This window comes from Sphingobacterium sp. SG20118 (genome assembly GCF_044740685.1).
Classification (GTDB): Bacteria; Bacteroidota; Bacteroidia; order Sphingobacteriales; family Sphingobacteriaceae; genus Sphingobacterium.
Genome location: NZ_CP172826.1, coordinates 2,825,902 through 2,941,244, shown reverse-complemented (window position 1 = coordinate 2,941,244; position 115,343 = coordinate 2,825,902). Strand labels below are relative to the sequence as shown.

96 protein-coding genes, 7 tRNA genes, 3 rRNA genes and 3 pseudogenes (2 of these 109 only partly in view) are annotated in these 115,343 nt (G+C 37.8%); 45 read left to right on the top strand and 64 right to left on the bottom strand.

What is annotated here, in order from left to right:
* Together ACFX5U_RS13700 and ACFX5U_RS13695 are read left to right on the top strand one after the other, a co-directional pair.
* Positions 1-780: the 3' portion of an AAA domain-containing protein gene (locus tag ACFX5U_RS13700; RefSeq protein ID WP_400261067.1), read on the top strand. Its footprint begins 1,176 nt before the window's first position; only the last 780 of its 1,956 coding nucleotides appear in the window; its start codon lies off the left edge, out of view; its stop codon occupies positions 778-780.
* Positions 781-876: 96 nt separating this feature from the next.
* A complete protein-coding gene (locus ACFX5U_RS13695) occupies positions 877-1,491 on the top strand; it encodes a hypothetical protein (protein ID WP_280566709.1) in 615 nt (204 codons plus the stop codon).
* Between the two features lie 117 nt (positions 1,492-1,608).
* Here the strand turns inward: ACFX5U_RS13695 and clpB are convergent, their stop codons facing one another.
* Complete coding sequence (gene clpB / locus ACFX5U_RS13690) at positions 1,609-4,215, bottom strand: ATP-dependent chaperone ClpB (RefSeq protein ID WP_280566712.1); 2,607 nt, start codon at positions 4,213-4,215, stop codon at positions 1,609-1,611.
* Positions 4,216-4,494: 279 nt separating this feature from the next.
* On the opposite strand from clpB, the gene ACFX5U_RS13685 reads away from it, so the two are divergent.
* A tRNA-Thr gene (locus ACFX5U_RS13685) sits at positions 4,495-4,567 on the top strand.
* A gap of 23 nt (positions 4,568-4,590) precedes the next feature.
* Positions 4,591-4,663, top strand: a tRNA-Thr gene (locus tag ACFX5U_RS13680).
* 125 nt (positions 4,664-4,788) lie between these two features.
* Here ACFX5U_RS13680 and ACFX5U_RS13675 read toward each other — a convergent pair.
* Positions 4,789-5,493 (bottom strand): TIGR00730 family Rossman fold protein, encoded by a 705-nt coding sequence (locus tag ACFX5U_RS13675; RefSeq protein ID WP_038702729.1) that lies wholly within the window; start codon positions 5,491-5,493, stop codon positions 4,789-4,791.
* A gap of 119 nt (positions 5,494-5,612) precedes the next feature.
* Here ACFX5U_RS13675 and recR point away from each other — a divergent pair, with 119 nt between their 5' ends.
* From recR to ACFX5U_RS13655, 4 genes are all read left to right on the top strand, one after another.
* Positions 5,613-6,227, top strand: coding sequence for a recombination mediator RecR (gene recR, locus ACFX5U_RS13670; RefSeq protein ID WP_038699215.1), 615 nt, complete (start codon positions 5,613-5,615; stop codon positions 6,225-6,227).
* Positions 6,228-6,367: 140 nt separating this feature from the next.
* Positions 6,368-7,036 carry a Gfo/Idh/MocA family protein gene (locus ACFX5U_RS13665; RefSeq protein WP_400261066.1) on the top strand — a complete coding sequence of 223 codons (669 nt, stop codon included), beginning with the start codon at positions 6,368-6,370 and terminating at the stop codon, positions 7,034-7,036.
* A 1-nt stretch (position 7,037) separates the two neighbouring features.
* Positions 7,038-7,637, top strand: a complete 600-nt coding sequence (locus ACFX5U_RS13660; protein ID WP_400261065.1) for a hypothetical protein — start codon at positions 7,038-7,040, stop codon at positions 7,635-7,637.
* 20 nt (positions 7,638-7,657) lie between these two features.
* A complete protein-coding gene (locus ACFX5U_RS13655) occupies positions 7,658-11,056 on the top strand; it encodes a DUF1080 domain-containing protein (protein ID WP_400261064.1) in 3,399 nt (1,132 codons plus the stop codon).
* Positions 11,057-11,237: 181 nt separating this feature from the next.
* Here ACFX5U_RS13655 and ACFX5U_RS13650 read toward each other — a convergent pair whose 3' ends face one another.
* The 7 genes from ACFX5U_RS13650 to xerD form a co-directional block, all read right to left on the bottom strand.
* Complete coding sequence (locus tag ACFX5U_RS13650; protein WP_038699209.1) at positions 11,238-11,846, bottom strand: alpha-ketoglutarate-dependent dioxygenase AlkB; 609 nt, start codon at positions 11,844-11,846, stop codon at positions 11,238-11,240.
* Between the two features lie 79 nt (positions 11,847-11,925).
* Positions 11,926-12,777 (bottom strand): methylated-DNA--[protein]-cysteine S-methyltransferase, encoded by an 852-nt coding sequence (locus ACFX5U_RS13645; RefSeq protein WP_400261063.1) that lies wholly within the window; start codon positions 12,775-12,777, stop codon positions 11,926-11,928.
* A gap of 69 nt (positions 12,778-12,846) precedes the next feature.
* On the bottom strand, positions 12,847-13,323 hold the full coding sequence (locus ACFX5U_RS13640) for a GNAT family N-acetyltransferase (protein ID WP_280566723.1): 477 nt from the start codon (positions 13,321-13,323) through the stop codon (positions 12,847-12,849).
* A gap of 362 nt (positions 13,324-13,685) precedes the next feature.
* Positions 13,686-13,757: transfer RNA gene (locus ACFX5U_RS13635), tRNA-Arg, on the bottom strand.
* 73 nt (positions 13,758-13,830) lie between these two features.
* Positions 13,831-14,370 carry a hypothetical protein gene (locus ACFX5U_RS13630; RefSeq protein WP_400261062.1) on the bottom strand — a complete coding sequence of 180 codons (540 nt, stop codon included), beginning with the start codon at positions 14,368-14,370 and terminating at the stop codon, positions 13,831-13,833.
* 20 nt (positions 14,371-14,390) lie between these two features.
* Positions 14,391-16,703, bottom strand: a complete 2,313-nt coding sequence (locus tag ACFX5U_RS13625) for a TonB-dependent receptor (RefSeq protein WP_400261061.1) — start codon at positions 16,701-16,703, stop codon at positions 14,391-14,393.
* Between the two features lie 252 nt (positions 16,704-16,955).
* Positions 16,956-17,861, bottom strand: coding sequence for a site-specific tyrosine recombinase XerD (gene xerD / locus ACFX5U_RS13620; RefSeq protein ID WP_400261060.1), 906 nt, complete (start codon positions 17,859-17,861; stop codon positions 16,956-16,958).
* Between the two features lie 89 nt (positions 17,862-17,950).
* On the opposite strand from xerD, the gene ACFX5U_RS13615 reads away from it, so the two are divergent.
* Both ACFX5U_RS13615 and ACFX5U_RS13610 read left to right on the top strand, forming a co-directional pair.
* Complete coding sequence (locus ACFX5U_RS13615; RefSeq protein ID WP_400261059.1) at positions 17,951-19,111, top strand: M16 family metallopeptidase; 1,161 nt, start codon at positions 17,951-17,953, stop codon at positions 19,109-19,111.
* Entirely contained in the window at positions 19,095-20,807 is a 1,713-nt protein-coding gene (locus ACFX5U_RS13610) for an insulinase family protein (protein ID WP_400261058.1), read from the top strand. Before ACFX5U_RS13615 ends, ACFX5U_RS13610 begins: the two co-directional genes overlap by 17 nt.
* Positions 20,808-20,931: 124 nt before the next feature.
* Here the strand turns inward: ACFX5U_RS13610 and ACFX5U_RS13605 are convergent, their stop codons facing one another.
* From ACFX5U_RS13605 to ACFX5U_RS13590, 4 genes are all read right to left on the bottom strand, one after another.
* Positions 20,932-21,393, bottom strand: a complete 462-nt coding sequence (locus ACFX5U_RS13605; protein WP_038699197.1) for a copper resistance protein NlpE — start codon at positions 21,391-21,393, stop codon at positions 20,932-20,934.
* Between the two features lie 76 nt (positions 21,394-21,469).
* Positions 21,470-21,757: a SelT/SelW/SelH family protein gene (locus ACFX5U_RS13600; protein WP_400261057.1), complete on the bottom strand. Its 288-nt coding sequence runs from the start codon at positions 21,755-21,757 to the stop codon at positions 21,470-21,472.
* A gap of 101 nt (positions 21,758-21,858) precedes the next feature.
* Entirely contained in the window at positions 21,859-22,743 is an 885-nt protein-coding gene (gene ygiD, locus ACFX5U_RS13595; protein ID WP_081918389.1) for a 4,5-DOPA dioxygenase extradiol, read from the bottom strand.
* A gap of 105 nt (positions 22,744-22,848) precedes the next feature.
* Positions 22,849-23,682 (bottom strand): helix-turn-helix domain-containing protein, encoded by an 834-nt coding sequence (locus ACFX5U_RS13590; protein WP_400261056.1) that lies wholly within the window; start codon positions 23,680-23,682, stop codon positions 22,849-22,851.
* Between the two features lie 1,611 nt (positions 23,683-25,293).
* Here ACFX5U_RS13590 and ACFX5U_RS13585 point away from each other — a divergent pair.
* The 5 genes from ACFX5U_RS13585 (at position 25,294) to rrf (ending at position 30,442) form a co-directional block, all read left to right on the top strand.
* Positions 25,294-26,823 (top strand): 16S ribosomal RNA (locus ACFX5U_RS13585).
* Between the two features lie 122 nt (positions 26,824-26,945).
* Positions 26,946-27,022 (top strand) — tRNA-Ile (locus tag ACFX5U_RS13580).
* Between the two features lie 11 nt (positions 27,023-27,033).
* Positions 27,034-27,107, top strand: a tRNA-Ala gene (locus ACFX5U_RS13575).
* 225 nt (positions 27,108-27,332) lie between these two features.
* Positions 27,333-30,219 (top strand): 23S ribosomal RNA (locus ACFX5U_RS13570).
* 111 nt (positions 30,220-30,330) lie between these two features.
* Positions 30,331-30,442 (top strand): 5S ribosomal RNA (rrf, locus tag ACFX5U_RS13565).
* The 16S, 23S and 5S rRNA genes sit together here with 2 tRNA genes alongside, the layout of an rRNA operon.
* 325 nt (positions 30,443-30,767) lie before the next feature.
* Here the strand turns inward: rrf and ACFX5U_RS13560 are convergent.
* From ACFX5U_RS13560 to ACFX5U_RS13540, 5 genes are read right to left on the bottom strand one after another with little or no spacing between them, the layout of a single operon-like run.
* Positions 30,768-31,265, bottom strand: coding sequence for an MIP/aquaporin family protein (locus ACFX5U_RS13560; protein WP_400261055.1), 498 nt, complete (start codon positions 31,263-31,265; stop codon positions 30,768-30,770).
* A 1-nt stretch (position 31,266) separates the two neighbouring features.
* On the bottom strand, positions 31,267-31,494 hold the full coding sequence (locus ACFX5U_RS13555) for an aquaporin (RefSeq protein WP_400261054.1): 228 nt from the start codon (positions 31,492-31,494) through the stop codon (positions 31,267-31,269).
* 13 nt (positions 31,495-31,507) lie between these two features.
* A complete protein-coding gene (gene glpK / locus ACFX5U_RS13550; protein WP_038699187.1) occupies positions 31,508-33,016 on the bottom strand; it encodes a glycerol kinase GlpK in 1,509 nt (502 codons plus the stop codon).
* Positions 33,017-33,034: 18 nt separating this feature from the next.
* Positions 33,035-33,937, bottom strand: coding sequence for a glycerol-3-phosphate dehydrogenase/oxidase (locus ACFX5U_RS13545; RefSeq protein ID WP_400261053.1), 903 nt, complete (start codon positions 33,935-33,937; stop codon positions 33,035-33,037).
* Positions 33,870-34,610, bottom strand: coding sequence for an FAD-dependent oxidoreductase (locus ACFX5U_RS13540; RefSeq protein WP_400261052.1), 741 nt, complete (start codon positions 34,608-34,610; stop codon positions 33,870-33,872). The genes ACFX5U_RS13545 and ACFX5U_RS13540 overlap by 68 nt, the downstream gene beginning before the upstream one ends.
* 518 nt (positions 34,611-35,128) lie before the next feature.
* Between ACFX5U_RS13540 and topA the strand changes: the two genes are divergently transcribed.
* From topA to cmk, 3 genes are read left to right on the top strand one after another with little or no spacing between them, the layout of a single operon-like run.
* Positions 35,129-37,558 carry a type I DNA topoisomerase gene (topA, locus tag ACFX5U_RS13535; protein WP_051959949.1) on the top strand — a complete coding sequence of 810 codons (2,430 nt, stop codon included), beginning with the start codon at positions 35,129-35,131 and terminating at the stop codon, positions 37,556-37,558.
* Between the two features lie 5 nt (positions 37,559-37,563).
* Positions 37,564-37,977 carry a hypothetical protein gene (locus ACFX5U_RS13530; protein ID WP_038699185.1) on the top strand — a complete coding sequence of 138 codons (414 nt, stop codon included), beginning with the start codon at positions 37,564-37,566 and terminating at the stop codon, positions 37,975-37,977.
* A 4-nt stretch (positions 37,978-37,981) separates the two neighbouring features.
* A complete protein-coding gene (gene cmk, locus ACFX5U_RS13525) occupies positions 37,982-38,668 on the top strand; it encodes a (d)CMP kinase (RefSeq protein ID WP_400261051.1) in 687 nt (228 codons plus the stop codon).
* A gap of 14 nt (positions 38,669-38,682) precedes the next feature.
* Here the strand turns inward: cmk and ACFX5U_RS13520 are convergent, their stop codons facing one another.
* The 4 genes and pseudogenes from ACFX5U_RS13520 to ACFX5U_RS13505 form a co-directional block, all read right to left on the bottom strand.
* Positions 38,683-38,976, bottom strand: a complete 294-nt coding sequence (locus ACFX5U_RS13520) for a hypothetical protein (RefSeq protein WP_038702719.1) — start codon at positions 38,974-38,976, stop codon at positions 38,683-38,685.
* 114 nt (positions 38,977-39,090) lie between these two features.
* Positions 39,091-40,291: pseudogene (locus ACFX5U_RS13515) on the bottom strand (pyridoxal phosphate-dependent aminotransferase).
* Between the two features lie 97 nt (positions 40,292-40,388).
* Positions 40,389-40,763, bottom strand: a complete 375-nt coding sequence (locus ACFX5U_RS13510; protein WP_038699179.1) for a DUF1573 domain-containing protein — start codon at positions 40,761-40,763, stop codon at positions 40,389-40,391.
* Between the two features lie 125 nt (positions 40,764-40,888).
* Complete coding sequence (locus ACFX5U_RS13505; RefSeq protein WP_038699177.1) at positions 40,889-41,854, bottom strand: SIS domain-containing protein; 966 nt, start codon at positions 41,852-41,854, stop codon at positions 40,889-40,891.
* A 99-nt stretch (positions 41,855-41,953) separates the two neighbouring features.
* Here ACFX5U_RS13505 and recQ point away from each other — a divergent pair, with 99 nt between their 5' ends.
* The 3 genes from recQ (at position 41,954) to ACFX5U_RS13490 (ending at position 46,277) form a co-directional block, all read left to right on the top strand.
* Positions 41,954-44,143: a DNA helicase RecQ gene (gene recQ / locus ACFX5U_RS13500; RefSeq protein WP_400261050.1), complete on the top strand. Its 2,190-nt coding sequence runs from the start codon at positions 41,954-41,956 to the stop codon at positions 44,141-44,143.
* Between the two features lie 15 nt (positions 44,144-44,158).
* On the top strand, positions 44,159-44,974 hold the full coding sequence (gene kdsA, locus ACFX5U_RS13495; RefSeq protein WP_400261049.1) for a 3-deoxy-8-phosphooctulonate synthase: 816 nt from the start codon (positions 44,159-44,161) through the stop codon (positions 44,972-44,974).
* 211 nt (positions 44,975-45,185) lie between these two features.
* Positions 45,186-46,277: an SGNH/GDSL hydrolase family protein gene (locus ACFX5U_RS13490; protein WP_400261048.1), complete on the top strand. Its 1,092-nt coding sequence runs from the start codon at positions 45,186-45,188 to the stop codon at positions 46,275-46,277.
* Between the two features lie 237 nt (positions 46,278-46,514).
* On the opposite strand, the gene ACFX5U_RS13485 is transcribed toward ACFX5U_RS13490, so the two are convergent.
* Positions 46,515-47,690 carry an NAD(P)/FAD-dependent oxidoreductase gene (locus ACFX5U_RS13485; RefSeq protein ID WP_400261047.1) on the bottom strand — a complete coding sequence of 392 codons (1,176 nt, stop codon included), beginning with the start codon at positions 47,688-47,690 and terminating at the stop codon, positions 46,515-46,517.
* 415 nt (positions 47,691-48,105) lie between these two features.
* Here ACFX5U_RS13485 and ACFX5U_RS13480 point away from each other — a divergent pair, with 415 nt between their 5' ends.
* Positions 48,106-48,327, top strand: a complete 222-nt coding sequence (locus ACFX5U_RS13480; RefSeq protein ID WP_038699169.1) for a hypothetical protein — start codon at positions 48,106-48,108, stop codon at positions 48,325-48,327.
* Between the two features lie 60 nt (positions 48,328-48,387).
* Here the strand turns inward: ACFX5U_RS13480 and ACFX5U_RS13475 are convergent.
* Positions 48,388-48,477 (bottom strand) — tRNA-Ser (locus ACFX5U_RS13475).
* 269 nt (positions 48,478-48,746) lie between these two features.
* On the opposite strand from ACFX5U_RS13475, the gene ACFX5U_RS13470 reads away from it, so the two are divergent.
* Positions 48,747-49,343, top strand: coding sequence for an NAD(P)H-dependent oxidoreductase (locus tag ACFX5U_RS13470; protein WP_400261046.1), 597 nt, complete (start codon positions 48,747-48,749; stop codon positions 49,341-49,343).
* A gap of 167 nt (positions 49,344-49,510) precedes the next feature.
* On the opposite strand, the gene ACFX5U_RS13465 is transcribed toward ACFX5U_RS13470, so the two are convergent.
* The 5 genes from ACFX5U_RS13465 to ACFX5U_RS13445 form a co-directional block, all read right to left on the bottom strand.
* Positions 49,511-50,386: a helix-turn-helix domain-containing protein gene (locus ACFX5U_RS13465; protein WP_280566783.1), complete on the bottom strand. Its 876-nt coding sequence runs from the start codon at positions 50,384-50,386 to the stop codon at positions 49,511-49,513.
* A gap of 145 nt (positions 50,387-50,531) precedes the next feature.
* The gene (locus tag ACFX5U_RS13460) at positions 50,532-51,647 is read right to left on the bottom strand and encodes an alanine racemase (protein WP_038699165.1); all 1,116 of its coding nucleotides are present in this window, start codon (positions 51,645-51,647) and stop codon (positions 50,532-50,534) included.
* Position 51,648: 1 nt separating this feature from the next.
* On the bottom strand, positions 51,649-52,095 hold the full coding sequence (locus ACFX5U_RS13455) for a GNAT family N-acetyltransferase (protein ID WP_400261045.1): 447 nt from the start codon (positions 52,093-52,095) through the stop codon (positions 51,649-51,651).
* A gap of 622 nt (positions 52,096-52,717) precedes the next feature.
* A tRNA-Ser gene (locus tag ACFX5U_RS13450) sits at positions 52,718-52,807 on the bottom strand.
* A 121-nt stretch (positions 52,808-52,928) separates the two neighbouring features.
* Positions 52,929-55,043, bottom strand: a complete 2,115-nt coding sequence (locus ACFX5U_RS13445; RefSeq protein WP_280566791.1) for an HD family phosphohydrolase — start codon at positions 55,041-55,043, stop codon at positions 52,929-52,931.
* A gap of 170 nt (positions 55,044-55,213) precedes the next feature.
* Here ACFX5U_RS13445 and rpe point away from each other — a divergent pair.
* The 5 genes and pseudogenes from rpe (at position 55,214) to ACFX5U_RS13420 (ending at position 62,394) form a co-directional block, all read left to right on the top strand.
* Positions 55,214-55,895 (top strand): annotated as a pseudogene (rpe, locus tag ACFX5U_RS13440) (ribulose-phosphate 3-epimerase).
* A gap of 401 nt (positions 55,896-56,296) precedes the next feature.
* Complete coding sequence (locus tag ACFX5U_RS13435; protein WP_400261044.1) at positions 56,297-57,124, top strand: hypothetical protein; 828 nt, start codon at positions 56,297-56,299, stop codon at positions 57,122-57,124.
* The gene (locus ACFX5U_RS13430; RefSeq protein WP_400261043.1) at positions 57,069-59,117 is read left to right on the top strand and encodes an aconitase family protein; all 2,049 of its coding nucleotides are present in this window, start codon (positions 57,069-57,071) and stop codon (positions 59,115-59,117) included. Before ACFX5U_RS13435 ends, ACFX5U_RS13430 begins: the two co-directional genes overlap by 56 nt.
* A 52-nt stretch (positions 59,118-59,169) precedes the next feature.
* On the top strand, positions 59,170-61,437 hold the full coding sequence (locus tag ACFX5U_RS13425) for an aconitate hydratase (protein ID WP_400261042.1): 2,268 nt from the start codon (positions 59,170-59,172) through the stop codon (positions 61,435-61,437).
* Between the two features lie 66 nt (positions 61,438-61,503).
* Positions 61,504-62,394, top strand: coding sequence for a hypothetical protein (locus ACFX5U_RS13420; protein WP_038699155.1), 891 nt, complete (start codon positions 61,504-61,506; stop codon positions 62,392-62,394).
* A gap of 63 nt (positions 62,395-62,457) precedes the next feature.
* Here ACFX5U_RS13420 and ACFX5U_RS13415 read toward each other — a convergent pair whose 3' ends face one another.
* Positions 62,458-63,294 carry an MBL fold metallo-hydrolase gene (locus ACFX5U_RS13415; protein ID WP_038699153.1) on the bottom strand — a complete coding sequence of 279 codons (837 nt, stop codon included), beginning with the start codon at positions 63,292-63,294 and terminating at the stop codon, positions 62,458-62,460.
* Positions 63,295-63,377: 83 nt separating this feature from the next.
* Complete coding sequence (locus tag ACFX5U_RS13410; protein WP_400261041.1) at positions 63,378-64,520, bottom strand: serine hydrolase domain-containing protein; 1,143 nt, start codon at positions 64,518-64,520, stop codon at positions 63,378-63,380.
* Between the two features lie 367 nt (positions 64,521-64,887).
* On the opposite strand from ACFX5U_RS13410, the gene ACFX5U_RS13405 reads away from it, so the two are divergent.
* Entirely contained in the window at positions 64,888-67,494 is a 2,607-nt protein-coding gene (locus tag ACFX5U_RS13405) for a TonB-dependent receptor domain-containing protein (protein WP_400261040.1), read from the top strand.
* Between the two features lie 120 nt (positions 67,495-67,614).
* On the opposite strand, the gene gap is transcribed toward ACFX5U_RS13405, so the two are convergent.
* The 7 genes from gap to ACFX5U_RS13370 form a co-directional block, all read right to left on the bottom strand.
* Positions 67,615-68,613, bottom strand: a complete 999-nt coding sequence (gene gap / locus ACFX5U_RS13400) for a type I glyceraldehyde-3-phosphate dehydrogenase (RefSeq protein WP_038699147.1) — start codon at positions 68,611-68,613, stop codon at positions 67,615-67,617.
* A 9-nt stretch (positions 68,614-68,622) separates the two neighbouring features.
* Positions 68,623-69,231, bottom strand: coding sequence for a redoxin domain-containing protein (locus ACFX5U_RS13395; RefSeq protein WP_280566811.1), 609 nt, complete (start codon positions 69,229-69,231; stop codon positions 68,623-68,625).
* 98 nt (positions 69,232-69,329) lie between these two features.
* Positions 69,330-70,415: an AI-2E family transporter gene (locus tag ACFX5U_RS13390; RefSeq protein ID WP_051959946.1), complete on the bottom strand. Its 1,086-nt coding sequence runs from the start codon at positions 70,413-70,415 to the stop codon at positions 69,330-69,332.
* Positions 70,416-70,631: 216 nt separating this feature from the next.
* On the bottom strand, positions 70,632-71,024 hold the full coding sequence (locus ACFX5U_RS13385; protein WP_400261039.1) for a VOC family protein: 393 nt from the start codon (positions 71,022-71,024) through the stop codon (positions 70,632-70,634).
* 6 nt (positions 71,025-71,030) lie between these two features.
* Positions 71,031-72,095, bottom strand: a complete 1,065-nt coding sequence (locus ACFX5U_RS13380) for an NADH:flavin oxidoreductase/NADH oxidase (protein ID WP_280566817.1) — start codon at positions 72,093-72,095, stop codon at positions 71,031-71,033.
* Positions 72,096-72,149: 54 nt separating this feature from the next.
* The gene (locus ACFX5U_RS13375; protein ID WP_038699139.1) at positions 72,150-72,866 is read right to left on the bottom strand and encodes a 3-ketoacyl-ACP reductase; all 717 of its coding nucleotides are present in this window, start codon (positions 72,864-72,866) and stop codon (positions 72,150-72,152) included.
* 53 nt (positions 72,867-72,919) lie between these two features.
* A complete protein-coding gene (locus tag ACFX5U_RS13370) occupies positions 72,920-73,507 on the bottom strand; it encodes an NUDIX domain-containing protein (RefSeq protein ID WP_280566821.1) in 588 nt (195 codons plus the stop codon).
* Positions 73,508-73,529: 22 nt separating this feature from the next.
* On the opposite strand from ACFX5U_RS13370, the gene pyrE reads away from it, so the two are divergent.
* Both pyrE and ACFX5U_RS13360 read left to right on the top strand, forming a co-directional pair.
* Positions 73,530-74,177: an orotate phosphoribosyltransferase gene (gene pyrE / locus ACFX5U_RS13365; RefSeq protein ID WP_038699135.1), complete on the top strand. Its 648-nt coding sequence runs from the start codon at positions 73,530-73,532 to the stop codon at positions 74,175-74,177.
* An 18-nt stretch (positions 74,178-74,195) separates the two neighbouring features.
* Positions 74,196-74,594: an SRPBCC family protein gene (locus ACFX5U_RS13360; protein WP_038699133.1), complete on the top strand. Its 399-nt coding sequence runs from the start codon at positions 74,196-74,198 to the stop codon at positions 74,592-74,594.
* A gap of 153 nt (positions 74,595-74,747) precedes the next feature.
* On the opposite strand, the gene ACFX5U_RS13355 is transcribed toward ACFX5U_RS13360, so the two are convergent.
* From ACFX5U_RS13355 to ACFX5U_RS13325, 7 genes are all read right to left on the bottom strand, one after another.
* Positions 74,748-75,464 carry a superoxide dismutase gene (locus ACFX5U_RS13355; protein WP_400261038.1) on the bottom strand — a complete coding sequence of 239 codons (717 nt, stop codon included), beginning with the start codon at positions 75,462-75,464 and terminating at the stop codon, positions 74,748-74,750.
* Positions 75,465-75,735: 271 nt separating this feature from the next.
* Complete coding sequence (gene brnQ / locus ACFX5U_RS13350; RefSeq protein ID WP_400261037.1) at positions 75,736-77,037, bottom strand: branched-chain amino acid transport system II carrier protein; 1,302 nt, start codon at positions 77,035-77,037, stop codon at positions 75,736-75,738.
* A gap of 388 nt (positions 77,038-77,425) precedes the next feature.
* Complete coding sequence (locus ACFX5U_RS13345) at positions 77,426-77,785, bottom strand: hypothetical protein (RefSeq protein WP_400261036.1); 360 nt, start codon at positions 77,783-77,785, stop codon at positions 77,426-77,428.
* Entirely contained in the window at positions 77,748-78,026 is a 279-nt protein-coding gene (locus ACFX5U_RS13340) for a hypothetical protein (protein WP_400261035.1), read from the bottom strand. Before ACFX5U_RS13340 ends, ACFX5U_RS13345 begins: the two co-directional genes overlap by 38 nt.
* Before the next feature lie 12 nt (positions 78,027-78,038).
* Positions 78,039-78,599, bottom strand: coding sequence for a biliverdin-producing heme oxygenase (locus tag ACFX5U_RS13335; RefSeq protein ID WP_038699125.1), 561 nt, complete (start codon positions 78,597-78,599; stop codon positions 78,039-78,041).
* A 10-nt stretch (positions 78,600-78,609) separates the two neighbouring features.
* A complete protein-coding gene (locus ACFX5U_RS13330; RefSeq protein WP_400261034.1) occupies positions 78,610-79,323 on the bottom strand; it encodes an HmuY family protein in 714 nt (237 codons plus the stop codon).
* An 87-nt stretch (positions 79,324-79,410) separates the two neighbouring features.
* Positions 79,411-81,732 (bottom strand): TonB-dependent receptor domain-containing protein, encoded by a 2,322-nt coding sequence (locus ACFX5U_RS13325; protein WP_400261033.1) that lies wholly within the window; start codon positions 81,730-81,732, stop codon positions 79,411-79,413.
* 335 nt (positions 81,733-82,067) lie between these two features.
* Here ACFX5U_RS13325 and ACFX5U_RS13320 point away from each other — a divergent pair, with 335 nt between their 5' ends.
* Genes ACFX5U_RS13320 through ACFX5U_RS13310 form a run of 3 tightly spaced genes read left to right on the top strand, consistent with a single transcriptional unit; the run spans position 82,068 to position 85,803 of the window.
* Complete coding sequence (locus ACFX5U_RS13320; RefSeq protein ID WP_280566834.1) at positions 82,068-82,922, top strand: hemin ABC transporter substrate-binding protein; 855 nt, start codon at positions 82,068-82,070, stop codon at positions 82,920-82,922.
* 8 nt (positions 82,923-82,930) lie between these two features.
* The gene (locus tag ACFX5U_RS13315; RefSeq protein ID WP_400261032.1) at positions 82,931-83,965 is read left to right on the top strand and encodes a FecCD family ABC transporter permease; all 1,035 of its coding nucleotides are present in this window, start codon (positions 82,931-82,933) and stop codon (positions 83,963-83,965) included.
* Between the two features lie 2 nt (positions 83,966-83,967).
* The gene (locus ACFX5U_RS13310; RefSeq protein ID WP_400261031.1) at positions 83,968-85,803 is read left to right on the top strand and encodes a heme ABC transporter ATP-binding protein; all 1,836 of its coding nucleotides are present in this window, start codon (positions 83,968-83,970) and stop codon (positions 85,801-85,803) included.
* Between the two features lie 6 nt (positions 85,804-85,809).
* Here the strand turns inward: ACFX5U_RS13310 and ACFX5U_RS13305 are convergent, their stop codons facing one another.
* Positions 85,810-86,769 carry a helix-turn-helix transcriptional regulator gene (locus ACFX5U_RS13305; RefSeq protein ID WP_400261030.1) on the bottom strand — a complete coding sequence of 320 codons (960 nt, stop codon included), beginning with the start codon at positions 86,767-86,769 and terminating at the stop codon, positions 85,810-85,812.
* 278 nt (positions 86,770-87,047) lie between these two features.
* On the opposite strand from ACFX5U_RS13305, the gene ACFX5U_RS13300 reads away from it, so the two are divergent.
* From ACFX5U_RS13300 to ACFX5U_RS13290, 3 genes are all read left to right on the top strand, one after another.
* A complete protein-coding gene (locus ACFX5U_RS13300; protein WP_400261029.1) occupies positions 87,048-87,353 on the top strand; it encodes an FAD-binding oxidoreductase in 306 nt (101 codons plus the stop codon).
* Positions 87,354-87,360: 7 nt separating this feature from the next.
* On the top strand, positions 87,361-88,095 hold the full coding sequence (locus ACFX5U_RS13295; protein ID WP_400261028.1) for a flavin reductase family protein: 735 nt from the start codon (positions 87,361-87,363) through the stop codon (positions 88,093-88,095).
* Between the two features lie 127 nt (positions 88,096-88,222).
* Positions 88,223-90,145 carry an acetoacetate--CoA ligase gene (locus ACFX5U_RS13290; protein ID WP_400261027.1) on the top strand — a complete coding sequence of 641 codons (1,923 nt, stop codon included), beginning with the start codon at positions 88,223-88,225 and terminating at the stop codon, positions 90,143-90,145.
* Between the two features lie 122 nt (positions 90,146-90,267).
* Here the strand turns inward: ACFX5U_RS13290 and ACFX5U_RS13285 are convergent, their stop codons facing one another.
* The gene (locus ACFX5U_RS13285) at positions 90,268-90,678 is read right to left on the bottom strand and encodes a carboxyl transferase domain-containing protein (RefSeq protein ID WP_400261026.1); all 411 of its coding nucleotides are present in this window, start codon (positions 90,676-90,678) and stop codon (positions 90,268-90,270) included.
* A gap of 25 nt (positions 90,679-90,703) precedes the next feature.
* On the bottom strand, positions 90,704-91,876 hold the full coding sequence (locus tag ACFX5U_RS13280; RefSeq protein WP_400261025.1) for an acyl-CoA carboxylase subunit beta: 1,173 nt from the start codon (positions 91,874-91,876) through the stop codon (positions 90,704-90,706).
* 151 nt (positions 91,877-92,027) lie between these two features.
* On the opposite strand from ACFX5U_RS13280, the gene ACFX5U_RS13275 reads away from it, so the two are divergent.
* The 4 genes from ACFX5U_RS13275 to ACFX5U_RS13260 are packed head-to-tail and all read left to right on the top strand — an operon-like array spanning position 92,028 to position 94,810.
* Entirely contained in the window at positions 92,028-92,618 is a 591-nt protein-coding gene (locus ACFX5U_RS13275; RefSeq protein WP_400261024.1) for an acyl-CoA dehydrogenase family protein, read from the top strand.
* 19 nt (positions 92,619-92,637) lie between these two features.
* Positions 92,638-93,174: an acyl-CoA dehydrogenase family protein gene (locus tag ACFX5U_RS13270; protein ID WP_400261023.1), complete on the top strand. Its 537-nt coding sequence runs from the start codon at positions 92,638-92,640 to the stop codon at positions 93,172-93,174.
* A complete protein-coding gene (locus tag ACFX5U_RS13265; protein WP_400261022.1) occupies positions 93,167-94,012 on the top strand; it encodes a hydroxymethylglutaryl-CoA lyase in 846 nt (281 codons plus the stop codon). Before ACFX5U_RS13270 ends, ACFX5U_RS13265 begins: the two co-directional genes overlap by 8 nt.
* 12 nt (positions 94,013-94,024) lie before the next feature.
* Positions 94,025-94,810, top strand: coding sequence for an enoyl-CoA hydratase/isomerase family protein (locus tag ACFX5U_RS13260; RefSeq protein ID WP_400261021.1), 786 nt, complete (start codon positions 94,025-94,027; stop codon positions 94,808-94,810).
* A gap of 8 nt (positions 94,811-94,818) precedes the next feature.
* Here the strand turns inward: ACFX5U_RS13260 and ACFX5U_RS13255 are convergent, their stop codons facing one another.
* The 10 genes and pseudogenes from ACFX5U_RS13255 to ACFX5U_RS13210 all read right to left on the bottom strand — a co-directional run bounded on the left by ACFX5U_RS13255 (position 94,819) and on the right by ACFX5U_RS13210 (position 102,898).
* On the bottom strand, positions 94,819-95,286 hold the full coding sequence (locus ACFX5U_RS13255; RefSeq protein WP_400261020.1) for a hypothetical protein: 468 nt from the start codon (positions 95,284-95,286) through the stop codon (positions 94,819-94,821).
* Positions 95,287-95,291: 5 nt separating this feature from the next.
* The gene (locus ACFX5U_RS13250; protein WP_400263597.1) at positions 95,292-96,122 is read right to left on the bottom strand and encodes a CocE/NonD family hydrolase; all 831 of its coding nucleotides are present in this window, start codon (positions 96,120-96,122) and stop codon (positions 95,292-95,294) included.
* A gap of 19 nt (positions 96,123-96,141) precedes the next feature.
* Entirely contained in the window at positions 96,142-97,152 is a 1,011-nt protein-coding gene (locus tag ACFX5U_RS13245; protein ID WP_400261019.1) for a CocE/NonD family hydrolase, read from the bottom strand.
* Positions 97,153-97,294: 142 nt separating this feature from the next.
* Positions 97,295-98,548, bottom strand: coding sequence for a DEAD/DEAH box helicase (locus ACFX5U_RS13240; protein ID WP_280566846.1), 1,254 nt, complete (start codon positions 98,546-98,548; stop codon positions 97,295-97,297).
* 125 nt (positions 98,549-98,673) lie between these two features.
* Positions 98,674-99,681 carry an aspartate--ammonia ligase gene (gene asnA, locus ACFX5U_RS13235; protein ID WP_038699096.1) on the bottom strand — a complete coding sequence of 336 codons (1,008 nt, stop codon included), beginning with the start codon at positions 99,679-99,681 and terminating at the stop codon, positions 98,674-98,676.
* Between the two features lie 281 nt (positions 99,682-99,962).
* Positions 99,963-100,290: pseudogene (locus ACFX5U_RS13230) on the bottom strand (HesB/IscA family protein).
* Between the two features lie 90 nt (positions 100,291-100,380).
* The gene (locus ACFX5U_RS13225; protein ID WP_400261018.1) at positions 100,381-101,565 is read right to left on the bottom strand and encodes a cysteine desulfurase family protein; all 1,185 of its coding nucleotides are present in this window, start codon (positions 101,563-101,565) and stop codon (positions 100,381-100,383) included.
* A 25-nt stretch (positions 101,566-101,590) separates the two neighbouring features.
* The gene (locus tag ACFX5U_RS13220; protein WP_038699090.1) at positions 101,591-102,025 is read right to left on the bottom strand and encodes a DUF983 domain-containing protein; all 435 of its coding nucleotides are present in this window, start codon (positions 102,023-102,025) and stop codon (positions 101,591-101,593) included.
* Between the two features lie 2 nt (positions 102,026-102,027).
* The gene (locus ACFX5U_RS13215; RefSeq protein ID WP_400261017.1) at positions 102,028-102,486 is read right to left on the bottom strand and encodes a helix-turn-helix domain-containing protein; all 459 of its coding nucleotides are present in this window, start codon (positions 102,484-102,486) and stop codon (positions 102,028-102,030) included.
* Positions 102,473-102,898, bottom strand: coding sequence for an AraC family ligand binding domain-containing protein (locus ACFX5U_RS13210; protein WP_400261016.1), 426 nt, complete (start codon positions 102,896-102,898; stop codon positions 102,473-102,475). Before ACFX5U_RS13210 ends, ACFX5U_RS13215 begins: the two co-directional genes overlap by 14 nt.
* 136 nt (positions 102,899-103,034) lie before the next feature.
* On the opposite strand from ACFX5U_RS13210, the gene ACFX5U_RS13205 reads away from it, so the two are divergent.
* Positions 103,035-103,886, top strand: a complete 852-nt coding sequence (locus tag ACFX5U_RS13205; RefSeq protein ID WP_038699086.1) for a mechanosensitive ion channel family protein — start codon at positions 103,035-103,037, stop codon at positions 103,884-103,886.
* A gap of 142 nt (positions 103,887-104,028) precedes the next feature.
* Here ACFX5U_RS13205 and ACFX5U_RS13200 read toward each other — a convergent pair whose 3' ends face one another.
* From ACFX5U_RS13200 to ACFX5U_RS13180, 5 genes are all read right to left on the bottom strand, one after another.
* Positions 104,029-105,000, bottom strand: a complete 972-nt coding sequence (locus ACFX5U_RS13200) for a 2-hydroxyacid dehydrogenase (protein ID WP_400261015.1) — start codon at positions 104,998-105,000, stop codon at positions 104,029-104,031.
* Between the two features lie 211 nt (positions 105,001-105,211).
* The gene (locus tag ACFX5U_RS13195) at positions 105,212-106,642 is read right to left on the bottom strand and encodes a serine hydrolase domain-containing protein (protein ID WP_280566853.1); all 1,431 of its coding nucleotides are present in this window, start codon (positions 106,640-106,642) and stop codon (positions 105,212-105,214) included.
* Between the two features lie 94 nt (positions 106,643-106,736).
* Positions 106,737-107,420: a LytR/AlgR family response regulator transcription factor gene (locus ACFX5U_RS13190; RefSeq protein WP_400261014.1), complete on the bottom strand. Its 684-nt coding sequence runs from the start codon at positions 107,418-107,420 to the stop codon at positions 106,737-106,739.
* The gene (locus ACFX5U_RS13185; protein WP_038699078.1) at positions 107,413-108,456 is read right to left on the bottom strand and encodes a sensor histidine kinase; all 1,044 of its coding nucleotides are present in this window, start codon (positions 108,454-108,456) and stop codon (positions 107,413-107,415) included. The genes ACFX5U_RS13190 and ACFX5U_RS13185 overlap by 8 nt, the downstream gene beginning before the upstream one ends.
* A 2-nt stretch (positions 108,457-108,458) precedes the next feature.
* Positions 108,459-109,376 carry a LiaF transmembrane domain-containing protein gene (locus ACFX5U_RS13180; RefSeq protein ID WP_400261013.1) on the bottom strand — a complete coding sequence of 306 codons (918 nt, stop codon included), beginning with the start codon at positions 109,374-109,376 and terminating at the stop codon, positions 108,459-108,461.
* 283 nt (positions 109,377-109,659) lie between these two features.
* Here ACFX5U_RS13180 and ACFX5U_RS13175 point away from each other — a divergent pair, with 283 nt between their 5' ends.
* Positions 109,660-109,989 carry a DUF3276 family protein gene (locus ACFX5U_RS13175; RefSeq protein WP_038699074.1) on the top strand — a complete coding sequence of 110 codons (330 nt, stop codon included), beginning with the start codon at positions 109,660-109,662 and terminating at the stop codon, positions 109,987-109,989.
* 363 nt (positions 109,990-110,352) lie between these two features.
* On the opposite strand, the gene ACFX5U_RS13170 is transcribed toward ACFX5U_RS13175, so the two are convergent.
* Positions 110,353-111,078, bottom strand: coding sequence for a FadR/GntR family transcriptional regulator (locus ACFX5U_RS13170; protein WP_400261012.1), 726 nt, complete (start codon positions 111,076-111,078; stop codon positions 110,353-110,355).
* A gap of 138 nt (positions 111,079-111,216) precedes the next feature.
* Here ACFX5U_RS13170 and ACFX5U_RS13165 point away from each other — a divergent pair, with 138 nt between their 5' ends.
* Together ACFX5U_RS13165 and nanU are read left to right on the top strand one after the other, a co-directional pair.
* Positions 111,217-114,516 (top strand): SusC/RagA family TonB-linked outer membrane protein, encoded by a 3,300-nt coding sequence (locus tag ACFX5U_RS13165; RefSeq protein WP_400261011.1) that lies wholly within the window; start codon positions 111,217-111,219, stop codon positions 114,514-114,516.
* Positions 114,517-114,539: 23 nt separating this feature from the next.
* On the top strand, positions 114,540-115,343 hold the 5' portion of the coding sequence (gene nanU, locus ACFX5U_RS13160; protein ID WP_400261010.1) for a SusD family outer membrane lipoprotein NanU. It continues 732 nt past the right edge of the window; only the first 804 of its 1,536 coding nucleotides appear in the window; its start codon is at positions 114,540-114,542; the stop codon falls past the right edge of the window.

Below are 115,343 nucleotides of genomic sequence, written 5' to 3'. Positions count from 1 at the left end.
ATTCCAATATTGAAAGCAAAAAAGTTGGTGCTTGCCGGAGATCACTGTCAACTCCCACCTACTGTAAAGTCGAGTTCGAATAGCAGTGAAGGCCTTTACTATACACTATTTGAAAAGTTAGCAAAACGTTATCCTGATCATGTAACCTTATTGAATGTGCAATATCGGATGCATGAACAAATCATGAGATTTCCGTCGGAAGCTCTTTATAATGGCAATTTATTAGCTGGAGAACAGGTGAAAGGTTGGACTTTAATTGCCGATGATGAACCCGTACTGTATATCGATACAGCTGGAGCTGGCTTTGAGGAAGAACTGGAATCGAACGCGATCAGTAATCCTGGAGAAGCTAATTTCTTAAGACGTCATTTAGCCGAGCTCCTAGCAACGCTTTCAAACCATTATGGAGAAGGCGACTTCCCGAGTATAGGTATTATTGCTCCGTATCGACGACAAGCCATATTGCTCCATGATGCAGTATACGCTGATCCAACTATTAAGGCCTACGCTAAATATATTCAAATCAATACCATCGACAGTTTTCAAGGACAGGAAAAAGATATTATTTACATTAGTCTCACGCGTAGTAACGAACAACAGACGATTGGTTTCTTGTCAGATGTGCGGCGGATGAATGTCGCTATGACAAGAGCAAAGAAAAAACTAATCGTGATCGGTGATAGTGCGACAGTAGGTAAGCATGAGTTTTATGAAAATTTCATGCAATATATGGAGACTATTGCACATTATCATAGCGTGTGGGAATGGGAGATGGAGTAGGTATATAACGTTGTGGCGAATTAATCTAACTTTATTTTAGTCAAAATTAAGTTAATCTGTTATTTTAGCGGATTAATTTAACAGCATACAATCAATATGAAACAGTATTATCAAAGTAAAGAACTTGTTTTTAAAACACGTTGGATGACAGATGAGGGATTCTATTTTTCAGAAAAGGAGTTGGAAGATACTTCATTAGAAGCGTATCTAAGCGAGTCCAAAACACTGGAAGATGATATTATATATATTCCCTTTAGTCAAATAAAGAAGGTGATTCCAATTGCTGGTAATGAGCCACCACTTCTTGATATTGAAGTATTCGACGCAAAAGCTTACCAAGCAATCGTTGCAGATTTCGAAACTGAATCTCAATTGGAGGACGCTATTAAACAAATTGAAATCCATTCAGGCCTGAAAGAAAGGGTAGAGGTTATTAAAAATAAGGCTTGGATAAGAAATCTGTTGTATACAATAGCTTCGGCATTTTTTGGTTATTCATTAGTCATGATGGCGAAGGAAATAGAGTCGGGGATAACGCTCGATGTAAGTGGGAAAAGGTCTGGTATTAAGCATGTTTTAGCTTCAATTGCCGAGCAGCTAGGTGTTTTAGGATGTCTGATATTAGCAATTGTTATCGTTTCGGGGTTTGCTTATTTCACCTATACAATCTATAAAAGCTCGAATACAAAAAGAAATGTTTGGGGAAAATAGCAGTAACAAGCTTAAGTGTTCAAGATGTATTTCAAATTATAGTTGAGTATTACCAAAATAAAAGGGGCTAACGCTAATGCGTTGGCCCCTTTTATTTTGGTAATAGCCTTGGTGCCTTTATTCTGCTATTTCGTTTTTATTTAAGAAAACAAATTGTCCATCAAAGACATCCAATTGGATAATGGCATCTTTATTCACCTTACCGGAAAGAATTTCTTTGGATAACTCATTCAAAATTCTTTTTTGGATAACCCGTTTCAATGGACGAGCACCATAAATTGGGTCATAACCCAGTTGTGCAAGCCAATCCATTGCCTCATCAGAAGCCGTAATAAATATATTTTGTTCAGCCAGTTGCTTTTGTATATTGCTAAACTGCATCCGCACGATACTCGCTATCTCATTTCTGCTTAGAGGTGTAAACATAATGATCTCATCAATACGGTTCAAGAACTCTGGGCGAATTGATTTTTGCAACAGCTCAAACACTTCGCCTCTAGTTTTTCCAATGACCTCATCTCTGTTGTTATCATTCAATTGAGAGAAATTCTCCTGAATGATATGCGACCCAGTATTGGAGGTCATGATGATGATGGTATTTTTAAAATTCACCGTCCTACCTTTGTTATCGGTTAGATGACCATCATCCAATACCTGCAGTAAGATGTTGAATACATCAGGATGGGCCTTCTCAATCTCATCTAATAGAACCACTGAGTATGGGCGACGACGAACTGCTTCAGTCAATTGTCCACCTTCCTCATAACCTACATAACCCGGAGGCGCTCCAATAAGACGAGATACCGCATGGCGTTCTTGGTATTCAGACATATCAATCCGAACCAATGCATGTTCATCGTCAAATAAGTATTCCGCTAAAGCTTTCGCCAGTTCAGTTTTACCCACACCGGTTGTCCCTAAGAAGATAAAGGAGCCGATTGGCCGTTTAGCATCACTCAGTCCCGCTCTTGATCGACGTATAGCGTCAGCAATGGCTTCTATAGCTTCTTCCTGGCCGGCAACACGTTTATGTAACTCCTCTTCTAGAGAAAGTAGCTTATCTCGCTCAGATTGAATCATCTTATTAACCGGGATACCAGTCCATTTCGATACCACATCGGCGATATCCTCAGAGGTTACTTCCTCTTTTAACATGCGTTTGCTACCTTGTTTCTCTGCTAATTCTGCTTTTAATTCTTCGACTTTATCTTGCGCATCTTTGATTCGGCCATAACGAATTTCTGCTACCTTGCCATAATCTCCAGCACGTTCAGCTTGATCAGCTTCTTGCTTGTAGTGCTCAATATTTTCAATTTCTTGATTGACACTATCAACCAAAGTTTTTTCCGATTGCCAAGCAGCGCGCAAAGAATCGCGTTCGGCAGATAAATTTGCAATCGTTTCAGAAAGTTCACTCACTTTCTTTTCATCTTGTTCCCGCTTAATCGCCTCTCGCTCGATCTCTAGTTGCATAATCCGACGGTTCAATTCGTCAACAACTTCAGGTACCGAATCCATTTCTAAACGTAGTTTGGAAGCTGCCTCATCCATCAAATCGATTGCTTTATCGGGTAAAAAACGATCCGAAATATAGCGTGTAGACAATTCCACCGCTGCTATGATAGCCTCGTCTAGTATGCGTACCTTATGGTGCGTTTCGTAGCGTTCTTTCAGTCCACGTAATATCGAAATGGCATCTTGGGTAGTAGGCTCATCGACCATTACCTTTTGAAACCGGCGCTCCAATGCTTTATCTTTTTCAAAATATTTTTGATACTCGTTCAGTGTTGTTGCTCCAATGGCGCGTAATTCACCACGAGCTAGTGCAGGTTTTAGGATATTTGCAGCATCCATAGCTCCCTCACCACCACCAGCCCCAACTAGGGTGTGGATCTCATCAATGAATAAGATAATTTCACCATTGCTATCAGCAACCTCCTTAACAACGGCTTTTAACCTTTCTTCAAATTCACCTTTGTATTTAGCGCCTGCTATCAGAGCACCCATATCCAAAGAAAATACAATTTTGGATTTCAAGTTTTCTGGTGCATCCCCATTGATGATGCGATGTGCTATTCCTTCGGCAATGGCAGTTTTACCAACGCCAGGCTCACCGACCAGAATGGGATTGTTCTTTGTTCTACGCGATAAAATCTGCATGACGCGACGTATTTCTTCATCGCGACCGATAACAGGATCTAATTTTCCAGATTCTACAAATTCATTTAAGTTACGAGCGTACTTACCCAATGCATTGTAGGTTGCTTCAGCATTTTGGTCCGTTACCCTGCTGTTTCCTCTTAATTCTTTAATAGCAAGTTTGAGGTCTTTTTCATTGACACCTTGGTCTTTTAGTAAGCTCGAAGTTTTATCACCTGCATTTAGAATCCCTAAAAGGAGATGCTCAACAGATACAAAATCGTCATTGAACTCCTTCAAGTAGTTTTGTGCCTTTTGTAATGCTGTATTTGAATTATTGCTTAAATAGACATTACTACCACTTACTTTTGGGAATCCCTCGATCTGCTTATCTAGCTCTCCACTTAAATAAGTGATGTTGACATTTAATTTCTTCAACAGATGGTTGATAACATTCTCGTCAACGGTCAACAATGCTTTAAGTATATGAGCGGTTTCAATAGCTTGCTGTTGATTACCGCTACCAATCTCCGAAGCCTTTTGAATCGCTTCTTGCGCTTTAATGGTGTAGTTATTGAAATTCATCGTGTTTTTTAATTTGATTTAATACATGAATAACAATCAAAATGCCATTCCTGTTTTTTTTCCTTTTTCGGAAAAAATGTCTCTTATTTTTATTGTGAAATGACAAAATTTCAGTTTTAGATTGTTTTAATGATCAAATTGACGTGGAGGATAAAAATAAATGACTTGATTCTCAGAAAATTATTGAATTATGCTGAAAAAAAATGCCGGAAAGCTTGATTATGTTGTAAAAGGTTTCGATATTTGCACCATCATAATTCGAAAGGGTTATTTAAAAAAGCCTCTTTAGCTCAGCTGGTAGAGCAACTGACTTGTAATCAGTAGGTCATTGGTTCGATTCCGATAAGAGGCTCTTTTTTAAACTTTCATCATGATGCCTCCTTAGCTCAGCTGGTAGAGCAACTGACTTGTAATCAGTAGGTCATTGGTTCGATTCCGATAGGAGGCTCAAAGGTCAATCTCAAACAGATTGACCTTTTTTTATTTTCAGAACTGGAGATTCGTTTTTTAAGCCAATCAAAAAGGGGTTCCATAATTATCATATGGAACCCCTTTTTGATTGGCACTTTATCCTTAAAAGTTTGGTTTTAATAGATATTTATCGTAGAATCTAAAGATATGGTCAGCAGCTTCTTCCGCTGTATCCACGATTCGATATAACTTCAAGTCCTCCTCGCTGATGTATTTATTACCTAACATGGTGTCCTGAATCCATTTGAAAAGTCCACCCCAATATTCTGAACCGACCAATACAATCGGGAAACGTGCGATTTTCCCTGTTTGAATCAAAGTGATGGCTTCAAACAATTCATCCATAGTCCCAAATCCCCCAGGCATCACAATATACCCCTGAGAGTATTTCATAAACATAACTTTCCGGACAAAGAAATAATTGAACTCTAATAATTTATCGCGATCGATGTATCTATTGTGAAATTGCTCAAATGGTAATTCGATATTTAATCCCACAGATTTACCGCCAGATTCATATGCTCCTTTATTAGCGGCTTCCATAATACCAGGGCCACCACCAGAAATGATACCATATCCACGCGCTGTCAGTAAGCTAGCGACATCGACAGCCATTTGATAATACTTGTGGTCTTGAGGCGTCCGTGCAGACCCGAATATGGAAACGCAAGGACCAATTTTAGCCAATTTTTCAAAGCCATCTACAAATTCGGACATAATTTTAAATATTTGCCACGAATCCTTTACTTTTATCTCTTGCCACGTCTTGTTTTCAAAGGCACTTCTTATTTTATCGTCTTTTGTAATATCCATTCTATAATGTTATTGTAAAAATTAGTATTCCCACCCATTTCAAGGGAATACAAGATAAGGAATATTTTTAATTCGAGCAGTTTCTTTGTCTAATATATTATTAAATTTGCAACATGAATTTTTCTTCTAAATTATTAGAAAACGCTGTGTCAGAGTTTGGACGATTACCTGGCGTAGGTCAAAAAACCGCATTGAGATTAGTTTTACATTTGTTGAAACAATCGGATGCTGAGGTGGGTAGATTTACGTCAACTATTAGTCAATTAAAGGGAGAAATTAAATACTGCCGTATCTGCTTTAATATTTCAGATTTTGATGAATGTGAAATATGTACTTCCTCAAAGCGTGACCATTCCCTTATTTGCGTTGTTGAAGATACACGAGATGTTATGGCAATTGAGAATACCAACTCATATCAAGGGAGTTATCATGTATTAGGTGGACTGATTTCTCCAATGGATGGTGTAGGTCCCTCTGATTTAAAAATAGATGCCTTGGTAGAACGTATGCAAAAGCAAGGCATAAAGGAAGTTATATTGGCATTAAGTGCCACTATGGAAGGCGATACGACTATTTTTTACTTATATAGAAAATTAAAAGAATTCAATGTTCAAATAACTACAATCGCTCGAGGTATTGCCTTCGGCGGAGAACTGGAATATGTGGATGAATTGACTTTAGGGAGATCAATAGCAACAAGAACACTGTATGAAAGGCCTGCTATATAGGGGCTGAAACCTTTATTTTTATAGTTGTAAAAGCTTTGTTACTCGACAAGGCTTTTTTTTGGCCTGCTTTTTAGTGAAAAGTCGTATTTTAACAAATTATTAAATCTTACAAAACCAATCTATCATTTATTAATTTAAGTATGAAAGAAAAAAATAGCTCCAGAAGAGATTTCTTAAAGAAATCCATCACAGGAGCAGCGGCATTTACAATTGTCCCTAGATTCGTATTAGGGGGGCAAGGATACTTGGCTCCAAGTGACCATCTCACGAAAGGTATTATTGGTGTAGGTTCTATGGGTCGTGGTCATTTTGGATACGCAGGAACAAAAACGGTAGCGATTTGTGATGTAGACACGAGGCATTTAGCTATTGCTCAACAAACGTTAGGTGGTGGTGTTAAGGAGCATCACGACTTTCGCGATTTAATCAAAAATCCAGAAGTCGATATCGTACATATCGCAACTCCTCCTCATTGGCATGGTTTGATGTCTCTAGAAGCAGCTCGTGCAGGAAAAGATATTTGGTGTGAAAAACCAATGACAAGGACCATCGGGGAAGGTAAAAAGGTTAAAGAAGCAATCGCGCAACATGGGAATATTTTTAGATTAAATACTTGGTTTCGTTTTAGTGATGATTTTTACGGAATGAATGTTCCTGTAAAAAAGATTAAAAAATTAGTGGATACCGGAATGTTAGGTTGGCCATTGAAAGTCACCATTAGCAAGCATACTGGTTTCGATTGGAAATTCTACTGGGTAGGTAAAGAGAATCTTCCTGTAGAGCAACCTCCTGCAGAAACTGGATTATGAAATGTGGTTAGGTCCAGCTCCATATAAACCATACAGTACGCATCGTGTGCATACTACCTTTAGAGGATATTGGGATTATGATGGTGGAGGATTGGGCGATATGGGACAACATTACTTAGATCCCGTACAATATTTCTTAGGTAAAGATGGCGAAAGCCCTGTTTCTGTGGAAGTGGATGCTCCTCAGCAGCATAGTGATGCTGTTGGAACGTGGAGAAGAATCACTTATACTTACGCAGATGGTTGCCAAATCATTTTAGATGGCGAAGGTAAAGACGAAGGAATGGCGTATATAGATGGACCAAAAGGTAAACTATATAAAGGTTTCGTTTCTGACATACCAGATATGGAAAGAAAACTAGCACAATATCCAGAGCCTGCTCCGCAAATTACAGATTTCTTAGAATCAGTACGCACGCGTGAGAAATTTGCATTAAATGAAATAAACGGTTATCGTTCATGTACATTGGTCAATATGGGCTTAATTGCCCTACGTTTAAATCGTTCTTTAAAATTTGATTCTACGAAAGATGAATTTATTAATGACGATGCTGCAAACCGTTTAATTTATCAACCAATGCGTGGCCCTTGGTCAATGTAATTCTTTAAGCTATCTAAAAAATGAAAAAAGTTTTTAATACCATATCTGCCTTATTAATACTTCAAGGGGCAGCCTATGCACAACAACCTCAAAATAGAACAACTGCTACTAAAATAGCCGATGTATTGGGGCAACAACCTGCTGATGAGAAGGTGAAGTTTTTATACGCGATGAATGAGTTGGAAAACTTTACATCAAATGAGATTTCGGCAATGTTGAATCAATTGAAACCACAGGGACAAAATAATGCGGAAGTAGAATATGCGACCAATAGCTATTCTTTTTTTGTTAATCAACCTGGAAAAGAAAAACAAAAAGAAGTCTTTGTCCAAGGATTGTTAGATGCATTAGGTACAGTTAAAGAAGATACAAATAAAGCGTTTGTGTTACGTCTTTTACGTCAATGTGCAGGAAATTCAGCCGTGACTAAAGTATCGACGTATTTGAACAATGCTTATTTGGCAGATGGCGCAGCGCGTACATTGGTTTCTATTAATACAAAGGAATCGAGTGATGCCTTAGCCCAAGGGTTAACAAGTGTTTCAGACGAGAAATCTGCTATAGCAGTAGTAACAGCTCTTGGTGATGTTAGAAATCAATCGGCTGAACAAGCTATTATTGCCTTACTGGATAAATATAAATCAGACTCCTTTAAGCGCACAGCCCTTATCGCATTGAGTAAAATCGGTGGAACTGCTGCGATACCAATTTTTGAAAAAGAGCTTAAAGCTGCAAATTACAGCTATGATAATTTGAATAGTATTGGCTTAGGATTAGATTATGCAGAGTCTTTAATCGAGAACAAGAAAAATACAGAAGCCATTTCTTATTTAAACACACTTTTTGCACAAGCATCTAAAATCAAAGCGATCAATGCACAAGCAGGATCTTTAACATTATTAACAGCACTTGATGCCAAAAAACAGAAAAAAAATCTGTTAGCTGCAGCACGAAATGATAATAATGTCTATCGTCATGTTGCCTTGGGTTTGTTACAGCAGTATGGTGATGCAAACGATACTAAGAAATTACTTGCAATTGCTGCAAAATCGAGTCCTGCTGTTCAGGAGTCTCTATTTAACTATATAGCACAAAATGGCTCGATTGATCAGCTGAAAACGATTGAGCAACTTGTTGATAAATCGACAGATGCACATGCTAAATTAGCTGGACTAACAGCCATCAATTTATTGACGAAAGGTGCTGATTCAAAGATTTTGATCGCTAATTTATCTGCTGATGAGCAGCTGAATCAATCAATCAAAGCGCTGATATTGAGTTCGAAAAATGACAATACGATTGATGAAGTGAATAATGCTTTGGCAAACGTAGATGATGCTAAGAAAATCCAGTTATTGGATGTTTTAAGCACACGTGCGAATAGCAATTCGTCTCAAGCGGTATTGGCATTGAAAAGCTCAAACCCAGACGTTAATAAAGCCATTAACAAAGCATTACCTAATGTAGCTCAAGAAAAAGATTTAGATGTCCTTGTCAATTTGCTAGCCGATGCAGATGATGCTTCTAAAAAGAATCTGGAAGTTGCGATTGCAAATGTAATCCAATCAAGTCAAAATAGAGATCAACATATTCAAAAGCTAGCAGCAAATATTTCTCGTTCTGCAGCACCGAGTGCGATGAAGTTTTTTCCAATTTTCGCAAGATTAGGTGATCAAGAGTCATTGAATGCGGTTACTAATTATTTGAATACAGATAACCCTGCATTGAAAGAAGCAGCTGTTGCAGCTATTGCTGATTGGTCTACACCTTTAGCATTAAATGAGTTGATCCAGTTGTCAAGAACTGATTTATCGACTTCTCTAAATGAAAAGGTTTTTACAGGCTTGGTTAAAAATATCAATAAGTCAATCATAACCAATGATCAAAAGACACTTTTATTGAAGGATGCATTTGCTGTAGCAAAAACCGACAATCAGAAAAAGGCAGTGTTAGGGTCGTTGCAAGCAACGGGTACTTATCAAGCAATGGTATTTGCAGCTAAATACATGAAAGATCCCAATCTAAAGGGAGCTGCTATCAATACAGCGATGAATATCGCGTTGGATGATAAGTCGTTTGTAGGTACTGAAGTGCGCAATATTCTAAATGAAGTTATTGGTAATTTGAGTGGTAGCGAGAGTTCGTATTTAAAAGAAGCAGTGATTAAGCATCTTGCCGAAATGCCACAATCTGAAGGCTTTGTAAGTCTATTCAATGGCAAAGATTTGACGGGCTGGAAAGGTTTGGTGGCAAACCCAATTAAAAGAGGTCAAATGACTGAAAAAGAATTGGCTGCTGCTCAAGTAAAAGCTGATGAACAAATGAATCAAGGCTGGGCTGCTCAAAATGATGAATTGATTTTTAATGGAAAAGGAGATAACATAGCAACGATCAGACAATACGGTGATATTGAAATGTTAGTCGATTGGAAGTTGGATAAAAATGGTTCGGAAGGCGATGCAGGTATTTACCTTCGGGGTACACCTCAAGTACAAATTTGGGATATATCTAGGGTAAAGGATGGTGCACAAGTGGGATCTGGTGGTTTATATAATAACCAAAAGGCGGAGTCTAAACCTTTATTGGTAGCAGATAATGCTTTAGGAGAGTGGAATACGTTTAAAATCAAGATGATTGACGACAAGGTCACTGTTTATCTGAATGGTAAATTGGTGACGGATAATGTTCCTTTAGAAAACTATTGGGATCGCAATCAATCTATTTTCCCAACCGAGCAAATCGAATTGCAAGCGCATGGTACGGTCGTGTCTTACAGGGATATTTATGTAAAAGAACTGGCAAGAAAAGAAGTCTTTCAATTGAGTGCTGATGAAAAGAAACAGGGCTTTGAGGTTTTGTTTGATGGTACAAACTTAGATAAGTGGACGAAGAATGATGGTTATGTCATCAATGATGAAGGACACTTAAGGGTAGTGCCAGATGCTAAATTTGGTGGTAATCTGTACACAAAAGAACAATATGGAGACTTTGTATATCGGTTTGATTTCAAACTGACAGATGGTGCTAACAATGGTGTAGGTGTCAGAGCCCCTTTAGAGGGAGATGCTGCTTATGAGGGTATGGAAATTCAGATTTTAGATAATACTGCTGATATCTATAAAGATTTAAAACCTTATCAATACCATGGTTCTGTATACGGTGTCTCGACTTCAAAAAAAGGTCATTTGAAACCGGTAGGAGAGTGGAATAGCGAAGAGATCGTGGTAAAAGGTAATCGTGTTCAGGTAACATTGAATGGTGTCTTGATTCTTGATACGGATATTGCAACTGCAAGCAAAAATGGCACTTTGGACGGTAAAGCTCATCCAGGGTTGAAACGTACTTCCGGACACTTGGCTTTCCTAGGTCATGGATCTGAAGTATTCTTTAAAAATATAAGAGTTAAAAAATTGAAATAGCGTTAATCACTCCATTTCATGAAAAGGTCCTTATTGCATATGCTAATAAGGACCTTTTATAATATAAGGGCATTTGATTGCCTTGATTTTACGGTACAAGTTGTTGCCAAATATCGCAAGGTCCTCGTGTTTAATTTAGAATTGGTTACGGGTATTTCTTTTTCCCACGAATATACTATAGCTATTCAGTAATTGTTCTAAACGTGAGATTAACCCTTGGTGTAAACACTTTTTTTGTCGGTGGAAGTCGATGTAGCCAATGAGATTGTGTTTCATCCTTCATAATCAATAAGCTACCATGCTCCAGATATAATTCAACTTTTTCTTTGCTAATTTTATGTTTGAAGGCAAATTTTCGGACTGCTCCAAAACTCAAAGAACCAATTGCACCATCTTTCTTTAAATCTTTCTCACCATCACTATGCCAAGCCATGCCCTCTTCTCCATTGTGATACAAGTTCAATAAGCAAGAATTGAAAGTTTCACCAGTTGTTTCTTCAACTATATTTTTCAATTCCAGTAGTTCCTTTGACCAGGGTAATGCCCGTTTTGTTGTATTTGAATAGGTATATTCAAAGGGTTTTGTACCATACCAAGCCACTTTCCTCTTAGTCAATAGATGTTTACCGAAAATAACAGCTTCATCGTTTCGCCATTCGATTGTTGTCAAAAGCTTCTGAAAATAGTAATCCGCACTTTCAACGTCCAGAATTGTACCATAATAATGAACAGTACCATCTCGATGAAGCCAGTTTTTTGTTGTATCAACAGGGTAATTAAATAATTTCATGGTATCTTTTCTAACGTTCTTTTGTAATTCAATATTGTAAAAACAGCAATAGGACATCGCAATATAATCTTGAAGAAATTTACTCTTCTTGATTTAGCTGAGCACTTTCCCAACCGATTATGGCTGTTTTTCGCGTAGGTCCCCACATATATCCACCCGTAATACCGGATGCTTGAATGACACGGTGACAGGGGATAAGAAAGGCCACGGGATTGCTGCCAATTGCTGTTCCAACAGCTCTAGAGGCCTTTGCATTTCCAATCTTTTGCGCGACATCGCCATACGTAACAAGCTTACCCATGGGTATTTTTAGTAGGCTTTCCCAGACCTTCAACTGAAAATCGGTCCCCTTAAGGTGTAGTTTTATTTCTGATAAAGTAGACCAATCGTTTCGAAAAATAATCAGTGCACTTTCCTGTAATGCATCTGCATATTGATTGAATAAAGCATTTGGGAACCTGGCCTGTAGGTCATGATAAGCTTTTGCTTCGTTACTTTCGAAGGCGATATAACAAATACCCTTTGTTGTAGAAGCAATGATAACTTTGCCAAACGGACTGTCGGCAAAACGATAATTTATGCTCAGATTTTGTCCTCCGTTCTTGTATTCAACAGGCGACATGCCTTCAATATTGATAAACAGGTCATGCAAGCGACTTGTGCTGGATAAACCGGTCTCATAGGCAGTGTCAAATAGTGTTAAATCCCTATTTTCAGCAAGTAATTTTTTTGCGTGTTCAATGCTTATGTATTGTAAAAATTTTTTGGGACTTGTACCTGCCCATTCCGTAAACAATCGCTGAAAATGAGCTGGACTTAAATGGATTTCCGCTGCAACTTCATCGAGATGAGGTTGCTCCTTAAAATGATGTTGTAAATACGCAATAGCGGAAGCAACTCGATTATAATTAAGACTTGATTGTGTTTCCATTTTATATTAATTAATACACAAATTTCAACATGATTTCAGAATTATACAATCCGAAACATGCGCAATTTATTATGCATTGATATTTTTTATCATTTTATAATTGATAAATTTAATTTCCTTTAACCTAACTACTTGTTTTTGAACGGTACTAAAACCCATCTTTTCAAAAAAAGATTTTGCTGTTTTGCTTACGTCGGCAGTTATGAACTTTATATGCTGTCGCTTTGCTGCATCTTCGATAATATGATATAACTGCTGGGCAACTTTTATTCGCTGATAATCCTTATGCACAAAAAGTAGGTCAATGTATGTCCACTTGTCTAAAGTGCAAAAACCAACGATTTTACTCCCATGTAATGCTATCAAGACAAATTGATGTATTAAGATATCTGCCCAACGCTGTTCGTTATGAATCGAAGAGCTCCACATTTCGATTTGCTCCGAATTATAGTCTTTTATACATACTGTTTTGATCGTACCAACAAACAATTGTTGTAGCGCATCGCGGTCATCTAATGTTCCTGCTCGAAAAGTATATGTTTTCAAATTATCTGATGAGGGTTTGAAGGTGTGTAGTGCTATATTCTTCCAGATTGTTGTTCGCGTTTCGCAATCATGATGCTATTCAAACTTACTAATATTGCATTTTAAATACAATAATATTGATGTATAACTTCGCATTTATGTGTTATTATGGAGTTCAATAGGTTATTATGTCTACTTTATTATTAAATAGCCCACCGATTAGATCTTACATAAATATACGATATTTCCATAAAAATGATGTTTTTGACAAGGATAGGTTTATCTAAAAAAGGATGTGCTGATGCGATCATTTCATAGAAGATTAAGGATGGAATTCCTATATAAAAAAACAGCGTTTAATACTATTAAACGCTGTTTTTGTGTGTCCCCGAAGGGAGTCGAACCCATATCAACAGAACCGGAATCTGCAATTTTATCCATTAAACTACAGGGACATGCTAGCAAAGATATACTATTTCATGAAAAATGAAAATAGCTAAATGCAATCTCTTGCCAACACCCTCATCTTTAGTCAATAAGATTTAAAGTTACATTTACTGAAATGTCTGGAGTACCGCCACCAATGCTTTGGTAGCTTGAATTGTTCCAGTCTGCTGCGGTAACCTTTGTTTTATTTAGACCGTGCATCAAGACAATTTTCATTGGAATAGCACTTGCTTTATCTAATACTTTCCAGTTGCTTTTTAAACCTACTTGTTGGTCTAGATACGTAAAGGTAATCTGTTCCTTTGTAGGGCCTACGAAGAAAAACTGATGTTCATCGGCATCGTCAGAAATTTCCTGTTGTACCTCATGTCCTTCAAAATCTTTTAATTTAATATCTAAATCATAGTTGCCCTTTTTTAAGTTTAAAGACTGTGTTTTTGTATCGGTAGCATCGATGATAACTTCGACTTTGGCATTTGTTGTTTTTTCTGTAAAACTTAAAGTCATGGTTTTCATTTCTTCATTATCATGTTCGTGGGCAGGATCATCTTTTTTACATGAGTTGAAAAGGAGAACCGCTGCGATCAGGACTAATTTGCTGCTGTTAATGATTTTTTTCATGATAGCTGTATTTGTTATGATTAGAATGTGTAATTAATTGTCAATTGTATATTTCGCCCTACACCATGACTGTAATAACGGAATAGATCGGTGTAGGATTTGTATGTGCTATTTAAGATGTTTTCTACCAAAAGGCGAGTTTGCAATTTATTGTTGCCAACAAGAGAACCTAAACTAATGGAACCATTGATGAGCTGATACGCCGAAGGTGCCGGAGCCATCTCCATACTTGCTGTTGTTAAAAACTGTTTCGCATAGATTTCTTGACCTAAGGCAAATTTCACATCATGCATCCAGTTCGTCTTGCCCTTTGTTGTAAAAGCGATTTCATGTGTATACGATAGGGGTGGAATAAGCGGCAGATTGTTATTTTTATCTAGGTTACGGGCATAGATAAATGATGTGTTTGCACTGTATTCTAAATGTTCACGGATGGCAATTTTCCCCTGTATATCGATTCCTGCCAGTAAAGCATTGTTTTGACTATACTGCCAAATCGGGAATGTACCAGAAAGATTTTGTACATATTCTTCGGTTGGTTTTACATAAATGTAATTATTGATGTAGTTAGCATAGATGTCAATGTTTAAGAAATTCTTCTGTTCATGGATATTTAAACTGGTGATCCACTTTAATCCTTTCTCCGCTTTTAAGGACGGATCTCCTCTTTCATAGCGTGCTGTACTCTGGTGGACGTTTTGGCTGTACAGTTCTTGAGCGGACGGCGCTCTCCAAGCAAGTCCTAAGTTTGATTTAAGAGTCATATGGTTATCGACAGTATAGGATAAACCGAGGTTGGTCGACAAGTTATGAAACTGATTGTTGCCGCCATAAGCTTTGCCATAAAAGTCATACCCTGCAGCATCGAAATTCTTGAAATCATATCGAGCTCCTAATTCATAGGCAAATCGGTCTTTTTGCCATTGATATATACCGTATGCTCCGATATTAAAGGCATTGTAATTTGGTATTAATGGGGTATTAAAAGTCCCAGCAATATTGTTGTTAACCTGTGTCTGCCCCTGAAGGCCTGTGATAAATTTTTGATTTAAGCCCTCAATAGTATAAGATGCATCAAGTGCATGTGTCCGTAAAACCATATCCATGCTTGGAATTGCACTACGGCCTGCACGTCTTTTATCGTATTCCTGGCGGTGGTTATTCTGGTAAGCATATTTTATGGATAAGGTTTTAGCATCGCTTAAGCGCTGGCTGTAAGCAAACTGAAATACCTCGTGTTTAACCTCTTGACGGGGAGCATCAATATTGTATGAGAATCCGAAAAGTTCGCTGGGATATGGTCGCCCGTAGGCTAGACGTTCTTGAAAAGAGGTAATATCGCCGATATGAGTAGAAGATAAAATGCCCGCTTCATTGTGATATTGTTTATAGGAAGCTTCAAAATTAGCGTCTTTGTATTGATAATTTACTGCAGCATTTAGGTTGTAAATGCGTTGTCCGGTATTGTTTAGGTAATAATCGGGAGTTTTTCGATTACCAATTTTGCTGTAGTTACCATTGAAAGACCATTTTAGTCCTGCTATCGGAGTGATGCCCTCTAGGTTTAATGCGCTTTGCATACCTCTGCCATTTGTGAAACCGTTAAGACTGACTTGCCCTCTAAGGCTATCAATCTTATTCCAAGGCTTGGTGGATAACAGAATTGCTCCACCTAAAGCCTCTCCTCCATAACGTAGGCTTTCTGCTCCTTTCACAACTGTTATCGTATTGGCAGCATATACATCAATTTCAGGAGCATGATCATTCCCCCATTGCTGACTTTCCAGTTTCATACCATCATTCAATATCGCAAGTCGGTTTCCATAAAGTCCATTTACGATAGGTTTATTGATGGTTGAGCCAGTCTGTAGAAGTTGTACTCCAGCAATATTTTTTAATACTTCTGCTAGCGAACGGTTTCTATTTTCAGCTAAAGCTGTCGCATTGACCTGTTGCGCAATCTGTGTTTTGGCAGCAACCTGATATCCGTAAACCTGTGTCTCGGCGAGTCTCTTAACGTCTTTTTTTAGTCTTATCAGTACGGGACGGTCATTTTTCACATAAGTAGTGTCATTTTCGTAGCCAACGAGTGAAGTCACTAATTTTATAGGGAAGTTCTGTTCGGTACTAAATTGAAATTCACCCGAAAAGTTGGAAGTTATCGCTTTCTTATGTCCTTCGTAGTGTAGGTTAGCTCCATGAATGGGACTGGTGTTTTCTAGCGCTATGATCTTTCCGCTTATTTGTTTTTTTTGTGCAAATAAGCTGTAAGAAGGCCACAATGAGATGAATACGGGTGCCAATATCGAGATGACGCTGAACTGTTTTGTCATGCTTAAATTAAATTACGCTTCAAAAATACAACATTGTTGCATTAAATTAAAATAATAATGCAACAATGTTGTATATAATTTTAAAAGTCGTCATTTATGCCGTTTTTCGATACGAATGAGAAGCATTTTATTTTCTTGAATCCTGGCATTGTTCCAAATGATAATCGAAATGGAACGGGGATTACGCAATAAGTCAGCTAACTTTAAAGATAAAGTAGAGATTTTAGGGTTTCTGAATAGGTTACGATGCTATTAGGAGCGGGGATGATATTGCGTGATAACGCTTTGAAGGTAATCTCGGTCAATATGGGTATAGATTTCGGTAGTGGTAATGCTTTCATGGCCCAACATATCTTGGACAGCACGTAAATCGGCACCACCTTCTACCAGATGTGAGGCAAAACTGTGTCGAAAGGTATGAGGACTGATGTTTTTTTGAAGCCCAATTTTACTTGCTAATTCTTTTATCATAATAAACACCATCACACGTGACAATGCGGCACCTCTTTTATTAAGAAAAACATAATCCTCTTGCCCTGGTTTGATTTTGATATGCAGCCTAACTTCGTCGATGTATATTTTTAAATGTTTAATTGCCTGGCTACCTATCGGTATCAAACGTTCTTTATTCCCTTTTCCTTCCACTTTAATAAATTCGACATCGAGATAGAGATTAGATATTTTTAGACCAACCAATTCAGAGACTCGAAGGCCACAACCATATAATACCTCAATGATAGTCTTGTTGCGCATTCCTTCGGCGGTTGAAAGGTCTATTGCATTGATAAGTTGATCGATTTCTTGTATATTCAGAACACTTGGTATCTTCCTGGCCATACGCGGTGCTTGTATCAACTCTACAGGATTGCTTTCCCAGTCGTACTCCAAGAGTAAGAAATTGTAAAAGGTTTTGAGCCCAGATAGGAGGCGCGATTGGGTAAATGGGGAAATACCAAAGTTATTGATCCAGATTAGAAAACGTTGTAAATCTTTATTTGTGAGTTGCTGGAGAGTCAAATTATGCTCATCACTATATACTTCTAATTTAGATACATCATTTAGATACGCTTCAATAGAATTGTCGGATAGTCCACGCTCAAATTTTAAAAAACGTTCGAAATTCTTCTTTAAATGCAACCAATTATTTTCTTCTATCATGAATAACAAAAATACAATAGATTAATTGTAATTTCGAGCACTAATTTTATAAAACAAACTAAATTAATTATTTAAGGTAAATCAAAAACATGAGATTTATTAAACCAATTGCATTAACATTTTTGTTGCCATCTCTTTATTGTACGACCCCAAGTACAGCGGCAACATCATTTCGTGCTGAAGCGAGAGCGATTTTAGCACAGGACACCGTTAACTGGAATCAAAACCTTCCATTTGACAATGAGGTAGTTAAAGGAAAACTAAAAAATGGTTTCACCTATTATATACGCCGTAATGTAGAACCCGAAAAAAGGGTTACCATGTATTTGGCGAATAAAGTAGGTTCTATTTTAGAGACTGAAGATCAACTCGGTCTAGCACATTTTTTGGAGCATATGAACTTCAATGGATTAAAACATTTTCCAAAAAATGAATTAGTCGATTACCTCCAAAAAGCAGGGGTAAGATTTGGTTCAGACCTTAATGCGTATACAGGTTTTGACGAAACTGTCTATCAATTGCCCATTCCATCAGACGACCCTGAGTTATTGAAAAATGGATTGCAAGTGATGCGTGACTGGGCACAAGATGCTTTGTTGACGACGGAAGAAATTGATAAGGAACGTGGTATTGTGATGCAGGAAATGCGTGGTGGACGTGGTGTTGGCCAGCGTTTGCAAGATCAATATTTCCCCATCGTTTTGAATGGTTCTCGTTATTCCAAACGATTGCCTATTGGAACGGAGAAGATCATTACAACTTTTAATCCGGAAACTATCCGTAAATTTCATCAGGACTGGTATAGACCAGATCTGCAATCTATTATTATTGTAGGCGATATTGATGTTAAAGATATGGAGGAGCGTGTTAAAGCGCTGTTTTCGGATTTGAAAACTCCTGCAAAGAAATTGGAACGCACTAAATACAGTGTTGACTTGCTCAATAAGAATCAATTTATAGCGATTACCGACCCTGAACTTCCTTATACAGTTGCTCAGATCATGATTAAGAGTAAAGAAGAGAAAACGGTTACGGTAAAGGATTACAGGACTCAATTATTGATTTCGGCGTTTAACACCATGGTCGCAGAGCGTTTTTCTGAAATTATGCAACAGGCAGATGCTCCCTTTATGCAAGCTGGTGGTAGCATATCAGGTTTCATAGCGGGATTGGATGTGTTTTCACTGATGGTGGTTTCCAAAGCCAAATCAATTGGAAGTGGGCTTCAAAAAGATGATGACAGAGTTTGAGCGAATTCAAAAGTTTGGATTCACCGCGTCTGAATTGGATAGAGCAGTCATATCGATGAATAAAGCTAATGAAACAGCTTACATAGAAAAGAGTAAGAAAAAATCAGATAGCTATGTGAGTCGCTATTTGAATAACTTCTTAAAAGATGATGCGGCCTTAAGTAATGAGGATAGTTATAAAATTACGAAGCAACTTTTGCCAACATTGACATTAAAAGAAGTCAACGCATTGATTTCGAAATATTATACAGATTTGAATCGCGATGTCATCATTATGGGGCCAGAGAAAGATAAGGCTACTTTACCTGCGGAACAAACAATTAATACTTGGATAAAAGAAGTGGAATCTCAAAGTTTGACAGCCTATGAAGATAAGGTGTCCAAACTGCCATTATTAGCGAAGGAACCTGTAAAGGGATCTATTGTTTCTACTCAGGAATTAAAGGATATCCATGTTAAAGAAATGACGTTAAGCAATGGGGTCAAAGTTATTTTAAAACCTACCAATTTCAAAAATGATGAGATAAGAATTTCGGCATTTAGTGCCGGAGGTTCATCATTATATCCGGATCAAGATTACTATTCCGCAAGTAATGCTGCAGGTTTAGTTGATGCAAGTGGTCTTGGTCAATTGAATAATGTAGAACTTCAAAAATATTTGACAGGTAAAAATATTGCGATCACGCCATATATTTCAGAAAGATATGAAGGTTTATATGGTAGCTCGGATAAAGAGGGACTGAAGAATGCATTTGAGTTGATCTATGGCTATTTTACAGAACCACGATTGGATAATGATGTTTACCAAAGCATTATTGCGCGCTCCGTGGGAAGTTTGGAAAACCGAGAGAGTAACCCATCTAATGTTTTCTCAGATAAAATTAAGGAAGCATTGTATGGGGATAATATTAGAAGGAAAAATGCAACGGTGGAATTAATAAAGACCATCGATAAAAATCGTGCCTTCGAAATTTATAAGGAACGATTTGCTGATGCATCGGATTTTACATTTACGATTGTAGGATCTTTTACAGAAGAAGAAATTAAGCCTTATCTTGAAAATTATTTAGCGGCATTACCTAATTTGGGGAGAAAGGAATCATACAAAGATTTGGCATTAACAGAACCAGCGAAAGGTAATCGCGTTGTTGTGCAAAAAGGTAAGGAGGATAAAGCGTCTGTGCAATTGGCGTATTACGGCGATTACACGTACAGTGAATTAGAAAATGTCAACATGGATGCTTTAGAAAGCATTTTGACAATCAAATTATTGGAGCGTCTTCGTGAAGCTGAAAGTGGAGTTTATAGCGTAGGAGCTTCAGCAAGCTATAGTAAATTGCCACGCGCACGTTATAGTTTCGGAATCGGCTTTGGAACGGCTCCCGATAAGGTGGATGTATTGATTAAATCGGCTGTTGATGAGGTATCAAAGATCAAGAAAGATGGCCCTATCAAGGAGGATATTGAAAAATTTGTCATTGAGCAAAAACGTCAGCTTGAATTACAGTTGAAAGAAAATGGTTTTTGGACAAATTATCTGTCAGGATCATATCAAAACCAGGAGGATGTCACAGCAATACAGCGGAAATTAGAAGATCTAAATCAAGTTTCAGTAGAAAGTGTAAAAGCTGTAGCTGAAAAATATCTGAAAGAAGACCGTATGTTCGAATTTATTCTATTACCAGACGCTAAGTAGATATTTTCTATTTCAAATAAAAATCTCCTGATATTTATCAGGAGATTTTTTATTAAAAAAAGTGTTTTAAAATCTAAACCGATAGTAAGGATTAGTAATTTTATTTATCGGATTTGGATGCTTACTATTTTATTTTTTTCAAGTCATAAAATTCTGCAAGCTCTCCTTGTACCTCTTTGCCTTGCATATCTAACATTTTCATGATACCTTCTCCAACTCTATATTTTGTCTCCCGATCTTTTTCTTGTATTATTATTGATCCTCCATCGGGTGTCCAAGTGAATTGACCAGTTACTTTTATGGGGTCTCCTTTTTCAAGATATTGTTCTGATTTTTCATATGTATCATCAGATTTTAGTGTAATAATGACGTGAATTCCTGAGCAATCAGCACAAGGTAACGTACCTTCATAAGTACCAGCCCAGTCTACTGAATTTTTTGTGTTATGCTCATCGTAAAATAAACTATCTTGTTTAACTTCTACTGGGGTATTTCCAGATTCAGCTTTTTCTTTAGTTTGTGTTTTATTTTGACAAGCCGAAAGCATTGCCACAAATATGAATAGACCTATGATGTTTCTTTTCATGATATTTTATTCTTTAAGTTATTCAACAGAATTATTCCGTTATAGTTTTAGAATTTCATGAAGTTACAAAATAATTTTATTTTTTTTCTGAGTGTCCCAGATCCTTATTCGGATTAATATGATCCCTCACCAGCTGTTTCAACTCTTTTACTTCAGGAAATCTGCCCATATCCTTACGGTCAAATAGCGTGTATCCGTCACTAGAAATGGTGTATTTTCCTGCAATTTCACTTGGAATCAATAAGACACCGTGAACATCTTCCGTAAAAGTGCTGAGTAACTCTTGTGCCATATAAGCTGCGCGTAACATCCAATTGCATTTTGGACAGTATTCTATTGAAATGGTTGGTTTGGATTTATTCATATTTCCTATCATCGAATGAGTAGCGAATATAAGTTATTTCATTTTGATATGAGCGGTCTCTTTTTAGCTGCTTTTTTATATTCATTTTTTAAGAATAACAATTAACCTATCTTAAGTGAAGTCATGGCTAGTGACCCGCCAACAGAGTTGTCATTAAACAACATGAGCTCATCGTGCTGCTCTTTTAAGGCTAAGCTGTAAATTAATGGTAAATAGTGCTCTGGTGTCGGGATTGCTAATTCGAAAGCTTTCCCTTGGTTTTTGAAATCTATTAAGGAATTGTGATCACCATCTAAAATATATCCTTTCATTTTTTCTTTAGCCTCCTGTGCCCAGTCCCACGCAAATCCAGATTCGTTCAATTTATCCCATGCCACCATACGTAAGTTATGAACCATATTGCCACTTCCAATTATTAAAACACCTTTCTGACGTAGAGAAGCTAACTCTTTCGCTAAAGCGTAATGATAAGATGCGGGTTTGGTATAATCAATGCTCATTTGTATAACTGGAACAGTAGCATTGGGGTATAGGTGTCTGACAACGGACCATGCACCGTGGTCAAGCCCCCATTTGTCATCAAGTAGGACATCTGCTTTTGTGATAATTCTTTTCGTTTCTTGTGCCAATGAAGGACTACCAGGGGCAGGGTATTGTACATCAAATAACGCTTGAGGAAATCCGCCGAAATCATGAATTGTTGGTGGATTCTCCATTGCTGTCACGAAAGTACCCTGTGTTTCCCAATGGGCAGAAATTACTAAGATTGCCTTTGGTGTGTCAAATGTCTTTCCTATATTTCTGAATCCGTCAACAAACTCGTTTTCTTCAATTGCAATCATAGGACTGCCATGTCCCAAAAATAAAACTGGAAATTTTTCCGTTGCTTGGAAAGATTTAGATAAATCATGTAGGGAACTTACTTTTAAAGCAGCTCCTGCGAAAGGGATTGCAGCCATAGCGGTTATCATTTGTTTTCTAGTCATTTTTTACTCCTAATATCTTTTGTCGTTTTGGAGTGTTCAAACACGACATACAAATATCAGTTTTATCTGATGGAGTGGGTATTGTTTATCGGAAAGAAAGTTGTGTTATTTGGAAATTATCTTCTTCATGTCATTTCTAAAGTCTGTAGGTGTTTGTCCAGATTTCCTTTTAAAAACAGTTGTAAAGTAGGCTTTATCGGTATAACCAAGTTCAAAACCTATTTCTGAAATTGTTTTGTCGGTATTCATCAATAAACTCTTGGCTTCAATTAACTTTCTGGTTTCAATGATTTCGGAAACACTCTGTTGCAATATTTGATGACAGATAAGGTTGAGGGCGCGGGCGCTCATGAAAAGTTTTTCAGCATAGAAATTGACCGATTCCGGACGGTGGTAGTTCTCCTCTAGTATGGTTAAAAAATTCTTGAAAGTAGTACTGGTATTCGATGGGGCAAGTAAGCCTTCTGGAAACTGTTTCCTATATTCGGATTCAATCATGGTAAATAACGTACTTAGTAATTGACGAACAATGCCCAGGTCGGCATTTTTTGTCTGCATCTCATCTGCTATCATTTGTGAAACTGTAACCAATCGTTGAAAGCAAGGGGAGGACTCGATACTAAAGGTCGCGTGGTCATGAAAATGATTATACAGTTGGAATGTTGTTTCTGGAATGAATTCACTTTTGAATCGTAAAACCCAAAATTGACATTTCCCTGCTCTAGGCTGCGGTTTAACACGATGTATCTTTCCCTTGCTTACAAAGCTGATAAATGGAGCCACAAAAATTTCAGATTTGAAATCTATAAAATGTTCCAATTGACCTTCTGTGCCAATAATCAACTCTTCGAAATCATGATGATGCAAATTGTTTTCGCTATCTGCGATGCGGTCTGCCTCTGCGGCATCGAGTTGATATATTTTAAAAATTTCTTTCAAAGTATTTTATTGTTTTCCCTTAGCGATTAAAGTTATGTAAAAATGTAGTACGGAGTCCTATTGAAGCTTAATATTTCGGTCATTTTCTTTTGTAATCTATGTTGTCTGAAGGTTCATCGAACGATTTTAGAAATTAGTATTACTTTAAGATCCCGAAAGAGATAATCTTTTTTAGGGTTAATGAGACCAACTATATATCGTTTGATTTGTCTAGCTTTTTGAGGCGCTCTTGATTTGGTTATCCTAACCTAGTATTTTTTATCCTATACCTTTTTACTGAATATATTTCATTCGTATTTCTTCTTAATACTTTCATGTTGCTATGAACTATAAATAGTGTATGGTTTATTTTTTCATTTATAGGGATGGTTATCATGGTATCCATAACGTGCAGTAATATGGAATCCTTTTAGGTGATTAATAAGTTTCGGAAATCATCTTGATAATAAGTTGATATCAAATTAGTACCAACTTCAGATTTAATAGTGTATTAAGAGGGTGATTATAGGGGGTTAGTAGGGGGTTAATAGGGGGTTAATAGGGGTATATCCCTATTAACCCCCTACTAATACCAAGCTATCTCTGGTCTACACCTGTTTTAATACCGAAGTTGGTACCTAGTTCATATTACTTAGGTTATAATCCAAGTAGGATCTGCATATTGAATATCTGCTGTTGTGTCCATGCTTATCTATAGCGGTACAATATGTATTTACTATATACTATCTATAAAGAAGCTAGCTGCTCTTCTGGTCTGATTATAGTCAGTCCATACTTAACCTATAGCGATGGAATAAGTAGGTAAGGGATGCTATTATAAAAAGTGAATGGTTATTCCGGTCTATTATAGTCATTCACACTTATTTCTACAGAGAGACAATAAGTGCTTATACTATATATAAGGAGTGATCTGCTATTCCAGTCGATTGATAATCATCCATACTTATCTATAGCGGTACAATAAGCTATATGTAAAGTAGCAATCTGCTATTCCAGTCGATTGATAATCATCCATACTTATCAATAGCGGTACTATAAGAAGCATGCGATCGGCCATCATAAAGGAGCGATCGGCCTTAGCACCTGTTTTTTGGGCGATATCCAACCCTCAGTTCGGCTCTTTGAAAAATAAATCATCCAATGATACAGCAAGTTACCCCCTTTCTCAATAAATAAGTAAGAAAACGTTTGGAAGTGAATATAAAAATGGTCTATCTTTGCACCACTCCGCAAGGGAGGAACGGTCGGTTCGAAAGGACGGACAATGAAAAAAAGAGGGTCTATGTTATTTAGACGCAGAAATCGAAAAGGTCTCCAAAAATAAATTTTCACATTTATTTTGGATATACCAAAAAGATCTCTACCTTTGCAGTCCCAACGGAAACGAAGGGAGCCAAAACAAGATCGATAACGGCGCAATGCCGACATCATATGGCCGAAGCGAGATGCGGAAGCGAAAAAAGTTCTTTAAAAATATAATCATGTAACGTAACGAGTAGTGTTGAGAAACGACGAAAGTTAAAAAAATCAACCTGTTCAATTTTAGAATTAGAAATAAAATACAAGACAATTCTATTTATTATAAATAGTCTTGATCTTACACTTCATTTTACAATGGAGAGTTTGATCCTGGCTCAGGATGAACGCTAGCGGCAGGCCTAATACATGCAAGTCGGACGGGATTCAGAGCTAAGCTTGCTTAGTTCTGATGAGAGTGGCGCACGGGTGCGTAACGCGTGAGCAACCTACCCATATCTGGGGGATAGCCTCTCGAAAGAGAGATTAACACCGCATAACATCATCGAGTGGCATCACTCGATGATCAAATATTCATAGGATATGGATGGGCTCGCGTGACATTAGCTAGTTGGAGAGGTAACGGCTCACCAAGGCTACGATGTCTAGGGGCTCTGAGAGGAGAATCCCCCACACTGGTACTGAGACACGGACCAGACTCCTACGGGAGGCAGCAGTAAGGAATATTGGTCAATGGAGGCAACTCTGAACCAGCCATGCCGCGTGCAGGATGACTGCCCTATGGGTTGTAAACTGCTTTTGTCAGGGAATAAACCTACTTACGTGTAAGTAGCTGAATGTACCTGAAGAATAAGGATCGGCTAACTCCGTGCCAGCAGCCGCGGTAATACGGAGGATCCAAGCGTTATCCGGATTTATTGGGTTTAAAGGGTGCGTAGGCGGTCCTATAAGTCAGTGGTGAAAGACGGCAGCTTAACTGTCGCAGTGCCTTTGATACTGTAGGACTTGAATCTATTTGAAGTGGGCGGAATAAGACAAGTAGCGGTGAAATGCATAGATATGTCTTAGAACTCCGATTGCGAAGGCAGCTCACTAAGTTAGCATTGACGCTGATGCACGAAAGCGTGGGGATCAAACAGGATTAGATACCCTGGTAGTCCACGCCCTAAACGATGATAACTCGATGTTTGCGATACACAGTAAGCGTCCAAGCGAAAGCGTTAAGTTATCCACCTGGGGAGTACGGTCGCAAGATTGAAACTCAAAGGAATTGACGGGGGCCCGCACAAGCGGAGGAGCATGTGGTTTAATTCGATGATACGCGAGGAACCTTACCCGGGCTTGAAAGTTAGTGAATGATCCAGAGACGGATCAGTCCTTCGGGACACGAAACTAGGTGCTGCATGGCTGTCGTCAGCTCGTGCCGTGAGGTGTTGGGTTAAGTCCCGCAACGAGCGCAACCCCTATGTTTAGTTGCCAGCGAGTTATGTCGGGGACTCTAAACAGACTGCCTGTGCAAACAGTGAGGAAGGTGGGGACGACGTCAAGTCATCATGGCCCTTACGTCCGGGGCTACACACGTGCTACAATGGATGGTACAGCGGGCAGCTACATAGCAATATGATGCTAATCTCTAAAAGCCATTCACAGTTCGGATTGAGGTCTGCAACTCGACCTCATGAAGTTGGATTCGCTAGTAATCGCGTATCAGCAATGACGCGGTGAATACGTTCCCGGGCCTTGTACACACCGCCCGTCAAGCCATGAAAGTTGGGGGTACCTAAAGCATGTAACCGCAAGGAGCGTGTTAGGGTAAAACCGATAATTGGGGCTAAGTCGTAACAAGGTAGCCGTACCGGAAGGTGCGGCTGGAATACCTCCTTTCTAGAGCATTCAAGATTGAAGCTCGTTACGTATACACATGATTTATATTATAGAAACAAAAAGAAACATTTGAAGAAATGTGCCCATCCCTGTAGGATGGTCCAGAGAGAGAATGATAAGCTAGTCCCGTAGCTCAGTTGGTTAGAGCACTACACTGATAATGTAGGGGTCAGCAGTTCAAATCTGCTCGGGACTACCATAAAACGATACGGGGAATTAGCTCAGCTGGCTAGAGCACCTGCCTTGCACGCAGGGGGTCATCGGTTCGACTCCGATATTCTCCACAGGTCTGCCCGAACACCAAGATATTGTGTTCATTATAAGGGGGACAAAGAGTTCTTTGACATATTGAAAGAAAAAAATTACAAGAGAAGACAACAGTAGAGACAATACTGTGATGTGCTCGATGTATTATGAAGACCCTCGGTCAAGGCCGAACGGATTAATGCGTAGCATCATGGTTATATATATCAAAAAGCAACCCATAGTAGCAAAAGGGCTATGAGGTGAAGAAAGTAAATAAGGGCACACGGGGGATGCCTAGGCTCTCAGAGGCGATGAAGGACGTGATAAGCTGCGATAAGCTTCGGGGATCAGCAAATGTGAGTTCGATCCGAAGATTTCCGAATGGGGCAACCTAGCATACTGAAGGTATGTTGTATAATACGCGAACGCGCTGAACTGAAACATCTAAGTAGGCGTAGGAGAAGAAAATAATAATGATTTCCCAAGTAGTGGCGAGCGAACGGGAAAGAGCCCAAACCATTGATGTTACGGCATCAGTGGGGTTGTAGGGCTGCGATGTGGCATTAGCAAACAGAAGTGGAATGGGATGGGAAGCCCAGCTATAAACGGTGATAGCCCGGTACACGTATAGAATGCTAGCCTAGCAGTACCCTGAGTACCGCGGGGTCGGAGACGCCCTGTGGGAATCTGTCAGCACCATCTGATAAGGCTAAATACTCCTGAGAGACCGATAGTGAACTAGTACCGTGAGGGAAAGGTGAAAAGAACCTCGAACAGAGGAGTGAAAAGAACCTGAAACCGTGTGCTTACAAGCGGTCGGAGCTGCCAGGTGCAGTGACGGCGTGCCTTTTGCATAATGAGCCTACGAGTTACTCTTGTCTGGCAAGGTTAAGTGGTTCAGCCACGCAGCCGAAGCGAAAGCGAGTCTTAATAGGGCGCATAGTCAGATGAGGTAGACGCGAAACCTTGTGATCTACCCTTGGGCAGGTTGAAGTTGCAGTAACATGTAATGGAGGACCGAACCGATAAACGTTGAAAAGTTTTCGGATGACCTGAGGGTAGGGGTGAAAGGCTAATCAAACTGGGAAATAGCTCGTACTCCCCGAAATGTTTTTAGGAACAGCGTCGGCATAGAGTCTTATAGAGGTAGAGCTACCGATTGGGTGCGGGGGAGTCAAATCCTACCAAATCCAGACGAACTCCGAATGCTATAAGATATGGCCGGCAGTGAGGCTTTGGGTGCTAAGGTCCAAGGCCGAGAGGGAAAGAACCCAGACCATCAGCTAAGGTCCCTAAATATACGCTAAGTTGAACTAACGAGGTCCGGTTGCCTAGACAGCTAGGATGTTGGCTTGGAAGCAGCCATTCATTTAAAGAGTGCGTAACAGCTCACTAGTCGAGCGGCCGGGCGTGGATAATAAACGGGCATCAAGTGTATTACCGAAGCTATGGATTTGTATCATTAGATACATCTGGTAGGGGAGCATTCTATTTACGGTGAAGCGATCTGGTAATGGGTCGTGGAGTGCATAGAAAAGCAAATGTAGGCATAAGTAACGATAAGGCGGGTGAGAAACCCGCCCACCGAAAGACTAAGGTTTCCTGATCAACGCTAATCGGATCAGGGTTAGTCGGGGCCTAAGGCGCATCCGAAGGGAGCAAGCCGATGGACAACTGGTCAATATTCCAGTACTTTTTATAACTGCGATGTGGTGACGGAGTAGTGACACTGCCGCGAACTGACGGAATAGTTCGTTGAAAGGCGTAGGTATAGGGACGGTAGGCAAATCCGCCGACCCTGCTGAAACCCAATAGTACAGCAAAGCTTCGGCGGCGTTGATAGAGCAGGTAAACAGACTTCCAAGAAAACCCGCTAAGCTTCAGGTTATAAAAACCCGTACCGTAAACCGACACAGGTAGTCGAGGAGAGAATCCTAAGGTGCTCGAGTGAATCATGGCTAAGGAACTCGGCAAAATGGCCCTGTAACTTCGGGAGAAGGGGCGCTTCCTCCAGCAATGGAGAAGCCGCAGTGAAAAGGCCCAGGCGACTGTTTAACAAAAACATATGGCTTTGCAAAATCGAAAGATGAAGTATAAGGCCTGACACCTGCCCGGTGCTGGAAGGTTAAGAGGGGATGTCATCGTAAGAGAAGCATTGAATCGAAGCCCCAGTAAACGGCGGCCGTAACTATAACGGTCCTAAGGTAGCGAAATTCCTTGTCGGGTAAGTTCCGACCTGCACGAATGGTGTAACGATCTGGGCGCTGTCTCAGCCATGAGCTCGGTGAAATTGTGGTATCGGTGAAGACGCCGATTACCCGCAACGGGACGGAAAGACCCCATGCACCTTCACTATAGCTTAACATTGGAATTGGGTACAGGATGTGTAGGATAGGCGGGAGATGTTGAAGTGGCTTCGCTAGGAGTCATGGAATCAACCTTGAAATACCGCCCTTTCTGTATCCGGTTTCTAACTCGGTTATATCGAGGACATTGTTTGGTGGGTAGTTTGACTGGGGTGGTCGCCTCCAAAAAGGTAACGGAGGCTTTCAAAGGTAAGCTCAGTACGCTTGGTAACCGTACGAGGAGTGCAATGGCATAAGCTTGCTTGACTGTGAGACCAACAAGTCGAACAGGGTCGAAAGACGGACATAGTGATCCGGTGGTTCTGTATGGAAGGGCCATCGCTCAAAGGATAAAAGGTACGCTGGGGATAACAGGCTGATCTCCCCCAAGAGCTCATATCGACGGGGAGGTTTGGCACCTCGATGTCGGCTCGTCACATCCTGGGGCTGGAGAAGGTCCCAAGGGTTGGGCTGTTCGCCCATTAAAGTGGCACGCGAGCTGGGTTCAGAACGTCGCGAGACAGTTCGGTCCCTATCTGTTGTGGGCGTTGGAAGTTTGAGTGGATCTGTCCTTAGTACGAGAGGACCGGGATGGACTGACCGCTGGTAAACCAGTTATGCCGCCAGGTGTACGGCTGGGTAGCTACGTCGGGAATAGATAAGCGCTGAAAGCATCTAAGTGCGAAACTAGCCACGAGATGAGACTTCCTTATAGGGCCGTAGAAGACTACTACGTCGATAGGTTGCAGGTGTAAAGGTAGAGATACCATAGCTGAGCAATACTAATCACCCGAAGCTTTCTCAAGCAACGCAGACACTGTTGTCTTCCTCTTTTAGTTTTTCTTTCAATTGTCTATAGATCAGATGGTCACTTTATCCGTAATGGATATTGTTTCTATATTCTGATAACCTTATTTTAGGTGCCTATATCGGCGGTGTCTACCTCTTCCCATTCCGAACAGAGAAGTCAAGCCCGCCAGAGCCGATGGTATTGCCGTAACAGGTGGGAGAGTAGGTCGGTGCCTTTTTTTATACAGAAGCCCTTGCATGACAGCAAGGGCTTTTTTGTGTTCTGGATTTTCTGGGGGAGAGCACCTCCGGACCGGACATCACCCAGCAACCGATGGCCTGGCCTCAAAACACTGCAATGGACTGGAAATTAGGTCTGTACCATTTCCTATACTAAAGTCCTTACATATTAGCGATTATCTCTGGCTCTATGTGATGCTGTTGAAGCATATCTTATTGCTATAAAAATGCTAAAACATATCGAATATGCCTTATCGTTAGTCTTTCATGAGGAATTTTTTTCTCGTTACTTATATTAATTCCTCGCTGTTAAGTTTTGGATTGCTACTTGATATATACATAGATTAAGGTTGCTAAGGCACTCCCTATAAGTGGTCCAATGACAGGAACCCAAGCATAGGCTATATTGAAAGATTTCTTGTTTTTTATTGGTAATAAGGCGTGCGTTATGCGAGGGCCTAGATCACGTGCTGGATTAATGGCATATCCAGTGGTACCACCTAATGATAGGCCGATACCCCAAACGACAAAACTTACAGGTATTGCTCCTATAGAACCTAGTCCAAAGGTTTGTCCTTGGTAAGTCGTTGGACTCGTGAAATTTAGTATACAAAATATTAAGACAAATGTGCCAACGATTTCGCTAATAATATTAATTTTAGGGTTGAATATGGCTGGTCTGGTACAGAATACAGCCTCTTTAGCTCCTGCATCATCGGTTTCTGTGAAATGGTCTTTGTACATGAGCCAAACTATAAAAGATCCAAACATTGCGCCTAAAATTTGCATAAGGATGTATTGTAAGCCCAAGCTTATCGTCATCTTATTTAAAAGAAGATTGGCAAGAGTGACTGCGGGATTTAGATGTGCTCCGCTGTGAGGGTCCTGCGATGGTAACACCTGCAAATACTGCCAATGCCCAAGCCGTACTGATAACTATCCAACCCGAATTATTTCCTTTAGTATCTTTTAATACCACATTTGCAACGACCCCGCCACCTAATAGAATGAGGATGGCTGTGCCTATAAATTCTGCAATTAATACATTCATATTATAAAATTAATTAGTCATTCATATCATAGTTTGCCCAAAATTTTGTGGTCTCTACTGCTCTTTTCCATTCTCGTAAAGATTGTTTTACTCTATCGTCACCAATCGGCTTGAATATCGTATCTAATTGCCATTGTTCGGCAATCTCTTCAATACTAGGCCAAAAACCAACTGCTAGACCTGCTAAATAAGCCGCACCAAGTGCCGTTGTTTCAATTACTTCAGGTCTTACTGTAGTCGCATTAATGAAATTGGCCTGGGTTTGCATCAGAAAATTATTAGCACTCGCACCTCCATCTACGCGAAGCTCCTTGACTTCAATTTGTGAATCAGACTGCATCGCTGTCAGCACATCGGTAACTTGGAAAGCAATGCCCTCAAGTGCAGCACGGGCGATGTGTGCGACATTAGTTCCCCTTGAAAGCCCCAATAAGCTTCCTCTAGCATAAGGGTTCCAATGCGGCGCACCAAGTCCTGAAAAAGCAGGAACCAAATATACACCATCACTGTCTTTTACACTAGTGGCTAATCTTTCGACTTCTGCTGCTGTTTTTATAATCCCCAACTCATCTCTTAACCATTGTATAACTGCTCCTCCGATAAAGACGCTCCCCTCTAGGGCATACGTTACCTTATCCCCAATTTTCCAAGCAATAGTGGTAACTAAATTGTTTTTGGAAAATATCGGTTTTGAGCCAATATTCATTAATAAGAAACAACCAGTTCCGTATGTGTTTTTGGCCATACCTTTCTTCGTGCACATTTGTCCGAAAAGTGCTGCCTGTTGATCTCCAGCTATCCCAGCGATAGGTACCACACTTGATAGTATTTGTCCTGAAGTATAACCATAGACCTCCGAAGATGATGCCACTTGAGGTAAGAGACTCTTTGGGATATCAAATAGGTTTAGAAGCTCTTCGTCCCAGTTTAATGTCTCAATATTATAGAGCATTGTACGCGAAGCATTGGATACGTCGGTTACATGTACTTTTCCATCCGTTAAATTCCATATAATCCAAGTGTCCACAGTTCCAAAAGCTAGTTCTCCACGATTTGCTCGCTCGCGGACACCTTCAACATGTTCTAATATCCAATTAATTTTGGATGCTGAAAAGTAGGAATCAATACGTAAGCCAGTTTTTTGCTGTATGGTATCACTGTATCCTTCTTTTTCGAGGTTTTTACAATAATTGGCTGTTCTACGGTCTTGCCAAACAATGGCATTGTAGACGGGTTCACCTGTGTTTCTATCCCAAATAATCGTTGTCTCGCGTTGATTTGTGATTCCGATACCTTTAATATGTTTGGGCGTGATTTTTAATTTAGCCATAACCTCGGTAAAGACAGATAATTGGCTGGCCCATATTTCCTTAGGGTCGTGTTCTACCCATCCTGAATGCGGATATATCTGTTTGAACTCTTTCTGTGCTATGGCTTCTATTTTTCCTGATTTTGAAAAAATAATAGCTCTGGAACTGGTTGTCCCTTGATCTAATGCTAAAATGTATTCTTTTGTACTCATTGATTTAGGGGTTTTAGATTATGCCTCATAACTGTAGTGTTTGCCAAGCGCTAAGAACTGTTGAAGCTCTTCTTCTTTCCACGATTCTGTCTGATCAAGTTCATTCGCCATAATATGAACTACAACAGGTGCGGCCTCCATAGCAGCTTTAGCGTCTAGAAACAGCATCCGCATCCTTCTTGCTAAGACATCCTCGAGTCGCCTAGCCATTTCATTTCTTACCGCCCATACAACTTCAGCAGCGATATAATCAAACTTGGGATGTATCTTTTGATTGAGTTCGGGGTTTTTAATTGCTAAATCTTTAATCAGGTCAGCATCAGTACCGTAAATTTGCCAATGACCTTCTTGTTTATCTTCTAAATAACCATGAATTTTGAGGGTTTTAGTGATGCAAGGTGCATCGGTTAATTTTCCGATTTCAATGGCCTTATTTACAGTATCCTCTGCCATTTTTCGATAGGTAGTCCATTTTCCTCCAGTGATGGTAATCAATCCTGACTTGCTTGTAATCAGCTTGTGGTCTCTTGAAATCTCTTTTGTCGATTTAGAGTTCTCATCTTTTGGGGCAGCTAATGGTCTTAAACCTGCAAAAACACTCAGTATATCCTTCCTCGTAGGTGCTGGATTGAGGTATGTTTTAGCAGTGGAGAGTATAAATTCAACCTCTTCCTCCAAAGGTCTTGGTTCAATGGTGTGGATATCCAGCGGGGTATCTGTCGTACCTAATAAGATGTGGTCATGCCATGGAACACCGAACAAAACCCGGCCATCATCTGTCTCTGGAATCATTAAGGCATCATCTTCTCCCAAGAATTTTTTATCGATAACAATATGTGTTCCTTGTGAGGGTCTAACTAAGTTTCTTATGGGTAGGAGACTCCATTTTGAGAATGTCGTCAACAAAAATACCAGTAGCATTGATAACCGTTTTTGCGGTTATTTCAATCGTTTCTTCCGATTCAAGATCTGTAAATGAGATGCCAGAAACATGTCCATTTTCATCTTTATGGATGGCATTTACATCGCAATAATTGAGGATTGTGGCGTCTAACATGCTTGCTGTTTGCGCTAAATTAATAGCAAATCTAGCGTCATCAAATTGTCCATCATAGTAGATAATTCCACCTTTCAGGCCTGTTTTTTTGATGGATGTTAGTTTGGATACCACCTGTTCGTTGGATAGGAATTTGGATGCACCAATGCGGTATGATCCTGCCATCCAATCGTAAATTTTTAATCCAATCAGATATTTCCATTTACTATAAAAGGAATAACAGGGTATAATAAAACTTTGCACCTTAGCTAGATGAGGTGCATTTTTGAATATTAATCCTCTTTCTCTTAAAGCAGAATAAACGAGCTTTATATCACCATTTGCTAAATAGCGGACACCTCCATGAACCAATTTAGTACTCCTGCTCGAGGTCGCTTTTGCAAAATCGTATTTTTCCAACAGGAGTGTTTTATATCCACGTGATGCGGCATCAACAGCAATACCGAGGCCGGTAGCCCCCCCCCCAATGATGACGACATCCCATTTCGAGTTTTTCTTTACCCGTTCTAGGTTTTTGTCTCTTTTAAAGTTAATCATACGCTTGTTTAATAATTACATTTGGTTTCATTTGTATGCTTTTTTGGTCTAGTATAAATATAAATGAAAGGTCTTTTTTATACAACGAAATAGGATGAAAGTTTGTTTTATTTATTTTTTAATTGGTACATTGTTCAAATGTCCCAATTTTATATATCTCATTTATAAGAATGCGATATTCTTGCTGTGCTGAAAATAAATGGATATATTATTGTTACAGAGTTGAGGAAGAATTTGGATTTCTCTAAGGTTACCATGAGTATGGATTTATAACGCGCATAAGGTGCTGTAGTTGTTTTTTCACAGCTTGAGGGATAACGAGAGGAAATAGAAAGAATGATTGGAAAAGAGCCTCTTAAAAGAATAATTAATGGGTATGTTAAAATAGATAAACAACGATTGTTTTTAATAAAAAAATAGGTTGTTTATTATTATTTTCCTTAAATAATGTAAAAAAAGACTAAAAATATTGTCATTCGTTAAAGAAATGCCTTTATTTGCACAAATCTCAAATTTAAATGGCTAAAAATTTACTCATAGTAGAGTCTCCTGCGAAAGCGAAAACAATAGAAGGGTATCTAGGGAAGGACTTTTTAGTGAAGTCTAGTTACGGGCATATTCGTGACTTGGTGAAGACCGATGATGCTATTGATACAGATAAAGATTTTCAACAAAAATATGAAGTTCCTACTGATAAAAAGGCAATAGTCAGTGAATTAAAGAAATTAGCTAAAGCTGCAGAAACAGTATGGCTAGCGTCCGATGAGGACCGTGAAGGAGAGGCGATATCTTGGCATTTATTTGAGACGTTGGGTTTAAAGGATGAGAGTACTAAACGTATTGTCTTTCATGAGATCACGAAACCAGCGATTTTAAAAGCCATTGAGAATCCTCGTAAAATAGATTATAATTTAGTTAATGCACAACAAGCACGTCGTGTACTGGATCGATTAGTCGGATTTGAACTTTCTCCTGTGTTATGGAAAAAAGTAAAACCTTCTTTATCTGCAGGACGTGTTCAATCCGTTGCTGTACGTTTAATCGTAGATCGCGAGCGTGAAGTCATTCGGTTTAATGCTGAAGCATCATTCCGAATTGTTGCATTTTTTCATACAGGAAAAGTAAAAGATAGTTTTAAGGCAGAGTTGCCTCATCGCTTTGCTACAGAAGTTGAAGCAAAGCAGTTTTTAGACGATTGTAGGACTGCAGAGTTCGCTGTTAAGAGTTTGGAAACAAAACCTGCGAAACGATCTCCTGCGGCTCCATTTACCACTTCAACCCTACAGCAGGAAGCCAGTCGTAAGCTTGGATTTTCTGTTGCACGGACGATGCAGGTAGCGCAGCGGTTATATGAGGCAGGGCGCATTACTTATATGCGTACCGACTCGGTCAACTTAAGTGATACAGCAATAGAAGCGGCAGAAAAAGAAATTCGCTCAGCTTATGGTGATCGTTACCACAAACTAAGAAAATATAAAACGAAGACTTCAGGAGCACAAGAGGCCCACGAGGCGATTCGTCCAACTTATTTTTCTGAACACAGTATCGAAGGTGATGCTGCAGAAAAAAGATTGTACGATTTAATTTGGAAACGTGCTATCGCTTCTCAAATGAGTGAAGCGGAGTTTGAGAAGACTTTGGCTAAAATTTCTATTTCTACACGTAAGGAAGATTTATCTGCTTCGGGTGAAGTAATGAAATTCGACGGATTCTTGAAGGTTTATTTTGAATCTACAGATGATGACCATGATTCTGGTAATGAAGAGGAAAACGATAATTCATTGTTACCTCCTTTAACAACTGGACAAGCTGTTGTATTGAAAAGCATGAATGCAACGGAACGTTTCACGAGACCTCCTGCACGTTACACTGAAGCTGCTTTGGTGAAGAAATTGGAAGAATTGGGTATCGGTAGACCTTCTACCTATGCGCCAACAATTTCAACAATTCAAAATCGTGGTTATGTTGTGAAAGAGGAACGCGATGGTCGTTCACGTGATTACCGTGTTTTGACATTGGAGAACGCAGAGATCTCTGCCGTTACGAAAACAGAAATCACGGGTGCGGAAAAAGGGAAAATGTTCCCTACTGATATCGGTATTGTAGTCAATGATTTTCTTGTTGAACACTTTAAAGGTATAGTAGACTTTAATTTTACGGCTAAAGTCGAAAAGGAATTTGATGAGATTGCACATGGTTTGACTGAATGGACAGATATGTTGCGCGAGTTTTATGGACCTTTTCATTCTGAAGTACAGAAAACTTTAGAGCATGCTGAACGTGCAAATAACGAAAGAGAACTCGGTGTAGACCCTGTTTCGGGAAAGCCAGTTTCTGTTCGTATTGGTAAATTTGGTCCTTTGGTTCAGATTGGAGCGCAGGATGATGAAGAGAAACCACGATTTGCATCCTTACGTAAAGGTCAGATGATCGAAACGATTACTTTTGAAGATGCGATGGAGTTGTTCAAACTACCTAAAAAAGTAGGGATCTTTGAAGAAAAAGAAATGACTGTTGCGATTGGTCGATTTGGACCTTATATTCGTCACGACTCCTCTTTCTACTCTTTACCAAAAGATCTTGATCCTTTAGACGTTACTGAAGAAGAATGCATCCAGATCATCAAGGAAAAGAGACAGAAGGATATCGAGAAAGTGATTCGTGTTTTTGATGAAAATCCAGAAGCGCAGATTGAACAAGGTCGTTGGGGTCCATTTATTCGTTTTGGAAAACAGAACTTAAAAATCCCTAAAGGTACGGAGGTTGAAAACATTACTTACGAAGATGTCGTTAAGTGGGCAGAAGCTGATGCTCCAAAGGGGAAAGCTAAAGTAGCTACTAAAAAAGCGACAACGACTAAAAAAGCTCCAGCAAAAAAAGCGACAACTGTTAAAAAGGCTACAACTGCTAAGAAAGCGGCTACAGTAAAAGCAACGAAAGAGAAATAATTGAAATGAAAAAGGATTTACCTGAAAACATTGTTCAAAATATTACCATTGCTGTTATTTTGGAAAGTGAGAGCCCGGAGTCGAAAATATGGAATGTCTATTTGATTAATGAAAAAAATCAAGAGATTCAAAATGTTTTGGTTACTTCAAAAGGTTATGGTGAGAAGGATGGTGTGCAGGTACAAACAAGCACATTACGTCATTTCATCGGTAATGTAGGAGCACATTCTTTTGACAAAATCGAAGCTATAGATGAGGAGGTGTTTGGCCTAACCAATGAATATTGGTTAAGCTTTTACATAGACAACATTATTTACGATAAAAAATATATCTTCTTACCCGAGAGCATTATTGAAGGAAATTTAATACTTGTTCCTGTAGTAAATAAGCTCGGGGTGATAATAGGAGGGATGAATTAGTTTTATGACAATTAGACATAACTTTATCATTGCTATTGATGGCTTTTCATCTTGTGGAAAAAGTACAGTAGCAAAAGCATTAGCTAAAAAATTAAAATTTGTTTTCATTGACAGTGGTGCCATGTATCGTGCCGTAACACTCTACTTCATCAGAGAAGGGATTGATATGGAAGACGAAGCAGCGGTGTCGCAGGCTTTAGAAGATATTCATATTGACTTCATCCCTAATTTGGACAAGACAGAGATTCATCTTAATGATGAAGATATTTCGGAAGAAATTCGTCAGATGTATATTTCGGATAAAGTAAGTGAAGTAAGCACGATCAGAGCGGTGCGCCAGGCAATGGTGGCACAGCAACAAAAGCTTGGGCGGAAAAGAAACATTGTGATGGATGGTCGTGATATCGGCACCACGGTATTTCCGGATGCTGATATGAAGATATTCATGACTGCCGACCCGCAGGTGCGTGCGAATAGACGTTACTTAGAATTGACGAATAAGGGTGAGCAGGTGACGATGGATGAAATTGTCAAAAATTTGGCTCATCGTGATCATATTGATAGTACCCGAGAAGAAAGTCCATTACGAAAAGCTGAAGATGCGTTAGTATTGGATAACTCCTATATGACACAAGATGATCAATTGACATTTGTCATTGAAGAATATAAAAAAAGAAGGGCTTCCCATTAGGAAGCTCTTCTTTTTTATTTAACACTATTAATTTGTTGCTGTTCTTTGAGTTTAGTAACATTGTTTTTCTCTCCAAACTCTTCTGTTTTTTCTTGAAAAGAATCCAATAACTGACGAATTGCATCTGAATTGTCTGCTGTACGTTGGAAAATATCGGGTAGTATTTTTTCGAGATTTTTGTCTCCAAGTTCGATATTATCCACTTCTATTTTCCCGATTTTTTCTAATACGGCTTGCTGACTTTTCCTAACATCCTCTAATTCTCGGGCTATTTTTTCCATCAATTCAAATTTTTTCAATTTATCCATATTATTAAAATTTAGTAATCTATTATAATAATAACGTATAAAATGGTCGATTTGTTTCATACAAAAAAAAAAGGTTCCAAATTTTTGGAACCTTTTATAACTATATTTTAGTAATTACTGTGTACGACCTGGGTATTCCTGTAACCCTTTTTCTAAACAGATCAGTGCTTTTTGGAGGTCGGCTTGCTTCAAAACATAAGCTAAGCGTACTTCGTTGTTTCCTGCACCAGGCGTACTATAGAAGCCTGTTGCGGGAGCCATCATCACGGTTTCATTTTCATACGAAAATTCTTCAAGCATCCACTGACAAAATCTATCTGCGTTATCAATTGGTAGTTTCGCAACGACATAAAATGCACCACCTGGATTTGGTGAAAATGCACCTTCAATCTTATTTAAACCATTAACTAGCGTGTCACGACGAGCAGTGTACTCTTTAGAGACAGCCTCAAAATAGCTGTCGGGTGTATCAACAGCAGCTTCAGCAGCAATTTGCCCCTCTAAAGAGGGACTCAAGCGTGCCTGAGCAAACTTAAGTGCTACTTGATACAATTCTTTATTTTTGGTGATCATGCACCCGATTCTAGCACCACAAGCGGAGTAGCGCTTTGATACGGTATCAAAGACTACCACATGTTGTTTCTAAGCCTTCCATGTGCATAGGAGAAATGAATTCACGACCATCATAGCAGAACTCACGGTAGGCCTCATCAGAGAATAGGTACAGGTCGTATTTCAAGCATAGTTCGCGTAAGGCTTCTAGCTCTTCTTTTGAATATAAATAGCCCGTTGGGTTATTTGGGTTACAGATCGCTATAGCTTTGGTCTTTTCAGTGATGACCTTTTCAAACTCTGCGATTGAAGGTAAAGCAAAACCACTATCGATATAGGACATGATGGGCTTTACAACGATATCAGCCGAACAAGCGAAACCATTATAGTTGGCATAGAACGGTTCGGGGATAATCACTTCTTCACCAGGGTTAAGACAAGCTTGCATCGCAATTAGAATAGCTTCAGATCCCCCATTTGTCACTAAAATATCAGTTGGTTCGATATTATAGTTCAATTTGTTGTAGTAGGTTGTGAGTTTATTTCGGTAGGATTCTGTTCCTTCCGATGCCGTATATGCCCACACTTTGAAATCAATGTTCTTTAAAGCATTAAGCATGACCTCCGGTGTTTCAATGTCAGGCTGTCCGATATTCAAATGATATATTTTTTTTCCCTCTTTCTTCGCTTGATCAGCAAATGGTGTTAATTTCCTAATTGGGGATGCGGGCATATTGTACCCTTTTCTTGATATTGATGGCATTATTTTATATGAATTAGCGAAACAAATTTAATGAATAAAAACCAAAAAAAGCCACTTTTGTAAAAGTGGCTTTTGAGTACAATGTTATGTTAAAGGTTTATTCTACAATTCCTTTAATGTATAATGTTTTTACAGGTGTTTTTGTATTTGATGTTACTGTAAAGCTTTTGGTAAAAGGAGCTTTTGATGCGGCATTATATGTCACTTTAATGGTTCCTGCTTCACCTGGTTTGATAGGCGTTTTTGTAAATTCAGCGACGGAACAACCACATGAAGGTTTTACATCAGAAATAATAATAGGCTGACTTCCTGCATTTGAAAATTTGAAACTATATGAAACTGGAGTTCCTTGAGCAATCTTTCCAAAATCATGCGTTTCCTTTTCAAATTTAAATTCGCTTTGACTCGTTTGCATTGCAGTGAACCCTACAAATGCGACAATAACAGCTAATACGGCTATAAATTTTTTCATATCTTCTTCTTCTTTTATTTTTTACTGTTTCTTTTTGATTGTCAAACTATGTACCAAAGTAGATATTTGAACTTTCATTTGCTTTAGAAAAGAGGCTAATAACAATAATATTACATTAACAGTCGTTAAATAATACCCTCTTTCAATAAATCTTGAATATGGATGATACCTTCATATTTGTTTGCGTCCATAACAATAAGTTGTGAGATGTTATTCTGGCGCATCATATGTAAAGCATTTACAGCTAATTCTGATTTATCGATTGTCTTTGGATTTGCACCCATGATATCGGCAGCAGTAAGTCCTGTTAGGTCTTCATGATTCTCGAGCATACGACGGATGTCACCATCGGTTATGATACCAATTATATTCTCCTGTTCCAAAACAGCAACAGCACCCAGTCGGCTTTGTGTGATGGTTAAGATGACAGATCTTATGTTGGCATTGCTTTGTGTTTTCGGTTTTTCATTTTGATCTGACAGATCGGCAACTTTCAGATATAGCTTTTTACCTAACGCACCTCCAGGATGGTATTTAGCAAAATCTTTATCTGAAAAATCACGACATTCCTGAAGACATACAGCTAGGGCATCGCCCATGGCCAATTGTGCAGTGGTACTGGAAGTAGGAGCGAGGTTGTTTGGGCAGGCTTCTTTTTCAACGGTGGTGTCCAATACGTAATCGGCCTGATCGGCTAAATAAGAATTGATATTACCAACCAATGCAACCAAAGTATTGCCGGTTTGTTTTAAGAAAGGTACCAAGACTTTTATTTCAGGAGTTGTACCGCTTTTTGAAATTGCGATGATTAAATCCTGCTTTTGGATAATCCCTAAATCACCATGAATGGCATCTGCTGCGTGCATGAAAATGGATGGTGTACCAGTGGAATTCATTGTTGCGACAATCTTTTGTGCGATAATCGCACTTTTTCCAATACCCGTAACAATGACACGTCCTTGTAAGTTTATTACGTGTTTAACCACGTTAACAAAGTCGTCATCAATCCGTTGTGCTAAATCTGCTACCGCTTTAGCTTCTTCTTGTATAGCTTGAATAGCTATATTTTTTATATCGATGTTGCTTTTCACAAAAAAAATATCTACTTTTATATTAAAGAATGAATACAAAAATAGGTTATTTTACAGATTTTTTGGTCATTTATCTATCTTATTTTTGCCCGAGGCTCGATGGAAATAGAAAAATCACTTTTCGACAATTTACAAGATTTTTTTGGTTTTGATACTTTTAAAGGGGATCAAGAAGCAATCATAACAAATGTGCTACAGAGAAAAGACACATTTGTCATAATGCCTACTGGTGGTGGAAAATCCATTTGCTATCAGTTACCGGCATTGATGAGTGAAGGGACAGCGATTGTCATTTCACCATTAATTGCCTTGATGAAAAACCAAGTTGATCAGCTTCGCGCATTTGGCGGAGAGGATAGTATTGCTCACTTTTTGAATTCTTCACTGAATAAAGGTGACATCATGCGTGTTAAACAGGATGTTACGGCAGGGAAAACAAAATTACTGTATGTTGCTCCAGAATCACTTTCTAAATTAGAGAATGTCGAGTTTCTGAAGCAGATTACGGTTTCTTTTGTTGCTGTCGATGAGGCACATTGTATCTCCGAATGGGGACATGATTTCCGTCCAGAATACCGCAAGATTCGTCAAGTTATCAATGGTATTGGTGATAATATCCCCATTATTGCATTGACGGCTACTGCTACCCCTAAGGTGCAGTCTGATATTCGTAAGAATCTTCAAATGAATGATGCACTGCTTTTTAAATCATCTTTTAATAGAGGGAATTTATTCTATGAAGTAAGACCGAAGAAAAATGTGGTCAAAGAAATTGTACGTTTTATTAAAGGCCAGGCTGGTAAGACCGGAATCATTTATTGCTTAAGCCGTAAGAAGGTGGAGGAAATTAGTGAGGTTTTAAATATCAATGGAATCAAAGCACTCCCTTATCATGCCGGATTGGATGCGAAAACGCGTGCAGATACACAAGATAAGTTCTTGATGGAAGATGTAGACGTTATCGTAGCAACAATTGCATTTGGTATGGGTATCGATAAACCGGATGTACGTTTTGTCATCCATCACGATATTCCAAAATCAATGGAGGGCTATTATCAGGAGACAGGTCGTGCTGGCCGTGATGGTGGAGAAGGTATATGTCTGGCTTTTTATTCGGAGAAAGATGTCGAGAAATTGACAAAATTCATGAAGGATAAACCTGTTGCCGAAAGGGAAATAGGGACTCAGATTCTGAAAGAAGTAATCGATTATTCTGAATCAGCAGTTTGTCGTCGTAAACAAATTTTACACTATTTTGGTGAAAATTTTGATGAAGCAGGTTGCAGTAGTATGTGTGATAACTGTCGTACGGAAAAGACTTACTTTGACGCTGAACAGTCCATTTTGGATATTCTTTCCTTTATTAAGGAGCAAGGTGAAAATTTTGATGATCTACATGTTATCAATGTGATGGTCGGACAAAATAACCAACCGGTGTCTGCTTACAAGCATGACGAACATCCACTGTTTGGAAAAGGTAAAGAAAAAGGAGTTGTCTATTGGGAATCTTTAGTTCGTCAAACGGTGCTCAGTAATTTCCTTGCGAAGGATATCGATCATTATGGATTATTGAAGATGACTGACATCGGTCGTCATTATTTGGAAAATCCTTATGCAATTAAATTCATCATGAATCGTCCTTTGGATTTTTCTGATGATTCTTCATCTGATGATTCAGGACATTCAACCGGAACGCTTGATACCGCTTTATTGAAGATGTTAAAGGATCTTCGTAAAAAAATTGCGAAATCTAAATCTTTACCTCCTTTTGTTATTTTTCAAGACCCATCCTTGGATGAAATGTGTACACATTATCCAGTATCACTGGATGAGTTAAAACAGATACAAGGAGTAGGGAATGGTAAAGCCGTCAAATTCGGAGCGCAGTTCGTTGAGTTGATCAAGAACTATGTAGAGGAAAATGATATCGATCGTCCAGTTGATCTTGTGATTAAAGGAACTGCAAATAAATCTGCGCTGAAAGTTGCCATCATCCAAAATATTGATCGAAAAATTGGTTTAGATGATATCGCTGCAGCAAAAGGAATCAGCTATGAAGAATTGCTGAAGGAAGTGGAGACCATCGTTAATGCTGGAACTAAGCTTAATATCGGATATTTTGTTGATGAGATGATTGATCAAGATCGTCAGGACGAAGTGTATGATTATTTTAAACAGGCTGATTCAGATTCAATTGATGAAGCATTGAAAGATTTAGATGGAGATGATTATTCGTATGAAGATATTCAATTGATGCGAATAAAGTTTATGTCTGAATTAGGGAATTAGAAACGCATATATTAAATGATAAATACAGTACTACCTCAAATTAAAAATGGAGATTCTACGAATTTCTTTTTAATGGCAGGGCCATGTGCGATAGAGGGAGAGGAAATCGCTTTACGTATCGCCGAGAAAATCGTAACTATTACAGATAGATTAAATATTCCTTATATATTTAAAGGCTCTTATCGTAAGGCTAATCGTTCACGTGTAGATTCTTTTACGGGTATAGGGGATGAGAAAGCATTACGTATCCTAGAGAAGGTTGGTAAAACATTTGGAATTCCTACGGTAACGGATATCCATGAAAGTCACGAAGCAGCTTTAGCAGCAGCTTATGTAGATATTTTGCAGATTCCAGCATTTTTATGTCGTCAAACTGAACTGCTTGTTGCTGCTGCGCAGACAGGTAAAGTGGTTAACATTAAAAAGGGGCAGTTTTTAAATGCAGCTTCGATGAAGTTTGCTGTAGATAAGGTTATTGAATCTGGCAATACGAATGTTTTGTTGACAGATCGCGGTAATACTTTTGGCTATCAAGATCTAATTGTTGATTTCCGTGGTATACCTGAGATGAGAGGTTTTGGAGTACCTACAATCATGGATTGTACGCATTCGTTACAACAGCCTAATCAAACAACAGGTGTAACAGGAGGTAAACCCGAGTTAATTGAAACGATTGCTAAGGCTGCCATTGCAGTAGGAGCTGATGGTTTATTCATTGAAACACATCCAAACCCTGCGCAAGCGAAATCTGACGGAGCTAATATGCTTCATTTGGATTATTTGGAAGATTTAATGGAGAAGTTAGTTCGTGTGAGACAAGCTATTCTTTAATAGTCGTTTATCAAGATATAAAAAAGGGTCATCATGTCTTGTGATGACCCTTTTTGTGTACTCATGAATTATTTATACTGTGTCGTGCTCTCCCTTTTTGATTCTTTTGGAAAGGATTACTATTAGGTGTTGGGAACACCTTCCGAATAATTTAAAATACTTATTCCGAGTTAACTCCTTTATTGTTAGATTTGAGCTTCAATCTAACTTTATGAAATTAAATTTATTTTTCACTTTCGCGGGACTTGTTATTGCTGTAAATTCTTTTGCGCAACAAACTATCAAATGGAATAATCCACTTGAGAGCAAGGTAATCCAGGGACGAGTCCATTCAGCAGAGTTGCCCAATTATTACCGCTTGCCTGAGGATCTAAAAAGTCAGGTGCGATCTCCTGTATGGAGCTTAGGTACCAATAGTGCCGGATTGTATATCGACTTTCAGACCGATGCAGAGGCCATTTCGGTGCGCTATAAAGTAAATGGAGCTATGAATATGCCGCATATGCCGACTACTGGTGTAAGCGGTGTAGATCTGTATGCACAGGATGAAAAGGGAGCTTGGAATTGGGCCTATGGTAACTATAATTTTGCAGATACGGTGACCTATCAATACAAGGCATTGGGTGAGAATACTAATTTCACTTACCGATTATACCTGCCTTTGTATAATACCGTTGAATGGCTAGAAATTGGAGTTGCTGCCAATAAGCAGTTTGAATTTGTTGCAGGAAAAGGAAATCCTATCGTGGTTTATGGGACATCAATCGCGCAAGGAGCTTGTGCGACGCGCCCCGGTTTGGCTTGGACCAATATCTTAGGCAGAGAAATTACCAACCCCGTTATTAACGTTGCATTTTCAGGAAATGGGCGATTGGAGCAACCTATTATTGATCATATTAATCAGGTTGATGCAGCAGTTTTTATTTTGGATTGTATTCCAAATTTGGCCTTAACGAATGATCGAACTGCAGAGCAATTGGACTCATTATTAGCCAATGCTGTCTCTGAAATTAGGAAAAAGCATCCAGTAACACCCATCATCATAACAGAGCATAGCTCGGGCTTCAACAATGCGATTTTTAATTTAGATAAAAACGAAGAATATAAAAAGAGTAGTGCTGTGGCAAGTGCATTTGTAAAACGAACAAAAAAAACGGGAGATAAGCAGGTGTATTTATTGACGAATAAGGATATTGGTTTAGACATTAATTCTACTGTTGATTATGCCCACCCTAATGATATTGGGATGAAAAAAATAGCCGATGCTTACCAGAAATTAATTCATAAAATAGTGAAGCGGTAATTGCGTTTTGAAATGTCTCCTGAATTTGATAGCATCTGAATCGGAGGTCAATGTAAAATTGGTTCAGTGGCCTATCGTTAGAAACCGATACTATCTCCTCAAAACTTAAGCTCCTAAGCGTAGTTTTTCAATAAGCTAATCTTAGGAGCTTTTTGCACTATTCTTGGTGTATTATTTCAATTCTTCGGAAATTCATCGAAAATCCATTTAACATGGTCTATTGCTGTAATTTGCTCGTCAGGAGCGACCTTGATTGCAAATTGCTTGTGCTACCCACATTCCGGTACTAAAACAAGCTTGTAGCAAGTACCCGCCTGTAGGAGCCTCCCAATCGATCATCTCACCTGCACAATATACCTGTTGAAATTGATGAAATGCAAGATTTTCGTTTAGTTCTGTAAATGGTATTCCACCTGCAGTAGAAATAACCTCATCAATAGGTCGAAGTCCAGTAACCGGGATGGAATAGCTTTTTATGGCACGCGCTAAGGCTTGTGGATCTGTAAATGTTGATTTATCCAATATTTTTAAAAGTGCTATTGCTGTGGTTGATAGTTTGAGGTTATTTTTTAATAGCGAACTAACATTTCCACCAGATTGAAGTTGTTTTAAAATAGTATTTATTGTCATATTGGGTTTTAAATCAATTTGGATATCTAGTGGAAAGTCAAAAGGTCTTGTATAGCGATTCAAGTAGTACAGCGGACTTCCTTCAATACCATATGTGGTAAATACCAGTTCTCCTAATTTTTTGGACCCATTAAATGAAACCTGTATGTTTTTTAAAACCTGTCCTTCTAAACTTTTCCAGTTATCTCTTGTGTTGTATCCTGAATTGGCTGATTGAAGGGGATTTATGCGGATGTTTTTGGACTCCAATAGTGGTACCCATGCCGCATCTGACCCTGTTTTTTGCCATGATCCACCCCCTAAAGCCAATATGAGTTTTTGGTAATTTTGGTGTATTGTGATGTCATTGTGGCTGTAAGTGATTGATTTTGTATCAAAATCAATCAAACGATGTCCATAGTGTATGGACACTCCCAAATGTTTGAGATGATCGAGCCATGCTTGTAATACTTGGATGGGTTTGATGTTTTTTTTAGGAAATATTTTTCCTGAACTACCCACGTATGTAGGTATTCCTATAGAAGAAAGCCATGCGACCGTTGCGCAGTTGTCAAAAGAACGAACGATACGTTGTATCTCATGCGCATCATATTTTTCAACGAAGGTATCTATCGGTTCGTTATGTGTGAGGTTAAAACCACCATGCCCAGCGACCAAAAACTTTCTGGCAGCGGCTTTATTTTTTTCATAGATGTGTACATGATAGCCTTTAGTGGCCAACTGCTGTGCTGCCATTAATCCCGCTGGACCAGCTCCAATGATAATAATAGGATCTTCGTTCATTGTGTGTAAAAATAAGCATTTATGCTAAGGAATTACTTACTTAGGTTTAGATATCAAAAGACGATGATAAAGTATTGACGATAATGTGTGCATGCTGTAGTGTACTTTCGAATCTAATCTCAATTTATCCAAATAAGCGTTTTTAAGACTTAAAGCTTCCTTATTGAACGCTTGCTTGATTTTATCCTCAAAATCTATTACGTCGTCTAAAATGTTGTTCAAATATTAGGTATGATGCTATTTAATAAGGCTAATGAATTGATGGGGTATTTTTCTGGTAAATTAAGTTCTCTATAATTTCACTACTGTTGCTGAAAACATCTGGAATTCAATCTATCAATGTTAGCATAGCTTGAAATTAACCATTGGATTCAAGATAGGATTTGATTATATTTAATATATAAAAGACAAGGATATGGCTAAATCAATTAAACTAACTCAAAGGGTTAAAAAGGGTGATGATGTAATAGAAAGACCCATTTATTTTATAGCGGAAAACATTGTGCATTTTGTTCAAAATGATTATCAGGGTCGAATGCTTACCACTATATTTTGTATCCTTACTTCCACGCACAGTGCAACATCGTTTGATGTTATTGAATCTGCTGAGGAAGTGCAGCGGTTGATCAATGATTAGGGGAAGATTGTAATGACTATAAACGACAAAGCCCGACTGTTGTCGGGCTTTGTTTTGTCTTGGAGGAAGAAGAGGGATTCGAACCCTCGGTACCGTTTCCAGTACGACAGTTTAGCAAACTGTTCCTTTCGGCCACTCAGGCATTCTTCCTTGTTTTGACATTGCAAACATAAGCGAATTATTTTATTTTGCAAAGCCTAGATGCTTGTTTTTTGTCCTTTTTTTAAAAATTTCCGTTTACAAATGTTGATAAATCACAAAACTCGGCTGTTATTGCGTTATTTATTAAATTTTAAATCAGGAATATCAAATTATGTATAAAAGAGTTTAAAGAAAATAATCTTGTTACTTAAACTTTAAGCTTACGAAAAGCAATTTATTGGTCTAACCAATAGAATTCATAACAAAATAGAATTAGGATGAATATTTTAATTGTTTACTGTCACCCAAGTGAAAACTCTTATACTTTTCAGGTATTAAACCAAGTGAAAAATATATTGATGGAACAAAACTGTAGCCTTGAAGTTTCTGATTTGTATGCCAACAATTTTCAAAGTAATTTGACAGAAAATGAATACCGTAGAGAAGGAGCTGCAAATACTGAATTGCCAATTTCGAAAGATGTGGTTGAAGAACATAGAAAAATAGAAAATGCTGACCGTATTATTTTTATTTATCCGGTCTGGTGGAGTGACTGTCCGGCAATGATGAAAGGTTGGTTTGATAGAGTGTATTCAGTAGGCTATGCTTATGGACAAAAGGCAGACTTACCCAAAATGAAAATTATTAAATATGGAGCCATAATTTGTACAGCAGGACATGCTAACGAGTTTTTAAATGAAATCGGCATTGCTCAGAGCATGCAAAGTGTCATGCTTGATGACAGGCTAGGGAAACGTTATGAACAGAAGGAAATGCTTATACTTGGGGGAACATTAGAAATTGAAAATGTAAGAGAAAAGCATAAAGAACAAATTAAAAAGTTATTGGTCAATTTGATAAACTGTTGTGGATAACCGCTAATTGTAAAAAGTCGAGTCAGAAAAGAATGTATTAGCGATCCTGTAAACGGCTTGTAAAGGTGAGAATTTCTAAGTTTGGGAGTCAATTTGTACTTTGTAATGTTTTGAAAAACCTCCACGGATAGATGTTAAAGGAGCACTCGGGAAGCGAAACAACAAAATCATCCTGTATTTGCTTTTCGATATTGATTTGGGGAATATTCCTTCTCAGCCTTAAAGTACTTTCCAAAATGAGATTTATCGCTAAAACCTAGCTCGTAGGAAATTTCTGTAACGGAAAGGGTAGTGTGTAATAAAAGCCTTTCTGCTTCTAGGATGACACGATTTTTAATGATCTTTCCAGCTGGGATATCCAGACTTTCCTTGATGATGGCATTGAGATAATTAGGGGTGATGTTTAATTTTTTGGCATAGCTAGAAGTGGTTTTTAGTTCTTTAAAATTAATATTGACAAGATTATTAAAATGATCAACTAGCGTTTTTTTTCGATCGGATTGGGTATTGAGATGAGACGTTTTGTGAGAGTAGCGGATGTATTTTAAAACGAAAACTTTCAGCAACAGACAGATTACTTCTTTAAATAGAATTTTCTCTGACTGGTATTCTTTTTTTAGCTCTTCAAAACTTTGCCATTGGTCTTTTCTACTTTCATTTTTTAGGATGATGTAAGGCGACATCTCTACTAGTGCAGTATCACTGTTTATCATCTTGTTTCCAGTATAGATGTAGTTGTAGAATGACTTTGTAAACAATAGAACATAACCTTTGCAGGATTCGGTATCCTGAAAACTAAAAACCTGATTGTAATTGAGAAAAAAGAACTGATGTGGAATTAGATCATAGCACTGATTATCAATTTTTAAAGAACCTTTGCAATCAGTGAAAAGGAAAACAGCATAAAATTTATTTTTGAAATTTCCATTTTTGTTCACTTTTTCTAAAAAATTATCCATAGTCAGTATTCCCAGTTCAGACCGTAGACTGATATGGGTGTTCAGCTTATTTAACGTTAGAATTTGAATATCTTGATTCAACATGGGCGATTTTTATGCACAGTCCTAAATATAAAATAATCTTTTTGACTATTCAATTTTGATTCGTGTTTTTATGTATATTATACAAAGGACCCATCTTAATGACAAGGCGAGTCCTTTGTGTAATTTGGTTTTTAACTGTTGATAATTAATTTTTAAATTCTAAAATTTTCAGTTCTCTCGGAGAAAAGGTTCTCTCAACTTTCTTGTCAACATAATCTGAATTCATAGCACGTAATACGGCCATATAATCCATGTTGAAATCCAGTGTGTCGCCAACTTTAAATTTGGAAGTGTTCGATCCCAAGTCTAAAATAAGCATATCTGAACTGGCACCGATAATTTCTATTCCCTGAAGCAAGGGCGTTATATTTTTGGGGTCAATATCCAGCAATCCAATATCTACGATTGCTCTCGTTGATTTTTTACCCAGATCTTTCGCGTCATATTGAGGGGTTTCCCCTGTGAGGTTGGTTCCCACATCGCCAGCTGGAATCATTGGTTTTTCTATAATCTCAATAATTTCTACCGTAAGTCTGAAGACATCCTGATACATTCCGCTGATCAGAGAGTCCTGATACACATCAGTTCCGAAAAATAAGGTTTCTCCAACCCTAAAATGATTGATCCCATCAGGAATCTGATTCCTGAAAATTAAAGGAATCGTAACCGATGAGCCTGCTGAAATATAAGATATTTTTATTCCATATGTTTCTTCAACGATTTCTTTGTAACGATTGAGCTTAAACAGTTTTTTCTCATCCGGAAGTATTCCGTTAAGGCAATTCAGATTGGTGCCTATCCCTACGATTTCAATATTGGGATATTGTAAAATATCTCCATAAAACTGAGGTAGATTTTTAGCCATAATTCCCTCTCGAAGTTCACCCATTTCTACCATTATAACGATTTTGTGAATTTTTTGCTGTTTTACAGCTTCCTCGGAAAGGGCTTTGATGGTGTTAAGTTCTGTATTAAAACTTACATCCGCAAATTCTACAATACTTTTTGCAAGTCTTTGGGCTGGAGGTTTTATGTAAATGGTTTGCGTTGTAGGCGATAGTTTTTTAATCGTTTTCAAATTACTTAATCGCGAATCGCAAACATCTTTGTTTGTTATTTCCAATAAAACATTCAGAAATTTCTCATTTCCACACAATAGTTTTCCTACAATAGCCCAATCAATATGATTACGGCTGAAAAGTTTATCTAGAAAAGTGAAATTATGAAGAAGTTTAGCAGAATTTATGGTGATATATGACATGTTATTTTTTTAACCGCATTTCAAGATATTTACTGGTAAATCCCAGTTTTTCATACAAATGCTTTGCCGGATTATCCGGTTCACAATGGAGTGCGATATCTCCATTTGAAATTTCAATAGCATGTTGCATGAGTTTTTTGCCGATCCCTTTTCCGCGGAGATTCTTGTCGGTGGCAATATACACCAGAATATTTTCCGGTATATAGCTGTGCATTCCTGTTTTATTGATGACCAAAACCCCTGCCAATGCACCGGTACTGTCATCTATTGCAGTCAATAAAATTCCACCTGGCTTATTATCTTCGCCCATAGCATAGTTGATGGCTTTTTCTATATCAGATTTTGGATCTCCATATTGTTCCAGATGATGGAAAAGAAACGCAATGATTTCTTGTCTTTGCTGTTCATCAGCTATTTTTTGTTCTGTATAGGTATGTAATGTAATCATTTTCTTTTTTTTAATTATTCCGGATAGGGAAGTGTTGTGTCGTATTGGTTGGGAGTATTATGGTGTTTTTTAGTCAACGTCGTTATCAGTGTATTTAAACTGATTTCTTAGTTTTCACATGCTATTTAATGGTTTCATAGCCAGAACCTTGTTTCAGTTTCGGTCAATCATGAAATAGTTTGTAGTGATGTGAAAGGGCATCACACATATTATGGCGCATTAGCTGTGCACAGCGATTCTGTTTTTGTGAAAGAAGGTCGGGACTGCTGTATTTTTTATTTTGATTTTCATCTTCGTCTTTTTTGTTATCATCGATTATGATGATGCAAAATTACTAAGGATGTAATGAAACGCGTGTTAGAAAAGATCTGTAAAGTGGTATATTTTACTGTTTTTGGTTATTTAATAGAAAGATAAATTTTTATAATGCCTGTCTTGTTTATTTTCCGGACAAAATAAATACTTGATAAAAGAAATGAATGATAAGGTGGAATGATTTGTTTTTTGGATAGGAAATCATTCATTAATGATAATAAGTTGGGTTGTGGGAATGATTGAGATTGCGTTAATTTTCATCCATAAACAACAAAGCCCGACTTTAAAGTCGGGCCTTGTTTTGTCTTGGAGGAAGAAGAGGGATTCGAACCCTCGGTACCGTTTCCAGTACGACAGTTTAGCAAACTGTTCCTTTCGGCCACTCAGGCATTCTTCCTTGTTTTGACTATGCAAACATAAGCCAATTATTTTATTATGCAAAGCCTATTTTGCAAAATAAACATAAGTTTTTAGTAAGCGATTGTATGTCAATTTATTGCTGACACAATAAATTTAACTTATTTTTTCTTACTGAGGTCATAATCCACCCTGACGTGGTAAATACTCTTTAACATCGCCTTAAAAATGTTTGCTGACTCGGTAATTTCCTTCAAGGTGATGTTACTATTTGCAAATTGATTCAATTTTAATTTGTGTTCGATGATTTTATCGACTAGTGTATTGATGGATTCTTCTGTGTGTTCTTTTAATGCTCTAGATGCAGCTTCAACAGAATCAGCCATCATGAGTACTGCCGTTTCTTTGGAATAAGGAATAGGACCTGGATACTGGTATAATGCCTCATCAACGAGCTTGTCTGGATTATTCTTGATAAATAGGTTGTAGAAGTAATCTACCTTGGTCGTACCATGGTGTGTGCGGATAAAGTCGATGATGACGTCGGGAAGTTGATTTCTTTTAGCAATTTCAGCTCCTTTGATGACATGGGAAATAATAATCTGCGCACTTTGCTCTGGAGATAGTTCGTCATGCGGGTTCTTTTCTGTTTTTTGATTTTCAATGAAGAATTGTGGATTTGTCATTTTTCCGATATCATGGTACAGCGCTCCTGCACGTACCAATAGGGGGTTGCCCCCAATACGATAAATAGCTGCTTCTGCTAGATTGGCTACTTGAAGGGAGTGTTGGAATGTACCGGGAGCTTTGAAAGATAGTTCTCTAAGTAGCTTCGAATTACTATTGGTAAGCTCCATGAGGGTCAGGTCGGATACGATTCCAAATAGCTTCTCAAAGGCATATACTAATGGATAGGCCATTAACGTAATCATCACACTCACTACGAATGGTGTCACATCCATCAAGTTGATGGTGCTTAATGAGCCGTTTCGCGTCAATAAGAGGCCGAAATAGGCAATTAGATAGGTCGCCAGTATGATAGCGGATGATATGAAAAATTGCTCTCTTTTAACCAGCGTTTTTATACTGTAGATTGCCACAATACCTGCCATGAATTGTAAAAACACAAATTCATATGAATTGGGGACAAACAATGCAGCTAATAAGACCATAAGTAAATGTATGTTCAAGGCCACGCGAGAATCAAAGAGTATGCGGATGATGATGGGGACCGAACAGAATGGGATGTAGTATAGGTTGGGTATCTTAATTTTGATCGCCCATGATAATACGGCTAACATACCTATGATAACAATCATAATGATAGATAGCAGGCGATTATTGTAATAGATGTCTTTTCTGAAGAGAAAAAGGAAAACCATTAAAATGGACAGGGCAAGCGAAATGATTAAAAATTGCCCTAGAGTTACATAAGTCTGGTTGCCTGATATTTTGCCTTCATCTTCGTAAATCTTACGGAGTGACTCTAACTTTTGGTTGGTTTCATTGCTTATAATTTTATCTTTCTCCGCAATCAATTCGCCTTTTTGCACGACACCTCGAGTAGAGGAAATATTGGCTAAAGCTGTTTGTTCCAAGCGTTCGGTCTGCTGGTCATTATAGACGTAATTGAGTGTAATGTAGTTTTTTAAGGTTTCCAGTAGCCACTTTTTGTATACAATCTTGGGCGAATTGCTGAGAACGGAGTTTGCATACTCATATGACGATTCGATGGTGTAACAGTCTGCTGTGTTTTTTTGTGTCGCTACCTTATCTTGGATCAGGGTGAAATTGTATTGTTTGGCCGCAGGACTTTTATCGTCATTACGGTTTTGGAACCTATTGTTTAACGATAAGATACCACGATCGTAAAGATGGGTCAGGATTGCATTGCCTACGGTACGATAATCTTGTATTTTTTGGGGAGTGGTGTCCAGTTTATTGGTTTGCCATTTTTCCGCTAGATCGGTTTCAAATTGGTCGATCTGTTCTCTGCTTATTGTTGAGTTGACATCATAAATAGGCTGAATGGTTTTTAGGATGTTTTTTTTATCTTCATTTAACTCCTCTTGCGTTTTAAGAATGGCAAAATTATAAGGAGAAATTAAGTTTTCATGATCCCAGACTTTTCCCTTCTGAAATTCGTAACGAAAACGAGCTTGCTTTGGAAGGAAAATACAAATAAGAATAATGGTTGCCAATATCAAACTTACCTTGCGAATAAGGTTCATATTGTTGTCGGACTCACGATTATATTTAATTTTTAATCTACTCACGGGGTTGGATTGTTGTTGGATAATAAAGAATTAATCAAGCAAATGTACTTAAAAATGTGCTAATATGAAGGCCATTGTCAATAGTAATCAGGGTTGTAATTAATTTTTTTGATTTAAATTCGAACCATCCGCTAGACTTAATTATCTTTGTAAAAACAAATCAAAGACTCATGTCAAGTAAAAAGCATCTTATTGCACCTTCAGTTTTGGCAGCGGATTTCGCTAAATTATACGATGATATTGTAATGGTAAACAATAGTGAGGCCGATTGGTTTCATATCGATATCATGGATGGCGTATTTGTGCCAAATATTTCTTTTGGTTTTCCTGTTATGCAAGCAATTGCAAAGCATGCAACAAAGCCTTTAGATGTACATTTAATGATTGTAGATCCAGATCGTTATTTACAATTATGTAAAGATTCTGGTGCCGCGGTTATTACCGTGCATTATGAAGCATGTACACATTTGCACCGCACGCTAGCTGCTATTAAGGAGTTGGGTTGTAAAGCAGGTGTAGCCTTAAATCCACATACGCCAGTCTCTTTGTTGTCGGATGTGATTGCAGATTTAGACTTAGTATGCTTAATGTCTGTAAATCCTGGTTTTGGTGGTCAGAAATTCATCCAAAACACCTATAGTAAAGTGAAACAACTGCGTGCTATGGCTGCTGGGGTAAACGATGGTCTTTTGATTGAAATCGATGGAGGAGTTGGAGTTGGTAACGCTGGAGCACTTTTACAAGCTGGAGCAGATGTATTGGTAGCGGGTAGTTTCTGTGTTTGCTGCTGAGAATCCAACACAGTCAATCGCAGATCTAAAAGCTGTTGATATTCAATTGCAAAATATTTAATCGAAATAAAATCAATATAAAAAAGGGGGAATCGGACATGATTCCCCCTTTTTTATACACTTTTGGCATGTGATATTTAATCTAATTGTCAAAGTTTTCAATTCTTAACTCATGTTATGGGTGAAGATTTTGCATTGCAATTGATTGTTTTTTAGAGTTTTATTTTCATATGTAATTTGGAGGTAATTCTTGTTTAGAATATTTCCAAATTGTGAGAATACATCTTATTGATTGTTATTAACCATTGATTTTTAGTATTTTTGTGCTAAGAGATGTTCCTTATTTTTATCGAAAAAGGGTCATCAAAATGAAGAAAATGTGGAGCTAAATTTAAGTATCAGCGTGCAATACATGAAATGATATTTTTTTAGCTTAATTATTAAACGTGTGGTCGTGTTAAAATGCAGCATTGGCTGTTTTTTGAGCTGCCTTTAACATATAAAAAAGAATTATATACTATGAGTATTTACAACGATTACGTACAAGAGGTTGTAGAACGAGAAGGTCAGGGATTAAATCCTAAACCAATTGACGGAGCTGAATTATTAAGTGAAGTTATAGCTCAAATAAAAGATTTAAACAACGAAAATAGAGCTGAGTCTCTGCAGTTGTTTATTTACAACACTTTATCTGGTACGACTAGTGCGGCTGGTGTAAAAGCAACGTTCTTGAAAGAGATTATTCTTGGAGAAGAAGCGGTTGCAGAAATTACGCCAACTTTCGCATTTGAGTTGTTATCTCATATGAAAGGCGGTCCCTCTATTGAGGTGCTGCTGGATTTAGCATTGGGTCATGATGTGGCTATTGCTAAACAAGCTGCAGAAGTTCTTAAAACACAAGTTTTCCTTTACGAGGCAGATACAGCGCGTTTGAAAGATGCGTTTAATCGTGGTCATGTAATAGCCAAAGAAATTCTAGAAAGTTACGCTCAAGCAGAATTCTTTACTAAATTACCAGAGGTGCCAGAAGAAATAAAAGTAGTTACTTTTATCGCTGGTGAAGGTGATATCTCAACGGATTTATTATCTCCAGGTAACCAAGCACATTCGCGTTCTGATCGTGAATTGCATGGTCAGTGTATGATTACACCTGAAGCCCAAAAAGAAATTAAAGCTTTACAGGCACAATATCCTGATGCAAGTGTGATGTTGATCGCTGAAAAAGGTACAATGGGTGTTGGTTTCTTCGAGAATGTCTGGTGTGAACAATGTCGCATTATGGACAGGTAAACCTGCAAGTCCATATATTCCATTTGTCAACATTGCTCCAATCGTGGGTGGTACTAATGGTATTTCTCCAATTTTCTTAACTACAGTAGATGTTACAGGTGGTATCGGTATCGATCTTCAAAACTGGAGAAAGAAAGTAGATGCAAATGGTGAAGTGGTACGTAATGAGGATAATGAGCCTATTTTAGAGGAGGTTTACTCGGTTGCTACAGGTACTGTTTTGACTATCAATACGAAAACAGCGAAATTGTATAATGGAGATCAAGAATTGATTGACATTTCTAAATCATTGACGCCTCAAAAAAGAGAGTTTATCAAAGCAGGTGGATCATATGCTATTGTATTTGGGAAGAAGATACAAACTTTTGCAGCAGGGGTTTTAGGAATTGAAATTCCGACGGTATTTGCTCCTTCTAAAGAAATCTCTATTGAAAATCAAGGTTTAACAGCTGTTGAGAAAATATTCAATAATAATGCGGTAGGTGCAACTCCAGGAAAAGTATTACATGCTGGGTCTGATGTTCGTGTTAAAGTGAACATTGTGGGCTCTCAGGATACTACCGGTTTAATGACTGCTCAAGAGTTAGAGGCAATGGCGGCTAAAGTTATTTCTCCAACGGTAGATGGTGCATACCAATCGGGTTGTCACACAGCATCTGTATGGGACAAGAAAGCGCAGGCTAATATTCCTAAATTGATGAAGTTCATGAATGACTTCGGATTAATTACAGCTCGTGACCCTAAGGGCGAATATCACGCGATGACGGATGTTATTCACAAGGTATTAAATGACATTACTATTGATGAGTGGGCAATCATTATTGGTGGCGATTCACATACACGTATGTCTAAAGGTGTTGCTTTTGGAGCTGACTCAGGAACTGTTGCCTTAGCATTAGCTACTGGTGAGGCGTCTATGCCAATTCCAGAATCAGTAAAAGTAACCTTTAAAGGTACTATGAAACAACACATGGATTTCCGTGATGTGGTTCATGCGACACAATCTCAAATGTTACAACAATTTGGGGGAGAGAATGTCTTCCAAGGTCGAATCATTGAGGTACATATCGGTACACTTTTAGCTGATCAAGCCTTTACATTTACGGATTGGACTGCTGAGATGAAAGCCAAAGCTTCTATCTGTATTTCTCAAGATGAGACATTAATTCAATCGTTAGAAATTGCGAAGAACCGTATCCAAATCATGATCGATAAGGGTATGGAAAACAAGGGGCAAGTATTACAAGGTTTAATCGATAAAGCAAATAAACGTATTGAAGAAATAAGAACAGGTGAAAAACCAGCTCTAACGCCAGATACGAATGCTAAATATTATGCTGAAGTAGTTATTGATCTTGATATTATTGATGAGCCAATGATTGCCGATCCTGATGTTAACAACGTTGACGTTTCTAAACGTTATACCCATGATGCCATCAGAGAATTGTCTTACTATGGAGGTGCTAAAAAAGTAGATTTAGGTTTCGTCGGTTCTTGTATGGTACATAAAGACGATTTAAAAATCGTTTCTCAAATGCTTAAGAACGTAGAGAAACAACACGGTGAAGTTAAATTTAAGGCACCATTAGTTGTTGCTTCTCCTACTTACAATATCATTGATGAGTTGAAAGCAGAAGGAGATTGGGAATACCTACAGAAATACTCTGGTTTTGAATTTAGTGATATTTTACCAAAAAGTAATGCTCGTACGGAGTATGAGAACATCATGTATTTAGAGCGTCCTGGTTGTAATCTTTGCATGGGTAACCAAGAAAAGGCAGCAAAGGGTGATACAGTAATGGCTACTTCTACTCGTCTTTTCCAAGGACGTGTTGTGGAAGACAGAGATGGTAAAAAAGGGGAGTCTTTATTGGCTTCTACTCCAGTGGTTGTGCTTTCTGCTATCTTAGGTCGAATTCCAAATATGGATGAATACAAAGCTGCTGTTGAGGGAATCAACTTGACAAAATTTGCACCTATTCCGACTAAGTAAATATTAGTATTGAAGTTTTAGTAATTTAATAAATATCTTAAATTAGAAATATATGGCTTTTGATATAGAAATGATTAAAAAGGTATATGGCCGTTATGAGGAGCGTGTAAACGCTGCTCGTAAATTGGTCAATAAACCTTTGACCCTATCTGAGAAGATTTTATATACTCACTTATGGGATGGAAATGCTACTGAGACATACGATAGAGGTGTCTCTTATGTAGATTTCGCTCCGGATCGTGTAGCAATGCAGGATGCAACTGCTCAAATGGCATTGTTGCAATTTATGCAAGCTGGTCGTCCGCAAGCAGCTGTACCTTCAACAGTACACTGTGATCACTTGATTCAAGCAAAAGAAGGTGCTCAAGTGGATTTACAAAGAGCAAATACAGAGTCAAAAGAAGTTTTCAATTTCCTAGGTTCGGTAGCAAACAAATATGGTATTGGTTTCTGGAAACCAGGAGCTGGTATTATTCACCAAGTAGTATTGGAGAACTATGCATTTCCAGGTGGTATGATGATCGGTACCGATTCGCATACTGTTAATGCAGGTGGTCTAGGTATGTTGGCTATTGGTGTCGGTGGTGCTGATGCATGCGACGTGATGGCTGGTTTACCTTGGGAACTAAAATTTCCTAAATTAATTGGTGTTAAATTAACTGGTAAATTAAGCGGTTGGACTTCTCCTAAAGATGTTATTTTGAAAGTTGCGGGTATCTTAACTGTAAAAGGTGGTACTGGTGCTGTCGTAGAATACTTTGGGGAGGGCGCTATATCCATGTCTTGTACAGGTAAAGGTACAATTTGTAACATGGGTGCTGAAATCGGAGCGACTACTTCTACATTTGGTTATGATGAGTCGATGGAGCGTTACTTACGTGCTACTGATCGTGCTGATGTTGCTGATGCTGCAAATGCAATTAAAGAGCATTTAACTGCAGATGCTGAAGTTTATGCTCATCCAGAATTATATTTCGATCAATTAATAGAAATCAACTTATCTGAATTAGAACCTTCATTGAATGGTCCTTTCTCTCCAGATTTATATACGCCTGTATCACGTATGCGTGAAGAAGCGGCTAAAAATGGATGGCCTACAAAAGTAGAGTGGGGGTTGATCGGTTCATGTACCAATTCTTCTTACGAGGACTTGGCACGCGCTGCTTCTATCGCTAAGCAAGCTGTTGATAAAGGTTTGGTAACGAAAGCTGAGTTTGGTATTAACCCAGGTTCTGAGCAAGTTCGTTATACGGCTGATCGTGATGGATTATTGAAAAATTTCGAAGATCTTAACGCCACAATCTTTACAAATGCTTGTGGCCCTTGTATTGGTATGTGGGATCGTGTAGGTGCTGAAAAGCAAGAGAAAAACACCATCGTTCACTCGTTTAACCGTAACTTTGCAAAACGTGCTGATGGTAACCCAAATACTTTTGCTTTTGTAGCTTCTCCTGAAATAGTGGCTGCGATTGCAATTTCAGGTGATTTAGGTTTTAATCCATTAACGGATACGTTGACAAACGCCAATGGAGAGCAAGTTAAATTGGATCCACCTACTGGTGATGAGTTACCTGAAAAAGGATTCGCAGTAGAAGATGCGGGTTATCAAGCTCCTGCAGCCGATGGTTCATCTGTAGTGATTGATGTTGATCCTAATTCTGATCGTCTTCAATTGTTAGCGCCATTTGCTGCTTGGGAAGGTACAGACTTGAGAGGTTTGAAATTATTAATCAAAGCTAAAGGTAAATGTACTACTGACCATATCTCTATGGCTGGTCCTTGGTTGAAATACCGTGGTCACTTGGACAATATCTCTAACAATATGTTAATTGGTGCTGTTAACTTTTTCAATGAAAAAACAGATTCGGTTAAAAACCAATTAACAGGAGAATATGGCCCAGTTCCTGCTACTCAAAGAGCATACAAAGCTGCGGGTATCGGAACTATCGTAGTAGGTGATGAAAACTATGGTGAAGGTTCTTCACGTGAGCATGCTGCAATGGAACCTCGTCATTTAGGTGTTCGTGCGGTATTGGTTAAATCTTTTGCTCGTATTCACGAGACTAACTTGAAAAAACAAGGGATGTTAGGTTTGACTTTCGCTAATAAAGAAGATTACGATAAAATTCAAGAAAACGATACAATCGATATCTTAGGTTTAACAGAATTTGCGCCAGAGAAACCATTAACATTAGTGTTACACCATGCTGATGGATCTCATGACGAAATCCTAGCAAACCATACTTACAATGCACAGCAAATTGAGTGGTTTAAAGAAGGTGGTGCTTTGAATATTATTCGCAAGAACCAAGTAAAATAATCTGTATTATTTGCTTATGAACATATAACCCGGTACTTTTGTGCCGGGTTTTTTATTTAAAACAATATGAATAAATTTTTATTAGCCTTAAGTGTGCTAACTTTATCTGCTTCTTCATTATTTGCTCAAGACGATCATATCGGATCCTCTGTAAAACCAATTGCTAAAAGCATTTTTAAACCGAAGTACTCACGTACCGAAAGTAATAAGGGTAAGTTTTATTTTCATTGGGGATATAATTTTTCATCGTTCGCGAAAAGTGATATACGCTTCCAGGGACCTGGATACGATTTTACTTTATTGGATGTTAAAGCTTCGGACAGACCGACTAAACTTTCGATGACTTACATTAATCCAGCTACGATCTCAATTCCACAATTTAATCTGCATTTTGGTTATTTCATTAAGGATAATTATTCCATTTCCTTGGGTTGGGATCATATGAAGTATGTGGTAGATATTCCGCAGACCGTTCGTATTAAGGGGCATATTAGTCCTGAGATTTCAGAACCCGGTATACCCACTGGTGGTATGGCCGGTACTTATGATGGCGAACAGGTCACTCTTGTTGATTCGGTATTGAAATTTGAACATACAGATGGTTATAACTTTGCTTCAGTTGCTTTGGAAAGACATGATGATATCTGGGTTTCTAGAACAGGAAAATCTTATCTTTCTATGGAAACTGGTGCCGAGCTTGGTTTGCTAATACCGAGAACTGATGTTCGATTGTTTAATGTAGGTGAGAATAACTTTTGGAACGTGGCGGGTTATGGTGCTGCTGCAAAAGTTGGTTTACAATATCATTTTTTTAAAGGATTGTATTTGCAAACAAGTTTTAAAACGGGATGGACCGATCTTAATAATATCCGCACGACGGGTAGAAATGGTATAGATAAAGCAAGTCAAGCGATTTGGTTCTTTGAGAACTATTGGGTTCTTGGTTTCAAATTCTAAGCAATCCTATCGTTTAATAACGTTGTAGAAGCGGATGATAATAATTTATCATCCGCTTTTGTTTTATAGATCTGTTAGCTTAAATGTTTCTTTAAGGCGTATCCCTTTTTCCGTATTTTGTAAGGTACAGCAGGCGTTTTGGGCGTCATGTTCTAAGAATAGAATGTACTCTTGATCGACAATTTCCTGCCAATAATTTTTACGTTCTTCCATTGTGGTTAATGGCCGAATATCATATCCCATGACATAGGGCAAAGGAATATGTCCTACAGAAGGCAGTAAATCTGCCATATATAAAATGGTTTTACCTTTATATTGAATCTGGGGCAACATCATAGCTTCTGTATGACCATGAGCATATCTGATTTGGATATTTGGGCCAAAAGGATTTGTTTCTTTTTCTACAAACTTGAGTTGACCACTTTCTTTTATAGGTTTTATGTTTTCTTCTAAGAACGAGGCTTTCTCTCTCGGATTCGGGTTGACTGCCCAATCCCAATGTTCAGCATTACTCCAGTAAATTGCATTGGAAAAGGATGGCCGAAGTTTATCTCCAACTTGTGCTATGGCCCCACCACAATGGTCAAAATGCAGGTGCGTCAATATTACATCTGTGATATCTTCTCTATTAAACCCATGTTTTGCTAAAGATTTATCAATGGTATTATCTCCATGTATATAATAATGTCCAAAAAATTTTTCAGATTGTTTGTCGCCAAGACCGGTGTCGATCAATATTAGTTTTGCACCATCTTCAATTAAGAGTAGGCGATTGGTCCAAGTACACATGTTATTGGCATCTGCAGGATTTGTTTTTTGCCATATTGATTTTGGAACGACTCCAAACATGGCTCCTCCATCTAGTTTGAAGTTTTGAGTTTCAATAGTATATAGTTGCATACGAATTGTTCTTTACGATGTAATACGAATATACAGGTTTTGCCTTGTAAAATATAGACCTTAATAATAAGATAATATGACTATTAATTCTGAATCATTTCCTTATAAATTAGTTGAATGCAATCTTTTAAAAATGGGTTGAAATCCGTGTATTCGGGTACATGTACTCCATTTGTGATGACTACGATTCCGAATTTTTCTTTAGGATCAAAGAACATCGCGCTATATAAACCATATGCAGATCCTGTATGTCCGATCAACGTTTTATTAGGAATTAATTTGTCTGTTGCCTTTAGAGCGAGTCCATAACCTTCATCGGATGTGATGGGGATCTGCATTATTTTTGAACTGCCTTTTTTGATGATTCGCTGACCATTAAACCCTTTACCATAATTCATATGCATGCCCATATACATCGCTAGATCAACGGCTGAAATTTTCATTCCTCCAGTAGGGGAGAAAATAGGAGTCGAATGGCCTAATGTATAATTTTTTATTTCTAATGACCGTGGATTATAAGCATTGGGTTGGGGACTGAATGCTTCTTTTTTAATATCATACTCATAAAGCGTCACAAATTTCTTTTTATCTAAGGAGTCTACACAATATCCTGCATACAACTGCAAGGGATTTAAGATATGTTCCTTAATGTATAAGTCAAAGCGCTGTCCTGACAAGCGTTCAATGACTGCTCCAATCATATTGAAATTAAGGTTGCAGTATGCGTATTTTGTTCCAGGTTCATAGGTGCTATAAGAGTTGGCGTAATTCTTAGATTGTGTAGGGTTGATGACTTCCAAATCAAAGTATCCATTTTTATCATTGATACTTGAGGTATGGGAAAGGACCATCTTTAATGTAATCTTTTTATCAGGAAAATTTGGATTTCGAATTTTGAACCCTATCAAATCACTGAAATCATCATCAAGATGACATTTCTTTTGTTCTATCAATTGCATGATTGCTGTAGCTGAAAAGGATTTTGAGATCGATGCTATTCTAAATATATCATCATTACGCAGGGCTTGATTCTCTTCTTTGTTTTTAAGCCCATAAGACTGAGAAAATAGTAATTTATTATTTTTCACTACAGCAACTGATAAACCGATGGCTTGATATTTCTTTATGATATCGGTGATTTTGTGGTCAAATGTATTTTGTTGAGCCCAGCTTATTTGACTACAGGATAAGACTCCGAGTATAAGAATAAATAAGTATTTTTTCATGATTTATAAATTAGTATTGAAAGGTATAAATAATTAATAAGTATCGTTGCATTAGTTTGCATTTTTGCACAATTGTATTGCAGATTTTACCTTGATTTCACTTGCAAACTTTTTTCTATAAATTATTGTAAAAAACTATAATTCGAAAGATTAAGCTTTATTTAGTTCTTGTAAAAATCAATTTGTTTAGGGGTAACTGTGCAGTTTGTCGATGTAAAATACTTTTAATGAGGTTGTTCTTTGTTTTTTTACTTTCTTTTAATATACATCAGATGCTACTTGTTTTTATTTAAAATAAATCTAAATAGAATCAAGAAAAGATTGTAAGTTTGCAACCGAAATAAAATTAATCTAATTATTTATACATATGAAAAAGTCATTTCTCGGCTTAGTTTTAAGCCTAGGATTAGTTGGAGGGGTACAACTTGAGGGGGTTGCTCAACACAGTGGAATTCATGGGAAATTAAAAAACAAATCAGGTATTCCAATTGAAGCTGCAACTATCACAGTAAAAGAATTGGGACAATCTACTGCAACGGATCGTAATGGTGCTTTTTTCTTCAGAACATTGCCTGACGGTATCTATACGATTGTTGTGAAAAGCATGGGTAATGTATTCGATGAAGAGCGTGTTAAAGTTGTCAATGGAGCATCGCACTTGGTCAATTTGGTAGGGAACAGCACTGACTCGAAGTTGGAACAGGTTGATATTCGTGGTTATAATTCTCATAATAATAAGACGGTCAGCATTGGGAAAGCAGGTATCGTAGATAAGGATTTACCTCAGAGCGTTCAGATTATCAATGAACAGGTGATAAAAGATCAACAGGTAAATAGATTGAGCGACGCCTTGAAGAATGCGAATGGTATAGCTATGGGAGCAAATAGGGGTGGTGTGAATGAAAACTTTTATGCTCGTGGTTATAGTCTTGGTGCCAATAATATCTTCAAAAATGGTGCTCGAACTAATAATGGTGGATCTATTGAAGCAAGTACTCTTGAATCTGTGGAGATATTGAAAGGGAGTGCTGCTTTACTTTATGGTGGTGTTTCTGGTGGTGCTGTCGTGAATCTGGTAACTAAAAAGCCGAAATTTGAGTATGGTGGCGAAGCATCAATGCGTGTTGGCAGCTATGATTTCTATAAACCTACTGTTGATGTATATGGACCTATATCTGATAAAGTCGCTTTTCGAGTGATTGGTACTTATGAGAAATCAGGTAGTTTTAGGGATTATGTGAACTCGAATAGATTGTACGTTAACCCTTCGTTATTATATAAGATTAATGATCGTACTGAGCTTAATTTTGTGTTCGATTATTTAAAAAGTGATTATACACCTGATTTTGGTATTGGTTCGGTAGATGGTAAGTTAAATAAGGAAGTTGGGCGCCACACTTTCTTAAATACGCCCTGGGCTTTTAATAAAACAAATTCAACAAATGGTCAAATTAATTTAAATCATCAGTTTAATGATGACTGGAAATTAAATGTGATTGCCAGTTATCAAGGTTATGATCGTGATTATTACGGGTCAGATCGTATTCAAGCTGATGTGAATGGTATGGCACCTCGCAATTTGACGCGTTCAAAATCGGAAGAACTGACGTTTAATCAGCAATTGAATTTGACCGGAAATTTAAGAACTGGGACGATTAAACATAAAATTTTGGTTGGAGCAGATGCGGATCAGTCTAATACAAAAGCATATGCTTATAATATTGATAATGCGCTGAATATACGCACGGTTACCTATGATAAAAATGGATTACCGATTATAGCACCGGGATCTGTATACGATAATATTAATATATTTGATATTGGATCGACCATTTATCCTTTTATTCCAGGTCATTTTGAAAATAATTTAGCAATTCCTAAAGTCCCAATTCCTGAAGTCACAAAAACAGGTGTAAGGACTGATATGCCCGCTGTTGATTATTTAACAAGAACAACAACCAATGTTTATCGCTATGGTGTGTTTTTTCAGGATTTGATTGAAGTTACGGAGAAATTCAAGGTTTTAACTGGTTTACGTTATACGTATCAAAGAACGCCTTATGCTGAAAAATATACATATGCTACTGGTGAAACGGAGGAAGTCAAAAATCTGGATATCAACAAAAATGAATTGGGTGCTAAAGTTGATCAAGCTTGGTCTCCCAAATTTGGCTTGATTTATCAACCTATTCCAACGTCGAGTATTTACGTGACTTATGCTAATAATTTTACTTCAAATGCAGGATACGATGTTAATTATAAGCCAATGGCTCCTTCGACAATCGATCAGTACGAGGCTGGAGTGAAAAATGATTTCTTTCATGGTCGTTTGACTGCAAATGTATCTGTTTATAGAATCAACAATAATAAATTTGCGCAGCAATTGTTGTTGAAGCCAGACGGCACTGATAATGGGGATACCAACATGAAAGAATTTACGGGTAAAACTTCATCGGACGGTGTGGAAATCGATGTAACAGGTTCGATTTTACCTGGTTTGGATTTATTGGCAGGTTATTCCTATAATTATATGCGTTATACGGAAACGAATCCTATAACGGAGATCTCTACTATTGTCAATGGTAGTACTAAAATAACTGAAGTATCTGGGAGTGAGGAAAACTCACGTTTGGTAGGTACAACTGCGCATACTGCTAATGGAACGATATTCTATACCTTGCAAAATGGTGGCGTAAAGGGTTTGAAATTTGGTGTTTCGGCATTTTATACGGGAAGAAGAAATGCAGGTTGGAATAATTCGAAAATTAATGTAAGAGATGGTGTCGATCGCTTGATTAGCGTCAGCCCATTTACGACAGTTGATCTTTCTGCTGGTTACTCGTTAAAGAAGTGGAGTGTTTTAGCAAAGATATCCAATGTCAATAATGCATTTAATTACTATATCCATGAAAACTATAGTGTGAATCCAATTCCTCCTAGAAGTTTCATGACGACATTAACGTATAGATTTTAAAAAGTTTTATTGCTTTTTTTAATAAAAAGGGCCTAAAGGCCCTTTTTTATTTTGTTAAATAGATGCTGCGGAGATAATTATCATATCAAATGAAAATTATTTATACTGGTGATGCCGACTTTATAGCTTGCTGATTTTTTCCAATAGATCAACAAGTCGATTGGAATATCCAAACTCATTGTCGTACCAGCCCACTACTTTGACTAGACCACCGACGATTGATGTTAGTTCGGAGTCAAAAACACAAGAGTATGGATTGTTGATGATATCTACGGATACAATGGGATCTTCGGTGTAATAAAGTACATTTTTTAATTCTCCTTCAGCAGCTTCTTTAAATTTTGCGTTTATTTCTGCGACTGTTGGCTGATGGGTCAATGTACAGGTGAAATCTGTCAATGAACCGTTCAGAACTGGAACACGGATTCCGGCGCCTCCTAACTTACCTTCTAAATGTGTGAATACATTGGTGATTGCCTTGGCGGCACCTGTTGTTGTTGGAATAATGGATGAAGATGCTGCACGTGCACGACGTAGATCACGGTGCGGCGCATCATGTAGATTTTGATCTCCAGTCATGGAATGTACCGTAGTGATATAACCATCTTTGATACCCCAGTTTTCATCTAATATTTTCACCAATGGGGCAACATTATTGGTTGTACAGGAAGCATTGGAAAGGATAGGGACATTTAAGTCAAAATCTTTGTCGTTTATACCTAATACAATTGTTGGTACATCTTTATCAGTGGAAGGTGCAGAAATGATTACTTTTTTTGCTCCAGCAAGCAAATGTAAATTAGCTTTTTCTTTACTTGTAAAATGACCTGTTGATTCGATAACAACATCTATACCTAAGGTTTTCCAAGGTAGATTTTGTGGATTTTTCTCATTTGTGACTAAGATTTCTTGTCCATTGATGATGAGATGATTTTCGTTGAAATCAACCGTACCTGTGAAGGGACCATGTACCGAGTCATATTTGAATAGGTGGGCTAATGTTTTCGTATCAGTGAGGTCGTTGATTGCAACGACCTTTAAGTGATTTATATTCCTGATGAAAATATTGCGTAGTGTATTCCTTCCAATACGTCCAAATCCATTTATTGCAATATGCATGGCAGCTCGTTATTTATGAAATTCAGCAATTGCTTCATTTATATTTTTATCACCTTCCCATTGTGCTTTTAGCTGACCATCGGCTCCATAGACATAATTTGCAGGAAATTGATTGGGCACGTGTATTTTTTGAATAAACTCTTGATTTTTATCCACTAAAATTTCAACATTGCTCAGTTTTGATAACTTTGGGGCAAAATTATCAAAGAAACCTAAAATCAACGCTGGGTCATTCATAGAAACATAATAGATATTAATGTCTTTAAGGCGATCGATGTTTTTTTCTAGAGCAGCGGCTTCTTGTTGACAATGTCCGCATCCTGGATCGAATAATAGAAAAACAGTGTTTCTATCTTTTGCGACATCAGATTTTGTTACTTGAATACCGGATTTTAATTGGTAGAAGGTGAAATCTGGTAGCGTTTTAGCAGCCTCTTTTTGCATCGTCGTTGCTGGAGCTGCATGTGCACTATGATCGTGCTCACTGTGGTCATGCCCATCATGTTCATCATGTGCTTCGGTCGCTGTCGTTTGTTGCGTCTTATTATTAGAATTGCAAGAGAATAGCAGGGACGCTGTGAAAATTCCTGTTATGCCTAATATTAATTTTTTATTCATGGTAATGGGGTATCAATTTATCTATCAAAACTATAAAAAATATTGAATTTAAACCTTAAAAAAGGCGATTAATGACATTGTACTGTATAATTGATCTATCAGGTTATGGTATTATTATCATTGTCATAATTTTCTAGTGAGGTGGATTCGATAATTTGTGATTTTCCTCTACCGTATTCATTGTTGTATACTTTCAGTAGCACGCGTACAGATGAAATAATAAGTGGGCCAAAAATCAGCCCCAACATACCAAATAGATTCAATCCTAATAAGACTCCGAAAACCGTAATGAGCGGTGGTACATCACCAAGTTTTCTCAAAATCGTGAAGCGGAGTACATTGTCAATTCCGCCAATTAAGATAAAACCATACAAGGCCAAACCGATGGCGTTTCCGGTAGAACCAATGGCTAATAAGTAAATTGCCGTAGGAACATAGACGGTCATTGTTCCCAATACTGGAATTATGGTAGAAATTGCAGTAATTATAGCTAGTAAAATGGGGCTATCAACGCCAAAAATCCAATAACCAATACCTGCGACTATTCCTTGGCAAATACCTAAAATTGGAATTCCAATGGCATTCGAACGTACCATCATGCTGATTTCGCTCCACAGTTCTTCTTTACTTTTTTGAGAAAAGGGGATTGCATGTAGGATTGTCGATTCCATTTCCTTACTGTAGTATTGCATGAAATAGAGTACAAAGAATGCTACAATTATATTAATTACAGTCTCTGCTACTGAATTTAAAAGGTTAGGGATGTATTTTGCTAGTTTCTGTAGCGAATTGAGGATAGCTTGATCGGATAAGTCAATGTTTTTCAAAACGGGCTTATCCTGCATATAGTCTTTTACAGAATCAAACTTGGAAAGAATATCTTTTTGATTGAGAATTAGTTGTTCCAATTGTGGAAGCAGATAGTTAATAAGTCCCCATAGCGGAAATACAATGAATATAATCGATAATACGATGAGGAAGATGCTGGCTAGGGATTTATTCCACTTTTTCTTTTCCGTTAACGTAAAATAGATGTTTCTGAAAAGGATGTAAAGGGTAATCGCTCCTAAAAAACCGGGTAGATAATAGGATAAGTTTTTGAATATCAATATACAGATCAGGAGGATGATCGTGATCAACATGATCTGATTGATCGAATTGTTATTTATTTGTTTGTATTTCATGGCCGGTTCCTCAGAATTAATAAATACTAAGCACTTTATTTGCTAAAATCAGATAAATTTGTTTTATCTGATTGCATCATAATATAAAACAAATTTATCGATATCTCTGCTACCGACAAGAATTATTTTATAGCGGAAATATATCAAATATTGCTGATAAATTTTTTGGAAAGGAATAAAAAAGCTAGCTCAAATGGTAGCTAGCCTAAATAGATGTTAATTTTCGTAAAGCTCGAGTGGTAAACCATCGGGATCTTCAAAGAAGGTGAATTTTTTGTTTGTTAATTCATCTATCCGGATCGGTTCTACTCTTATATCCAATTGTTGTAAATTTTTGACTTCTTTTTCAATATCATGAACTGCAAAAGCCAGGTGCCTTAACCCTACGGCCTCGGGTCTGGATGGACGTTTTGGAGGATTGGGGAATGAAAACAATTCGATGATGTATGTGCCATTCAAGGCTAAGTCTAATTTGTAAGAGTCTCGTTCTTCGCGGTACACCTCCTGTATGATGGTCAATCCAAGTATTGTCGTATAGAAGTTTTTGGATTTATCGTAGTCACTACATAGAATAGCGACGTGGTGTACCTGTTGTAGATTTAATGACATATAGCGTTATTTTGCGCGTTCGTATTGTGGCGGCCAATCAATATGGGCACCTAATGCTTCTGCAAAGTGAAATGGCAAATGTGGATCCTTAAGAAAAGCTCTAGCGATCATAATTAGGTCCGCTTTATGATCCTGTAAGATTTGTTCTGCATGCTCGGCTTCCTTAATAAGTCCGACGGTTGCAGTGAGCACTCCTGTTTTTTGCTTTATCGACTCGGCAAAGGGAAGTTGATAATCCCTTTCGGCTTTAATTTCCTGATGCAAAACAGCCCCACCTGAAGAGACATCGATTACTTCAATGCCGTTCGTCTTCAAGACTTCGACTAGTTGAACAGATTGTTGCTGGTCCCATCCTCCCGCTGCCCAATCAGTAGCAGATATGCGCACCCAAAGCGACTGTGTAGTCAATTCTTCTTTGATTGCATCAACAATTTCGCATAAAAATCGGATTCTATTTTCAAAAGAACCCCCATATTGGTCAGTTCTAAGATTGGATAAAGGGGAGAGGAATTGATGGATGAGGTAACCATGGGCTGCATGAATTTCGATGATATCGTATCCAGCTGTTACTGCTCTTTTTGCAGCACGTTGAAAATCTATGATCGTCTCTTTGATGTCATCAATGGCCATGGATAGGGGTGGGACCTCTTTATCAGGCCGGAAAGCTAATGCTGAGGGTGCTATAGTATGCCATCCACCCTGTTGATCAGGAGCAATTTGATAATGGTTGAGCCAAGGTTTTCCGGTACTGGCTTTACGTCCTGCATGCGCTAATTGAATCCCTGGAATCGCCTGATTCTCCTTAATAAAGCGGGTGATTTCTTTTAGTTTTTCTATATGCTCATCTTTCCAGATACCGAGGTCTCCGGCACTGATTCTTCCTGCTGGAGTTACAGCGGTGGCTTCCTGTATAACAGCGGCAGCACCTCCAGTTGCAAATTGACCTAAATGTACCAAATGCCAATTGTTAGCAAAACCGTCCGTTGCCGAATACTGACACATAGGAGAGACTACCAGCCGGTTTTTTAGGGTGATGTTTTTTAGCGTAAGTGGTGAAAATAAAATGCTCATATGAAAGGGCTAATATGAAAATAAAAAAAGGAGCAAAAGCTCCTTTAAATCTTATTAAGGGTTTGTTGACCATAGCGATGCCGATTTTAACATGGCTCTTCTTGGCAACTTTAAATTGGCAATGATTAATTCTGCAAAATCCTCTGGTTGTAACACAGAATCTGGATCTCCGTCTGTCAGACCTAGGTCTTTAGACATATCCGACGCAATTGTGCTCGGCATCAAGGTACATACACGGATATTGTGTTTGCGTACCTCACGCATTAATGAATCTGCCATACCGATGACGGCAAATTTAGAAGCACTATAGGCAGAAGTGGTAGCGGCACCATTTAATCCTGCGGTTGAAGAAACAAAGATAATATCACCTTCATTTTTTTCCACTAATTGTGGTAAAAGAGCCTTTGTTACATAATAACTACCCAGCACATTGGTATTGATGATGTTGGTCCATGTTTCTGGATCCATATCTAATAGTGAGCCAAATGAAGCAATACCAGCATTGTTGATGACAATATCAAATGTGCCAAATGATGTGTTTAACTTTTCAATTTCATGCTGAACGTTTGCCAAATTGGAAACATCAAAAACTGCATAGGTGGCAGTTACGCCTAAATCTTGCAATTCTTTAACTGTCAATTTCAATTGTTCTTCATTGCGGCCTGTAATAGCAACATGAACTCCCTCTTTTGCTAATGCAATGGCAGTTGCTTTTCCCAATCCACGTGAACCACCTGTTACTAATGCTTTTTTACCAGCTATATTTTCCATATTACAAAGTTAACTATTGCAGTATTGATGAATGTCAATATAATTTAAAATTTTTACAAGTTTTCATCCAAAATATTAGCTATTATCGGATAGGTGTTTTGTTTGACTTGTTTTATACTATGGATATCAAGCCATTCTGCTTGTGTAATATCCTCCTCTGTCTGTGGTATGAGTTTCGGTATTTTATTGACACCCATTTCATACCAGTTTGTTTGTTTTAACACAAATTCACCATTGCGTAAATAGTAGGTATGATACGAGGTTTGTATTTTTTTCCCCAAGTAATCAATTTTTAAACCACATTCTTCTTCTACTTCTCTCACAGCTGCTTCTTTCATCTTTTCATGGCTTTCCACCTTTCCTTTTGGAAGGTCCCATTTGCCCAATCGAAAGATAAATAAATAGTCACCTTCGCCATTTTTGACCAGTCCGCCAGCGGCTTTAATGATTTTATTATTTTCTTTTAATTTGTGAAAAACCAATTCGCAATCCTTGTGTATATATAGAAATGATTTGGGAATGTCATTTTGTTCAGATAATTTAAAAAGTTTTTCCAATTCAATATCTTGAACATCAATAGTTTGGGGGTTTTTAACGCCCGTAGGAACAAAATCTGCCAAAATTAGCACAGATTGGTTCATATAAATTTTATAAATTTGCGACATGAATAATTTAAATGAGGTTGAACAAAAAGTTGCTGAATCCTTATTGCAAATTAAAGCAATAAAATTGCAACCTAAAAACCCTTTTACTTGGGCATCGGGTTGGAAGTCTCCAATTTATTGTGATAATCGTATTACTTTATCGTATCCAGCAATCCGTACGTACATACGTCAGAAGCTTTCAAAATTGATTCAAGATGAATTTGGATCAGTGGATATGATCTCTGGTGTCGCTACTGCAGGTATTCCACAAGGGGTATTAGTTGCACAAGATTTGGGTTTACCATTTTCTTATGTAAGAAGTAGTGCTAAGGACCACGGTCGTCAAAATATGATTGAAGGTGAAGTTGTTAGCGGACAGCGTGTTGTTGTTATCGAGGATTTAGTATCTACGGGTAAAAGTAGTTTAGTTGCAGTAAAAGCATTGCGCGAAGCTGGATGTAATGTAGTAGGTTTAGTTTCTATCTTTACCTATGGGTTGGATGAAGCTGCGAAGAATTTTGCTGAGGCAAAATGTACTTTCCATAGCCTTTGTGATTACGATTCTATGATTCAAGTGGCTGCAGAAAATGGTTTTATTTTCGAAGAAGATGTAGAGTTGCTGAAAGATTGGAGAAAAAATCCTTCAACTTGGTCTCAAACAGTTTAAAGATAATAAGATATTTATATGACAACTATTCAGAATAATGTAACGATTGAAAAGTCCGTTCAAGAGGTATATGCTTTTTTGACAGATTTGAATAATCATGAGCAATTGATGCCTGAAAATATTTATAATTGGTCCTCAACCAATGATGAAGCCCGTTTTACAATTCAAAACATGGCCAAGTTAGCTTTGAAAGTTGATGAAAGGGTAGAAAATCAATTAATAAAATTAGTGCCATCTGAAAAAGCTCCTTTTGATGTTACTTTAAACTGGATTTTGTCAACCGTTTCGGCTGATATAACAATGGTCACATTTACTATTGAAGCGGATTTGAATATGATGATGAAAATGGTCGCTTCAGGTCCACTGCAAAAACTAGCTGATTTTCAAGTGAATAAATTGAAAGAGATTTTAGGATAATTTATCCCTATGTTAACCTGAAATTTTCAGTCTATAAAGAAATGTCTTCCAATTTGGAAGACATTTTCAGTTTAATATTTTACCTTTTTAAGGTAATGAAACTATCTAGACTCGAATATTACCTTCAAGCTTAAATCGTTTCATTTTATCGTATTATGCAAGTCTTTCGTGGACTTTTTTCCAATTCACGATATTCCACCAGTTTTTAATGTAGTCTGCTCTTTTATTTTGATAATGTAAATAATAAGCATGTTCCCATACATCAAGGGCCAAAACTGGTATTCCCCTTTGTTCTACTACGTCCATTAACGGATTATCTTGGTTGGCTGTTGATGTTATCTGTAATTTACCAGCGTCATCTAATATTAACCATGCCCATCCGGAACCAAATCTTGACATTGCAGCAGCCGTAAATTCTTCTTTAAATTTATCAATCGTCCCAAAAGATGCATTGATAAGTTGTACTACTTTTTCAGAAGGCTCAGTTGTATTTGCGACTAAATTTTCCCAGAAGAAATTATGATTCCAAGCGCCACCAGCATTGTTACGTGCTTTGGCTGAATATTTTGAAATATTTGCTAACAATTGCTCTTCGGATGTTTCTGAAATATTTTCCGTTAGAATAGCTTCATTGATCGCTTTGATATATGCTGTATGATGTTTTGTGTAATGGATTTCCATTGTCAAAGCATCAATATTAGGTTCCAATTCGGAATATGAATAGGGTAATTTAATTTGACTAAAAGAAAGGGGAGCGGCTTGATTACGTGCAGGTTCAGCTTGAGCTAGATTATTTAAAACACTGCCCGATACAGCAACAGCCAATGTTGCTTTAGCGGTGTTGTTAAGGAAGTTTCTACGTGTTTGCATTCTTTTATTATTATGTTAATAGTAGTAAGATAACGTGTTTTTTTAGTTTTATTATTCTTAATTGGCATAAAATATAAAATAGAACGATAATGTTACCAAACCATGACTTTTTTATATGGAATGGTCTATATACGACCTTGCGGTATTTGAAGAAGTTCATTTTATTGAAGCTTGGGAATTATTCTGGGTATTAAATGTGCAAGAAAAAGGTCGCTATCTCATGCTTCTGAAATAGCGACCTTTTTAACAACTCTATATGATATTGTATATATTATGGAGTTATGCGATTTCCTCTGACTTTATCCCACATAAGAAACAAAAGGAATCCGACAAAGGATGGAATCACCCACCACAGTTCGTAGGTTGCTAACGGAATGGATTGCAGCATATTTTCTGCTCCTTTAAGGTGGATATCAAAGCCAGCAAAGAGGTAAAAAGTAGAAGTTAGTGTTGTACCTGCCATCGCGCCAATAAATGGAAGAGAGGACTTTATTATCCGTCCAAAAATAAGGACGTACAATACCAATGTGATGACTATGGGATAAATGAATGCTAAAAATGGATAAGCAACTTGGATGATATATTCTACGCCTGTAATAGCTAGTACTGCTGAGAAAAGACAACAAATAGTAACAACCCATTGGTAACTAATCCTATTGTGAAGGAGTTGGCTAAAGAAAGTCCCTACTGCACATGTCAATGCAATCGCAGTGGTGAGACATGCTAATGCGATGCTTATGGAAATTGCTGCTACTCCATAGCCTCCAAATATTTTGTGCGAAATGAATAAGAGTAATTCTGCTCGTTTGACATCTGTAGTTGTTGGATATCCTGATTGAGCACCCAAAAAGACAAGACCACCATATATCAGCAACAAGCAAAAAGCTGCCAAGCATCCAGCACTAGTAACGATTCTGTTTTTATCTTTAACGTTAACATAGCCTTTGGTCTTTGCTGCAGAAATAATGATACCACTAAAAATAACAGAGGCTAGGACATCCAAAGTCTGATAGCCTTCTATAAAACCTAATTTAAATGCTGTTAAGCGTTCGACATCGTGTGCGTAATTCGCTGATAATGGAAATAGAGCGCCCATGATAATCATACTGATCAATAGGATCAATAACAATGGCGTTAAAAAATTGCCAATAACATTTACGACTTTAGAAGGTCGGATAGAAAGAACAAAAGTAACCGAAAAAAACAGGATAGAACCCCAAATAGGTGATAGATTTGGGAAGGTTGGTAGTAGGCCCACTTCAAATGTTGTAGCGGCTGTCCTCGGTATCGCTATCAGGGGACCTATCCCTAACATGATTACAATACCTAATATCGTGGCTATTAATGGATGTGTTCTATTGCCCAAATCATGGAACGATTCTCCTGAATTGATGATTGATAAAACGCCTAAGAGAGGAAGTAATATACCTGTAAGAGCAAATCCTATAATAGCCCAATCCCATTGACCTGCTGAATTAAAACCTATAAATGGAGGTAGTAATAAATTTCCGGCACCGAAAAACATGGCAAATAAGGCGAATCCTAATGTGGTAGTATCTCTGATTTGTTTCATCAATATGTGTATCTTTAATTATATCCTGTGTAATCTTATGGTTTGTATATCAATGTTTTACTGTTGATAGTTAGACCGCTGAAGAGAATTGGGATGTAAACTGATTTATGAATGAGCAAATATAATAGGACTTTCCAATTAAACAAGAACTAGTTGCTGTGTTTTTACTGCATTTAAATTGATTTTTCACGGTGATGGCTTCGTTAAATATGGTTATTTAGGTAAAAATGTAAATAAAGGGGCCAAGGCTAGAAGTGTTCTACCTATCATGTACCATAACGTAAGTTTTACTGACTAATTGTGCGATTAAATAGGAGAGGTTATAAATAAGAAAGCATCCTGACTTTCGTGAGGATGCTTTCTTATTATATCAGATTGGACCTTTTGTCTATCTTGTGAAATGCTTTACTTTTAAAGTATAAGTTCCTACGCCTTGAGCAGCTGTAATATTATCTGCATTAAATACAATAATCTCATCTGCTTTGTCGGATAATTCAGTTCCCTTATACAGCACGATATAGCGATTAGCTATTGGAGTTACCGCATGAGTAGGGCTACCAGCATAGAAAACCCAGATTGCACTTGGTAATGGCAATCCCATACTAGTGGCATCAATACCTATTGAAGGAGTTATCTCGAATTTAGCAGAAGCAAGGTTAGAGAGTGTAATGTTATCTACTGTTGTACCTTCTAGATCAAAGTAACCAAATTTATAATCCGTTGTGCTCGGTTTTAAGGTAGAAACCATACATTCCTGATAAGTTGATCGTACTATTTTCTTTATCAGCAACAGCATTCTTTACTAAATCAAAATATGCTGTTTCCTTTGAAGGAACAATGATTGTACTTGTTTTAACTGTTGCTTTGTTGTCTTGAAGTGTTGTGGGAGCAGCCTCATTATCATCGTTTTTACAAGAGCTTAGATTGAATGCCGTAATTGCGATTAAAGCAATGCTGGCAAAGTTTTTTAGTTTAAATGAAAAATTCATGTTTAAATATATTTATGATAAAACTGACTTAGAATTAAAGGTATTAGTAAAAGCTGAGAAGGTTGCTAATGCTGCATCAATAGCTTCTTGGTTGTCTGCTTCAGCAACTTCCTCATTGATGATGGCTGTAAATTCTGCCCATTTTTCTTGAGATTTATCTCCGTAGCCGTTGAAGAAATTAAAACCCGTTTGTATACCTTTATGTTGTAGCATTTTAACGATATGTGGGCCTCCCATAATCGATCCTTCTAATACATATAGTGCTCCGATTGCTTGATTTTTAGTTTCAATATTAGGCAAAACTACTTCTGGAAGATTCTCTAAGTTACCACCTAGGTCTAAGATGTCTTTTTCGACATGAGATGCATTTCTACGTGTCTCAAAATAGGTCGTTAAGCTACTTGGTAAAGCGCGTTGTATCTGTACTTCAGCTGCCTTGAAATAAGCATAGAAATATTTTAATACTTCTGCATAGTCAGTGTTGTTTTCAATTGCTTTCAATTTGAAAATAACGTTTTTCTCTAACTCTTGATGACCTTGTTTAGTTGCTTCTTTGATTTTTAAGTTTAACATGATATTTGCGTTATTTAGTTTTTAAATTTTTAGAACCGTCTTCTTGGACGAAATATTTGAATGTGAAATAGGGAGCTGGCCAATTTAGATCGGTCACTGCTGCAGGAGCTCCTTTGTACATGCTAATCATCTGTAATTTTGCATATTTGCCGTTGCTTAAACGGATGACATATGTTCTTCCGAGCGCTGTTTTGGCTAAGTGTGAAACCATATCATAATTATACCAGCCTTGAGAGTCGTCATCGAGAATAGCACTGACTCCGTTGATGCTTTTTTGTTCAAAATCGTTATCACTCGGTGCTGTATCGACTTGATCATATGCTTGCTTAACTAAGACAATCTTGTGTTTTGATCCGTTACCGAATGCCGGTGTGCTATTAACAGTACCATCATTGACATATAGTGTACTGTTGTATTGTCCTGAAAATGCGATGTCCCAATCCTTTTTTGCAAAGTTGGCATTTGAATCTGCTTCATTCTTTAACCAGGTTTGCTTTTTGTCTGATAAGCGGAAAAGGAAAGTATGAAAATCTCGCTTTTCTTTGGGATTTCCATTTCCTGCAGCCCCGTTACCTACATAAGCTTCTACATCACCTGCCAAATCACTGATGATCGTGCTAACGCCATCCTCTAACTGCTTGTTCGGGTCCACATTTTCTTTATTGCAGGAGGCAAACAATAAGCAGATGCAGATGTAACATCCTATCTTAAATAATGAATTCATATGTTTTTAATTTTATTTTTTAAATAGTCACATGGAATATTCATGCATGATTATGTAACCTGTGCTACATGAATATTTCATGTGTTTTTATTTTGTAATTCTATATGATACCCCCATCAGGATGCTACGTCCCATTTGTCCAGGGATTAAGTAATTCAAATAATTGCTTAGATTTTCTCCGCTTAGTCGTAATGTAAATGGGAGCTTGTCAAATTTTTTCTCTATTGTGGCATTGTATAAAACATGCTGATTGACAAAAACATCATAGCGGTCAATGAAGTGATTCCCATTGGCATCTCCAAAAGCATATTTTCCTCTGAAATTTGCACGTGCATTGATTGTGATATTCCAAGGAGCCTGATAGATCGCTCCTATATTGAATTGATGTCTCGATCTATTTTCTAATCCCCAGTAGTCTTTTGGAGTAGGGGTATAGGAGTTACCGGTCTTAGCATCGTATAATGAATTGTATGGCCAGCTCCCTTGTTTTATACTATCTGCAATACTTATGTCTTTTGATATCAGATATTGATATCCAGCATTAATGGTTAATTGTTCTAAAGGTTTTGTTGAAATTGATACATCAAATCCCTTATTCACTGATTTCGGAAGATTTTGATATGAAAATATCGCCATATTTTGCATGCCCGTAGCTACTTGAATGCTGTTGATCTGATTTCTTAATTGATGATGGAATACATTCACATCCATCGTCGTGTTGGCCATTGGTTTCCATGTAATGCCCGCATTGATAGAGGTATTCCGTTCTGCTTGAAGATTGCGATCGAGTTGATTGATGATGTAAGTCCTTCGTTCTGAAATTTGACCATTGGCATCCATTTCATCAATGGTACTGCGTAAGACCTCATTTCCTATAACATAATAATTGGCGGCAGGATTATAGAACACTTGATAGCGTGTTTTGAAATCAGGAGCTTTAAATCCGGTTCCAATCCCCGTTTTTAATGCCAATTGTGGAAGAAGTTGGTAGGTGATTCCGAAGCTAGGATTCAATTTTCCTCCGTAACCTTGGGACTGGTCATATCTTAGACCAGTTACTACTGTCGTTTTTGAGCCAAATGTTTTGTTTGCTTGAGCGTATAGAAAAAAGTTGTTTTGATCTTTGGAATCAAAGCTTGATTTTACCTCCATGGCTTCTAATGCACCGCCTACACCCATCGTAATGTTCAGGTCATCGGATTGATATGCAAACTGTTGCTCCAAGCGATGAACCATTTGTGTGAAATTATCTGAGGTTAAATTCGCATTGCTTTCTTGCATCGTTACGCTGTTGTCGGAACTATAATGTGATAGATAATAAGTAGATAGTGATCTCCAGCGATCATTCCAGCGACTATCATAGAATAGGGAAGCATTTATGTCCGTTTCTTTTTGTTGATCAAGGGTACTATAGTCGGACCCATAAGCACGTAACATATCCGAATGACGATAATTATAGCGTCCGGATGCTCCGATAAAATGTTGATCGTCTTTCAACTGATGTCTCACTTTTCCTTGAATGGAAAAAGTTTGGTAAGGAGGAATGGTTGTACCGTTTGATTGATAATCTTTATTGGTATTGAACCCATCGGTACGGTAGTAGTTGGTTGAAAGTAAAGCAGTTCCCTTATTCTTATTAAATGATGATTCTCCTTCAATGGTAGCATCGAGCACTTGGAAACTTCCATAATTAACATTGGCATGTAACTGAGGGGTTACCTTGCCTAATCGTGTGATGATGTTGATGGCACCTCCCAATGCCTCACTACCATATAAGCAAGAGGATGCTCCCTTAATTATTTCGATTCTTTCGATATTGGATACCGAGATACGTGACAAGTCAAAATTTCCAGAGCTTCTACCCAGCATGGGTTGGCCATCAATTAGGATCATCACATACTCACTTGAAAAACCTTGTAATTGTACGCCAACAGATCGATTGCCACCAGCTGTATTGCTGACTATGGCTATTCCGGTCTGTTCTTTTAGTACTTCATCTAAGCGGCGACTGCCCATTAACTCAATCGCTTTTCTATCTATAATGGTCACCGGCATAGCAGAATTTTTAGAATCAATCAATGATGGTCTGTTTTGTAGCTCCTTAGTTATTGCTACCTCATCTAATACTTGATTTGATTTTTGGAGTTGAAAGTGGTGGATTTTTTTGTCCTTGGCGCGTAATTCTACAGTTCCGGTTTTTGTTTGATATCCTATTGCAGTTATCGTATAGGTGTAAGTTCCTGTAAATAATTTTCGTAATATAAAGCTACCTTGATTGTCTGATTTTGTTAATGCATGGTCAGGTGTAATCAGGATGCTAACACCTGAAAGGGGAGTTTGTTGTTCATCAAATATCAATCCCTGAAACTGCGCATTTTGTTGCGCGAATAGCTGTTTTGCTGTTCCCATAAGGAATAGAAAACTAATAAACAGAAAAAGATGCGGTGTTGTTCTCAATGTTATTTGTAATAATTCTAAATAATAATGCAAGTATCTCTATAATATACCAAATTATATTTATGCATTCTGTATTAATATTTGTGCTATCCGTATTAATATTTGTGCGTTATGATGTATCCTTGTCTTCTGAATTAGTGTTTTTAAGGTGTTAATGACTTGAAGAGCAGTTAGTTGAATGTGTTTTAATGAGGTTGCCTGCATTAGTTAAGGTGTATTCTGAAAACAAACCCTTATTTGTAATTAGTTTAAATAAGCCCATTTTTGCTACTCATAAATGAATAGATATGATAAAGAAAATTATAAATAACCTTGGTCTCGTAATGATTTTATGTTTATGTACTACGGTTTCCATAGCACAGGTAGGCACACCTAAAAGGATTGTTTCTTTAAGCGGTAGTTTAACGGAGATTGTGGACGCTTTAGGGCTTGGTGAAAATTTGGTTGCTGTCGATGTCACGAGTGATTATCCGAGTTATGTAAAGCAGATTTCAAAAGTAAGTAAAAATAGATCAATCACTGCTGAAGGAGTTGCATCCTTTCGTCCTGATATGGTATTGGGTTTTGAAGGAGAAGTAAGTTCAGCTGTATTGGCCCAACTTAAAACCCTGAATATTCCATGTGTACTGTTTAAACAAGAGTTCTCTGCTGCCGGTATTACCGATTTAGTTCGAAAAGTAGGGCAATCTTTAAATATTAGTGTTAAAGGAAATCAAGTAGCTGATCAATTGGCAAAAGATATTAAGGGGGCAGTTGCGAAAGCAAAATCTACGAAGGCAACCAAAATGATGTTTGTATATGCTCGTGGTGCCGGTGCTATGAGCGTATCCGGGTCAGGAACTGCAGTGGATGCGGTCATTAAGTTGGCTGGTGCGCAAAATGTGATGCAAGGTTTTAATGGATATAAAACTTACAATACCGAAGCATTGGTGCAGGCTAACCCCGAGGTTATACTATTGTTTGATTTTGGAATGTCAAGCTTAGGTGGTAAAGATGCCATTTTGAAACTTCCAGGTATTAATTTAACTACTGCAGGAAAAAATAAGCGCGTCATTGCGATGGATGCATCATTATTAAATGGTTTTAGTATGCGTCTGCCACAAGCTATACAGCAATTGCATGAAAAGTTATTTGGGAAATAGTTGCTGTAATGAGAAATACTTTAATTTATCTTTTACTCAGTATATTACTCCTAATTATTGTCATCTTCTCACTGGGCATGGGGTCGATTTCGGTTTCATTCTGGGATGTTTGTTCTATTATATTTCATAAAATAGGATTAAAGGCTTCTTCCGGTGTTGATGAGCTGACCGTTAATGTCTTAGCGCAAATACGCTTACCCAGAATTTTAATGGGTGTTGCAGTAGGTGCTGCTTTAGGGATCAGTGGTGCAGCTATTCAAGGTATATTTCGTAATCCTTTGGCAGAACCAGGTTTGATGGGAATATCTTCGGGGGCTTCATTTTTTGCGGCATTGGTTATTTCTTTTGAAGGTTTATTACTTCCGCTTATTTCTGCCAGCTTGGGTTATTATGTACTGGCGTTTGCAGCTTTTATTGGTGCTGCATTGACCGTTCTTGTCGTCTACCGTATCTCTATGAATAATGGTAAGTCGCATATTGCTACGATGCTTTTAGCAGGTGTTGCTATGAACGCATTTGCTGGGTCATTAACCGGTTTATTAAGTTATTTAGCCACAGAGCAACAATTGCGCTCGATTACTTTTTGGTCGCTTGGGAGTTTGGCTGGTGCATCATGGGGTAATATCCAGGTGCTATATCCTTGTATATTGCTTTCTTTGATTGTATTGCCTCTCTTTGCAAAGCAGTTAAATGTTTTTGCCTTGGGTGAATCTCAAGCAGAAATGATGGGTGTCAATACTAGCCGTTTGAAAATTGTTGTTATCTTGTTCTCAACCTTGGCAGTGGGGGCTGCTGTCGCTTTTTCGGGAGTTATCAGCTTTGTAGGCCTATTGGTACCACACGCCATTAGATTGATAGGTGGAGTGGATAATCGCTATGTATTGATTGCTTCAAGTATTGCTGGGGCATTGGTACTGACCCTTGCGGATTTACTATCGCGATCTATAATCCAACCATTGGAACTTCCGATTGGGGTTATTACAGCATTGCTGGGCACACCAGTTTTCCTATTTATCCTTATTAGAGACAAGAATAAAATCTAATTATGCTACACGTACAGTCATTGTCATATGAAATTAAAGGTCGCCCAATTTTAAGAGATATCGATATTTCTATTCAAAAAGGAGAATTTTACGCAATTGTTGGAGCAAATGGTGCTGGTAAAACATCGTTGTTACGTATGCTTGCTTCCGACCTGAAACCCAATAAAGGTGAGATTTTGTTTAAAGGCAAACCTTTACGTTCGTATTCCCTGAAGGAGTTGGCTTATGCACGTGCTTTCCTACATCAATCCAATAGTATGGCTATGGCATTTACAGTGGAGGAGGTGGTTCGTATGGGACGTTATCATTTAAAAGCTTCTCAAGAGCAGCATGATCTCGCTATTACGGAGTGCATGCGTATATGTGAAGTTGCAGATCTAGCGGAAAGGAAAATACAACAATTATCTGGAGGGGAGCAGCAACGTGTGCATTTTGCACGGGTACTGGCACAAGTTTGGGATCAAAAAGATGTTTTGCTTTTGCTCGATGAACCTGTGGCTAGTATGGATATTCAATTTCAACATCAGACGCTTGCGATTGCAAAAGCCTTGACCGCTGTAGGTTTTAGTGTCGTGGCCATTCTACATGAGTTGAATCTTGTAGCGCAATATGCAGATCGTGTGTTGATGCTTAAATCGGGAAGAAAGTGGTGGGAAGGAGCCCCAATAGAGGTGCTCAAACCTGAAAATATATATGCCGTATTCGGTGTGCAAACAAAAGTGATAACAGATATAGCAACATTAACACCATCTGTTCAGGCTTGTACGGTACACTATTCGGCAGCAAGATTTAATTCAAATTATAAACATGAATTGGCTATGGAATTAAAAGAAAAATACGAAAGTTATAAAAAAGACAACCCAAAGGCAAGGATATATGACTGTGCCAAGGCGCTTGCTGTAAGCGAGGCACAACTCTTATTAACACAATTGTCTGATGACGTCGTTTTATTAAAAAATGATATATGGGCTATTCTGCAGGAATTACCTCGTTTAGGGCATGTCATGGCGCTGACGCGCAATGATGCGTGTGTACACGAGCGAAAAGGGATTTACCCTACGCCTTCTAACGAGGGGCATGTAGTACTCTTTCATAATGATGATATTGATCTGCGCATCTTTATCCAAAGTTGGGCATATTCATTTGCTGTCAAAGTCAAAGACCTGTGGAGTGTTCAGTTTTTTGATACAGCAGGGTTGGCGGTTCATAAAGTTTACTTAACAAAGGAGTCGGACAGCATTCATGTTTATGAAGAATTAGTGCATGCCTACCGCGCTGAAGACCAATCGTATTTTACGATTCAGGCACCTACAGCATTAAGTGATATTTCCGTTCCAGATACTGAAATTCACATCGATCAATTTCAAGAGGATTGGCTAAAAATGAAAGATAGTCACGAATTTTTTGGCCTTTTGAGGAAACATAACCTGCAGCGTACACAGGCTTTACGCTTAGCACCGGATGGGTTTGCCGAACAATTGGCAGCAGATAGATTTTTTGAAATATTGAATCAAGCTTCAGTGCAAGAAGTTCCTGTGATGGTTTTTGTGAGTAATAAAGGATGTATTCAAATACACTCTGGTCTTATCACTAAACTGGTAACGATGGACAATTGGTTTAATGTGCTAGATACTAATTTCAATCTGCACCTCAATACAGACGCAATCGATCAAATCTGGTTGGTCCGTAAACCATCGACAGATGGCGATGTGCATGCATTGGAAGTGTACGACAAAAAAGGAAATCTGATTGTTCAACTTTTTGGTAAGCGAAAACCAGGTATTCCCGAGTTGGAATCTTGGAGATCACTGCTACAAGTACAAAAAATAGAAAATTAATATAGACTAACGGCTTATTTCTGAGGGGAGTAAGCCGTAATATTTTTTAAAGGCATGCGTGAAACTGGCTTGATGCTTGAAGCCTACGATAGTGCTTACTTCATACATGTTTTTATTTTCATTCAAAATGAGACGCTTCGCTTCTTCCATGCGTATTCGAGTGATGTAATTGTATATTGTTGTACCGAAGTGTTGTTTGAATCCATTACGCAATTTAAATTCATTCAAGAGAACTAATTTTGACAATTGCTTATGAGTCGGCGGATTCATAAAGTTATTGCGAAGAATACGTTGTGCTTCCTCTAGCTTCTGTACATCTTCAATTTTTAGAATATCGGTTAATTTATCACTTATGAAGCTAAATTGCTCAAATTGAAGCATAATCAGTTCGAGGATGCGCGCATTAACAAATATTTGTTTCAATTCGTTTTTGTTGGTTGTGGTTCGGATATCATCAATGAGAGCCTTCATTTCTGTAGTAACATATAGATCCTCTTCTACAATAGAAATCACCTTTTTTTCTTTCATTTTTTCTTTAAATTCCAGATGAAGTGGAGTATGGATACTGATCATGTTCTGATAGAGTTCAGGTGTCATAATGACCATGAAGTATAAGAAATCTTGATTGCTCTGTATGGGATGTTCTTCATACAGAGAAGGGATATAGCGTATATTATGTTTGCTAAAAGTAAAACCTTGTACGGATTCTGACTTGCTGAGGATGAACTGACTGACAACAGCTTCGCCTTCGATTTCTGAGATGATATCAACAGGAGCGGAGACATGCATATCAGCACAGAGAACAAATAAGCCTCTACTTAAAATCTGATACGTACTGATATTAATGGGGTTTTTACTGATTGCAATATGTTTCTCAGATAAAGTGGTATTGATGGAGCTTATTTCAGGAAGTTCTTCCCAAAATAGCCATTCATTATGTTGTTTTATCTTTGCTTTTATAATCATACCTTAATACAAATATACATTATTTATAATAAATCTAAATTAAATAGCTCAAATTGGACTTCTAGATGACTATGCCCGTTTAGCAGCCTACAAACCAATATGCTTGGAGAAAAGCATAACAGAGAACTTTATCCCAATGGTTGTTTTTAATGCTATTTGATTTATATCCAATGGGTTGTTGTCGCATATTCGATAGGAGACTGAATTCTATTTTTCAGCCTATGGGCTATTGTTATTTTTGATTTGATAAAACTATGGTTGTGTCTTATCTTTGGTGTATGCACAAGCTAAAAATTACGAATATTATCACACGTGAAAATCAAAATGTAACCATTGATTTCGAATCTGTTTCAGGAGATTTCCCTACTTATAAAGCCGGTCAGTTTTTGACACTATCCTTTGAATTTGGAGATCGAGAGGTGAGGAGGTCGTATTCGTTTAGCAGTTCCCCTGATGTCGATGAACCTCTGAGCATTACAGTTAAACGGGTTGAGAATGGTGAAATCTCTCGTTTTTTACACCATAAGATTCAGCAAGGTGATGTCGTTCATGCATTAGAAACCGCAGGGGTTATTTACTTATGAGCCTGTTGTGGATACGAATCGGACTGTGTTTTTATTCGCTGCAGGTATCGGTATTACGCCATTGTTTTCCATTCTGAAGACCGCATTGGTTCGAGAGAATAACTCCAAGATTGTATTGGTCTATAGTAATAGTTCTCCTGAAGTGACTCCATTTAAAGAAGAATTACAAGAATGGGCTGCAAAGTATCCGGATCGTTTGCAGATTATTTGGATTTATTCAAACAGTAAACACTTGATGACGGCTAGATTAAATAGGGATTACATTTTTTCTATTCTTAAGAATCATATGCCAGTTAGCCCTGAAGAAGTTTTGTTTTATACTTGTGGACCTGTTGTATATATGGATTTATGCCGTTTTACTTTATTGGGAATGGGGTTTGAAGAATCGCAAATAAAGCGGGAAACATTTTTACTTCCTGAAAATGAAGAGGATGATGATGACGAAACGGAAAAGGAGGTTGATAAAACGAGTTACTCCATTAAGTTGAATTTTCAGGGACAAAGTTATGATTTAATGATTCCTTACAATAAATCCATCCTCGACGTAGGTCTTGAACATAAAATTAAGTTACCCTATTCCTGTAAGTCGGGTATGTGCAGCACCTGTATATCAAATTGTTCGCAGGGTAAAGTACGTATGGACTACAATGAAGTATTGACTGATCGCGAGGTTGATAATGGGCGGATTTTGCTATGTACGGCTCATCCTATTGAAGAGGGCACGGTGGTGGACGTGTATTGATTTTACGACTAAAGTAAGGCATGGTTGTGTAAGAAGGTCATGCTCATTTCTTTTTAAATCAATGGATTGACCTGATGTTTTTTTGTGTAATTTTCATTAGATTTGATTCAAACCAAATGAATCGGATATGATGAGTAATTTACTATGGGAGCCCTCTGTGACCTATAAACAAGAGTCTTCACTGTACCAATTTAAGCAATTTGTAGCTCAGAAAAGGCATCTAAAACTAGAGGCCTATTCCGAACTGTGGGACTGGTCGGTATCGCAAAAAGAAGAATTTTGGGAAGATATCGTTGTGTTTTTTGATGTGCAGTTCCATCATCCTTATCAACAGATTTTTGAATCATCTTCACAAGGTTTTATCGGTTCTAAATGGTTTATTGACGGCACACTGAACTATTCGGAGCATATTTTTCGTAAGGCTACTACCCAACGACCAGCACTATTGTTTAAAGAGGAAAATAAGCCTCTGCAGGCTGTTTCTTGGGAAGCCCTAGAGAGAATGGTCCGCTCATTGCAACAATACCTCTTGGGTCAGGGAATAGCGTCAGGCGACCGCGTAGTTGCTGTATTGAGAAATAGCCCAGCCTCTGTTGCGTTATTTTTAGCGGTGAATAGCATTGGGGCTATTTGGTCATGTTGTTCACCCGACTTTGGACAGGCCAGTGTTTTGGAGCGATTTGCTCAAGTGACCCCCAAGCTCTTATTCGCTGATGCACAATACTCGTATAATGGTAAATTGTTTAATATTAAGGACGCCATGACTGCCTTGGGTTCTAGTTTAGAGACTTTAGTGCAAGATGTTGTTTTTGTGGAGGGAGAAGTTTGGAAGGGTATTCTATCGCAGGATACGGGACAACCTTTAACTTTTAAGGCAGTTCCTTTTGACCATCCAATTTGGGTCTTATATTCTTCAGGGACTACAGGAAAACCCAAAGCGATAACACATAGTTGTGGAGGGATATTGGTGGAGCATTTTAAAGCTTTGGGCTTGCATCAAAATGTGCAGGAAGGTGAACGCTTTATTTGGTATGCGACCACAGGATGGATGATGTGGAACTATGCTTTATCATCTCTCTTGCTTGGGGCTACACTTTGTATATATGAGGGGGCATTGGTGTATCCTGAAAAATTGTCTTTTTGGGATTTTATTGAAGAATATAAAATCGACCATGTGGGAGCTGGTGCTGCTTATTATATTGCAAGTCAGCATGCTGAGCTGACACAACCGCGCTTTCAACCCAAAACAATTGGTTCTACAGGCTCTCCGCTTCCGCCGCAGACTTTTTCTTGGCTGCAAAAGCAGTTTCCGCAGACGCAAATCATTTCGCTAAGTGGGGGTACCGATGTTTGTAGTGCTTTCTTATCTGGAAACCCTATGCTTCCGGTATATGCAGGAGAAATCCAATGCCTAACTTTGGGGTCAAAGATCGAAGCGTATAATGAAAATGGAGAGTCCGTAGTGAATGAGGTTGGCGAATTGGTGATTACGATGCCCATGCCTTCTATGCCCATATATTTTTGGAATGATAATGGTAATGTGCAATATCATACGAGTTACTTTGAGAAATATCCGGGAGTTTGGTGCCATGGTGATTGGATAAAGTTTACGGAGCATCAGGGTATTATTGTATATGGTCGTTCTGATGCGACTTTGAATAGGGGTGGGGTTCGCATCGGTACGGCTGAAATATACAATGTGCTGAATACATTTCCAGAAATAGCTGATAGTTTAATCATCTGTTTGGATCATGATGATGGGACATCAACGATGCCGTTGTATGTGAAAATGGAGCATGGAATGCTGTTGACGGAAAATCTTAAATCGGCCATTAAGTTACAGTTGAGAAAAAGCTATAGTCCTCGACATGTACCTGATGAAATTTTGGAGGTACCTGCAATCCCTTATACCCTGAGTGGTAAGAAACTGGAAATTCCTGTAAAGAAGATCATGATGGGAACCCCTGTGGAAAAAGCTATAAGTCTTGATGTTTTAAAAGATTCGAAATCTTTAGATTTTTGGATAAATACACTGAATAACAAAGTTTAGTATTATTTAACCTAAAGGTTTACTATAGATTTAAGGTCCAGTTTTTTTGTCTGGACCTTTTTATTACTTCCATCTCATTAAGGTTAGAGCAACTAAAATACCCGTTATATAGGCTGTACTAATCAGGTTTGTATTACGCCTACATTATAGCGTTCTGTTATTGGATTGTGATTGGCAGCTTCTATACCAAGGCTGATTACGTTTCTGGTTTCATCAGGTCTAATTACGCCGTCCACCCATATTCTTGCGGCGGCATAGTATGGGCTGAGTTGCTCTTTATACCGTTTTTTGATATCATCCAGCAAGTTGTTTTTTTCTTCTTCAGATATGTTAACCCCTTTGGATTTTAATGCTGATTCTTGAATTTGCAATAAAGTATTGCCAGCTGCTGCACCACTCATAACGGCTATTTGTGCGGTAGGCCACGCATAGATTAATCGAGGGTCATATGCCTTTCCACACATCGCATAATTTCCGGCACCATAGCTGTTCCCGATTATAAATGTAAATTTTGGAACTACGGAATTTGCCATGGCATTGACCATTTTAGCACCATCTTTAATTATACCGCCCTGTTTCTGATCGACTGCCGACCATAAATCCGGTCACATCTTGTAAGAAAACTAGAGGAATCAATTGTTGGTTACAATTCATGATAAAGCGTGCAGCTTTATCTGCCGAATCACTGTAAATAACACCACCCATCTGCATTTCAATGGCACCAGCAGGCTTTTTTGCTTTCACAATTTCGCGTTGATTGGCTACGATACCAACTGCCCATCCGTCTATGCGTGCTAATCCGCAAACTATCGTTTTGCCATAGTCCTTTTTATATTCTTCAAAACTTCCTTCATCAACCAGAGTTTCTAAGAGTTTGTGCATGGAATAAGGTTTGGTACGGTCTAATGGTAGTATTTGTGCTATTTCCTCGGTTTTTCTTACGGGGGTTTTCGCTTCTTTTCTATTAAAACCTGCTTTTGGATGTGCACCAAGTTTATCCATAACGCCTTTTATTGCATCTAGACAACTTGCTTCATCTGGAAACTTATTGTCTGTTACCCCTGAGATATCAGAATGAGTACTTGCACCACCTAGTGTTTCAGCATCTACAGTTTCTCCTATAGCCGATTTAACGAGGTAGGGGCCAGCTAAGAATACGGAGCCCATTCCTTCAACGATGAATGCGTAATCGGACATGATTGGTAGGTAAGCACCTCCTGCAACACAGCTTCCCATGATGGCAGCAATCTGTGGTATACCCATGGCCGACATTTTAGCATTGTTTCTGAAAATGCGTCCAAAATGCTCTTTATCTGGGAATATTTGATCTTGCATAGGTAAAAAAACTCCAGCGGAGTCAACCAAGTAGATGATGGGAATCTTGTTTTCCATTGCGACCTCTTGAGCGCGTAGGTTTTTCTTACAGCTGATCGGAAACCAAGCACCTGCTTTTACTGTCGCATCATTGGAGACAATGACGCATAATTCGTCCTTTACATACCCAAGTACACATACAACGCCAGCATTTGGACAACCGCCTTCTTCGTTGTACATATTATCTCCCGCAAATTGGGCAAGTTCGATATACTTCTTGTTGCTGTCGAGTAAATATTCGATACGTTCCCAAGCGGTCAACTTTCCTTTAGCTTTTAATTTTTTGATTTTATCTTCACCACCTCCCAAACGAAGTTGTGCTCTCTTTTGTTCTAACTCTACAAGTAGTGCATTCATGTTATAATTGGATTTTAAGCTTGTCAAATTAAGGATTTGATAATATGTGATAAATTTAACATTATATTTTGAGTTTGTCTAAAAAAAGGTCTTATAATTTTGTTATTATTGTAAATAACAGAATTCCAATTATAAATTAAAGATAACATTTATGTTTATTGAAAATGAACAACAAATGATGATGATCCGCCAAAGTGCTCGAGACTTTGCAGAAATTCATATTCGTCCCTACATCATGGAATGGGATGAGTCACAAACATTCCCTGTGGCTTTATTTAAGAAATTAGGTGAGCATGGTTTTATGGGTATTATTGTTCCTGAAGCGTATGGTGGCTCTGGTTTTGGATATCAGGAATACATTACTATTTTGGATGAGATCTCCAAAGTATGCGGTTCAATTGGCCTTTCGTTGGCAGCACATAATTCGTTGTGCACAAATCACATTTTAAGTTTTGCCAATGACAGCCAGAAACAAAAATATTTACCCAAATTGGCGACCGGAGAATGGCTTGGTGCTTGGGGGCTTACAGAAACAGGTTCGGGGTCTGATGCTGGAGGCTTAGCTACGGTAGCGGTTCGAGATGGTGATTATTTTGTGCTTAATGGTTCTAAAAACTTCATTACACACGCTATTAGTTCAGATGTGGCTGTTGTACTTGCTCGTACGGGTGACAAAGGTGATAAGAAAGGAGTTACTGCTTTTATTATCGAAAAGGGAACAGAAGGGTTTCTCTGCCGGTAAGAAAGAAAACAAACTCGGTATGCGTGCTTCAGAAACAGCATGTCTCTTTTTTGACAATTGTCGTATTCATGAGGAGCAGATGATCGGTGAGGAAGGTCAGGGCTTTGTTCAGGCATTGAAATTGCTGGACGGTGGACGTATTTCAATTGCTGCATTATCGCTTGGTATAGCACGTGGCGCTTATGAATGTGCGTTGAAATATGCCAATGAGCGGGAGCAATTCAATCAGAAGATTTTTGAATTTCAAGCTGTGGGCTTTAAGCTTGCTGAAATGGCTACTGACATTGAGGCTGCGGAATTATTGACTCGTAAGGCGGGCTATATGAAGGATAAAGGAGAGCGTATTTCTAAAATCGGAGCGATGGCTAAGTTATATGCTTCAGAAGCTGCGGTTTCCGTATCGAATGAGTCGGTGCAGATCTTTGGTGGTTATGGTTTTACAAAAGATTACCCTGCAGAGAAATTTTTTAGAGATGCAAAATTATGTACAATTGGGGAAGGCACTTCTAGTATTCAGAAGATGGTGATTTCCAGAGAGATTCAAAAAGATGCCTAAAAGAGAAGATATAATTTTGGTGGAATGTCCACGAGATGCCATTCAGGGTATATCGCGATTTATTCCGACGGAAAAAAAAGTGAAGTATTTAAATATGCTTTTGCAGAGTGAACTTTTCGATTGGCTTGATTGTGGGTCATTTGTATCGCCAAAGGCTGTTCCGCAGCTTGTAGATACGGAAGAAGTACTGGAACAGTTGTATCCATCTAATAAAACTAAATTATTGGCTATTGTTGCCAATGAACAAGGCGCTTCTCGTGCAGTGAAATCTGAAAATCTCACCTATTTGGGTTATCCCTTTTCGATATCAGAGGTTTTTCAACAACGCAATACAAATGCATCCATTGCGGATTCATTTGAACGTTTGAAAGGCATTGTGGAGATGGCCATGAGCCATCAAAAAGAAATGGTCGTCTATATTTCAATGGCTTTTGGAAATCCGTTTGGTGATGATTGGAGCAATGAGCTAGTTCTAGATTGGATGGGGAAAATTGCAGCGTTGGGTGTTGTCGAGTTCTCGTTCGCAGATACAACTTCTGAGGCTTCATTGCCGCAGATAACACAGCTCTTTGAACAGGCTATTTTACAATTTCCTGCCTTGAATATCGGTGCCCATTTTCATTCACCAAAGTGGAGTAGTCTTGAAAAAATTAATGCGGCTTACTTAGCAGGCTGTCGAAAATTTGATGGCGCTATTCTGGGGTTTGGTGGTTGTCCATTTGCAGAAGATGAATTGGTCGGTAACATTCCGACGGAAGATTTATTGGGCTATTTCGAAGGGAAATATGAGGATAAAATACTGACCTTAAGTAGTGAGTTTATTAAAATAATATCTTAAAATCAAGACTTTATGTGTTCTAATGTAAATTATAGGTTTATAAAGAAAAGAATCGAAAATCATGTGTTTTACTTAACACTTGCACGTCCCGAAAAGCGTAATGCATTCACTGCGGCGATGATTGATGAGATTCATCATGCATTACAATTCGCAAATTCAGACCCCGAAATTCGGGTATTGGTATTAGATGCGGAAGGACCAATATTTTGCGCTGGGATGGATTTGAAAGCTTTTGAAAATCCAGTTTTTGAGGATCGGGTAAAAGCGATTCCGCATGTGAATTTATCATTGGGAGAAGTCATGTCTCAATTCAATAAACCATCGATCGCAGTCGTGCAAGGAGATGTTATTGCTGGAGGATTTCTGCTGCTTTTGGAATGTACTTATGTTTTTGCGCATTCGGCTGTGCAGTTCTCTTTGCCTGAGGTTCAGATCGGTTTATTTCCATTTCAGGTCTTAGTTGGCTTACTGAAACATTTACCTTATCATAAAGCTTTGGATATGTGTATCCAATCAGAGGTAATTACGGCGCAGGATATGAAGAGTATGGGCATCGTATATGAACTTTTAGACCAAAGGCCGGAGGTCTTGCCCGCTTTGTTTAATAAGCTATGTTCTGCGGCACCTTTAGCGGTTAAGATGGGCTTTGAGGCAGCTAAGCAATTGGGTGGTCTTAAATCGACTGAACAGTATGCTTTTTTACTTGAGCAATTAGAAAAATTGAGATCAAGTCATGACTTTAAGGAGGGTATCGCCGCGCGAGCGGAAAAAAGAACGCCTAATTGGAAAGGTGTATAATGTGAGGTTTAAAAAGCTCTAAAGCTAGGCCTGCTCGTTAATGGGGAGAATTCCCACGGGATAGAAGTGAAGATAATAAACATAGTCCAAGCAGTGTAGATAAATATCGTTCTGAATTTATCTGCACTGCTTTGTTTTTTAAGGGCTTTTATGTAACCTATTGTAAATACGGTAATGCCAATGGTCATCATCGTGATATGCTCCATACCAAAGAAACGTACTTGACGCAATTTGATTGCTGTTTGGAAGTTTTCGATAAAATACTGTACAATCGGACTTTCTAAATAAAGGGTTAAGCCGATCACAAGTTGTAAGTAGAGCAGGATAATTGTTGCGATTTGTAGGCTATGGTCCAATTTGGTTACTTTATGTCCTTTTTTCCAGCCCCAATAAGTCCGCAATAAGAGCAGGATGATACAACAGATAATAATCCATCTGCTAGCGGAATGTAAGGCAAGAAAAAAGGGGTAAAGCATGCTACCTATTTTAAAATGGTAAATTGTATATAAGATGAATTATTAACGTCATGGAAAATGCGATGTGTAGCTTTCCGGTAGTCGCTTGCTGTTGCTTCATATCCTTCAAAAAACTGTTGTGGGTTTCGTTCTGCAAGCGGGAACCATGTGTTTTGTACTTGAAGCATGATACGATGTCCCTTTTTGAATGTGTGCGCAACATCTGGCATGGTATAATCAATTGAAGTTACAAAACCGGGCTGCATAGCTTCTGCTTTTTCAAATCCATTTCTGTATTTACCGGCCATAATTTCTCCACGCACCAACATTTGATAGCCGTCCATCACTTTGTTATTGAAAGAAGGGCTATTAGAAGGGTAGACATCTATCAATTTTACGACATAGTCGGCATCAGTTCCTGAGGTCGATACTTTAAGAAAGTTTTTAATAGGTCCTACTATTGTGAGATCCGCTGCCAGAGGCTCTGTTTGATATACCATTACGTCTGGTCTTGAAGAAGCAAACCGTTGGTCGTCAATCATGTATTCACGCGTTCTGCTTTCCATGATGCCTGCTTGGTAAGGTACTGGTTTATTGGGGTCGCTGACATATTCATCCCAAGAATCTGTGCGTTTTACCTGACCGAAACCAAGTTTTCCTTGGGGCTGTAAATAAAGCTTTTTATCCTCTACTTCCTGCGGGGGCCATTTTTCAAAAGTTTTCCACTGATTGCTACCGGTGATGAAGATGTTTGCTTCAGAAGCCTTAAAGTCACCTTTTCCTTTTAGGTAGTAGTTGAAGAAAGGTAATTCGAATTGCTCTTGATAGGTTACGCTGGTTTTTTGGTCGAATTGTATATCGCCGAAAGAACTTCCATCACCTCTTACCCAGCCACCGTGGAAACCAAGGGCCTACTACTAGTATCGAATTGTTGTTTGGATTTTGTTTTTCGATTGTTTTATAGGTTTCAAATGTCCCATAGGTATCTTCTGCATCGAAAAATCCACCAACGATCATTACGGCTGGTTTTACATTTTTTACATGTGGTAATATCTCACGGTCTTTCCAAAACTGGTCGTAATGGGGGTGCGCAAAAACATCGTTCCAAAATTTAACCGAATCGGCGAAGTACTTATCTTTTAAATCCTTGGCTGTGCCGGCATCTAAATAAAATTGGTAAACATCTTTTGAAGGATACTGAAAAGTCTGTGGCGCTTGGTCTGGTGTAATTGGCTTGGGGCGGGGGATACCAAAACTTGACATAAATTTGAATGCATCTCCGGTGAATAGAATACCATTGTGATGAAAATCATCACCCATATACCAATTTGTAACTGGGGCTTGAGGGGAAACGGCTTTTAGTGATGGATGTGTTTTGACAAGACTTACTGTGGAATAGAAGCCCGGATACGAAATTCCGTACATACCTGCTTTACCATTGTAGTTTTGTAAGTTTTTGCTTAGCCATTCTAATAAATCATAGGTGTCGGTACTTTCATCAATTTCTCTTTTTCCTTTTTTTAAGTTTGTTGGTCTGATATCCTCAAAAGTTCCCTCGCTCATCCATTTACCGCGCACATCTTGATAAACAAAAATGTATCCTTCGGTTGTCATGGCTGGAAAATTACCTAAGCTTTCCTTGAATTTATCCTCGCCATATGGCCCCACGGTATATGGGGTACGGTTCAATAAAACGGGATATTGCTGACTTTTGTCCTTGGGGGTATAAATTGTAGTAAATAATTTTACTCCGTCGCGCATAGGGATTGCTATTTCTTTTTTCTCATAATGTTCTTTTACATAGTTTGGTTCGAGCGTTACTTGAGCCTTCACTTGAAGTGAGATGGTTATGAGGAAAACTGAAAAAATGATTAGTACTTTTTTCATGGTTTTAGATTAATGATTTGAAAGGACAAGATAAGCAAAAAGTCTAAAGTGATAAATGAAAAATACCAGATTAAAGATTGAAAAATCTAATCTGGTATTTTTTTAATAGGTGATAATTACCATTTTATGAAGAAGAAGGTTCTTAACTTCTTAAAATTCTAATCTTTTTTCCTTTAATTTTTCCTTGATTGGAGTATTTTAAGATAGTACTTACTAAAGAGCGTTTTACAGCAACGAATGACTCCCTGTCTTTGACCTCAATAATACCGACGTCATTTTTTTCAATCTCGTCTAAATTCAATAGGAAACCAACGAGATCGACTTTGTTTACCTTATCTTTTTTACCTGCTGAAAAGTAAAGCGTAGCAAATTCCGAGTTTTTTGGCAAATCATATTCACCATCAATTTCTTCTATGGCAATATCATTAGCGACGTATGGATAGTCTTCATCCGGCTTTAAGATAATGAATACTTCTCCTTTTGCTTGCATACGAGCGGTTCTACCATTTCGGTGTGTAAAGTCGTCTTCTCTATAGGGTAACTGATAATGAATAATGGCATCAATCTCTGGTATGTCAAGTCCTCTGGCTGCAAGGTCAGTGGTGATTAAGATATGATTACTGTTATTCCTAAATTTCAATAGTGCCAACTCACGGTCACTTTGCTCAAGTCCACCATGGAAAACGTCGTGAATAATATCGCGATTTTGAAGTAATTCACTGATATGGTCCACTGCATCACGGTGATTACAGAAGATGAGTACCTTTTGATTACCTATTTTGCATAACAGTTGAAATAATGCTTCTAGTTTTTTGTGTATAGGAGCAACTATTTTTCTAATGGTTAATGCCGGCGTGCTATGCGTATGGTTGAGAAAATTAACTTCTATAGACGAGGAAATCCCTGTGAATGTGGGTATTTCTTTCATTGCGGTAGCAGAGGTTAACATTCTTGTCTGTAAGCTTGTTAAGTGTTCGATAATAAAAGACATCTGTTCTTGAAATCCCAATTCTAAGGATTTGTCGAATTCGTCTAAAACCAGCGTTTTGATTTGTGTAGGGTCGAAATGTTTCCCTTCAAGGTGGTAAACAATACGTCCTGGTGTACCGATAAGTATAGCCGGTGGATTTTTTAAATTATTTCTCTCTGTTTTTGTATCATGACCACCGTAGCAACAGGTAATCTTAAAACCAGTGGCTACTCTTTTTAATACAGATTCGATTTGCAAAGCCAATTCGCGAGTAGGAACCAAGATCAAAGACTGAACGTCTGTAATGTCTTTATCCAATGTTTTCATCAAGGCTAGTGCAAAAGCTAATGTTTTTCCTGAGCCGGTTGGTGAAAGCAGGATGAGATTTTCTTTTTCTTGGAATTTTTCCATTACCTCTTTCTGCATTTCGTTTAGCGAAGAGATATGGAGTTTTTGTAATATGGCGTCTATTTGCATGTTACAAAAGTACATAAAGTATTACAAAAAAAAGGTCTGCTATCAGCAGACCTTTTTTTTGTAATCAAATTCGATTATAATAAATGAATTCCTTTTTCTTGTAGAGACTGTTTTTCTTGTTCGTCCCATATACTTACTTGAACTTCACCGATATGTGCTTTCTTTAGCATGAACATGCATACTCTTGACTGGCCAATACCACCGCCGATAGCGTCAGGTAACTCATCATTCAAAAGCATTTTGTGAAAAGATAATGTTGCACGTTCCGGATTATTTCTGATGGTAAGTTGTTTTTGTAAAGCTGCTTTATCGACACGGACACCCATAGATGACAATTCGAAAGCAGTCTTTAAAACCGTATTCCATACCAATATATCACCGTTGAGTCCATTGGTGCCATTGCCATTGTCTGTGCTCCAATCATCGTAATCTGCTGCACGACCATCATGAGGTTCGCCGTTTGAAAGAACACCACCAATGCCATAAATAAATACAGCACCACAGGCTTCAGCAATCGCATTTTCACGTTCTTTCGGTGTGAATGTAGGATATTTCTGTAATAAGTCTTCAGACGAAATAAAAGTGATTTCTTCTGGTAATACTGCTTTTATATCTGGATATTGACGTTCTACTTGTTTTTCGGTGAAACGTAATGCATCATATATTTTAAGTACCGTATCCTTTAAGATGGTGAAATTTCTTTGCTCTGCTGAAATGGTTTTCTCCCAATCCCACTGATCTACATAAATGGAGTGGATGGGTGTGTAATCTTCGTCAGGACGAAGGGCACGCATATCTGTCAATATTCCTTCACCTACTTCTAGTTCTAATTCTTTTAAGCGTAAACGTTTCCATTTAGCAAGTGAATGAACCACAACCGCTTTACGCTCTTGTAGTGATTTAATAGGGAAAGCAACGGGTCTCTCAATACCATTTAAATCATCGTTTATACCTGTACCATCTAAAACAACCAAAGGAGATGAGATAGGAATCAATCCTAAATTATTTCTAAGTTGTTGTGCAAAAGTATCCTTTACAAAACTAATCGCAACTTCAGTTTTTAATAACTTTCTTTTATCCATGAAATGTATATAATATCAAAAAATAGCCTATTGGTTATCTATTTTTCATTTGTATCTGTAAAGAATTTGATTGAAGTCATCTTCAAAACAAATTCTGTTTTTTTCAATTTGCCTCAAAAATAGCAATATTTCAGATATAACAAGGTATCGTTGGTAAATTTATTTACATCATGATATATTTTTGATGTGATGGCAAGAATTTACCATAATTGATGATATCTTATAAATAAGAAGGTCACCATATTTCTATGGTGACCTCATTTCTAATATGTTTATTTTCTTTAGACAGAAAAACTTTCTCCACAAGCGCAGGTTTCTCGTTGCATTAGGATTGTGAAATTCAAATCCCTTGCCATCCAATCCATCGGAGTAATCAAGTTCTGTTCCCGCTAGATATAGGAATGATTTGATATCTAAACAAACTTTAACTCCATTATCTTCACAAAATTGGTCACCTTTTTTTTCTTCGTTGTCGAAATGTAAATTATAGCTTAAGCCAGAACAGCCTCCGCTTTCGACAGCAACACGAACAAAATAACTGCTGTCATATTTTTCAGTACTCATTATCTCATCAATTCGAGATTTTGCTTTGTCTGTAACGGTTACCATATCGCTGAATTATTATATTAATATTGAATGTTACAAATTACGATAACTTCTTTTTTATTTCCAATTTAAATGTGGTCGCAAATGTAATAATTAAGTAATAAGACCAGCTTGGAAGAGTTGCCAAATAGGGGAGTTTTCTCTAATCTTAGTAACAGCATCTCTAACCAACCTGATAGTTGTCTCTATTTCCTCCATCGTACTGTAAATACTTAAACTAAATCGCACTGTAGCTAATGCATCTTCTTTGGTGACGCCCATTGCGAGAAGTACATGAGAAGGGTCTCTTGTACCGCTAACACAGGCCGAACCTGAGGACAATGCTAACTGCGGGCAACGTGTCATCAGCTCGCTGGCATGTATATGCCTAAAGCAAATGGAGGTTGTATTGGGTAGTCGTGATGTATTCTTTGCATGAATATATACTTCAGGTATGCTACTTAAAGATTCTTCTAAATAGACTCTTAAGGTTGTAATATATTCAGATTTTTCTAAGTTAAGAGACATTTGTGCTATTGCACTGCCTAATCCTATAATATTAGGCACATTGTATGTACCAGCTCGGAATCCATTTTCTTGTCCGCCACCTATAATGAGCGGATTGATTTGTATGGGTTTTGATTTACGGCGTAGGAATAGGGCTCCAATTCCTTTTGGACCATGTATTTTGTGAGCACTTAAGCATAATATATCAATTGGGATATGGTTAAGGTCCAGTGGAATTTTACCGATGTATTGTGTGGCGTCACAAAAATATAGCGTATCTTTTCTATTGCATATTGCTGCAATCTCGGCTATAGGGTGTATATATCCCGTCTCATTGTTTGCGGCCATAATGCACACCAAGATAGTCTCATCCGTAATATTGTCTTCTAGGTCGGTAAGTTTGATTTTTCCTGAACCATCAACATCTAGATAGGTAACAGATGCTCCTTCTTTTTCCAACTCCTGCAAGGTAGTGAGCACCGCCTTGTGTTCTGTCTTGACCGTGAGGATATGCTTGCCCTTGGATTGATAGTTCTTATAAATTCCTTTTAAAACGGTATTAATGGCTTCGGTAGCACCTGAATTGAAGAAAATTTCTTTTGTTTGGCAGTTTAATGCTTGTGCGACTTGCATACGCGCTTTTTCTATTGCAGCATTTGCTTCGCGCCCCATGCTATGGTGCATGCTGGAGGCATTTCCATAATTCTGGATAAAATAGGGAACCATGGTATCCCATACTTTATCCAGAATTTTAGTTGTTGCATTATTATCAAGATAAATTAAATCCTTCATATTATAAAGTTAAAGATTATCTGCTTTATAACGTGCGTGTTGTCGAATTGATCTCTTTTTTCTGAATATTTGGAACGTAACTCAAGCCCGGACTTAACCAATACATCAAAACGACTCTCGAATAACGATAATTGAATGGGCTTAAAATTAGCACACTTAAGAGTGCCACAGATGCATAAAGCCAAAATGAATCGTCATTTCCTGTTATTAGAAATGCCAGAAGGCAGGAAGATACCATTTCTGCAACTGTAAATGCGTAGCTCACAAACATAGAAACATAGAAATAGCCTGGTTCACGTTCATATCGTAAGCCACAGTAATCACAGTGTGTATTCATCTTCTGCGTCTTAAAGCCGTAAGTGTTTCCTGTGAAAATAGATCCTTTTCGACAGCGTGGGCAAAGTGCTTTAGAGGCGGCTTTAAATTCTGATAATTCGTAAGTAGTTTCCTTCTCTTTCATATCTAACTATTGTTTTTTCTGAATTCGTCGGGAGTCATTCCCGTTGCTTTTTTAAAAAATTTTGTAAAATAAGAGTTGTCATTAAAATTCAATTCAATAGCAATCTCATTGATGTTTAGGTTTTTGTTGACCAGTAATCTTTTCGCTTCAAGAAGTACACGATCCCTTATAATTTCACCTGCAGCACTACCAATGTAGGATTTGCATATCGCATTTAAATGATTGGGTGTGATAAATAATTGCTCCGCATAGGCTTTAGGCAATCTGATTTCTTTGAAACTTTTTTCCACTAATCGTAGATAGTTATGAAAAATGGTGTAATTATATGGATTACTTGTTTTTTCTGTTTTGGTACCATGCCATGATTCTATCCATAGTATGAGCTGTAACAGGGTCACACGGATTAAATCTGTGGCGGTTGTGTTTTGGTTTAATCTGTAAAAGGATTCAAATGTATTCAATGCAGCAGCTCGATGCGTTGCAGGAATTGTAAATACAATCTGGTCTTGCTGCCCACTTAAAAAGGAGAAACCGACTTAGATAATCTGTTCTTAGTAAGAAGGATTGAAAGTATTCGGGGTCAAAGTTGACGACATAACCTTCTTCGTCACCGTTGAAATTCCAAGTATGAACCTGACCGGGTGCCATGAAATAGATTTGATACGGTTCTATTTCATATTTTTCAAAATCGATTAAATGATTGCCTGACCCTTTTGTGAAAAGTACAAAATGATAGAAATTGTGTTTATGAGGAAATACCATATTGTGATGCTTGGCGATGTAATCGGCAAGGTGATCGACAAATAGCGGACTGCTTGAATCATTATTAATCGAGCAGTTATCTAAAACAGGTATGGTACTTTTCTTTAACACTATACAAATTTACTTCAAAATACACATTAATATGTGTTTCAATTGTAGAATTAATGGTGTTTTTCAACGATTAACTATTTTATTGCCAGTTTATGACTCATTCCTTATATTTATAGGAAATAAAAACATTTACAAGATGAATAGATTAGAAACAAGTCTAGAAAAATTATTGGATGTCGTCCTCTTAAAAACTCCAAGTATAATTACTGCGATTATTATCTTGATAATAGGTAATTATGTCGTAAAGTTCTTACTTAACGTTATTAGTAAACGCTTTGAAAAAAGGAATGTTGACTTGTCGATACGTGGATTCGTCATGAGTATATTACGTGTTGTATTTTATGCCTTATTGTTCTTAACTGTAGCAAGTACTATGGGCATTGAGACAACTTCTTTTATTGCTGCTTTATCAGCATTTGGTTTGGCAGCAGGTCTGGCATTGCAGGGGAGTTTAAGTAATTTTGCTGGTGGTATTTTGATTCTATTGTTTAGACCTTTTGAAGTGGGAGATTATGTGAGCAGTAGTAATAATACTTCAGGTACAGTGGAAAGGATAGATATATTGTACACGACATTAATTGCGGCTGATGGTGTTCGAGTATTTAGTCCAAACGGTCCATTGGCGAACTCTATTATTCAAAATTATACTAAAATTACCAATAGACAGTTTGAATATACTGTTGGCATTTCTTATGATGCCAATATTAAGGAGGCACGTGAAATTATTCAGAATGTGTTAAATGCCGATCCTCGTATTTTGAAGACTCCTGCTGTTGATGTATTTGTGAAAGATTTAGGTGATAGTTCTGTTAACCTGACCATTCGTGCTTGGGCAAAGAAAGAAGATTATTGGCCAGCAAGAAATGAAAATCAAGAGGTCATAAAAAATGCCTTAGATAAACATAATATTGGTATTCCATATCCACAGACAGAAATGCGAATCATTTCGGATGATAATGGAGGTCCAGACCGTATCATGAAATCTTAATCGAGTGACCGAATTAAAACAAAGTACCGATAGGCTAGAATTGCCTGTTGGTATTTTGTTAGTTTTGATGGGTCCTTCTTGGAATAACGTGGTAAAATCATTTTGTTGATTTTATTGAGTAGTTTGTAAAATTTTTTCATTTTCAGCGGATTTCCTTGTTCAGTAGTTGTGGCATTTCTCTTTGATTGGCAACTGATATTAAATTATGGGCCGCCATCATGGCCATACTTGTTCTTGCTTCTACGGTAGCGGATCCAATATGGGGAAGAATGGCTACATTAGGTAAGCTGAGTAGTGGATTATCGCTAGACATAGGTTCTGGATTGGTGACATCTAGTCCCGCGCCCCATATATGACCATTCGTCAATGCGTCATATAAATCTTGTTCTTGATGCAATCCCCCCCGTGCTGTATTGATAAATATGGCTGTATCCTTCATTTTATTGAAAGCATTTTTGTTGAATTTGTTTTTAGTTTCTGGTGAAAGGTTTGCATGTATAGACAGTACATCGCTCTGGGCCAATAAATCTTCATAATTCACGTACTTTGCATTTAAAATACTTTTAGCAGCGTCGTTTGGGTGTCTGTTATGGTAGATAATATCCATGTTGTAGGCTGCTTTTGCTTTTCGAGCTAGTTCAAAACCAATTCGACCAAGCCCAAATATGCCTAAGGTTTTACCATCCAATTCTATTCCGAGGTGATCTGTTAATTCAAAATCTTTCCATTCATTATTAATAATCTTTTTGTGCATGTAGAAAGCTTTTCTTGCCACTGCTATCATCAATAGAAAAGCTACATCAGCAGTTGCATTGGATAATACGTCAGGTGTATTGCTTACGGGGATGCCTCGTCTGGTCGCCTCGTGCAAGTCAACGCTATCATATCCGGCACTCATTAAAGCGATGCCTTTTAGATGTGGGCAAGCGTCAAAGAAAGCCTTATTCAGAAGGTTGTGTCCTGCGGCAAATAAGAAGTCCACTTTTTGACAAGATTCAATTAGATTTACTTGTGCGATATTTCCTGCTTCGCTGCGGTAATTTATAGTAAAACCCGCTGCTTGTAAACTATCAATTGCAATTTGTGGAATTTTTCTGCAGACAAAAACTTTCATAATGCTGATTTCAAATTATCGTATTATCAAACTTAGATAAATTTGCTTACATGTACATCATAATCTGGAGAAAAGTAATTCAACATTTTTGATCGTTTATTTATTGGATTATCCTGGAGGTCATGTGTTTGTTGATTTAATTTATAGCGTAACAAAAAAATAGGGGACATATTCTTGAATATGTCCCCTAGGATTCTGATTCTTTTTATCGCTATTTTTGGGTCAGTAACATATGAAAAATAGATGTTCCAATTTTTTCAACAGATTCGGCAGCATTTGATAATAATACTACTGCTGTTTTCGTATCAGGAGCGATTGCGATAAAAGAACTGCTTCCTCCCGTACCACCCGTATGGTAGCAATACGTGATATCATCTAGCAAATCCATATGCCACGCTAAACCAATATCTGTATTAGGAGGTAGAAAATAAGTGAATTGACGTGTTAATGCCATCGCATTTTCTAATGATGTCTCCGGCATTTTGAACTGGACTTGTGCAAAAGTTAGTAAATCTGTAACAGTAGATTTTAAACCGCCAGCAGGGCTAAATGTTTGAAAGTCCCAGGCCGTGGTTTCTTCTCCTTTTATATTATAGACTTTTGGTAGCTGTTGTGTTTTGGGATTAAGTAGGTCAGAAGTCGCAACTAAACCTAATGGTTTCGCGATGATTTCTTGGATATTCGTATTGTAACCTTTGTTCGTGAGACTTGTTATTATGTCTCCCAATAAAGCGTAACCTAAATTACTATATTCGTAATCTTCACCACTTTCGTGCTTCGATTTAAATGTCGCTAAATATTGATATAAATATTTTTGATTATAGTCTTTATACGGATTGTTGACATCAAAGCCTTTAACTTTCTCCATATTGTCAGGTAGTCGCGGTAATCCTGAAGTATGATTGGCTAAGGACTTAAAAGTAATTTTTTGTAAGCTTATATTTGTTTTTAAGGAGTCGGGTAAAAAATCAATAATTGGTTGATCTAAGTCTAATGTGCCCTTTTCGACCAAATCAGCTAATAAGGTAGCAGTAAAAATTTTTGAAAGCGAACCGATTTCATATAATGTGCTGCTTGTAGGCAGGGTCGTATTACCTTTCTCAGTTTCTCCATAGAAATAGGTGCTGAATTGACCATCTTTTATAATGCCGATTGCCAAAGACTGCGTATTGCCTTTTTTTGTGTAGAAATTTGCGATAGAGTCTATGAAAAAATCCACTTTGTTTTCTACCACCGTATTGGTTATAACAGGTAGTTCTTTTTCTGTTACTGGCTTACTGATGGGTTGAAAACCAAAGGTATGGTAGCGCAGCGTACTGTCGACTCCAAAAGGTATTTGGTATGACTTTTCTTTAAAGTCTATGCGATATTGTGTGATTCCATCTTGGAAATTTAATTTTTCAGCATGTTGTATTCTACCTAATGGATATATTTCATTTTCCAATTGGTTTTTAAATGAAGAATAGGGATTTGCTCTTTTAAAATTATCATTAGCTAATGTATAGATGGAGTCGGTCTGTTGTGAATTAATAAAAAACTCAACTTTATTATAGAACGTATGGTTTATTTGTTCTTGATTGGTGTTTTGAGCAACAGCAGATAACGAACTACTGAGTAAAAATGCAGCAATAAAATTTTTCATAATGAATATACTGCTGCAAATTTACATAAACTTTATTTATATGCCAATCATTTGTTTCAATCTAGCATAACCCGATTTACTGATATTGAGTTTTTCACCTGTTGTCAGAAACTGCGACGAAGCTATCTTTCTCCCAGGGCTCTATACGTGCTAATTGGTCTACTTTGATGATATACGAACGGTGGATTCTAACAAATGCTTGTTCATCTAAATGTTTTTCAAAGAAGGCCATTGTTTTATTTTTCAAGAATAGTCCATCTGCGGTATGGATTTTCACATAATCATCATAAGCTTCCAGATACTTAACTTGTGGTACCGGAATTATTTTTATCTGTGTACCTGTTTTTACAACGATACGGTCGAGTTTTGATTCTTCCTGATGTATCACCGCTTCATAGTTTGGTGCCGGTTCGGAAGCAGGTTTAGCAAAATTTAACTTGAATTTTTCAAAAGCTTGCTGAAATCTATTTGGAGAAATGGGCTTCATCAAATAGTCTATAGCATTTTTTTCGAATGCTTTCAGGGCATAATCGTCAAAAGCTGTTGTAAAGATTACTGCTGGTGGATTTTCAACCAATTCTAACATTTCGAAACCTGTTAATTTCGGCATCTGCACATCTAAAAACAAAAGGTCAGGTTGATGTTGTTGGATTGCTTTTACGCCTTCAAATCCATCTCCACATTCTGCTACAATACAAACTGACGGGTCTTTGCTTAAATATTCTACTAAAATAGAACGCGCCAATGGTTCATCATCAATTAGGATAACTTTAATCATATTGTGGGATTTTGATACTACTTGTAAATATATTGTTTTCACTATGGGTGTCAAGGAGGTCATTTCGTCCAAAAAGAAGAAATAACCGTCTTTGTATACTCGTAAGCCCGAATCCTGTGCCCTTAGACTGGATAGGTTCGTTTGGTTCAAATGGATTGTCTATCGAAATATGTAGGTTCTTTTCAATGAGTAAGCATTTAATATTGATGATTACACTTTCTGTTACATTGTAAAGGCCATGTTTAATGGCATTTTCGACAAGTGGTTGTAAAATCATAGCTGGAATTTTAGATGATAAGACTTCATTATCGTGTTCGATGTGAATATCCAGTCTATGGCCAAATCTTACTTTTTCAATATCTAAGTACAACTCGAGATGACTTAACTCTTCTTGCAGGACAATCAATTGATTGTTTTCTTTTCGGAGAGTTCCGCGTAAAAAGTCGGATAATTGAAAGGTCATATTACGGGCTTGGTCTGGCTTGGTGCCAATCAATGCTATGATTGAATTTAGGCTATTGAAAAGAAAATGCGGCTGAAGTTGTTGTCTTAGGTTATATAATTCGGCTTCTCGCAATTGGTTTTCCGAATCTTGTTTTCTTTTGATATTGGAAATGTATTCTTCTTGGATATTCCAGACAATGATGAAAATTGCAACAGAAGTTAGAATTAGGAAATTGACGATATAACGATAGGGAATAATTAGGTCATAGATCTTCAAATGTTCCTTCGGAAGATAATATTGAACGACAAGTCGACTTCCTAATATGCTGATGCCGCTCATAATAAACCCTATAATCAATACTTTCCAAATCTGATTGGGTTTTGGGATATAGTAGTTTAATGTTGTTGAAATGGCATAGCAGCAAAGCATCATCATGAGACTATTGATAATGGAGTCTTTAATTGTTATCTCAATTGGAAAACCCGACCGATACATCAAAGCATATTGCATGGCAAAATAGCCAATCAATATGCTTAAGCAGATGAATAATATTAGTTTGTTTTTATTATGCAATAATAATTTATCCTTCATGACTAGGCATTTCTAATGGTTAAATTTCCAAAAAGACAAGTACCTGTAATATATAATTTTTTAGATGGATCTCTGCTAAGACCCACTGTATAGCGGCGGTCATCTACATCGCCAAAAACTGAGGAGACATTTGAATAAACTGTCCAATTTGCAGGAACTGTGATTTTGGCACTTCCAAACATCTGGAAGGCATCAATCACTGCCACATCTGTTATATCCGCTTGTGTTAGGTCAATGGATACACTACCAAACATACATGCGATATTTCCACCTCTGAAATTTTTGGATAGGATGAATTTTTTAACACTTGCAAAGATAGAGTTGACATTCAGTACATCTTCAAAATTATTTTCGGTCTGCGCGTATTGTTGAGCACCAAAGGTCTGCCCGTTAGGCAGACCTTGATTATTACTATCATTTGCGGTCGAATCTCCGGTTGGTCGGTTACCTGCTTCATCTGTAACATCATCAACTTTTACATTCTCATCGATTGTTGTCGAGACAACGCGCTTGTCCCAATCGTAATCCGTAGGGGATGGAGGAGGACTGTTGGGATTGAGTGGCATAGGAGGAAGTGGCGGTATACCATTTTTGCGTCCAATAATAAAATAAGCACCTAATCCTATAATCAATATGGGAAATATAACTCCCCCAAAATCTGTATGCATGATTCTTTTCGCAAGAAACGCTACACCTAATGCAATCAAGATAACGGATGCTTTGTTTTTAAAATTGGAGTTCACCCCAATAATCAGTCCTGGTATAATCAATGCAAATGTATACCACCCAAAAATCCAAGAAGGGAAGAAGAAGTCTAAGTCTAAATTTTTTAATAATAATAGAATTCCGATAAGTATGATAACACCACCAATAATATTTTTACTGTTGTTGCTTTTTGGTATGAATGGCTCTTTTTCCATGGCTTTTAAATTTATACCTCAAAGATATGTTGGTTAGGTATCTTGGAGTAATTGAAATAGGTAATCGATCAATATTATTCGGTAAATGTAATAAAATCCTCGGTGAAATGATTTCTTTGTTTAAGGAAGCTTGAGTTTATTTGTTATAATGTAGAGGGTAAGTTCGTTAATTCTACTTAATATGCTGTCAAATATGATTTTTTTTGAATAATATTTGGAAGTTTCATGCTAATTATTATATATTTATCACAGATTAAGATAACTTAAACTTAAATAATAACCAATGGGAGATTTTGAAAACAAAGAGCGAGAAGAGGTTTTTTCAAAAAAAGTGAGAGCAGGTAAACGTACTTATTTTTTTGATGTAAAGGCTACACGGTCTAACGATTATTACATTACCATCACAGAGAGTAAGAAACGTTTCGAAGACGGGCAGTTTATTAAACACAAAATATTCTTATATAAAGAGGATTTTGAAAAATTTGCGGAGGGTTTGACAGGTGTAATTGATTACATAAAATCAAATCAAGAAGTTGTCGAAAAACGTTACGAACCCAATTTTGATGATCCAGCATATGCTAGTGAATCATCTAAAGATGATTTTTCTTTCTAAAAATTTTATGAATTAATGAAGGGGAAGGCTGTATTATACAGCCTTTTTACTTTTGCATACTAAAAATTCAGTCGAAATGCTACCTCTTGTTCCCAACCAGAAAATGGTCCATCTGGCCAAGATATCCCTCATTAGACGCCAATCGTCACCGGAATTTAGCTGGTGAAGGTTTTGGTTTTAAAAAATTTTGGAGAGATTTTAGAACGTTATTGGACTCTATTCCTACAGATTCACTTAATGTATACAATCCAAAGTAGGGTATTAAGGGAGACGTGCTACCTGTTATCTACCGTTCGAAAATTTTGAAAACTTGAGCTGGTGGAAACAGGTATATCACACCACTTTCTTATGATTACGATAAGTTTAATTTTCATTATCGTATTGTTGTATGCGTTGAAAATGATTATCTAAATGTTTGCGCATAGCATTTCGGAAGACTTCAGGTGTTCCAACTTTTAGTATATCCACTAGTCCACGATGCGATATGAAATTTTTCGAATTAGACTTTTCTATTAACATACCACTCGTATGTACAAATTTAAAAACAGGTAAAAGTAGATTTTGAAAGTCCTTAAGCATAATATTGCCGCTGATTTCATATAACTTACCATGAAATGCGACTTCAGTTTCAATATCAAATATACTGTTATCTAGTGCATTCGACTCTTTAGCCACAATTGTTTCCAACTCCTCAATATCTTCAGGCGTGATGCGTTGATATAATAGATCTGCCATTCCGAGTTCCAAAATCAATCGCATTTCAAATAAATCACGAAGAGTCTTATCATCCATAATCGTTGGATAAAGTGATTTCTTCATTGGGCTAATCAAATCTGGGCTTGTCAATACTGCACCTCGATGTTTTTTAGAGTCTACTAGGCCTACTAATCGTAAACGTAACATGGCCTCACGGATAACAGTTCGACTAACCCCTAAAGTTTCTGCTAACTCCAATTCCTTTGGAAGTGCATCACCTACTTTTAGCCCTTGATTAATAAATAAATTGATAATTTCTTTCTCCACTTTATCTACTAAAGAAGAAGTGTCAATGGAGTTCATGAAATTGACTAATGTTGGATTTGTACTCATAAAAATGCTCGTATACGCTTAAAAACAAAGATAAGGATTAATTGTAATATCTATGTTATACATAATGTTAATTTACTATTGTTTTTTATTGAATAAATTATATAAATTTGCTTTATGTAATACTTAATAATAACCAATATGTATTCAAACCGTAAATTAAAAAATCTATTGATCTGGTCTATGCTAGCAGGGAATCTAGCTTTAGTGCATGCACAAGACCGAAACATCCAAGGTAAAGTTAGAGATGCTAACACAGGAGAGCTACTCGGAAATGTCACGATTAGTGTAAAGGGAAGTAAACAATCTTTACAAACTAAACCAGATGGTACATTTGTACTGCCTACCAATCCCAATGCGATATTAGTCATAACATCTACTGGTTATCAGTCTGTTGAAGTAAAAGTTGGACAAGGAGAATCTTTGGATATCAAGATGGAATCCAGCAATCAACAGATTGATGAAGTTGTCGTTGTTGGGTATGGTACGCAAAGTAGAAGAAGTGTGACTGGCTCGATTTCTAAAATGGATAAGGAAGTCCTCCAAAACTCTCCAAGATCTAATGTGGCTACTGCTTTACAAGGGAACATCCCCGGATTACAGGTTGTCAATAAATCTGGTCAACCAGGAGCTGCTCCTATGCTTAAATTGAGGGGAGGAGCTTCCATCAATAATCCTGGTGCACCTTTGGTAATTGTAGACGGGGTAATTCGAGACCTTAATGATATCAGTTCAGATAACATCGAATCGATTGATTTGTTAAAGGATGCTTCGGCAACAGCAATTTATGGGGCTCGGGCAAATAATGGCGTGCTATTAGTCACAACAAAAACTGGTAAGGCTGGTACTTCAAATGTTTCTTACAAATTTGTCGGAGGTTATAATCAACGTAGAGATGGTTATAAATATATGAATGCAGGCGATTATATCCAATATACACGCCAGGGCTATTTAAATGCAGGTAGATCATTGGAATCAGTAAATAGCGCTAGGGGATTAGGGATTTCAACGGATCCAGCTTACAATTCTTCATTTGATATTAAAAAATATACCGATGAACTTAAACCGTTATTGAACGAAGGGTGGAAGCTTGTTGACGATCCTTACGGAGGGCAGATTATCTACAAAGATCATGGTGGAGAAATAGAAGATGTGCTGTTCAGAAATACATACACAAAAGATCACTATGTCAATGTTTCTGGTGGGAATGACAAAGGTAAATACTTTGCGGCTTTTGATGCCTTTGATGAAGATGGTGTTATAGTCGGTTCTAATTATAAGAGATATACAGGTGATATCAATGGATCATATAAAATAAAACCTAACATCGAGGTTTCTACTAATGTGACCTTGTCCACTGCTTCACAATATGGTGCACCAGGTTCAGAAACCAATGCATTATACCGTACTTTAGCAATTTGGCCTACTTTTAACCCTTGGGTGGATGAAGCAAAGACACAGCCAAATCCAGGAGTGGCTACTAATGATGGTAATCCATTGTATTGGTTAGGACGCCTCAAAAGGAAAAATGAAACAAACCGTATTATTGCCAATGCTTCAGTAAAGTGGGATATATTACCAAATCTCTATTTGAAGGTGAGTGGTAATGGCTATATGAAAGAAGCCTTCAATGAATCCTTTCAAATGTCTACGCAGACCTATTCCAATATTTTTGCGAACCCTCAAACCATTGGAAGCTCTTCACGTGATGCGTACCGTAAATTGGACAGAGATTTTCAAACACAGTTCAACGGTATTTTAAACTATAATACGAGCATTGCAGAAAAGCATAATATTTCAGCAATGGTGGGTGCGGAATATTATAAAATGAAAACTGATTACATGCAAGTATATGGAAGAAATGCACCTACAGATGATATCCCGACTGTAAATGCTTCAACTGTATTCCCTGCGGACCTTAATAATACAACGGCTTCAGAATATCGGATTATTTCGTCTATGGGTAGGCTCGCGTATGACTATGATGGAAGAATATTGGTAAATGCTGTTTATCGTTTGGATGGAACATCAATTTTAGCACGAGGAAACCGTACTGGATTTTTCCCCGGAGCATCTGCTGGATGGAATATCCATCAAGAAAATTTCTTTAAGAATTCTAATCTATCCCGATACATCACTACCCTTAAGCCTCGGGTAAGTTACGGCGAAAATGGCAATATTGCTGGTTTGGGTCGTTACCAAGTTCAAGGTATATACGATCAGCAAGCTAACTACAATGGTTTAGCTGGTTATCTTAATACTTCGCCCGTCAATACGAATTTAGCCTGGGAGACTAGTAAAACAACAGGAGCTGGTTTAGATCTTGGTATTTTGAATAATCGTGTAACCGTTTTGTTTGATTATTATGACCGTCGTACAAGTAACTTGTTGACCGATTTGGAACTACCTAGTTATGTTGGGTTTGGGAAAATTGTAACCAATTTAGGGACCTTACAAAATAAAGGTTATGAGATTGGCATTCAATCGCAGATTATCCGTAATCCAGAAGGTTTTAATCTAAACATCGGTGCAAATGCAGCTTATGTTAAAAATAAAATTCTAGAACTTCCTAGTAACGGTAATGAATTTAATAGACAAGGTGGAATTCAGGTATATGACCCTTCATCTGGTCAGGTGGAGTGGGTAGGAGGATATCAAGAAGGACGAACTTTAGGAGATATCTATGCCTATAAACAAGTATCTATCTTTAAAGATGAGGCTGAAGTTAATCAAATCGCAGGAAATAGAAAAGATAATATTGCAGGTATTACAGGTCCTAATCTTCCAGCGGGCACGAATGGTCGTATTACACCTGGAGACGTCAATTGGTTAGATGTAGATGGCAATGATATCATCGATTCACGTGATCAAGTATACATCGGTAACATCAATCCGAAATGGACAGGTGGATTTACGACCAATATGAGTTATAAAGGTTTCAGCATGTTTACAAACTGGGAATTTGCATTAGGGCATACCATTTATAATGACTTAGTTGCACGTACTTTAGGCAACTATCAAGGTACTTTTAATTACTTGGAAATGCAAAAGCAAGCCTGGTCTCCAACGAATACAGATACCGATATTCCTAAAGTCTATTTTGCAGATCAGGTCGTTGGCTCTAAGCAGAACTATACAAGAAGTAATAATGCGAATCCGAATTTGAATAGTAATAATTCTCGATTCTATGAGAAGGGGGACTATTTGGCGCTTCGTGAGATTACACTTTCTTATGATCTTCCAAAATGGTTGCATTCAAAAACGCATATCCTATCCAGAGCACGTGTATACGTTAGTGGAAACAATCTGTTTTACATTACCAAATTTACAGGACCAACTCCTGAGCCACCTGTCAATGGAGATAATGTGGTTACAGGAGTTTATGGCGGAACATATCCTACACCAAGGTCTTATGTATTGGGTGTTCAACTTTCTTTTTAACGGTATTTAATCTTGAAATTATCATGAAAAAAAATATACTTACCTATATTATTTTAGGCAGCTTAACCTGTATGGGCATGAGCTCATGTAGCAACAATTTAGAACTCAGTCCAATAAGTAACTATAGTGATGCGGTTTATTGGAAAACTGCAGATCAATTCGATTCTTTTGTAGTGGGTTTGCATGCTCGCTTTCGTACGCATGAACGAAGTTTTTTATTTTTAGGGGAACTCCGTTCAGGTACCTTTGGTAATGATCCGGGTACTACAGCCTCCTTTACAGGTGAAGCTTCGCAAGGTATAGAACGGATGTGGCAACATAATTTGGATATGGATAATCCAGGAGTATCTAACTTTGGAGGACTATATGATCAGATCAATCAACTCAATTTATTGATCAGTAAGTTGAATATATCCACTGTACTTACGGAGGATAGTAAGAACTATTATTTGGGTATCGCGCACGGTATGCGTGCATTTTATTATTTTCAATTGTATAGATCTTGGGGAGACGCGGTTATCCAAACAGATGCTATCGACAAGATAGACGTTTCTAATTTAGCTAAAGAAGCATCGCCAGCAGCAGAAGTATTAAAATTGATCAAATCCGATATCGAAAGTTCTAATGCAGGTTTTGGTACAGATTATTCTATTCGTCAAGCACGCTCATTTTGGTCAAAAGGAGCAACGCTGATGCTACAGGCGGAAGTTTATTTGTGGTCTGCACATCGTGAGGGAGGAAAGCAAGATGCGACGATTGCTAAAAATGCTCTAACAGATATTAAGTCAAATTTATCATTGGGTCTGCAACCAGACTTCAAAAATGTT

Excerpts from the sequence above, each read along its gene's own strand:
- ACFX5U_RS13695 (WP_280566709.1), top strand. The coding sequence starts at position 877 with ATGAAACAGTATTATCAAAGTAAAGAACTTGTTTTTAAAACACGTTGG.
- clpB (WP_280566712.1), bottom strand. The coding sequence starts at position 4,215 with ATGAATTTCAATAACTACACCATTAAAGCGCAAGAAGCGATTCAAAAG.
- recR (WP_038699215.1), top strand. The coding sequence starts at position 5,613 with ATGAATTTTTCTTCTAAATTATTAGAAAACGCTGTGTCAGAGTTTGGA.
- ACFX5U_RS13665 (WP_400261066.1), top strand. The coding sequence starts at position 6,368 with ATGAAAGAAAAAAATAGCTCCAGAAGAGATTTCTTAAAGAAATCCATC.
- ACFX5U_RS13660 (WP_400261065.1), top strand. The coding sequence starts at position 7,038 with ATGTGGTTAGGTCCAGCTCCATATAAACCATACAGTACGCATCGTGTG.
- ACFX5U_RS13655 (WP_400261064.1), top strand. The coding sequence starts at position 7,658 with ATGAAAAAAGTTTTTAATACCATATCTGCCTTATTAATACTTCAAGGG.
- ACFX5U_RS13650 (WP_038699209.1), bottom strand. The coding sequence starts at position 11,846 with ATGAAATTATTTAATTACCCTGTTGATACAACAAAAAACTGGCTTCAT.
- ACFX5U_RS13645 (WP_400261063.1), bottom strand. The coding sequence starts at position 12,777 with ATGGAAACACAATCAAGTCTTAATTATAATCGAGTTGCTTCCGCTATT.
- ACFX5U_RS13630 (WP_400261062.1), bottom strand. The coding sequence starts at position 14,370 with ATGAAAAAAATCATTAACAGCAGCAAATTAGTCCTGATCGCAGCGGTT.
- ACFX5U_RS13625 (WP_400261061.1), bottom strand. The coding sequence starts at position 16,703 with ATGACAAAACAGTTCAGCGTCATCTCGATATTGGCACCCGTATTCATC.
- xerD (WP_400261060.1), bottom strand. The coding sequence starts at position 17,861 with ATGATAGAAGAAAATAATTGGTTGCATTTAAAGAAGAATTTCGAACGT.
- ACFX5U_RS13615 (WP_400261059.1), top strand. The coding sequence starts at position 17,951 with ATGAGATTTATTAAACCAATTGCATTAACATTTTTGTTGCCATCTCTT.
- ACFX5U_RS13610 (WP_400261058.1), top strand. The coding sequence starts at position 19,095 with ATGATGACAGAGTTTGAGCGAATTCAAAAGTTTGGATTCACCGCGTCT.
- ACFX5U_RS13605 (WP_038699197.1), bottom strand. The coding sequence starts at position 21,393 with ATGAAAAGAAACATCATAGGTCTATTCATATTTGTGGCAATGCTTTCG.
- ACFX5U_RS13600 (WP_400261057.1), bottom strand. The coding sequence starts at position 21,757 with ATGAATAAATCCAAACCAACCATTTCAATAGAATACTGTCCAAAATGC.
- ygiD (WP_081918389.1), bottom strand. The coding sequence starts at position 22,743 with ATGACTAGAAAACAAATGATAACCGCTATGGCTGCAATCCCTTTCGCA.
- ACFX5U_RS13560 (WP_400261055.1), bottom strand. The coding sequence starts at position 31,265 with ATGACGATAAGCTTGGGCTTACAATACATCCTTATGCAAATTTTAGGC.
- ACFX5U_RS13555 (WP_400261054.1), bottom strand. The coding sequence starts at position 31,494 with ATGAATGTATTAATTGCAGAATTTATAGGCACAGCCATCCTCATTCTA.
- glpK (WP_038699187.1), bottom strand. The coding sequence starts at position 33,016 with ATGAGTACAAAAGAATACATTTTAGCATTAGATCAAGGGACAACCAGT.
- ACFX5U_RS13545 (WP_400261053.1), bottom strand. The coding sequence starts at position 33,937 with ATGCTACTGGTATTTTTGTTGACGACATTCTCAAAATGGAGTCTCCTA.
- ACFX5U_RS13540 (WP_400261052.1), bottom strand. The coding sequence starts at position 34,610 with ATGATTAACTTTAAAAGAGACAAAAACCTAGAACGGGTAAAGAAAAAC.
- topA (WP_051959949.1), top strand. The coding sequence starts at position 35,129 with ATGGCTAAAAATTTACTCATAGTAGAGTCTCCTGCGAAAGCGAAAACA.
- ACFX5U_RS13530 (WP_038699185.1), top strand. The coding sequence starts at position 37,564 with ATGAAAAAGGATTTACCTGAAAACATTGTTCAAAATATTACCATTGCT.
- cmk (WP_400261051.1), top strand. The coding sequence starts at position 37,982 with ATGACAATTAGACATAACTTTATCATTGCTATTGATGGCTTTTCATCT.
- ACFX5U_RS13520 (WP_038702719.1), bottom strand. The coding sequence starts at position 38,976 with ATGGATAAATTGAAAAAATTTGAATTGATGGAAAAAATAGCCCGAGAA.
- ACFX5U_RS13510 (WP_038699179.1), bottom strand. The coding sequence starts at position 40,763 with ATGAAAAAATTTATAGCCGTATTAGCTGTTATTGTCGCATTTGTAGGG.
- recQ (WP_400261050.1), top strand. The coding sequence starts at position 41,954 with ATGGAAATAGAAAAATCACTTTTCGACAATTTACAAGATTTTTTTGGT.
- kdsA (WP_400261049.1), top strand. The coding sequence starts at position 44,159 with ATGATAAATACAGTACTACCTCAAATTAAAAATGGAGATTCTACGAAT.
- ACFX5U_RS13490 (WP_400261048.1), top strand. The coding sequence starts at position 45,186 with ATGAAATTAAATTTATTTTTCACTTTCGCGGGACTTGTTATTGCTGTA.
- ACFX5U_RS13485 (WP_400261047.1), bottom strand. The coding sequence starts at position 47,690 with ATGAACGAAGATCCTATTATTATCATTGGAGCTGGTCCAGCGGGATTA.
- ACFX5U_RS13480 (WP_038699169.1), top strand. The coding sequence starts at position 48,106 with ATGGCTAAATCAATTAAACTAACTCAAAGGGTTAAAAAGGGTGATGAT.
- ACFX5U_RS13470 (WP_400261046.1), top strand. The coding sequence starts at position 48,747 with ATGAATATTTTAATTGTTTACTGTCACCCAAGTGAAAACTCTTATACT.
- ACFX5U_RS13465 (WP_280566783.1), bottom strand. The coding sequence starts at position 50,386 with ATGTTGAATCAAGATATTCAAATTCTAACGTTAAATAAGCTGAACACC.
- ACFX5U_RS13460 (WP_038699165.1), bottom strand. The coding sequence starts at position 51,647 with ATGTCATATATCACCATAAATTCTGCTAAACTTCTTCATAATTTCACT.
- ACFX5U_RS13455 (WP_400261045.1), bottom strand. The coding sequence starts at position 52,095 with ATGATTACATTACATACCTATACAGAACAAAAAATAGCTGATGAACAG.
- ACFX5U_RS13435 (WP_400261044.1), top strand. The coding sequence starts at position 56,297 with ATGCAGCATTGGCTGTTTTTTGAGCTGCCTTTAACATATAAAAAAGAA.
- ACFX5U_RS13425 (WP_400261042.1), top strand. The coding sequence starts at position 59,170 with ATGGCTTTTGATATAGAAATGATTAAAAAGGTATATGGCCGTTATGAG.
- ACFX5U_RS13420 (WP_038699155.1), top strand. The coding sequence starts at position 61,504 with ATGAATAAATTTTTATTAGCCTTAAGTGTGCTAACTTTATCTGCTTCT.
- ACFX5U_RS13415 (WP_038699153.1), bottom strand. The coding sequence starts at position 63,294 with ATGCAACTATATACTATTGAAACTCAAAACTTCAAACTAGATGGAGGA.
- ACFX5U_RS13410 (WP_400261041.1), bottom strand. The coding sequence starts at position 64,520 with ATGAAAAAATACTTATTTATTCTTATACTCGGAGTCTTATCCTGTAGT.
- ACFX5U_RS13405 (WP_400261040.1), top strand. The coding sequence starts at position 64,888 with ATGAAAAAGTCATTTCTCGGCTTAGTTTTAAGCCTAGGATTAGTTGGA.
- gap (WP_038699147.1), bottom strand. The coding sequence starts at position 68,613 with ATGCATATTGCAATAAATGGATTTGGACGTATTGGAAGGAATACACTA.
- ACFX5U_RS13395 (WP_280566811.1), bottom strand. The coding sequence starts at position 69,231 with ATGAATAAAAAATTAATATTAGGCATAACAGGAATTTTCACAGCGTCC.
- ACFX5U_RS13390 (WP_051959946.1), bottom strand. The coding sequence starts at position 70,415 with ATGAAATACAAACAAATAAATAACAATTCGATCAATCAGATCATGTTG.
- ACFX5U_RS13385 (WP_400261039.1), bottom strand. The coding sequence starts at position 71,024 with ATGTCATTAAATCTACAACAGGTACACCACGTCGCTATTCTATGTAGT.
- ACFX5U_RS13380 (WP_280566817.1), bottom strand. The coding sequence starts at position 72,095 with ATGAGCATTTTATTTTCACCACTTACGCTAAAAAACATCACCCTAAAA.
- ACFX5U_RS13375 (WP_038699139.1), bottom strand. The coding sequence starts at position 72,866 with ATGGAAAATATAGCTGGTAAAAAAGCATTAGTAACAGGTGGTTCACGT.
- ACFX5U_RS13370 (WP_280566821.1), bottom strand. The coding sequence starts at position 73,507 with ATGAACCAATCTGTGCTAATTTTGGCAGATTTTGTTCCTACGGGCGTT.
- pyrE (WP_038699135.1), top strand. The coding sequence starts at position 73,530 with ATGAATAATTTAAATGAGGTTGAACAAAAAGTTGCTGAATCCTTATTG.
- ACFX5U_RS13360 (WP_038699133.1), top strand. The coding sequence starts at position 74,196 with ATGACAACTATTCAGAATAATGTAACGATTGAAAAGTCCGTTCAAGAG.
- ACFX5U_RS13355 (WP_400261038.1), bottom strand. The coding sequence starts at position 75,464 with ATGCAAACACGTAGAAACTTCCTTAACAACACCGCTAAAGCAACATTG.
- brnQ (WP_400261037.1), bottom strand. The coding sequence starts at position 77,037 with ATGAAACAAATCAGAGATACTACCACATTAGGATTCGCCTTATTTGCC.
- ACFX5U_RS13345 (WP_400261036.1), bottom strand. The coding sequence starts at position 77,785 with ATGGTTTCTACCTTAAAACCGAGCACAACGGATTATAAATTTGGTTAC.
- ACFX5U_RS13340 (WP_400261035.1), bottom strand. The coding sequence starts at position 78,026 with ATGAATTTTTCATTTAAACTAAAAAACTTTGCCAGCATTGCTTTAATC.
- ACFX5U_RS13335 (WP_038699125.1), bottom strand. The coding sequence starts at position 78,599 with ATGTTAAACTTAAAAATCAAAGAAGCAACTAAACAAGGTCATCAAGAG.
- ACFX5U_RS13330 (WP_400261034.1), bottom strand. The coding sequence starts at position 79,323 with ATGAATTCATTATTTAAGATAGGATGTTACATCTGCATCTGCTTATTG.
- ACFX5U_RS13325 (WP_400261033.1), bottom strand. The coding sequence starts at position 81,732 with ATGGGAACAGCAAAACAGCTATTCGCGCAACAAAATGCGCAGTTTCAG.
- ACFX5U_RS13320 (WP_280566834.1), top strand. The coding sequence starts at position 82,068 with ATGATAAAGAAAATTATAAATAACCTTGGTCTCGTAATGATTTTATGT.
- ACFX5U_RS13315 (WP_400261032.1), top strand. The coding sequence starts at position 82,931 with ATGAGAAATACTTTAATTTATCTTTTACTCAGTATATTACTCCTAATT.
- ACFX5U_RS13310 (WP_400261031.1), top strand. The coding sequence starts at position 83,968 with ATGCTACACGTACAGTCATTGTCATATGAAATTAAAGGTCGCCCAATT.
- ACFX5U_RS13305 (WP_400261030.1), bottom strand. The coding sequence starts at position 86,769 with ATGATTATAAAAGCAAAGATAAAACAACATAATGAATGGCTATTTTGG.
- ACFX5U_RS13300 (WP_400261029.1), top strand. The coding sequence starts at position 87,048 with ATGCACAAGCTAAAAATTACGAATATTATCACACGTGAAAATCAAAAT.
- ACFX5U_RS13290 (WP_400261027.1), top strand. The coding sequence starts at position 88,223 with ATGATGAGTAATTTACTATGGGAGCCCTCTGTGACCTATAAACAAGAG.
- ACFX5U_RS13285 (WP_400261026.1), bottom strand. The coding sequence starts at position 90,678 with ATGGCAAATTCCGTAGTTCCAAAATTTACATTTATAATCGGGAACAGC.
- ACFX5U_RS13280 (WP_400261025.1), bottom strand. The coding sequence starts at position 91,876 with ATGAATGCACTACTTGTAGAGTTAGAACAAAAGAGAGCACAACTTCGT.
- ACFX5U_RS13275 (WP_400261024.1), top strand. The coding sequence starts at position 92,028 with ATGTTTATTGAAAATGAACAACAAATGATGATGATCCGCCAAAGTGCT.
- ACFX5U_RS13270 (WP_400261023.1), top strand. The coding sequence starts at position 92,638 with ATGCGTGCTTCAGAAACAGCATGTCTCTTTTTTGACAATTGTCGTATT.
- ACFX5U_RS13265 (WP_400261022.1), top strand. The coding sequence starts at position 93,167 with ATGCCTAAAAGAGAAGATATAATTTTGGTGGAATGTCCACGAGATGCC.
- ACFX5U_RS13260 (WP_400261021.1), top strand. The coding sequence starts at position 94,025 with ATGTGTTCTAATGTAAATTATAGGTTTATAAAGAAAAGAATCGAAAAT.
- ACFX5U_RS13255 (WP_400261020.1), bottom strand. The coding sequence starts at position 95,286 with ATGCTTTACCCCTTTTTTCTTGCCTTACATTCCGCTAGCAGATGGATT.
- ACFX5U_RS13245 (WP_400261019.1), bottom strand. The coding sequence starts at position 97,152 with ATGAAAAAAGTACTAATCATTTTTTCAGTTTTCCTCATAACCATCTCA.
- ACFX5U_RS13240 (WP_280566846.1), bottom strand. The coding sequence starts at position 98,548 with ATGCAGAAAGAGGTAATGGAAAAATTCCAAGAAAAAGAAAATCTCATC.
- asnA (WP_038699096.1), bottom strand. The coding sequence starts at position 99,681 with ATGGATAAAAGAAAGTTATTAAAAACTGAAGTTGCGATTAGTTTTGTA.
- ACFX5U_RS13225 (WP_400261018.1), bottom strand. The coding sequence starts at position 101,565 with ATGAAGGATTTAATTTATCTTGATAATAATGCAACAACTAAAATTCTG.
- ACFX5U_RS13220 (WP_038699090.1), bottom strand. The coding sequence starts at position 102,025 with ATGAAAGAGAAGGAAACTACTTACGAATTATCAGAATTTAAAGCCGCC.
- ACFX5U_RS13205 (WP_038699086.1), top strand. The coding sequence starts at position 103,035 with ATGAATAGATTAGAAACAAGTCTAGAAAAATTATTGGATGTCGTCCTC.
- ACFX5U_RS13200 (WP_400261015.1), bottom strand. The coding sequence starts at position 105,000 with ATGAAAGTTTTTGTCTGCAGAAAAATTCCACAAATTGCAATTGATAGT.
- ACFX5U_RS13195 (WP_280566853.1), bottom strand. The coding sequence starts at position 106,642 with ATGAAAAATTTTATTGCTGCATTTTTACTCAGTAGTTCGTTATCTGCT.
- ACFX5U_RS13190 (WP_400261014.1), bottom strand. The coding sequence starts at position 107,420 with ATGATTAAAGTTATCCTAATTGATGATGAACCATTGGCGCGTTCTATT.
- ACFX5U_RS13185 (WP_038699078.1), bottom strand. The coding sequence starts at position 108,456 with ATGAAGGATAAATTATTATTGCATAATAAAAACAAACTAATATTATTC.
- ACFX5U_RS13180 (WP_400261013.1), bottom strand. The coding sequence starts at position 109,376 with ATGGAAAAAGAGCCATTCATACCAAAAAGCAACAACAGTAAAAATATT.
- ACFX5U_RS13175 (WP_038699074.1), top strand. The coding sequence starts at position 109,660 with ATGGGAGATTTTGAAAACAAAGAGCGAGAAGAGGTTTTTTCAAAAAAA.
- ACFX5U_RS13170 (WP_400261012.1), bottom strand. The coding sequence starts at position 111,078 with ATGAGTACAAATCCAACATTAGTCAATTTCATGAACTCCATTGACACT.
- ACFX5U_RS13165 (WP_400261011.1), top strand. The coding sequence starts at position 111,217 with ATGTATTCAAACCGTAAATTAAAAAATCTATTGATCTGGTCTATGCTA.